At 25.9% G+C, this 115343-nt stretch carries 98 protein-coding genes and 11 tRNA genes (1 of these 109 only partly in view); 51 read left to right on the forward strand and 58 right to left on the reverse strand.

The window, feature by feature from the left end; all coding sequences use genetic code 11:
* Positions 1–7: 7 nt before the first annotated feature.
* From H0H40_RS02215 to miaA, 7 genes are all read left to right on the forward strand, one after another.
* Positions 8–544, forward strand: a complete 537-nt coding sequence (locus H0H40_RS02215; RefSeq protein ID WP_185868892.1) for an isopentenyl-diphosphate Delta-isomerase — start codon at positions 8–10, stop codon at positions 542–544.
* A gap of 28 nt (positions 545–572) precedes the next feature.
* Positions 573–986 (forward strand): 6-pyruvoyl trahydropterin synthase family protein, encoded by a 414-nt coding sequence (locus H0H40_RS02220; protein WP_185868893.1) that lies wholly within the window; start codon positions 573–575, stop codon positions 984–986.
* Positions 973–2082 carry a glycine cleavage system aminomethyltransferase GcvT gene (gene gcvT, locus H0H40_RS02225; RefSeq protein ID WP_185868894.1) on the forward strand — a complete coding sequence of 370 codons (1110 nt, stop codon included), beginning with the start codon at positions 973–975 and terminating at the stop codon, positions 2080–2082. Before H0H40_RS02220 ends, gcvT begins: the two co-directional genes overlap by 14 nt.
* A 132-nt stretch (positions 2083–2214) precedes the next feature.
* Positions 2215–3453 carry an MATE family efflux transporter gene (locus H0H40_RS02230; protein ID WP_238785701.1) on the forward strand — a complete coding sequence of 413 codons (1239 nt, stop codon included), beginning with the start codon at positions 2215–2217 and terminating at the stop codon, positions 3451–3453.
* Positions 3454–3557: 104 nt separating this feature from the next.
* Positions 3558–5219, forward strand: coding sequence for a DEAD/DEAH box helicase (locus H0H40_RS02235; protein ID WP_185868895.1), 1662 nt, complete (start codon positions 3558–3560; stop codon positions 5217–5219).
* 2 nt (positions 5220–5221) lie between these two features.
* Positions 5222–6301: a chorismate synthase gene (aroC, locus tag H0H40_RS02240; RefSeq protein WP_185868896.1), complete on the forward strand. Its 1080-nt coding sequence runs from the start codon at positions 5222–5224 to the stop codon at positions 6299–6301.
* 1 nt (position 6302) lies between these two features.
* The gene (gene miaA / locus H0H40_RS02245; protein WP_185869341.1) at positions 6303–7268 is read left to right on the forward strand and encodes a tRNA (adenosine(37)-N6)-dimethylallyltransferase MiaA; all 966 of its coding nucleotides are present in this window, start codon (positions 6303–6305) and stop codon (positions 7266–7268) included.
* On the opposite strand, the gene H0H40_RS02250 is transcribed toward miaA, so the two are convergent.
* A tRNA-Val gene (locus H0H40_RS02250) sits at positions 7228–7303 on the reverse strand. The genes miaA and H0H40_RS02250 overlap by 41 nt on opposite strands.
* 60 nt (positions 7304–7363) lie before the next feature.
* Positions 7364–8611 (reverse strand): bifunctional folylpolyglutamate synthase/dihydrofolate synthase, encoded by a 1248-nt coding sequence (locus H0H40_RS02255; protein ID WP_185868897.1) that lies wholly within the window; start codon positions 8609–8611, stop codon positions 7364–7366.
* Positions 8612–8704: 93 nt separating this feature from the next.
* On the opposite strand from H0H40_RS02255, the gene glnS reads away from it, so the two are divergent.
* Positions 8705–10360 carry a glutamine--tRNA ligase gene (gene glnS / locus H0H40_RS02260; protein ID WP_185869342.1) on the forward strand — a complete coding sequence of 552 codons (1656 nt, stop codon included), beginning with the start codon at positions 8705–8707 and terminating at the stop codon, positions 10358–10360.
* Between the two features lie 4 nt (positions 10361–10364).
* Here glnS and rpoC read toward each other — a convergent pair whose 3' ends face one another.
* The 17 genes from rpoC to ileS all read right to left on the reverse strand — a co-directional run bounded on the left by rpoC (position 10365) and on the right by ileS (position 27688).
* Positions 10365–14597, reverse strand: a complete 4233-nt coding sequence (gene rpoC, locus H0H40_RS02265) for a DNA-directed RNA polymerase subunit beta' (protein ID WP_185868898.1) — start codon at positions 14595–14597, stop codon at positions 10365–10367.
* Positions 14598–14636: 39 nt separating this feature from the next.
* On the reverse strand, positions 14637–18479 hold the full coding sequence (gene rpoB, locus H0H40_RS02270; RefSeq protein ID WP_238785678.1) for a DNA-directed RNA polymerase subunit beta: 3843 nt from the start codon (positions 18477–18479) through the stop codon (positions 14637–14639).
* A gap of 18 nt (positions 18480–18497) precedes the next feature.
* Positions 18498–18872, reverse strand: a complete 375-nt coding sequence (gene rplL, locus H0H40_RS02275) for a 50S ribosomal protein L7/L12 (RefSeq protein WP_185868899.1) — start codon at positions 18870–18872, stop codon at positions 18498–18500.
* 35 nt (positions 18873–18907) lie between these two features.
* Positions 18908–19468, reverse strand: coding sequence for a 50S ribosomal protein L10 (rplJ, locus tag H0H40_RS02280; protein ID WP_185868900.1), 561 nt, complete (start codon positions 19466–19468; stop codon positions 18908–18910).
* A gap of 10 nt (positions 19469–19478) precedes the next feature.
* Positions 19479–20174 (reverse strand): 50S ribosomal protein L1, encoded by a 696-nt coding sequence (gene rplA, locus H0H40_RS02285; RefSeq protein ID WP_185868901.1) that lies wholly within the window; start codon positions 20172–20174, stop codon positions 19479–19481.
* A gap of 23 nt (positions 20175–20197) precedes the next feature.
* A complete protein-coding gene (gene rplK / locus H0H40_RS02290; RefSeq protein WP_185868902.1) occupies positions 20198–20635 on the reverse strand; it encodes a 50S ribosomal protein L11 in 438 nt (145 codons plus the stop codon).
* A 9-nt stretch (positions 20636–20644) separates the two neighbouring features.
* The gene (gene nusG, locus H0H40_RS02295) at positions 20645–21199 is read right to left on the reverse strand and encodes a transcription termination/antitermination protein NusG (RefSeq protein ID WP_185868903.1); all 555 of its coding nucleotides are present in this window, start codon (positions 21197–21199) and stop codon (positions 20645–20647) included.
* Between the two features lie 8 nt (positions 21200–21207).
* Complete coding sequence (locus H0H40_RS02300; protein ID WP_238785679.1) at positions 21208–21435, reverse strand: preprotein translocase subunit SecE; 228 nt, start codon at positions 21433–21435, stop codon at positions 21208–21210.
* A gap of 6 nt (positions 21436–21441) precedes the next feature.
* Positions 21442–21517 (reverse strand) — tRNA-Trp (locus tag H0H40_RS02305).
* 16 nt (positions 21518–21533) lie between these two features.
* Positions 21534–22721, reverse strand: coding sequence for an elongation factor Tu (tuf, locus tag H0H40_RS02310; protein ID WP_185868904.1), 1188 nt, complete (start codon positions 22719–22721; stop codon positions 21534–21536).
* Positions 22722–22754: 33 nt separating this feature from the next.
* Positions 22755–22826: transfer RNA gene (locus H0H40_RS02315), tRNA-Thr, on the reverse strand.
* Between the two features lie 16 nt (positions 22827–22842).
* Positions 22843–22915 (reverse strand) — tRNA-Gly (locus H0H40_RS02320).
* 7 nt (positions 22916–22922) lie between these two features.
* Positions 22923–23008: transfer RNA gene (locus H0H40_RS02325), tRNA-Tyr, on the reverse strand.
* A gap of 8 nt (positions 23009–23016) precedes the next feature.
* Positions 23017–23090, reverse strand: a tRNA-Thr gene (locus tag H0H40_RS02330).
* An 83-nt stretch (positions 23091–23173) separates the two neighbouring features.
* Entirely contained in the window at positions 23174–23809 is a 636-nt protein-coding gene (locus H0H40_RS02335) for a lipoprotein signal peptidase (RefSeq protein ID WP_185868905.1), read from the reverse strand.
* A 10-nt stretch (positions 23810–23819) separates the two neighbouring features.
* Positions 23820–24212, reverse strand: coding sequence for a TraR/DksA family transcriptional regulator (locus H0H40_RS02340; RefSeq protein ID WP_185868906.1), 393 nt, complete (start codon positions 24210–24212; stop codon positions 23820–23822).
* A gap of 8 nt (positions 24213–24220) precedes the next feature.
* On the reverse strand, positions 24221–27688 hold the full coding sequence (gene ileS / locus H0H40_RS02345; protein WP_185868907.1) for an isoleucine--tRNA ligase: 3468 nt from the start codon (positions 27686–27688) through the stop codon (positions 24221–24223).
* A gap of 62 nt (positions 27689–27750) precedes the next feature.
* On the opposite strand from ileS, the gene mutS reads away from it, so the two are divergent.
* From mutS to H0H40_RS02360, 3 genes are all read left to right on the forward strand, one after another.
* Complete coding sequence (gene mutS, locus H0H40_RS02350; protein WP_185868908.1) at positions 27751–30189, forward strand: DNA mismatch repair protein MutS; 2439 nt, start codon at positions 27751–27753, stop codon at positions 30187–30189.
* A gap of 76 nt (positions 30190–30265) precedes the next feature.
* Positions 30266–30338: transfer RNA gene (locus H0H40_RS02355), tRNA-Gly, on the forward strand.
* 9 nt (positions 30339–30347) lie between these two features.
* Positions 30348–30432, forward strand: a tRNA-Leu gene (locus H0H40_RS02360).
* Here H0H40_RS02360 and guaB read toward each other — a convergent pair.
* Positions 30414–31898: an IMP dehydrogenase gene (guaB, locus tag H0H40_RS02365; RefSeq protein ID WP_185868909.1), complete on the reverse strand. Its 1485-nt coding sequence runs from the start codon at positions 31896–31898 to the stop codon at positions 30414–30416. The genes H0H40_RS02360 and guaB overlap by 19 nt on opposite strands.
* Before the next feature lie 211 nt (positions 31899–32109).
* On the opposite strand from guaB, the gene H0H40_RS02370 reads away from it, so the two are divergent.
* Positions 32110–32391, forward strand: coding sequence for a hypothetical protein (locus H0H40_RS02370; RefSeq protein WP_185868910.1), 282 nt, complete (start codon positions 32110–32112; stop codon positions 32389–32391).
* Between the two features lie 93 nt (positions 32392–32484).
* On the opposite strand, the gene rplS is transcribed toward H0H40_RS02370, so the two are convergent.
* The 9 genes from rplS to H0H40_RS02415 form a co-directional block, all read right to left on the reverse strand.
* Complete coding sequence (rplS, locus tag H0H40_RS02375; RefSeq protein WP_185868911.1) at positions 32485–32829, reverse strand: 50S ribosomal protein L19; 345 nt, start codon at positions 32827–32829, stop codon at positions 32485–32487.
* A gap of 11 nt (positions 32830–32840) precedes the next feature.
* Positions 32841–34229 (reverse strand): phosphoglucosamine mutase, encoded by a 1389-nt coding sequence (gene glmM / locus H0H40_RS02380; protein ID WP_185868912.1) that lies wholly within the window; start codon positions 34227–34229, stop codon positions 32841–32843.
* 57 nt (positions 34230–34286) lie between these two features.
* Positions 34287–35513 carry an ABC transporter permease gene (locus tag H0H40_RS02385; RefSeq protein ID WP_185868913.1) on the reverse strand — a complete coding sequence of 409 codons (1227 nt, stop codon included), beginning with the start codon at positions 35511–35513 and terminating at the stop codon, positions 34287–34289.
* An 8-nt stretch (positions 35514–35521) separates the two neighbouring features.
* A complete protein-coding gene (dnaB, locus tag H0H40_RS02390; protein ID WP_185868914.1) occupies positions 35522–37057 on the reverse strand; it encodes a replicative DNA helicase in 1536 nt (511 codons plus the stop codon).
* A 99-nt stretch (positions 37058–37156) separates the two neighbouring features.
* Positions 37157–38113 (reverse strand): acetyl-CoA carboxylase carboxyltransferase subunit alpha, encoded by a 957-nt coding sequence (locus H0H40_RS02395; protein WP_185868915.1) that lies wholly within the window; start codon positions 38111–38113, stop codon positions 37157–37159.
* 14 nt (positions 38114–38127) lie between these two features.
* Complete coding sequence (locus H0H40_RS02400; RefSeq protein WP_185868916.1) at positions 38128–38889, reverse strand: succinate dehydrogenase/fumarate reductase iron-sulfur subunit; 762 nt, start codon at positions 38887–38889, stop codon at positions 38128–38130.
* A 3-nt stretch (positions 38890–38892) separates the two neighbouring features.
* The gene (locus H0H40_RS02405; RefSeq protein ID WP_185868917.1) at positions 38893–40920 is read right to left on the reverse strand and encodes a fumarate reductase/succinate dehydrogenase flavoprotein subunit; all 2028 of its coding nucleotides are present in this window, start codon (positions 40918–40920) and stop codon (positions 38893–38895) included.
* A gap of 14 nt (positions 40921–40934) precedes the next feature.
* Positions 40935–41582 carry a succinate dehydrogenase cytochrome b subunit gene (locus H0H40_RS02410; RefSeq protein ID WP_185868918.1) on the reverse strand — a complete coding sequence of 216 codons (648 nt, stop codon included), beginning with the start codon at positions 41580–41582 and terminating at the stop codon, positions 40935–40937.
* 59 nt (positions 41583–41641) lie between these two features.
* Positions 41642–42817: a cysteine desulfurase family protein gene (locus H0H40_RS02415; protein ID WP_185868919.1), complete on the reverse strand. Its 1176-nt coding sequence runs from the start codon at positions 42815–42817 to the stop codon at positions 41642–41644.
* A gap of 203 nt (positions 42818–43020) precedes the next feature.
* On the opposite strand from H0H40_RS02415, the gene rny reads away from it, so the two are divergent.
* From rny to lpdA, 3 genes are all read left to right on the forward strand, one after another.
* Positions 43021–44592, forward strand: a complete 1572-nt coding sequence (rny, locus tag H0H40_RS02420) for a ribonuclease Y (RefSeq protein WP_185868920.1) — start codon at positions 43021–43023, stop codon at positions 44590–44592.
* Between the two features lie 11 nt (positions 44593–44603).
* A complete protein-coding gene (locus H0H40_RS02425; protein WP_185868921.1) occupies positions 44604–45578 on the forward strand; it encodes a deoxyhypusine synthase family protein in 975 nt (324 codons plus the stop codon).
* 66 nt (positions 45579–45644) lie between these two features.
* Positions 45645–47054: a dihydrolipoyl dehydrogenase gene (gene lpdA / locus H0H40_RS02430; protein ID WP_185869345.1), complete on the forward strand. Its 1410-nt coding sequence runs from the start codon at positions 45645–45647 to the stop codon at positions 47052–47054.
* Positions 47055–47083: 29 nt separating this feature from the next.
* Here the strand turns inward: lpdA and H0H40_RS02435 are convergent, their stop codons facing one another.
* Positions 47084–47743 carry a uracil-DNA glycosylase gene (locus H0H40_RS02435; RefSeq protein ID WP_185868922.1) on the reverse strand — a complete coding sequence of 220 codons (660 nt, stop codon included), beginning with the start codon at positions 47741–47743 and terminating at the stop codon, positions 47084–47086.
* Between the two features lie 11 nt (positions 47744–47754).
* Positions 47755–48114 carry a 4Fe-4S binding protein gene (locus H0H40_RS02440; RefSeq protein WP_185868923.1) on the reverse strand — a complete coding sequence of 120 codons (360 nt, stop codon included), beginning with the start codon at positions 48112–48114 and terminating at the stop codon, positions 47755–47757.
* 21 nt (positions 48115–48135) lie between these two features.
* Here H0H40_RS02440 and H0H40_RS02445 point away from each other — a divergent pair, with 21 nt between their 5' ends.
* A complete protein-coding gene (locus tag H0H40_RS02445; RefSeq protein ID WP_185868924.1) occupies positions 48136–49182 on the forward strand; it encodes an acyl-CoA reductase in 1047 nt (348 codons plus the stop codon).
* Positions 49183–49201: 19 nt separating this feature from the next.
* Here H0H40_RS02445 and ribD read toward each other — a convergent pair whose 3' ends face one another.
* The 4 genes from ribD to H0H40_RS02465 all read right to left on the reverse strand — a co-directional run bounded on the left by ribD (position 49202) and on the right by H0H40_RS02465 (position 51361).
* On the reverse strand, positions 49202–50227 hold the full coding sequence (gene ribD, locus H0H40_RS02450) for a bifunctional diaminohydroxyphosphoribosylaminopyrimidine deaminase/5-amino-6-(5-phosphoribosylamino)uracil reductase RibD (protein ID WP_185868925.1): 1026 nt from the start codon (positions 50225–50227) through the stop codon (positions 49202–49204).
* Positions 50217–51008, reverse strand: coding sequence for a shikimate dehydrogenase family protein (locus H0H40_RS02455; protein ID WP_185868926.1), 792 nt, complete (start codon positions 51006–51008; stop codon positions 50217–50219). Before H0H40_RS02455 ends, ribD begins: the two co-directional genes overlap by 11 nt.
* 38 nt (positions 51009–51046) lie before the next feature.
* Positions 51047–51244 (reverse strand): 30S ribosomal protein S21, encoded by a 198-nt coding sequence (gene rpsU / locus H0H40_RS02460; protein WP_185868927.1) that lies wholly within the window; start codon positions 51242–51244, stop codon positions 51047–51049.
* A gap of 42 nt (positions 51245–51286) precedes the next feature.
* Positions 51287–51361 (reverse strand) — tRNA-Val (locus tag H0H40_RS02465).
* Between the two features lie 62 nt (positions 51362–51423).
* Here H0H40_RS02465 and recG point away from each other — a divergent pair.
* The 7 genes from recG (at position 51424) to H0H40_RS02500 (ending at position 59710) form a co-directional block, all read left to right on the forward strand.
* Positions 51424–53496 (forward strand): ATP-dependent DNA helicase RecG, encoded by a 2073-nt coding sequence (gene recG / locus H0H40_RS02470; protein WP_185868928.1) that lies wholly within the window; start codon positions 51424–51426, stop codon positions 53494–53496.
* Between the two features lie 8 nt (positions 53497–53504).
* Complete coding sequence (locus H0H40_RS02475; protein WP_185868929.1) at positions 53505–55634, forward strand: ATP-dependent helicase; 2130 nt, start codon at positions 53505–53507, stop codon at positions 55632–55634.
* A gap of 16 nt (positions 55635–55650) precedes the next feature.
* Entirely contained in the window at positions 55651–56634 is a 984-nt protein-coding gene (locus H0H40_RS02480) for a cation diffusion facilitator family transporter (RefSeq protein WP_185868930.1), read from the forward strand.
* Positions 56635–56655: 21 nt separating this feature from the next.
* Positions 56656–57258, forward strand: a complete 603-nt coding sequence (locus H0H40_RS02485; RefSeq protein WP_185868931.1) for a DUF4290 domain-containing protein — start codon at positions 56656–56658, stop codon at positions 57256–57258.
* A 26-nt stretch (positions 57259–57284) separates the two neighbouring features.
* The gene (murA, locus tag H0H40_RS02490; protein ID WP_185868932.1) at positions 57285–58604 is read left to right on the forward strand and encodes a UDP-N-acetylglucosamine 1-carboxyvinyltransferase; all 1320 of its coding nucleotides are present in this window, start codon (positions 57285–57287) and stop codon (positions 58602–58604) included.
* 223 nt (positions 58605–58827) lie between these two features.
* Positions 58828–59310: a transcription elongation factor GreA gene (greA, locus tag H0H40_RS02495; RefSeq protein WP_185868933.1), complete on the forward strand. Its 483-nt coding sequence runs from the start codon at positions 58828–58830 to the stop codon at positions 59308–59310.
* Positions 59303–59710, forward strand: coding sequence for an HIT family protein (locus H0H40_RS02500; protein ID WP_185868934.1), 408 nt, complete (start codon positions 59303–59305; stop codon positions 59708–59710). Before greA ends, H0H40_RS02500 begins: the two co-directional genes overlap by 8 nt.
* 8 nt (positions 59711–59718) lie before the next feature.
* Here H0H40_RS02500 and H0H40_RS02505 read toward each other — a convergent pair whose 3' ends face one another.
* Entirely contained in the window at positions 59719–60513 is a 795-nt protein-coding gene (locus H0H40_RS02505; RefSeq protein WP_185868935.1) for a type III pantothenate kinase, read from the reverse strand.
* A 61-nt stretch (positions 60514–60574) separates the two neighbouring features.
* Here H0H40_RS02505 and H0H40_RS02510 point away from each other — a divergent pair, with 61 nt between their 5' ends.
* The gene (locus H0H40_RS02510; RefSeq protein WP_185868936.1) at positions 60575–61387 is read left to right on the forward strand and encodes an alpha/beta fold hydrolase; all 813 of its coding nucleotides are present in this window, start codon (positions 60575–60577) and stop codon (positions 61385–61387) included.
* 5 nt (positions 61388–61392) lie between these two features.
* Positions 61393–61968: a 5-formyltetrahydrofolate cyclo-ligase gene (locus tag H0H40_RS02515; RefSeq protein WP_185869346.1), complete on the forward strand. Its 576-nt coding sequence runs from the start codon at positions 61393–61395 to the stop codon at positions 61966–61968.
* Here H0H40_RS02515 and rseP read toward each other — a convergent pair.
* Positions 61961–63292, reverse strand: a complete 1332-nt coding sequence (rseP, locus tag H0H40_RS02520) for an RIP metalloprotease RseP (protein ID WP_185868937.1) — start codon at positions 63290–63292, stop codon at positions 61961–61963. The two genes, H0H40_RS02515 and rseP, sit on opposite strands and share 8 nt — an antisense overlap.
* A 101-nt stretch (positions 63293–63393) precedes the next feature.
* On the opposite strand from rseP, the gene H0H40_RS02525 reads away from it, so the two are divergent.
* Positions 63394–63648, forward strand: coding sequence for a FeoA family protein (locus H0H40_RS02525; RefSeq protein ID WP_185868938.1), 255 nt, complete (start codon positions 63394–63396; stop codon positions 63646–63648).
* The gene (gene feoB / locus H0H40_RS02530; protein WP_185868939.1) at positions 63633–65687 is read left to right on the forward strand and encodes a ferrous iron transport protein B; all 2055 of its coding nucleotides are present in this window, start codon (positions 63633–63635) and stop codon (positions 65685–65687) included. Before H0H40_RS02525 ends, feoB begins: the two co-directional genes overlap by 16 nt.
* 141 nt (positions 65688–65828) lie before the next feature.
* On the opposite strand, the gene H0H40_RS02535 is transcribed toward feoB, so the two are convergent.
* Positions 65829–66812: a D-alanine--D-alanine ligase gene (locus H0H40_RS02535; protein ID WP_185868940.1), complete on the reverse strand. Its 984-nt coding sequence runs from the start codon at positions 66810–66812 to the stop codon at positions 65829–65831.
* Between the two features lie 72 nt (positions 66813–66884).
* Here H0H40_RS02535 and H0H40_RS02540 point away from each other — a divergent pair, with 72 nt between their 5' ends.
* Together H0H40_RS02540 and H0H40_RS02545 are read left to right on the forward strand one after the other, a co-directional pair.
* Positions 66885–67943: a PASTA domain-containing protein gene (locus H0H40_RS02540; protein ID WP_185868941.1), complete on the forward strand. Its 1059-nt coding sequence runs from the start codon at positions 66885–66887 to the stop codon at positions 67941–67943.
* Positions 67940–68965, forward strand: a complete 1026-nt coding sequence (locus tag H0H40_RS02545) for an RluA family pseudouridine synthase (RefSeq protein WP_185868942.1) — start codon at positions 67940–67942, stop codon at positions 68963–68965. The genes H0H40_RS02540 and H0H40_RS02545 overlap by 4 nt, the downstream gene beginning before the upstream one ends.
* On the opposite strand, the gene mgtE is transcribed toward H0H40_RS02545, so the two are convergent.
* On the reverse strand, positions 68957–70315 hold the full coding sequence (mgtE, locus tag H0H40_RS02550; RefSeq protein WP_185868943.1) for a magnesium transporter: 1359 nt from the start codon (positions 70313–70315) through the stop codon (positions 68957–68959). The genes H0H40_RS02545 and mgtE overlap by 9 nt on opposite strands.
* A gap of 144 nt (positions 70316–70459) precedes the next feature.
* Between mgtE and leuS the strand changes: the two genes are divergently transcribed.
* The 6 genes from leuS (at position 70460) to rpoN (ending at position 78979) form a co-directional block, all read left to right on the forward strand.
* Complete coding sequence (leuS, locus tag H0H40_RS02555) at positions 70460–73249, forward strand: leucine--tRNA ligase (protein ID WP_185868944.1); 2790 nt, start codon at positions 70460–70462, stop codon at positions 73247–73249.
* 93 nt (positions 73250–73342) lie between these two features.
* Entirely contained in the window at positions 73343–74788 is a 1446-nt protein-coding gene (locus H0H40_RS02560; RefSeq protein WP_185868945.1) for a Glu/Leu/Phe/Val family dehydrogenase, read from the forward strand.
* A 28-nt stretch (positions 74789–74816) separates the two neighbouring features.
* Positions 74817–75533, forward strand: a complete 717-nt coding sequence (gene pyrH, locus H0H40_RS02565; RefSeq protein ID WP_185868946.1) for a UMP kinase — start codon at positions 74817–74819, stop codon at positions 75531–75533.
* 4 nt (positions 75534–75537) lie between these two features.
* On the forward strand, positions 75538–76092 hold the full coding sequence (gene frr, locus H0H40_RS02570) for a ribosome recycling factor (RefSeq protein ID WP_185868947.1): 555 nt from the start codon (positions 75538–75540) through the stop codon (positions 76090–76092).
* Positions 76092–77501 carry an asparagine--tRNA ligase gene (asnS, locus tag H0H40_RS02575; RefSeq protein ID WP_185868948.1) on the forward strand — a complete coding sequence of 470 codons (1410 nt, stop codon included), beginning with the start codon at positions 76092–76094 and terminating at the stop codon, positions 77499–77501. Before frr ends, asnS begins: the two co-directional genes overlap by 1 nt.
* A gap of 20 nt (positions 77502–77521) precedes the next feature.
* On the forward strand, positions 77522–78979 hold the full coding sequence (gene rpoN, locus H0H40_RS02580) for an RNA polymerase factor sigma-54 (RefSeq protein ID WP_185868949.1): 1458 nt from the start codon (positions 77522–77524) through the stop codon (positions 78977–78979).
* On the opposite strand, the gene H0H40_RS02585 is transcribed toward rpoN, so the two are convergent.
* From H0H40_RS02585 to H0H40_RS02610, 6 genes are read right to left on the reverse strand one after another with little or no spacing between them, the layout of a single operon-like run.
* Positions 78974–80332, reverse strand: a complete 1359-nt coding sequence (locus H0H40_RS02585) for an aldehyde dehydrogenase family protein (RefSeq protein WP_185869347.1) — start codon at positions 80330–80332, stop codon at positions 78974–78976. The genes rpoN and H0H40_RS02585 overlap by 6 nt on opposite strands.
* An 11-nt stretch (positions 80333–80343) precedes the next feature.
* Positions 80344–80796, reverse strand: coding sequence for a SufE family protein (locus tag H0H40_RS02590; RefSeq protein WP_185868950.1), 453 nt, complete (start codon positions 80794–80796; stop codon positions 80344–80346).
* A gap of 27 nt (positions 80797–80823) precedes the next feature.
* On the reverse strand, positions 80824–83118 hold the full coding sequence (gene metE / locus H0H40_RS02595; RefSeq protein ID WP_185868951.1) for a 5-methyltetrahydropteroyltriglutamate--homocysteine S-methyltransferase: 2295 nt from the start codon (positions 83116–83118) through the stop codon (positions 80824–80826).
* A 59-nt stretch (positions 83119–83177) separates the two neighbouring features.
* Positions 83178–84371, reverse strand: coding sequence for a putative sugar nucleotidyl transferase (locus H0H40_RS02600; RefSeq protein WP_185868952.1), 1194 nt, complete (start codon positions 84369–84371; stop codon positions 83178–83180).
* Positions 84372–84424: 53 nt separating this feature from the next.
* Entirely contained in the window at positions 84425–84679 is a 255-nt protein-coding gene (locus H0H40_RS02605; RefSeq protein ID WP_185868953.1) for a type B 50S ribosomal protein L31, read from the reverse strand.
* A gap of 6 nt (positions 84680–84685) precedes the next feature.
* Positions 84686–85783, reverse strand: a complete 1098-nt coding sequence (locus H0H40_RS02610; protein ID WP_185868954.1) for a 3-oxoacyl-ACP synthase III family protein — start codon at positions 85781–85783, stop codon at positions 84686–84688.
* Positions 85784–85880: 97 nt separating this feature from the next.
* Between H0H40_RS02610 and ubiE the strand changes: the two genes are divergently transcribed.
* The 5 genes from ubiE to H0H40_RS02635 are packed head-to-tail and all read left to right on the forward strand — an operon-like array spanning position 85881 to position 91534.
* On the forward strand, positions 85881–86633 hold the full coding sequence (gene ubiE, locus H0H40_RS02615; RefSeq protein ID WP_185868955.1) for a bifunctional demethylmenaquinone methyltransferase/2-methoxy-6-polyprenyl-1,4-benzoquinol methylase UbiE: 753 nt from the start codon (positions 85881–85883) through the stop codon (positions 86631–86633).
* Positions 86634–86677: 44 nt separating this feature from the next.
* The gene (locus tag H0H40_RS02620) at positions 86678–88195 is read left to right on the forward strand and encodes a GH3 auxin-responsive promoter family protein (protein ID WP_185868956.1); all 1518 of its coding nucleotides are present in this window, start codon (positions 86678–86680) and stop codon (positions 88193–88195) included.
* 13 nt (positions 88196–88208) lie between these two features.
* Positions 88209–88475, forward strand: a complete 267-nt coding sequence (rpsO, locus tag H0H40_RS02625; RefSeq protein ID WP_185869348.1) for a 30S ribosomal protein S15 — start codon at positions 88209–88211, stop codon at positions 88473–88475.
* A 28-nt stretch (positions 88476–88503) separates the two neighbouring features.
* A complete protein-coding gene (pnp, locus tag H0H40_RS02630; RefSeq protein WP_185868957.1) occupies positions 88504–90654 on the forward strand; it encodes a polyribonucleotide nucleotidyltransferase in 2151 nt (716 codons plus the stop codon).
* Positions 90655–90670: 16 nt separating this feature from the next.
* Complete coding sequence (locus H0H40_RS02635) at positions 90671–91534, forward strand: sigma-70 family RNA polymerase sigma factor (protein ID WP_185868958.1); 864 nt, start codon at positions 90671–90673, stop codon at positions 91532–91534.
* A gap of 12 nt (positions 91535–91546) precedes the next feature.
* Here the strand turns inward: H0H40_RS02635 and H0H40_RS02640 are convergent.
* The 3 genes from H0H40_RS02640 to H0H40_RS02650 form a co-directional block, all read right to left on the reverse strand.
* Positions 91547–91620 (reverse strand) — tRNA-Arg (locus tag H0H40_RS02640).
* Positions 91621–91634: 14 nt separating this feature from the next.
* Positions 91635–92393 (reverse strand): triose-phosphate isomerase, encoded by a 759-nt coding sequence (tpiA, locus tag H0H40_RS02645; RefSeq protein WP_185868959.1) that lies wholly within the window; start codon positions 92391–92393, stop codon positions 91635–91637.
* Positions 92394–92405: 12 nt separating this feature from the next.
* Positions 92406–92936, reverse strand: a complete 531-nt coding sequence (locus tag H0H40_RS02650) for a nucleotide modification associated domain-containing protein (protein ID WP_185868960.1) — start codon at positions 92934–92936, stop codon at positions 92406–92408.
* Between the two features lie 75 nt (positions 92937–93011).
* Here H0H40_RS02650 and folP point away from each other — a divergent pair, with 75 nt between their 5' ends.
* The 5 genes from folP (at position 93012) to H0H40_RS02675 (ending at position 98281) form a co-directional block, all read left to right on the forward strand.
* On the forward strand, positions 93012–93845 hold the full coding sequence (gene folP / locus H0H40_RS02655; RefSeq protein WP_185868961.1) for a dihydropteroate synthase: 834 nt from the start codon (positions 93012–93014) through the stop codon (positions 93843–93845).
* A 32-nt stretch (positions 93846–93877) separates the two neighbouring features.
* Complete coding sequence (locus H0H40_RS02660) at positions 93878–94672, forward strand: diadenylate cyclase (protein ID WP_185869349.1); 795 nt, start codon at positions 93878–93880, stop codon at positions 94670–94672.
* A 12-nt stretch (positions 94673–94684) separates the two neighbouring features.
* Positions 94685–95983 (forward strand): UDP-N-acetylmuramoyl-tripeptide--D-alanyl-D-alanine ligase, encoded by a 1299-nt coding sequence (locus tag H0H40_RS02665; protein ID WP_185868962.1) that lies wholly within the window; start codon positions 94685–94687, stop codon positions 95981–95983.
* Between the two features lie 76 nt (positions 95984–96059).
* Positions 96060–97055 (forward strand): pyruvate dehydrogenase (acetyl-transferring) E1 component subunit alpha, encoded by a 996-nt coding sequence (gene pdhA, locus H0H40_RS02670; RefSeq protein WP_185868963.1) that lies wholly within the window; start codon positions 96060–96062, stop codon positions 97053–97055.
* 38 nt (positions 97056–97093) lie between these two features.
* Positions 97094–98281: a dihydrolipoamide acetyltransferase family protein gene (locus H0H40_RS02675; RefSeq protein WP_185868964.1), complete on the forward strand. Its 1188-nt coding sequence runs from the start codon at positions 97094–97096 to the stop codon at positions 98279–98281.
* Here H0H40_RS02675 and H0H40_RS02680 read toward each other — a convergent pair.
* Together H0H40_RS02680 and H0H40_RS02685 are read right to left on the reverse strand one after the other, a co-directional pair.
* Positions 98273–98974: a TerC family protein gene (locus H0H40_RS02680; RefSeq protein WP_185868965.1), complete on the reverse strand. Its 702-nt coding sequence runs from the start codon at positions 98972–98974 to the stop codon at positions 98273–98275. The genes H0H40_RS02675 and H0H40_RS02680 overlap by 9 nt on opposite strands.
* A 3-nt stretch (positions 98975–98977) precedes the next feature.
* Positions 98978–100801 carry an ABC transporter ATP-binding protein gene (locus H0H40_RS02685; protein ID WP_185868966.1) on the reverse strand — a complete coding sequence of 608 codons (1824 nt, stop codon included), beginning with the start codon at positions 100799–100801 and terminating at the stop codon, positions 98978–98980.
* Positions 100802–100920: 119 nt separating this feature from the next.
* On the opposite strand from H0H40_RS02685, the gene secD reads away from it, so the two are divergent.
* Positions 100921–103629: a protein translocase subunit SecD gene (secD, locus tag H0H40_RS02690; protein WP_185868967.1), complete on the forward strand. Its 2709-nt coding sequence runs from the start codon at positions 100921–100923 to the stop codon at positions 103627–103629.
* 4 nt (positions 103630–103633) lie between these two features.
* Positions 103634–103867 (forward strand): Sec-independent protein translocase subunit TatA/TatB, encoded by a 234-nt coding sequence (locus H0H40_RS02695; protein WP_185868968.1) that lies wholly within the window; start codon positions 103634–103636, stop codon positions 103865–103867.
* Here H0H40_RS02695 and H0H40_RS02700 read toward each other — a convergent pair.
* Genes H0H40_RS02700 through H0H40_RS02710 form a run of 3 tightly spaced genes read right to left on the reverse strand, consistent with a single transcriptional unit; the run spans position 103864 to position 107693 of the window.
* The gene (locus tag H0H40_RS02700) at positions 103864–105993 is read right to left on the reverse strand and encodes a SurA N-terminal domain-containing protein (protein ID WP_185868969.1); all 2130 of its coding nucleotides are present in this window, start codon (positions 105991–105993) and stop codon (positions 103864–103866) included. The two genes, H0H40_RS02695 and H0H40_RS02700, sit on opposite strands and share 4 nt — an antisense overlap.
* A gap of 2 nt (positions 105994–105995) precedes the next feature.
* Positions 105996–107273 (reverse strand): hemolysin family protein, encoded by a 1278-nt coding sequence (locus H0H40_RS02705; protein ID WP_185868970.1) that lies wholly within the window; start codon positions 107271–107273, stop codon positions 105996–105998.
* Between the two features lie 12 nt (positions 107274–107285).
* Positions 107286–107693 carry a hypothetical protein gene (locus tag H0H40_RS02710; protein ID WP_185868971.1) on the reverse strand — a complete coding sequence of 136 codons (408 nt, stop codon included), beginning with the start codon at positions 107691–107693 and terminating at the stop codon, positions 107286–107288.
* 148 nt (positions 107694–107841) lie between these two features.
* Between H0H40_RS02710 and H0H40_RS02715 the strand changes: the two genes are divergently transcribed.
* A tRNA-Phe gene (locus H0H40_RS02715) sits at positions 107842–107914 on the forward strand.
* 12 nt (positions 107915–107926) lie between these two features.
* On the opposite strand, the gene H0H40_RS02720 is transcribed toward H0H40_RS02715, so the two are convergent.
* The 4 genes from H0H40_RS02720 to H0H40_RS02735 all read right to left on the reverse strand — a co-directional run bounded on the left by H0H40_RS02720 (position 107927) and on the right by H0H40_RS02735 (position 112676).
* Positions 107927–108433 carry an OmpH family outer membrane protein gene (locus H0H40_RS02720; protein WP_185868972.1) on the reverse strand — a complete coding sequence of 169 codons (507 nt, stop codon included), beginning with the start codon at positions 108431–108433 and terminating at the stop codon, positions 107927–107929.
* A gap of 16 nt (positions 108434–108449) precedes the next feature.
* Positions 108450–110981, reverse strand: a complete 2532-nt coding sequence (locus tag H0H40_RS02725) for a BamA/OMP85 family outer membrane protein (protein WP_185868973.1) — start codon at positions 110979–110981, stop codon at positions 108450–108452.
* A 12-nt stretch (positions 110982–110993) separates the two neighbouring features.
* Positions 110994–111725 carry a polyprenyl diphosphate synthase gene (uppS, locus tag H0H40_RS02730; protein WP_185868974.1) on the reverse strand — a complete coding sequence of 244 codons (732 nt, stop codon included), beginning with the start codon at positions 111723–111725 and terminating at the stop codon, positions 110994–110996.
* Positions 111726–111791: 66 nt separating this feature from the next.
* Positions 111792–112676 carry an NAD kinase gene (locus tag H0H40_RS02735; RefSeq protein WP_185868975.1) on the reverse strand — a complete coding sequence of 295 codons (885 nt, stop codon included), beginning with the start codon at positions 112674–112676 and terminating at the stop codon, positions 111792–111794.
* A 71-nt stretch (positions 112677–112747) separates the two neighbouring features.
* On the opposite strand from H0H40_RS02735, the gene H0H40_RS02740 reads away from it, so the two are divergent.
* From H0H40_RS02740 to aroQ, 3 genes are read left to right on the forward strand one after another with little or no spacing between them, the layout of a single operon-like run.
* A complete protein-coding gene (locus H0H40_RS02740; protein ID WP_185868976.1) occupies positions 112748–113680 on the forward strand; it encodes a GHMP family kinase ATP-binding protein in 933 nt (310 codons plus the stop codon).
* 12 nt (positions 113681–113692) lie between these two features.
* On the forward strand, positions 113693–114400 hold the full coding sequence (locus tag H0H40_RS02745) for a pseudouridine synthase (protein WP_185868977.1): 708 nt from the start codon (positions 113693–113695) through the stop codon (positions 114398–114400).
* Between the two features lie 2 nt (positions 114401–114402).
* On the forward strand, positions 114403–114846 hold the full coding sequence (gene aroQ, locus H0H40_RS02750; RefSeq protein ID WP_185868978.1) for a type II 3-dehydroquinate dehydratase: 444 nt from the start codon (positions 114403–114405) through the stop codon (positions 114844–114846).
* On the opposite strand, the gene yihA is transcribed toward aroQ, so the two are convergent.
* Positions 114795–115343: the 3' portion of a ribosome biogenesis GTP-binding protein YihA/YsxC gene (yihA, locus tag H0H40_RS02755; protein ID WP_185868979.1), read on the reverse strand. It continues 87 nt past the right edge of the window; 549 of the gene's 636 nt are visible here — the last part of the coding sequence; its start codon lies beyond the right edge, outside the window — the gene reads right to left on this strand; it ends in the stop codon at positions 114795–114797. The genes aroQ and yihA overlap by 52 nt on opposite strands.

Here is a 115343-nt window from a genome sequence, read left to right on the forward strand (position 1 = left end):
GGAAAAAATGAAAAATAAAATAGAAGATAATCATTTTACTCCTATACCTATAATAGGAGAAAAAAATAAAATTGTTGGATTTGAAAAAAAAGAAAAAATTCATTCAGAAGGTCTTTTCCATAGGGCTGTTTCTATATTCATTTTTAATAAAAAAAATGATTTAATGTTACAAAAAAGATCTTCAATAAAATACCATTCATCTTTACTTTGGTCTAATACATGTTGCAGTCATCCTAGAAAAAATGAATCAGTATTAATAGCGGCACATCGTTGTTTAATAGGAGAAATGGGATTTGATTGTTTTTTAGAACAAAAATTTTGTTTTACTTATTATGAAGTTCTTAACAATGGGTTAATAGAAAATGAATTAGATCATGTTTTTGTAGGTTTTTATGAAAAATCTCCTGTTATAAATTATAAAGAAGTTGAAGATTGGAAATGGAGATCGTTAAATAAATTGGTGGAAGATATTCATCTTTGTCCAAATTCTTATACAATTTGGTTGAAAATAATTCTTAAAAATTATATTAATAAATTAAATTAAACATTTTAATTTTTTAAAGTTAAAATTTATGAAAGTAACCATAAGCAGAAAAGGTCATTTTAGCGCTGCTCATAGACTTTATAATGGGCATTGGAATTTTCAAAAAAATATAGAAGTATTCGGAAAATGTGCATATTATCATGGACATAACTATAAATATGTAGTTAGTATAACGGGTGAAGTTGATGTTAAAACAGGATTTGTGTTTAATTTGCAAAAATTAAAAGATCTTCTTTTTGAAGAAATAGAAGAATTTTTTGATCATAAAAATATTAATTTAGACTTAAAGGAATTTACCTCTATAAATCCCACAGCAGAAAATATTGTTATTTTTATGTGGAATAAGATAAATAAGAGTATATCTAAGATAACTTCTTATTCATGTTTAAAAATAATTTTATACGAAACGGAAAATAATTTTGTTGAATATGACGGAAAATAATTTAAAAAAAACAATTTTATATAAAAACCACCTAATTTTAGGTGCTAAAATGGTAGATTATTCTGGATTTTATATGCCTCTTCAATACACTTCTTCTTTAAGAGAACATATTTCAGTAAGAAATAAAGCTGGTATTTTTGATGTAAGTCATATGGGAAAATTTATTTTAAATGGAAAAAATTCCATGAATCTTATTCAGTATTTAACTATAAACGATTTATCCAAAATAAATATAGGACAAGCTCAGTATAATTGCTTTATTAATGAAAATGGAGGTATTATAGATGATTTAGTAATTTATAAAATTTCTGAAAAAAAACTATTGCTTATAGTTAATGCAGCTAATATTGAAAAAAATAAAAAATGGATAAATTATCATATTAAAAAAAATTGTTATTCTGATATCGAGTTTCTTGATTTTTCTCAAGAGTATTCTTTATTAGCAATTCAAGGTCCATATTCATTATCTTATATTCAAAAATTAACTAATGTTTCACTACATAAAATTCCTTTTTATCATTTTGAAATAGGTGATTTTGCAGGAATAAAAAAAGTATTTATCTCTTGTACAGGATATACAGGATCTAAGGGAGTTGAAATTTATGTTTCTAATAAACATGTAGAAAAAATATGGAATAAAATTATAGAAATAAATGAAATGATTCCATGTGGAATAGCAAGCAGAGATTCATTAAGGTTAGAAATGGGATATCGTTTATATGGACAAGATCTTTGTGAAAAGATAACTCCTATAGAAGCTGGATTGTCTTGGATTACTAAATTTGAAAAAAAATTTATAGCAAAAGATATATTGCAAATACAAAAAATAAAAGGAAATCATAAGAAATTTATATCTTTTCTTGTGGAAGAAAAAGGAAAAATTCCAAGAACAGGGTATTCATTAACGGATAAATATAACAATGTTATTGGAAATGTTACTTCTGGTACTTTTTCTCCAATTTTAAAAAAAGGAATAGGATTAGGGTATTTATGGGATAATCATCAAAAAATAAGTCCCTTATTTATTTCAATAAGAGGGAAAAGAATATCTATTAAAATAGTAAAATTGCCTTTTATCGAAGTCAATAATAATTAATACATCTTAAATATTAGTTTTATCAAAGAAAAGGAGACATATTTAAAACATATTAAAAAAAATCTTTTACTATCTGTTCCTATATTTTTTACTCAATTAGGAGTGATATTTATAGGTCTTTCTGATAATATTATGATAGGTTTTTTGGGAAAAAACGCTTTAGCTTCAGTTTCATTGGCTAATTCTGTTTTTTTTATTATAGTTATTTTTGGATTGGGAATATCAACTGCCATTTCTTCTTTAACAGCATCCATAGATGCCAAACAAGAATATAAAAAAGGAGCTATCATTTTTTGTCATGGATTAATTATAAATCTTTTTTTATCCATATTTATGTATGGAATAACTTATGCATTTTCCTATATTTTTCCATATTTAGGACAACCTAAAGAAATATTGAATGAAACTATATCTTTTTTAAAGATAATAGCTATTTCTTTTATTCCATGGATGATATTTGAAGTTTTTAGAAAATTTTCGGAAGGATTATCTTTGGTAATACCAAGTCTTATAGTTACTTGGACTTCCGCTTTGATTAACATAATATTAAATTATATATTTCTTAATGGAATTTGTTCCTTTCCAAAATTAGGATCTATAGGTGTCGCTTATTCCACTCTTATTTCTCGGATTATTATGTTAATAGGAATTTTAATTTTATTATATAGATATAAAAAAATATCTTATTATTACAACTGTCTTCGTTTTAAATATTTTTTTTTGAAAAAAAAATACTTAAAAGAAATCCTCAAAATAGGAATTCCTTCTGGATTACATATGTTATTTGAAATGAGTGCTTTTTCTATTTCTTCTTTTATATCAGGAAGATGTGGAATTAAGGTTTTAGCAGCTCATCAAATAGTTATTAGTTTAGTTTCTTCTACTTTCTTGCTAAGTACAGGTCTTTCTGCAGCAGCTACAGTAAGGATAGGAAATCAATTTGCTTTAAAAAATTATTCTGAACTAAGAAAAGTGGGAACATCTATTCTTTTTATGGGGTTTATTTTCATGTTAATCTGTAGTACTTTATTTTTTTTCTTTCGAAAAAATATTCCTTACTTTTATATAAAAAACGATCATGAAGTTGTACTAATTGCAGAAAAAATGATTTTAATTGCCAGTTTTTTTCAATTATCTGATGGCTTACAAGGTATTATTCTTGGAGCTTTAAGAGGATTGCAAGATGTTCATATTCCCATGTGGATTAGTTTTTTTTCTTATTGCATTATTGCTTTACCTTCGGCTTGGTTATTTTCTATGAAAATAGGAGGACAAGGGATTTGGATAGGATTAGGGTTAGGTCTTACTATATCAGCTATGTTACTTTTTATAAGGTATGAAATTATCACTAAAAATTTACAAAATAAATAACTAATATTCAACTAACTAATTACAGTTGATAATAATTATCTATATTTGTTAGTATAAGTTAAGTAAACTATTCAAAATGCTGTTTTTAACCATTCTTTTTTTTTATGAAAAAAACATTTAAAGAATACAATTTTTTTAACAGTAGTATCCTTAAAGCTTTGGAAAAAATTGGATTTCAATACCCTACTCCTATACAGGAAAAAATTATTCCATTATTATTATCCTTAGGAGAAGAAGAAGAAAGAGATGTTATAGCATTATCTCAAACAGGAACTGGAAAAACTGCAGCTTTTGGATTGCCAATTATACAAAAAATAGATTACAATATAACTAATCCTCAAGCTTTTGTTTTATGTCCCACTAGAGAGCTTTGTATACAGATTACTCGTGATCTATGTCGTTTTTCTAAGTTTTTATCATCAATTAAAATTATTTCTCTATATGGTGGAGTAAATATAGATTCTCAAATTAAATTATTAAAAAATAAAACACATATTATAATAGGAACTCCTGGTAGAGTTATTGATTTGATAAAAAGAAAAGAATTGCATCTTGCAAAGATTAAATATTTAATTCTTGATGAAGCTGATGAAATGTTAAATATGGGGTTCAAAGAGGAATTAGATTACATAATAAAAATGTTGCCAAAAAAGAGACAAAGTCTTCTTTTTTCAGCTACAATGTCTAAATATATGAACGTCATTGCACATACCTATTTAACAGATCCTTTAGAAATAATTACAGGAAAAAAAAATATTGGAGCAGATGATGTAAAACATATATATTATATGGTTAATCATATAAGTAAAAAGTATTTAGCTCTCAAAAGAATTGTAGATATCAATCCTGGTATTTATGGAATTATATTTTGTAGTACAAAGAAAGAAACTAAAGAAATAGCTGAATATCTAATTAAAGATGGTTATAATGCTGATGCTTTATACGGAGATCTTTCACAAACACAACGTGAATTAGTAATGAATAAATTCAGAAATAAAAATTTACAATTTTTAGTTGCAACGGATGTTGCTGCTCGTGGAATAGATATTCATAATATAACTCACGTAATTAATTATAACCTTCCAAAAGAAAGCGATATTTATGTGCATAGAAGTGGTAGAACTGGAAGAGCCGGAAAATCAGGAATTTCCATATCTATAATACAAACTAAAGAAAGTAAAAATTTAAAAGAATTTGAAAGAAAAATAGGAAAAAATTTCGACCGTATTATGGTTCCTAGTGGAAAAGAAATATGTGAAAAGCAACTTTTCTATTTTATAGAAAAAGTAAAAAAGGTAGTTGTAGATGAAAAACTAATAAATAATTTTCTTCCTGGAATACAAAAAAATTTAGAATTCTTTGATAAAGAGGAATTAATAAAACGTTTTTCTTGGATTGAGTTTAATCGATTTATAAATTATTATAAAAATTCTAAGGATATAAATCCTATTCACAATAATAGGAATAATAATTTTAGGAATAATAATTTTAGGAAAAAAATTCTATCCAGGTCCAAAAAATTCAAAAAAGAATCTTTTTCAAAATTATTTTTGAATAGAGGATTCAAAGATAATTTGACAAAAATGGGATTAATTAATTTGATTAATCAAGCTGTTAATGATTCACGTATCCATATTGGACATATAGAAATTTTATCGAATTCTTCTTTGTTTGAAGTAGAAAAACGTTTTAGAAAAAAAATATTAATAGGTATGAGCAGAATAAATCACCTAGGAAGACCTATTAATATAGAAATTAAAAATTAAATATGGCAGGAAATATTTTCGGTAATTTATTTAGAATAAGCACTTTTGGAGAAAGTCATGGAGTAGCGTTAGGAGGTGTTATTGATGGATGCCCTTCAGGATTAGAATTAAATTTAGAGGAAATTCAATATGAACTAAATCGAAGAAAACCGGGTCAATCATCTATAGTAACTCCAAGAAATGAACCAGATAAAGTAAATTTTTTATCTGGAATCTTTGAAAATAAAACAACAGGAACTCCTATTGGTTTTATTGTTTATAACAAAGATCAAAAATCTGATGATTATAAACATATTCAAGATATTTATCGTCCATCTCATTCAGATTTTACATACGAAAGTAAATATGGAATTAGAGATTATAGAGGAGGAGGTCGTTCTTCTGCAAGGGAAACGATATGTAGAGTTGTAGCTGGATCTATAGCGAAACAATTAATAAAAGATATAAAAATTACATCCTATGTTTCTTCTGTAGGAGAAATATCAGTTAAAAAATCTTATCAGGAATTAGATTTATCTAGAGAATCAATAGAAAAATATTCTATAAGATGCCCTGATTCATCTGTTGCTAAAGAAATGATATATAAAATTAATAAAATAAAAAGTAAAGGAGATACAATAGGGGGAACAATTACTTGTATAATAGAGAATGTACCAAAAGGTATAGGAGAACCTGTTTTTAGTAAATTACATTCAGAATTAGGAAAAGCAATGCTTTCAATTAATGCAGTAAAAGGATTTGAATATGGAAGCGGATTCAATGGAACTCAACTAACTGGATCTCAACATAATGATCTTTTTTATAATAAAAGTGGAAAAACTAAAACGAATTTATCCGGTGGAATACAAGGAGGAATATCAAATGGAATGGATATTTATTTTAGAATAGCTTTCAAGCCTGTAGCTACAATAATGCAAAAACAAAAAACTCTAGATAAATATGGTAATTTTGTCCTTATGGAAGGAAAAGGTAGACATGATCCTTGTGTTTTACCACGCGCTATTCCTATTGTAGAATCAATGACTGCATTAGTTTTAGCTGATTATTGGATGTATGCGAAATTATCTAAATTAAATAGATAAGTTGAATAAGAAATCTATTATTTTTATATTAGGACCAACATGTGTAGGAAAAACTGAAATTTCCTTATTTTTAGCTAAAAAACTAGAAACCGAAATTTTATCTTGTGATTCTAGACAATTTTATAAAGAACTAAGAATAGGAACTTCTATGCCTACTTTAGAAGAACTTTCTAGTATCCCTCATCATTTTATAGGGCATTTAAGCATTCATCATGTTTATAATGCTAAATTATTTGAAATAGACTGTTTAAAAAAAATTAATAAATTATTTAAAAAAAAATCTATTTTAATTATAGTTGGGGGATCTGGTTTATATGAAAAAGCTATAACAGAAGGGTTATCAACCCTACCTAAAATAGATTCAAGCATTAGAAATAATTTGATTTTTCATTTTAAAAAAAATGGAATATCTTTTTTACATGAAGAATTTAAAAAAATTCAATTAAAAATAAAGGATAAAGAGAATAAATCTATAATAGATATTTATAACCCTATTCGTTTAATCCGATATTTAGAAATAGTAAAATCTACAGGACATCATCCTTCATTTTTTTTTGAAAAAAAACCAAAAAAAAGAAATTTTTTTGTATTTAAAATAGGATTGATTATTCCTAGAAATGAAATCTATTATAGAATAAATAATAGAGTAGAAAATATGATGAAAAAAGGATTGTTAGATGAAGCAAAGGTATATTATTGTCATAGAAATTTAAATAGTTTACAAACTATAGGTTATAAAGAACTTTTTGAGCTTTTTTCCAGGTCCGAAGAAAAAATTTGTTTGAATGAAACTATAGAAAAAATAAAAATAAATACTAGGAGATATGCTAAAAGACAGTTAACCTGGTACAGAAAAGATCCTTCTATCATATGGTTCAATCCAAAAGAAAAAAATAAGATTTTTGATTTTATTTTAAAAAAAATAGTGGGCAATACTGGATTTGAACCAGTGACCTCCTGCTTGTAAAACAGATGCTCTAAACCAAACTGAGCTAATTGCCCTTTCCTTCCATTCATTATATTGCAATATATCCATATCTTTTCAAATGTAAGAAAAAATTTTTATATTAATATTAATACTTCAGAAACAACAAAAGTGCTTCCACTAATTAAAATTAAATCATTTTTTGATGCTGTTCTTTTAGCAGAAAAAAAAGCATTTTTTACAGAATGAAAAAAATTTATTTTCCTACGATCTTGAAATATTTGATAAACCAATATTTTCAAATCACAAATGGGAAATTTTCTTTCAATTTTAGGTTGGCAAAAATAATAAAAAGATTGAATAGGAAAATATTTTAATAATTTTTCTACTTTTTTCTCTTTAACGAAACCTAAAACTAAATGCAATTTATTATAAGATTCTTTTTTCAGTTGATGATTAATCATACAAATACCCTCTTCATTATGAGCTATATCGCAAATAATTTTTGGATAATTTTTTTGTAAAATTTGCCAACGACCTTTCAAATGTGTATTCTTTATTACATTTTGTAAACCTTTTTTTATAGATTGATTAGATATAACAATATTTTTTCTATCATGTAGAATATTTACAGTTGTTAATACAATATTTTTATTTAAATCTTGATAATCTGCTTCAAAAGGAATTTTGTATTTGAAATCTTCCTTTTTTTTTATAGAAAAATAAATAGGTGCATTTTTTTTCAAAGCTTCTTTAAGAAAAAGAATTTTTATATCCTTTGATATTTTTCTTCCTATTATTACTGATACGTTTTTTTTGATTATTCCTGCTTTTTCTGATGCAATTTTTAATTTACTATTTCCAAGTATTTCTGTATGATCTATGCTAACATTTGTTATTACAGATATTTCTGGAATAATAAGATTAGTAGAATCTAATCTTCCTCCCAATCCAACTTCAATAATTGCGATATTAACTTTTATTTCTTTAAAATATTGAAAAGCTAAAGCTGTATTCATTTCAAAAAATGAAATTTTTTCTTTTTCTATAAATTGTTGATTTTTTTTAATGAAATCAACAATAAAATCTTTTTCTATTAAAATTCCATTACAGGTAATTCTCTCTCTGAAATCTATTAAATGAGGAGAAGTAAATAATCCAATTTTATATTTTTCTTCTTGTAGAATAGAAGATAACATATGAACTGTAGATCCTTTCCCATTTGTTCCACCCACATGAATACTTTTAAAATGATTTTGAGGATTCCCTAAATGAAAACAAAAATTTTCTATTCTTTTTAGACCTGGTTTATATGATTTCAATCCTGATGTTTGATAAATTGGAAGACGTTCAAAAATCCATTGTACAGTTTCTAAATAATTCAAGATCCAATTATTAAAAATAATACAGCAAAAATATATTTTTTTCAAAAAATTAATTATATTCGCATTAGAATTGATTTCTAATTATTTTTTGTAATAGAATCGCATCTACATTTTATTGAAAGAATTATAGAGGAAGATCTAAAAAATGGGTTTCCTGTTGAAAAAATAAAATTTCGTTTTCCTCCTGAACCAAATGGATATCTTCATATTGGACATATAAAAGCTGCATTACTTAATTTTGAGTTAGGGAAAAAGTACAGTGCTCCAGTTTATTTAAGATTTGATGATACTAATCCTATAGGAGAAAGTAGGAATTTTATAGAATCTATAAAAAAAGATATTCTTTTTTTAGGTTTTAAATGGGATAAGGAGAGCTATGCTTCAGATTATTTTCAAAAACTTTATGAATGGGCTATTAAATTAATTATAGAAAATAAAGCTTATGTAGATGATCAATCCCAAAAAATCATCCAATTTCAAAGAAAAAATCCTTTTGAACCAGGAATCGATAGTCATTATAGAAACAGATCTATAGATGAGAATTTGTTTTTATTTGAAAAAATGAAAAACGGATTCTTTAAAGAAGGATCATGTGTTTTAAGAGCTAAAATTAATATGAGTTCTACAAATATGAACATGCGAGATCCAGTTATGTATAGAATCCTTCAAAAAAAACATCATAAAACTGGATATCAATGGTGCATTTATCCTACCTACGATTGGACTCATGGTCAATGTGATTACATTGAACAAATATCACATTCTTTATGTTCATTAGAATTTGAAAATAGAAAACCATTATATAATTGGTATTTACATCAAATTTATGATCACGAAAAAATAATACCTAAACAAATAGAATTTTCAAGATTGAACTTAAGTCACACTATAACTAGTAAAAGAAAAATACAATATTTAATTGAAAAGAAAATTATTCAATCTTGGGATGATCCCCGCATTTTAACAATATCTGGAATGCGCCGTAAAGGATATACTTCAAAAGCTTTGAAAAATTTTATTCGTAAAGTAGGAATTACAAAAAGAAATAATATTATTGACATATCTCTTCTAGAATTTTGGATTAGAGAAGATTTAAATAAAATAGCTCCAAGAGTAATGGTAGTGTTTCATCCAATAAAACTAATCATTGATAATTACACTGTAAACACCACTGAATGGATTGAAGCAGAAAATAATCCTGAAGATCCTAGTTTTGGAAAAAGAAAAATACCTTTTTCAAAATTTTTATATATTGAAAAAAACGACTTTTTGGAAAAAAAAAGAGATAATTTTTTTCGTCTTAGTCTAGGGGAAGAAGTAAGACTTAAAAACGCTTACATTATAAAAGCTCATTCAATCATTAAAAATTATAAAGGGGAAATAAAGGAGATTCACTGTACTTATGATCCAAAAAGTAAGTCTAGAAATAAATGGGGGATCCAAGAAAAAAGAAAAATAAAAAGTACTTTACACTGGGTTTCTATAAAACATTCTTTTCCTATAGAAATTAATTTATATAATCCTCTTTTCTTGAACAGAAATCCAAATTTAGATTTTTATACATGTATAAATATACAATCAAAAGATAAAATTACAGGTTATGCGGAACCTTCCTTAAGAAGGGCAAAAAAAGGAGAACATTTTCAATTCCAAAGAATTGGATATTTTTATGTAGAAAATTCTACAGTTGACAAAATCACTTTCAATAAAACAGCTTACATAAAAAATAAATGGAAAAAAACTTCATAAATTTTTAAACAATTTCTGGATGAATTTTCTCATATTCTCTCAATCCAGTTCCCGCAGGGATTTTATGTCCTACTATAACATTTTCTTTCAATCCATATAAATAATCAGTTTTACCACTTATAGCCGCTTCACTTAAAACTTTTGTTGTTTCCTGAAATGATGCTGCAGATATAAAAGATTTTGTTTGCAAAGCAGATCTTGTTATTCCTTGTAATATAGGTCTAGCTGTAGCTGGTACAGCATTTCTTGTTTTTATTAATTTTTTGTTATTGTATTTTAGAACAGCATTTTCATTTCTTAAATCTCTATAACTAATAATATCTCCATTTTTCAAAATATTGGAATCTCCAGGATTTTCAACTACTTTCATCTGAAAAATTCTATCATTTTCTTCTATAAAATCATCTTTATACTCTATACTCCCTTCTAAAAATTTAGTATCTCCCACATCTATAACTTCTACCTTTCTCATCATTTGTAAAACAATTACTTCAAAATGTTTATCATTAATTTTGACACCTTGTAAACGATATACCTCTTGTATTTCTTTTACTAAATATTCTTGAACGGATCTAGGTCCCCTTATATTTAAAATATCATTAGGAGTTACAGCTCCATCTGATAAAGGCATTCCTGCTTTGATATAATCATTTTCTTGAACAAGTATTTGGTTAGATAATTTAACGAGATATTTTCTAATTTCTCCTGTTTTAGATTCTACAATAATTTCTCTATTCCCTCTTTTTATTTTTCCATGACTTACTATTCCATCCATTTCTGAAACAACAGCTGGATTAGAAGGATTCCTTGCTTCAAATAATTCGGATAAACGTGGTAATCCTCCTGTAATATCTCCAGATTTAGCAGATTTTCTAGGTACTTTTACTAAAATTTTTCCCACATCTATTCTTTCTTCATCTTCCACCATTAAATGAGCACCTACTGGAAGATTATATATTTTTAATTCTTCTTTTTGACTATTCAATATTTTTAATGTTGGAACTAAATTTTTATTTCTTACTTCCGTTATTACTTTCTCTTGAAATCCAGTTTGTTCATCTATTTCTACTTGAAAAGTGACACCTTGTTCTAAATGTTGATAAGATATAATTCCGGAAAATTCCGCAACAATAACTGCATTATATAAATCCCATTTGCATATTATGTCTCCTGTTTTTAACTGATCTCCATGTTGTACATGCAACGAAGCTCCATAAGGTATATTATTAACCATTAGTATAGATGATTTCTTGGAATCAAAAAGTTTCATTTCTGTAGATCTAGAAACTACTATTCCTATTTCCTTGGAATCCTTTTTTGTTTTTACAAATTTTAAATCTTCAAATTCTATAATTCCATCATATTTAGATCTTATTTGTGAAGATTCCGTAATATTTCCTGCTGTTCCTCCAACATGAAAAGTTCTCAATGTCAATTGAGTTCCTGGTTCTCCAATAGATTGTGCAGCAAGAACTCCTACAGCTTCTCCTTTTTGCACTATTTTACCTGTTGATAAATTACGACCGTAACATTTAGAACAGATCCCCATTTTTGCTTCACATGTTAAAGGAGATCGTACTTCTACCATTTCTATTCCAGATTCATCAATTATTTTTGCTATTTTTTCATCAATCATTTTTCCGGAATCAATGATTAATTGATTATTCTTCGGAGAAAAAACATCGTTTAAAGATATACGACCTAAAATTCTATCAAATAAAGTTTCTACTATTTCTTCATTTTTTTTCAATGCAAATATTTCTAAACCACGTAAAGTATTACAATCTTCCATTTTTATGATGACATCCTGAGCTGCATCAACTAAACGTCTAGTCAAATATCCGGCATCTGCTGTTTTTAACGCAGTATCAGCTAATCCCTTACGAGCACCGTGAGTAGATATAAAGTATTCTAAAATAGAAAGACCTTCCCTAAAATTAGATAAAATAGGATTTTCAATAATTTCTGCTCCAGATGATCCAGCTTTTTGAGGTTTTGCCATTAATCCTCGCATCCCAGAAAGTTGACGTATTTGTTCTTTAGATCCTCTTGCTCCAGAATCTAACATCATGTAAACAGGATTAAATCCTTGTTTATCTTCTCTCATATATTTCATTACTTTCTCTGTAAGCATAGCATTTGTATTTGTCCATATATCAATAACTTGATTGTAACGTTCATTATTCGTTATCAAACCCATGTTATAATTTACTTTAACATTATCTACCTGTTTTATAGCATGATTTACCATATCTTTTTTATTGTCAGGAATGATAATATCTCCTAATCCAAAAGATAGTCCTCCTTTGAATGCATTATAAAAACCTAATTCTTTAATATCATCTAAAAAATTTGCAGTAGTTGGAACATCTGTTAATAACAATATTTTACCTATAATTTCTCTTAATGATTTCTTTGTAAGAGATTCATTTATAAATCCTACTTTTTTAGGAACTACTTGATTAAACAAAACTCTACCCACAGTTGTTTCTATAATTTTATTGAAAAATTTATCTTCTTCACGAATATTAACTTTAACTTTAATTAAAGCATGCAAATTAACTGCTCCTTGATTATATGCTATTTCAACTTCTTCTGGTGAATAAAAAATCAGACCTTCTCCTTTGACTTTAATTTTGTTATCAGATAACAAAGGTTTTGTCATGTAATATAATCCTAGTACCATATCCTGAGAAGGAACTGTAATTGGAGACCCGTTAGCAGGATTTAATATATTTTGAGAAGCTAACATTAAAAGTTGAGCTTCCAAAATAGCTCCATTTGATAATGGTAGATGAACGGCCATTTGATCTCCATCAAAATCTGCATTAAAAGCTGCACAAACTAAAGGATGTAATTGAATAGCTTTTCCTTCTATTAATTTTGGTTGAAAAGCTTGAATACCTAATCTATGTAAAGTAGGAGCTCTATTCAATAATACAGGATGTCCTCTTAAAACATTTTCTAAAATATCCCATATCATAGGATCTCTTTTATCGATAATTTTTTTAGAAGATTTTACTGTTTTTACTATACCCCTTTCAATTAACTTACGTATAATAAATGGTTTATAAAGTTCTGCTGCCATATCTTTAGGAAGGCCACATTCATGTAATTTTAAATGAGGACCAACTACAATAACAGATCTAGCTGAATAATCTACTCTTTTCCCAAGAAGATTTTGTCTAAAACGACCTTGTTTTCCTTTTAAAGCATCTGATAAAGATTTTAGAGGACGATTAGCTTCTGATTTTACAGCAGAAATTTTTCTTGAATTATCAAAAAGAGAGTCTACTGCCTCTTGCAGCATTCTTTTTTCATTTCTCAAAATAACTTCAGGAGCTTTAATTTCTATTAATCTTTTTAAACGATTATTTCTTATAAGAACACGACGGTATAAATCTGTCATATCAGAAGCAGCATAACGTCCTCCATCTAAAGGAACTAAGGGTCTTAATTCAGGAGGGATTACAGATAATACATGAATAACCATCCAAGATGGGGTTCCACCATTTTTTTTACCTTCTCTAAAAGCTTCTACTACTTGTAGACGTTTCAATGCTTCAATCCTTCTTTGTTTAGAAGTTTCATTATGAGCTTGATTTCTTAATTCAGAAGATAAAACATCTAAATTAATACGATTCAATAATTCTTCTATACATTCTGCTCCCATTTTTGCAATGAATTTATTTGGATCAGAATTTTCCAATTGCTGATTCCCTTTTGGGAGTTTGTTGAGGATCAGTAAATATTCCTCTTCCGTTAAAAAATCACCTTTTTGAAAATAGGATCCGTCTGAACGTAAAGATAATCCACCTTGGATAACAACATATCGCTCATAATAAATAATCATTTCAAGTTTTTTAGAAGGTAATCCTAATAAATATCCAATTTTGTTAGGAGAAGAACGAAAACACCAAATATGAACAACAGGAACTACAAGATTTATGTGCCCCATACGTTCTCTTCTAACTTTTTTTTCAGTCACTTCAACTCCACATCTATCACAAACAATTCCTTTATAACGAATTCTCTTATATTTTCCACATGCACATTCATAATCTTTAACAGGACCAAATATTCTTTCACAAAACAGTCCATCTCTTTCGGGCTTATGAGTTCTATAGTTTATAGTTTCTGGTTTTAATACTTCACCATGAGATTCTTTCAATATTACTTCTGGAGAAGCTAATCTAATAGTTATTTTATTAAACTTGTTATTTTTTTTTCTACTCATTTTTTTAACATATAACAATATAACATATAATGATAAAAATCACTCTTCCAAACGGATATCTAGTCCTAATCCTTTTAATTCATAGCAAAGAACATTAAAAGATTCTGGATTGTTAGGTTCAGGCATTGGATCTCCTTTCACTATTGCTTCATAAGTTTTAGCTCTTCCAAGTACATCATCTGATTTAACAGTCAATATTTCACGCAATATATTAGAAGATCCAAAAGCTTCCAACGCCCATACTTCCATTTCTCCAAAACGCTGACCTCCAAATTGAGCTTTACCACCTAAAGGTTGCTGAGTGATTAAAGAATAAGGTCCTATTGAACGAGCATGCATTTTATCGTCAACCATATGACCTAATTTTAACATATATATAACTCCAACAGTAGCAGGTTGATCAAATCTTTCTCCAGTCCCTCCATCAAATAAATAAGTTGTTCCAAAACGAGGGATTCCTGCTTTATCAGTATACTCACATATCTGATCTATCGTAGCACCATCAAATATAGGTGTTGCAAATTTTATATTTAATTCCTGTCCTGCCCATCCTAAAACAGTTTCATATATTTGTCCTATATTCATTCTAGATGGAACTCCCAATGGATTTAGAACAATGTCAACAGGAGTTCCATCTTCTAAAAATGGCATATCCTCTTCTCTAAGTATACGCGCTACTACTCCTTTATTTCCATGTCTTCCTGCCATTTTATCTCCTACTTTTAATTTTCTTTTTTTAGCAATATATACTTTTGCCATTTTAATAATTCCAGAAGGAAGTTCATCTCCAATTGTTATGGAAAATTTTTTATGTTTTAAAGAGCTATTTAAATCTCCTACTGATATTTTATAATTATGTAAAATCTCAGAAATTAAATTATTAATTTCAGAATCATCAGTCCAACTATCAGAATAAATTCCTATATAATCCGATATTTTTATTTTCTTAAATGTTTCTATAGTGAACTCACTTCCTTTCACTATTATTTCTTTATTCTTATCATTAAAAACGGAACTATTACATATTTTACCACTTAAAACAGAAAATAACTTCTTTAACAAGATATTATTGATATCTAATAATTTGTTTTCATATTCTTTTTCTAAATATTCTATTCTTATTTTATCTTTATCTCTAGTTTTTTTATCTTTTATGCTTCTAGTAAAAAGCTTTGTATCTATAACTACTCCAAATAAAGAAGGATCAGCCCTTAATGAAGCATCTTTGACGTTACCTGCTTTATCTCCAAAGATAGCTCTTAATAACTTTTCCTCTGGAGTTGGATCGGATTCTCCTTTCGGAGTTATTTTTCCAATAATAATATCACCAGGTTTTACTTCTGCACCAACTCTTATAATTCCATTTTCATCCAAATCCTTTGTGGATTCTTCACTTACGTTAGGAATATCATTCGTGAATTCTTCCATCCCCAATTTCGTATCACGAACATCCAAAGAATACTCATCTATATGTATAGATGTGAACCAATCTTCACTAACTACTTTTTCAGAAATTAAAACAGCATCTTCAAAGTTATATCCGTTACATGGAATAAAAGCAGCTTTCAAATTTCTACCTAATGCTAATTCTCCATTTTCCGTAGCGTAACCTTCACATAATATTTGTCCTTTTACAACTCTTGTTCCTTTTTTTACAATAGGCTTTAAATTAATACATGTATTTTGATTAGTTTTTCTAAACTTAATCAAATCATAAACTTGAATATTAGGATAAAAATTAACTAAAACTTCTTTATCTGTTTTATCGTAACGGATAATTATCTTTTTCGCATCAATATACTCTACTATTCCATTTCTTTTTGCATTAATCAAAATTCGAGAATCTCTTGCTACTTGTTTTTCCAATCCTGTTCCGACAATAGGAGATTCAGGTTTTAGTAATGGAACTGCTTGACGCATCATATTAGATCCCATCAAAGCTCTATTAGCGTCATCATGTTCCAAAAAAGGAATTAAAGAAGCAGAAATAGAAGCTATTTGATTAGGTGCTACATCTACATAATCCACCTGATTTGATTTAACAACAGGAAAATCTCCGTCTTCTCGAGCTATAATTCTTTCCGACAAAAAATGACCATTATGATCAATTGCATTAGCTTGTGCTATAATCTTTCCTTCTTCTTCTTCTGCACTTAAATATTTTACTTTAGATTTTATTAAATCTACTTTTTGATTACAAACTAATCTATATGGAGTCTCTACAAATCCCATTTTATTTATTTTTGCAAATACGGATAAAGAAGATATTAATCCTATATTCGGACCTTCTGGAGTTTCAATTGGACATAATCTACCATAATGAGAATAATTAACATCTCTTACTTCAAAACCTGCTCTTTCTCTAGATAAACCTCCTGGTCCTAAAGCTGAAAGTCTTCTTTTATGAGTTATTTCGGATAGAGGATTTGTCTGATCCATAAATTGAGATAATTGATTCGTTCCAAAAAAAGTATTTATTACAGACGATAAAGTTTTAGCATTAATAAGGTCAACTGGCATAAAAACTTCATTATCACGAACATTCATTCTTTCTCTTATCGTTCTAGACATTCTTGCTAGTCCAATACTAAATTGAGTATACAGTTGTTCTCCTACAGTTCTAACACGTCTATTAGATAAGTGATCAATATCATCTACTTCTCTTTTAGAATTAAATAAAGCATTCAAATGATCTACAATTGCAATAATATCTTCTTTTGTTAGAACTAAATGAGTAGGATCTATTTTCAAACCAAGACGTTTATTCAACCTATATCTCCCTACAGGTCCTAAACTATATCTAGTATCAGAAAAAAAAAGCTTGTCTATAACTCCTCTAGCAGTTTCTTCATCTGGAGGTTCCGTATTTCTAAGTTGTCTGTAAATATATTCTACAGCTTCTTTTTCTGAATTTGTTGGATCTTTTTGTAAAGTATTATAAATAATTGAATAATCTTTTTTTCTTTCTCCTTCTTTATGTAACAAAACAGTTTTTATTTCATGATCTTTCATAAGATCAATATCTTCCTGTTTTAAAAGAACATCTCTATCTATAAGAATTTCATTTTTTTCTATGGAGATTACTTCTCCTGTGTCTTCGTCTACAAAATCTTCATTCCATATTCTCAAAACTCTGGCTGCCAAAATTCTATTTTGAACATTTTTTTCATTATTTGAAATTTTTATTTCTTCGGCTAAATCAAAAATTTCCAATATATCTTTATCTCTTTCATATCCTATAGCACGTAATAAAGTTGTCATTGGTAATTTTTTTTTTCTATCAATGTATGCATACATAACATTATTAATGTCTGTAGCAAATTCTATCCAAGATCCTTTAAATGGTATAATTCTAGCAGAATAAAGTTTAGTTCCATTAGCATGATGAGATTGACCAAAAAATACACCTGGAGATCGATGTAACTGAGATACAATAACCCTTTCTGCTCCATTAAAAATGAACGATCCAGAAGGAGTCATATAAGGACATGTCCCTAAATAAACATCTTGATAAACAGTTTCAAAATCTTCATGCTCAGGATCTGTGCAATATAATTTTAATTTAGCCTTTAAAGGTACACTATAAGTTAATCCTCTCTCAATACATTCTTCTATAGAATATCTAGGAGAATCTATAGAATAACCTTTAAATTCCAAAACAAAAGAATTTCTTGCGTCAGAAATAGGAAAATTTTCTGTAAAAGCTTTGAATAGTCCCTCATTTTTTCTATTTTCAGGTTTTGTATCTAATTGAAAAAATTCTTTAAACGATTTTATTTGAATATCCAAAAAATCAGGATAATCAACTTGTTTTGCTACGGAAGCAAAAGTTATTCTTTCTGATATTTTTTCTGTATTCACCAATTTTAATTTAATGGACAATTTTTTTCAAAAATCATATTATTTTAATTCTACCTCAGCTCCGACTTGCTCAAATTTATTTTTTAAATCTTCCGCTTCTTTTTTATTTACAGATTCCTTTAATAAACTAGGAATATTGTCTACTAATTCTTTAGATTCTTTTAACCCTTTTCCCGTGATTTCTTTTACTAACTTCACTACAGATAATTTTGAACTACCGGATGATTTCAATACTATATTAAAAATGCTTTTTTCTTCTTTTTGAGGTATCTTTTCTTCTTTTTGAGAAGAAATTTTTACTGAATTTTCTATGTTAGATGGCTCTATTCCATATTTTTTTTTTAAAATAGAGGCTAATTCATTAACTTGTTTAACAGTTAAATTAACTAATTGTTTTGCCAAATTTTCTATCATATTATTATTTTGTTTTTAATTATTTAGATTTAAAATTATTTTTCTAATTTAGAAGATGCAGAAGATAAATATTCTAATATTCCACATATTTTATACTTTGTTGAAGTTAAAAAAGATAAAATAATATTCCCCATTGGAAATTGTAGTCTATATAAGATATCAATAAGAAGATCTTCTTTAGATTTAAAATTGATTAAAAGGTCCAAATCTTTATTTCCAAAATAATAAAATTCTTGAACATAAGCTCCTTTTAAATATGGTTTTTCAATTTTTTCTTGAATATGAAAATTTTTTATAATTTTTGAAGGTATATTTCCTTTTCCAGTATTTGAAAATAAAATAGTAGTATTTCCACTTAAAATAGGAAAAAATGAATCAAGATTTTTATTCTTCATCTTTTCTAAAACTTTTTTCAGCAAAGTGTTTTTTACTACTTTCATTCCAATATTGGATTCATGAAATTTTTTTCTAAGGAAAGAAACTTGGTTAGAATTCAAATTGCATATATCAATGAAATATAACGATTCATTGTTAGACAATATAGAAAATAATTTTAAAAATTTTTTTTCTTTGTTTTTTCTATTCTTATTATTCATATCTTATTATTCATATCTTCAAAAAAATTTTTGAATCTAATGAAATGCTATTACTCATTGTAGTAGATAAATAAATACTCTTAATATAAACACCTTTAGAAGTAGATGGTTTATTCCTAATAATTATCATCATGAATTCTTTTATATTATCCATTAAACATTGATTTGAGAAAGATACTCTTCCTACTGAAGCATGAATAATTCCATAACGATCAGATTTAAAAGAAATTCTACCTGATTTAATCTCTTTTATAGATTTTCCTGGATTGTTCGAAATAGTATCCATTTTAGTATTTGGCATCAATCCTTTGCTTCCTAATATCTTCCCTACAGATCCTAACTTATTCATTACAGAAGGTGTTGCTACAATAATATCAATATTAGTCCACCCAGACTTAATTTTTTCAATATAATCCAACCCCACATAATCAGCTCCTGCTTCTTTAGATTCCGACTCTTCTTCTTTGTTTACTAAAGCTAAAATACGAACATTTTTTCCTGTTCCATAAGGTAATTGAACTGTTCCTCTAACTATTTGATTAGGTGATTTGACATCAATTCCAAGATTCACAGAAATATCAAAAGAAGCATCAAATTTAACAAAAGTTCTTTCTTTTAAAAAAAGAACTCCTTCTTCTAAAGAATATTTTTTTTTATCAATTTCTTTTAGATATTTATTTCTATTTTTAGTTACTTTTACTGACATATACAAATGAAAATAAATGAAATTTATGATTTTTCTATTTCTATTCCCATAGATCTTGCACTACCAGAAACCATAGATATGGCAGATTCAATTGAATAACAATTCAAATCTTCCATTTTATTTTTCGCAATCATCTCTACTTCAGAGATGCTTATTTTTCCTATTTTTGATCTGTTTGATTCTTTGGATCCTTTTTCTTTTTTCATGATATTTAATAATTGAGTAGAAACCGGAGGTTTTTTTATTATGAAAGAAAATGATTTATCTTCATATACAGTTATTATAACAGGACACATTTCTCCTTTTTTTTCTTGAGTACGAGAATTGTATTGTTTACAAAATTCCATTATATTGACTCCTGAACTTCCTAAAATAGGACCAACTGGTGGAGCAGGAGTAGCTTTTCCTCCATTTATTTTTTGAATTTTAATTTTTTTTATTATTTTTTTATTATGATGCATGATTCTATTTTAAATTTTTTCTATTTGCGTAAAATTTAATTCCAATGGAGTCCTCCTTCCAAAAATTAAAACAGCTAATTCTAATTTTCTTTTTTCTTCATTAATTTTTTCAATTGTTCCATTAAAACCAGAGAAAGGACCATCTATTACTTTAATTGTTTCTCCAACTACAAAAGGAATACTAATATTTTCATAACTTTCAGAAAGTTGATCCATTTTTCCCAACATTTTATTAACTTCCTCTTTTCTCATTGGAATAGGAATAGCAGCTACTCCTTTCCCTTCACTTAAAAAATTAATAACTCCAGGAACATTTTTAATTGCATGAACTGCTTCTCCTTCCAAATTAGCTTCTACCATAACGTATCCTGGATAATGAACTTTCTCTCTATGAATTTTTTTACCTTTTCTCATCTGTATAACTTTTTCAATAGGGACCAAGACCTTTCCTACATATTCTTGAAATCCATTATCCCTAATTTCATTTTCGATATATAATTTTACTTTGTTTTCTTGTCCACTAATAGTTTTAATAACATACCATTTTTTTTCCAAATCACTCATATAACTTTTTATATAGAAAAAAACTTCTTAATTAAAAAAATAAAAAAAATATCTACACCATATAAAAATATGGATAGAAATATAGAAAAGAAAGAAACTATCATTGTTATTACTTGCAAATCTTCCCATTTAGTCCATGTTATACGATAAAAAAATTCATTATAAATTTCCAAAAAAAAATTTTTTTTTTCATAAAATTCTAAAATAATACATACATCATAATACAATTTTTTCAAAAATCATGGCACGGACGGTAAGGATCGAACTTACGACCTTCGGTTTTGGAGACCGATGCTCTACCAACTGAGCTACATCCGTATCAAAAATATGGATATTAATCTATTACACTAATAACTTGACCAGCTCCTACAGTTTTTCCTCCTTCACGAATAGCAAATCGCAAATTTTCACTTAATGCAACAGGATGATGTAATTCAACATCCATAGAGACATTGTCTCCTGGCATAACCATTTCTACTCCTTTTGGTAAATGAATTTCCCCTGTAACATCTGTTGTTCTCAAATAAAATTGAGGACGATATTTATTATGGAACGGTGTATGTCTTCCTCCTTCTTCTTTTGTGAGAATGTATACTTTAGATTTAAATTTTTTGTGAGGTTTTATGGATCCTGGTTTTCCAATAACCATTCCTCTTCGAATATCTTTTTTCTCTACTCCACGTAATAAAAGACCAACATTATCTCCAGATTGTCCTCTATCCAGAATTTTTCTGAACATTTCAACACCTGTAACAGTAGAAGATAGTTTTTTATCTGCCATTCCTATAATATCCACTAAATCTCCTGTATTAATAATACCGTTTTCTATACGACCAGTTGCTACTGTTCCTCTTCCAGTTATGGTAAAAACATCTTCTACTGGCATTAAAAATGGTTTATCCATTTCACGAACAGGTTCAGGAATATAATTATCTAATATCTTCATAAGATCTTTAATCTTTTCAATCCACTTTTTATCTCCATTTAAAGCACCCAAAGCGGATCCTTGTATTATCGGAATATTTTCTCCATCATATTCATATTTAGAAAGTAATTCTCTAATTTCCATTTCTACTAACTCCAATAATTCAGGATCATCTACTTGATCTACTTTATTCATAAATACTACTATTTTAGGGACTCCTACCTGACGAGACAACAATATATGCTCTCTAGTTTGAGGCATAGGCCCATCTGTAGCTGCTACAACTAAAATAGCTCCATCCATTTGAGCGGCTCCTGTGATCATATTTTTCACGTAATCTGCATGTCCAGGGCAATCTACATGAGCATAATGTCGTTTCATTGTTTCATATTCTACATGAGATGTATTAATTGTAATTCCTCTAGCTTTTTCCTCAGGAGCATTATCTATCGATTCAAAACTTTTTTCTTCTGCTAATCCTATTTCTGATAATACTTTTGTAATAGCAGCAGTTAAAGTAGTTTTTCCATGATCAACATGACCGGTTGTTCCTATATTTAAATGTGGTTTATCTCGTTTAAATTTTTCTTTTGCCATGATAAAATTATTAAAAATTTAGTTCAAGAAAAAAGCCAACGGCGGGAATTGAACCCGTAACCTCTTCCTTACCAAGGAAGTGCTCTACCACTGAGCTACATTGGCTATAATTCTATCTTAGAGCGGAAGACGGGATTTGAACCCGCGACATTCAGCTTGGAAGGCTGATGCTCTACCAACTGAGCTACTTCCGCTTAAAAATGGGGAGAGCAGGATTCGAACCTGCGAAGATCGAAGATCAACAGATTTACAGTCTGTCCTCGTTAACCAGACTTGAGTACCTCCCCTATAAAAGAGCCGGTAGAGGGATTCGAACCCACGACCCCGAGATTACAAATCACGTGCTCTGACCAACTGAGCTATACCGGCAAATCAAATTTATTCGTAACAATGAAAATCAGGCTAGTACAAATCTATAGAGATTTTTATAATTCTCAAAAAAATAATAAATATCACAAAATTTTTATATTTCTAATTCTTCTTTTAAACAGTAAAAATAAAATAACACCAAAAAATATAGAAATATCGGATACGTTAAAAACTGGTTTAAAAAATTGGAAATGAAAATTTCCAAAAAAAGGTATCCACTCAGGAAAATGAATATCTATTATAGGAAAATAAAACATATCTACTACACATCCTTTCATAAAGGATGCATATCCACTATTATAATTTATTTTAGATATTCCTAGGTAAGGGATCCATTTTTGATATTCTTCCCTATAAATTGTTCCTTTATCAAATAAACATCCATATAAAGCACTATCCATAAAATTACCAATAGCTCCTGATAAAATAAAACTAGTAGGAATTGTTAAATAATTAGAAGATCCTTTTTTGACATTCTTATAAAGAAAAAAAGATATTAATAACACTAAAAAAAGACGTAAAATACTTAATAATATTTTTCCAAAATATCCATTTCCAAAATGAACCCCATAAACCATTCCAGGATTCTCCACAAAAAAAATCCAAAAAAAGGAAAATATTGGAAATCCACTTCCTAATTCAAAATGAGTTTTAATATAAATTTTTAAGGTTTGGTCTATCAATAAAATGGATAAAACAATTAAAAAATTTTTTTTCAAAAAATAAAATTTAGTTATTTTTTTCCACAAGCATTTTTCCTTCTATACTCAAAGTAGTATGAGGAACAGCCATAAGACGAGCTTTAGGAATTAACTTATTTGTAATTCTACAAATTCCATAATCTTCATTCTCTACTCTTATCAAAGCAGAATTCAAACTGTTTATAAATCTTTGTAAATGTTCTAAAATTTGAGCATTCTGTTCTTTACTTAAGGTTTCTGATCCTTCTTCAAAAGCTTTAAAAGTAGGATAGGTATCATCTGTTCCATTATTCTGACTATTGGAAAAAGAATTTTTAAGAATCGATAAATCTTTCTTAGCTTTTTTCAATTTTTCAAGTATAAGTTTACGAAACTCCTTTCTTTCTTCCATAGAATACCTTTGTTTCCCTTTTACTTTCATTTCTTATTTTATATATTTTCGACTTTACGAATTTGTATATATAGCATCAATTTTTCTTCAAAATTTTCCACAAAAAAAAATTCCATTTCTTCTTTTTTCATATTTTCCTCTTGGAAAGAAACATCAACAGAAACAGAAAGAGTTTCTTTACAAAGGAAATCTTTGTTTTTTTGTATAATAGATTGAATATATTGTATGTTCTGAACACTTTTTACGTATAGAAATATTTTTTCAACTACATCATAGTTACGTTTTTTTCTTAATTTTTGTACATTTCGGATTAATTCCCTTATAAACCCTTCTTCTCTAAGAGAATCCGTGATACATAAATCTAATGCTATTGTTAATCCATATACGTGATCAAATAAAACAGACCAATTTTTGAGATATTCAGTAGTAATTTTAACATTTTCTAAAAGAAGATTAATTCTTTCTCCTTCTAAAGAAATCGTACACTTTTTATTTTCTTCTATTTCTCTAATTTTTTGCTGAGTGAATCCTTCTATTATTTTGGAAATAATTTGAGTTTTATTCCCAAATTTAGGACCCAAAGATTGATAATTTGGTTTAATATATTTGATCAATTCCAAATTTTTATAAGAATTAGAAAATTCTATTTCTTTAATATTAGCTTCTTTCAAAATAATATCTGATGATTTATTTAATTGAGAACGTATTGTTTGATCGGAGATAAGAATTAGTACCCTTTGCAAAGGTTGACGAATTTTAATTCCATTTTTTTTTCGAACAGAAAAAATCATAGTAATTATTTTCTGAATCAAAGACATTTTTTTTTCCAATTCTCTATTAATTAAATTTAGGTCATAACTAGGAAAAATAGTTAAATGAACACTTTTGCAAGTTTCCTTATTTGTAACAGAATTTAAATCAATATAAATTTGATCGGAAAAAAACGGAATAATAGGAGAAGTCAATTTTGACAACACAACTAAACATTTATAAAGAATTTGATATGCAGATATCTTATTTTCTGTATATTTTTCTTTCCAAAATCTTCTTCTGCATAATCTTATGTACCAATTACTCAACTTATCTAATACAAAAGATGAAATTAAACGTGTAACTTTGGTTGGATTGTAATTAGCATAATAATTATCCACTTTTTTAATCATAGTGTTCAATTCAGAAAGAATCCAAAAATCTAATTCTGTATAATATTTGGAACATTCTTTTTCTTTATAAGAAAAACCATCAATATTAGCATACAAAACGAAAAAAGAATAGATATTATATAATGTTCCAAAAAATTTGCTGATTACAGTGTGAATTCCTTCTATATTAAATTTAATATTATCCCAAGGTTCAGAATTAAATATGATATACCAACGTATTGCATCAGAACTATAATGATTAATTAAATCAAAAGGATTAATAGTATTTCCTTTACTCTTAGACATTTTATGTCCATCTTTATCTAAAATTAGTCCTGTTGATATTACATTTTTATATGATATAGAATTGAATAATAAACTACTAACAGTATGCAAAGTAAAAAACCATCCTCTTGTTTGATCTATTCCTTCAGAAACGAAATCAGCAGGAAATAATAAATTATTGTCGATATATTCTTTATTTTCGAAAGGATAATGGAATTGTGCATATGGCATAGCTCCGGAATCAAACCATACATCTACTAAATCTGACTCTCTTTTCATTGGAGTTCCTTTTGAAGAAACTAAAATAACCTTATCTAAAACATGTTTATGTAAATCTATTTTATTATAATTATCATTACTCATATCATCTAACATAAAATTTTTAAATATATTATTAGACATGAAACCATGCCTAATAGATTTTTGAATCTCCATAACTAATTCTTTAATTGATCCAATAACTATTTCTTCGTCTCCTTTTTCTGTTCTCCAAATAGGAATAGGAGTTCCCCAATATCTAGTTCTTGATAAATTCCAATCTTTTATATTCTTCAACCAAGAATCAAACCGTTTTCTACCTGTGGATTCTGGATACCATTTTATTTTTTGATTCAAAAAAATCATTTTATTTTTTTCTTTTGTGGTTTTAATAAACCATGAATCTAAAGGATAATAAAGTATTGGTTTTCCTGTTCTCCAACAATGTGGATAAGAATGGATATATTTTTCTATCCTAAATATCTTTCCTTTTTTTTCTAGAAAAAGAACAATTTTTTCATCTACTGAAATTTTGTTTTTTATATTATCTGGATTAAGATCATTTTTAATATATTCTCCACCAAATCCATATGGTAAAGTTTTTAAATACTTTCCTTGTAAATCAACTAAAGGAACAGGAATGTTATTTTCATCTAAAACTAACATTGGAGGAATATTATATTTTTTGGAAACTATAAAATCTTCTATTCCAAATGTAGGAGATATATGAACAATTCCTGTTCCTTCATCTACACTAACAAAATCTCCTTCTATAACTTGAAATGCGTTCTTTTGATTATAATAAGGTTTAGCCCAAGGTAATAATTGTTTATATCTACTATAGATTAATTCCTTTCCCTTAATCTTTTTTACTATTACATAAGGAATTTTTTTTCCTTTGATATTTTGTACATTTAATTCAACATTTTTCGAAACAGAATAAAACTTATCAGATAATAATATTCTATGAATCAATTTTTCTGCAAAAATGATATTTTCTATACAAAAAGTATAAGTGTTATAAGTTTGAACTAAAACATAATCTATAGTAGAGCCAATAGCTAATGCAGTATTTGAAGGGAGGGTCCAAGGTGTAGTCGTCCATGACAAAAAGTAAATATCTCCTGAAACATTTTTTAAATTTTTTGGAAGAGTATTTTTTATAACCTTAAATTTTAAAAATGGAGATATTTGCTCTACTTTTTTATAAGTTCCAGGCATATTTAATTCATGATAACTCAATCCTGTTCCTGCAGCAGGAGAGTATGGTTGAATATTAAATCCTTTGTAAATAAGGTTTTTACAGTAAAATTTCTTTATCAACCACCATACACTTTCTATATATTTTGCGTTGTAAGTTAAAAATGAATTATCTAAATCTATCCAATAACCTATTATTTGTGTAAATAATAACCATTTTTTTAATGATTTATCAACGAAACTTTTACATAACTGATTGTATTCTTTTACACTAATTGTTTTCCCTACATCATTTTTAGTAATTTTCATTTTTTTTTCAACATTTAATTCAATAGGAAGACCATGAGTATCCCATCCAGATTTTCTAAATACTTTTTTACCTTTTAAAGTATGATATCTACATAAAATATCTTTTATAGTTCTAGCTAATATATGATGTATCCCAGGTTCTCCATTTAAAGAAGGAGGTCCTTCATATAAAACATAAAAAAATGATTTTTTATCATTATTAGATAAGTTAAGGCAACTTTGAATAATCTTATGTTTTTTCCAATATTCAGATATTTCTATTCTTATTCTATTGAGATCCAGTTTTTTATATATTCTAAATATTTTTGACATAAGTTTTATTGTAATAATAAATTAAAAATCTTCTATTTTACTCTAAATAAATTCATTATTCTATGAATAGAAATAAAAAGTTTTCTTATAAAAAAAAAGAAGAAACTCCATTGATAAAACAATATAATAATATTAAAAATAAATATCCAGATACTATTTTATTATTTCAAGTTGGAGATTTTTACGAAATATTTGGAAAAGACGCAGTTATATGTTCAAAAATATTAAATATTGTTTTGACTAAACGATCTAATATTCATTTAGCAGGATTTCCTTACCACTCATTAAATAATTATTTGCCAAAATTAATACGATCAAGATTACGGGTAGCAATTTGTGATCAACTAGAAGAACCTCAAAAAGGTAAGAATCTTGTTAAAAGAGGAGTTACTGAATTGGTAACTCCAGGAATAACTATAAATGAAAATATTTTACAAACAAAATCAAACAATTTTTTAGCTTCTATCCATGTTGGATATAAAAAATTGGGATTAAGCCTTTTAGACATTTCTACGGGAGAATTTTTTCTAACAGAAGATGAAGAAAATAATGTGTTACAATATTTAAAATTTTTTAACCCCAGCGAAATTCTTTTTCAAAGAAAAGAAAAAAGATTTTTTGATAAATTATTGAAAAACAAATATTATACTTTTTTAATGGAAAACTGGATATTTAATTATGAATTTGCATATGAACAACTTATATCTCATTTTAAAACGAATTCTCTAAAAGGATTTGGAATCGATAATTTAAAATTAGGAATTATTTCTTCTGGAGTAATATTATCTTATTTACATAATACACAACACTTCAATATAAAACATATTTCTAATATACAAAGAATAAAAAAAGAAGAACATATGTGGATCGATGATTTTACTTTTCGTAATTTAGAAATATTTAATTCTCTAAATAAAGAAGGAGTTCCTTTAATCAATATTTTGGATCATACAACCACTCCTATGGGAAGTAGATTATTAAAAAATTGGATTCTTTTTCCTCTAGTAAACATTTTTTGTATAAAAAAACGACATAAAATAGTACAGGAACTACATTCTAATAATATAGTACGGAATTTTATAAAAAAAAAACTTAAAAATGTTTATGATATAGAAAGAATAATTGCAAAAATGGTTATTAGAAAAATAACTCCTCGTGAAATATATACATTACATAAATCAGTAACTTCCATAACTGAAATAAAAGAAAAAATTTTATCTCAAGAATCTAAAGTTCTCGTAGATATAGGAAAATCTTTTAAAGATTGCAAAACAATATCTGATAAAATTGTTAAAACCATAGAGGATAATACTCCAAATCAAATTGAAAAAGGAAAAGGAAATGTAATTATAAAAGGAGTCTCTAAAGAATTAGATCAAATTCGTGTTCTTTATTTCTCACAAAAAGAATATTTGGAAAAGCTATGTAAAATAGAACAAAAAAACACAGGAATAAACAATTTAAAAATTGGATACAATAACATTTTTGGATACTTTTTTGAAGTAAGAAATCCAAAAAAACATCATATTCCATCTCATTGGTTTCAAAAACAAACTTTATCTAATTCTGGAAGATATATAACCAAAGAGTTAAAAAATTATGAACTGAAAATTTTAAATGCAGAGCAAAAAATATTCTTTTTGGAAAAAGAAATATTTAATAATTTAATTAGTGAAATTTTAGAATATTTAGAATATTTACAAACAAATGCTAAAAAAATTGCAATATTAGACGTTTTATGTTCTTTTTCCAATATTGCATTAGAAAATAATTACGTAAAACCAAAAATTAATCATTCTTCAAAAATATATATTTTAAAAGGAAGACATCCAGTTATAGAAAGACAATTTTTATCCAAAATATCTTATATACCAAATGATGTTATTTTAAATAAATCAGATCAACAAATTATGGTTATTACAGGACCAAATATGTCAGGTAAATCTGCTATTTTGCGACAAACAGCAATTATCATATTAATGACCCATATTGGAAGCTTTGTTCCGGCTCAATATGCAGAGATAGGATTAATAGATAAAATATTTAGCAGAGTAGGAGCTTCTGATAATATTTCTTTGGGAGAATCTACTTTTATGGTAGAAATGAACGAAACGGCAAATATACTAAATAATATCTCCCATAGAAGCTTTCTTATCTTAGATGAGATAGGAAGAGGAACAAGCACTTACGATGGAATTTCAATAGCTAAATCTATCGTTGAATTTTTACATGAGAGTCAATTACGCCCTTTAACTCTATTTGCTACTCATTATCACGAATTAAATGAAATGAGTTCTATCTTTAAAAGAATAAAAAATTATCATGTTTCTGTAAAAAAAATTGATGATGATATTATTTTTATGCGAAAATTAATAACTGGAGGAAGCGAACATAGTTTTGGTATTCACGTAGCAAAAATATCAGGAATGCCTATTAAAATTATTAATAGAGCAAAAGAAATATTGAAAACATTCAAAATAGAAAAAAGTAAAAACAAATGAAATTAAAAACTGATTATATCATTAAAATAATTTGCTATATATATAAAAGTGTTTTTAACTTAGTATTATTAATTTAGCGAGAATAGCTCAGTTGGTAGAGCGCGACCTTGCCAAGGTCGAGGTCGCGGGTTCAAATCCCGTTTCTCGCTTTTTTTTCAACCTGGGTGGTGGAATTGGTAGACACACAGGACTTAAAATCCTGTGATCATTGCGATCGTACGGGTTCAAATCCCGTCCCGGGTATTGTTATTTAAATAATAGTTTGGAGATTCTTTCGTAATGCTAACACTATGTGGATGGTTTTCTTTTAATCCTGAATTAGTAATTCTTACAAATTTTCCTTTTTCCATCAGTTCTGTAATAGATGAAACACCACAGTATCCCATTCCAGAACGTAATCCTCCACAAATTTGATAAATTGTATCTTTCATTTTTCCTTTATATGGAACTATAGCCTCTATTCCTTCTGGAACAGACTTTTCTTTAAACTGAAAATAACGATCTTTACTTCCTCTTTTCATAGAAATTAAAGACCCCATACCAACGTAAGTTTTAAACTTTCTACCTTGAAAAATAACTTCTTCTCCAGGAGATTCATCTGTTCCAGCAAATAAACTTCCAATCATAACAGAACTAGCACCTGCAGCTATAGCTTTTACCACGTCTCCTGAATATCTAATACCTCCATCAGAAATAACACTAACATTCCTTTGACTTGCGTATTCATACACATCATTAATGGCTGTAATTTGAGGCATTCCTACTCCAGCTATTACTCTTGTTGTACAAATGGAACCAGATCCTATCCCTACTTTTAAAACAGTAGATCCAGCATTTATCAAATCTTTAGCGCCTTCTTTCGTTACTACATTTCCAGCTAACAATGGGATTTCTGGAAAAGAGGAACGTATTGATTTAATAATTTTTAAAATTCTAGTGGAATGACCATGAGCCGAATCTATAGTGATAATATCTACTCCTACTTTAACTAAAGATTCCACTCTTTCTAAAATATATTTATCTATTCCTACAGCTGCTCCTACACGAAAACGTCCTCTAGAATCTTTGCAAGCATTCGGATGATCTATCAAATTGTCGATATCTCTAATTGTGATTAAACCTACTAATTTACTTTCTTCATCTACGATAGGCAATTTTTCTATTCTTTCTTTTAATAAGATATTTTTTGCTTTTTCTAGAGTTATATTTTTTTTACTAGAAATAATTAAGTTTTCTTTTGTCATTACATTTTCTACTAAAGAATCCAAATCTGTACGATACTTTATGTCTCTTCTAGTAATAATTCCTACTAAGGAACGATTTTTTTCTACAACCGGTAATCCTGATATTTTATATCTCTTCATAAGATATTGAGCATGTCTTAGTGTAGAATCCCTGGAAAGTGTGATAGGATCATCAATCATTCCACTTTCACTTCTTTTTACTTTGTACACTTCTTCTGATTGATTTTTTATACTCATGTTTTTATGAATTATTCCCATTCCTCCTTCTCTAGCTATAGAGATAGCTAAAGAAGATTCAGTTACTGTATCCATAGCAGCACTTAGTATAGGAATTTTGAGAGATATATCAGGGGTTAAATAAGTTTTAAGAGAAACTTCTGATGGTAAAATTGAAGAAAAGGAAGGAACTAGTAGAACATCATCAAAAGTTAGAGCTTCTTTTAAGATCTTTTTATTTAAAGACATAATTTTTTATTTATAATATATAATTTTGTTGATTTGTTGAGTATATAGTACAATGAAAAAACATAATTTTTCTTTTTATCAAACTAAAAATTGAATTTTATTGTTTCTATAATTTTGATTAGAAAAAAAATACAAGTGGTGATATATTTTTTCATTTCAAATTTTTATATAAATTTGCCCAGAATATGTAATAATTGAAATACTAGTGATTATGATGAAAAAATTAAGAATTACTTTTACTACAATCTTATTGGCGATATTTTTGTTTACTGTAGGTTGTAATAATAAAAACAAAAATAGTGAAAATACCTCTACTACAACAGAAGAGGAGAAAACAACTAATAATACAGAAAATACAGATTCCAGTTCTACAAATACATCTCCTTCTACTTCTAGTGAGGAGACATCAAAAAATAATAATGAAGAAAATGGATCTACATCTGAAAAAGAAAAAGTAACTACTACTGAAGAAAATGAAAAAAGCAATAAGTAAGTAATAAGTAATTCAGTGATGAAAAAAAAGCAAAAAAGATTTACCAAATGGTGAATCTTTTTTGCTTTTTTTTCATCACTAATTACGAATATTTTAACTCTTCACTCTTGCTTTTTTCCCTTTAAGAGATCTAAAATAATAAATTCTCGATCTTCGAACTTTTCCTTTTTTATTTATTTCTATCTTATGTATATTTGGTTGATTCAATAAAAATATACGTTCTATTCCTATTCCGGAACTTATCTTTCTAATAGTAAATGATTTTGTTAATCCTTTTCCTTGTTTTTTTATAATCACTCCTTTAAATGACTGAATTCTTTTTTTTTCTCCTTCCTTAATTTCAAAAAAAACAGTAATTGTATCTCCAGAATAAAATGGAGGAAAATCGTTTTTAGAAATGAATTTTTCTTCTGTATATTTAATAAGATTTTGTAACATAATTAAATGACTTATAATTTCTTTATTTCACACAAAATTTCTTTTGCTAAAAAATCAGCTCTTTTTTTTGAAAAACTTTCTGTATGTATTCTAATAATTTTTTCAGTATTAGATTTCCTTATATGTATCCATTCATCATTTAATAAATCAATTTTAATACCATCACTTAAATTCATTTTCTTTCCTCTATACTTTTTTTTAATTGTTTTTAGTAACATTTGAATATTTTTATGGGAATAAAATCGAATTTTTTTTTTCGACATAAAATAGCCAGAATATTTTTTTTTTAATTCAGATAATGAAATATTAGAAAGTTTTGCTACTTTTGTTAAGAATAGAGCTATTCCTACTAACGCATCTCTTCCATAACGTAATTCAGGATAAACAATTCCTCCGTTTCCTTCTCCACCAATAACAGCATGTACTTCTTTCATTTTTTTGACAACGTGAACTTCTCCTACAGAAGTAGAATGATAAGGAACTCCTTTTTTAATGGCAAGATCCTTTAATGAATGAGAAGAAGATAAAGTGGAGACAACGGGTCCAAATTTATTTTCTAATACATAATCAGCAATAGCAACTAAAGTGTGTTCCTCTCCAAAAAATTCTCCATTTTCACAAATAAATACTACACGATCGACATCTGGATCCACGGATATACCAAAATGCGCTTTTACTTCTGGTACCTTATTACATATTTCCTTCAAATTCTTTTGAATAGGTTCGGGATTATGAATAAAATCACCATGAGGATCACAATGCATTTTAATGATATGGACGCCCAAATGTTCCAAAAGAATAGGAACTGCAATTCCTCCTGCTGAATTAATTCCATCTATAACAATTTTGAATTTTGCTTTTTTAATGATATTTTGATCTATAATAGGTAATGAAAGAATTTTTTTTACATGTTTTTGAATGCAATTTCTTTTATGAAAAACATTTCCTAATTCTTTATAAGAAGAAAATAAAAAATTTTCTTTTTCCGTTATATAAAATAATTTTTGAAAATCATTTTCAGATAAAAATTCTCCGTAAGAATTAAACATTTTTAATCCATTCCAATTTTTAGGATTATGACTAGCTGTCAACATAACTCCTCCATCTGCTTTCTCATCTATAATAGCTATTCCAACAGTAGGAGTTGTAGATAAACCAATGTTTATAACATCGACTCCAAGACTTCTGAAAGTAATAATCAAAAATTCTTGAAATAAGGAAGAAGTAATTCTACCATCTCTACCTAAAATAATAACATATTTTTTCTTTTTTTTATATTTTCTTCTCATCCAGGAAATATATCCCGCAGAAAATTTAATTATATCCACAGGGGAAAATCCTTTTCCTATTTTTCCTCCTAATGTTCCTCTTATTCCAGATGAAGATTTTACAAGTGTCAAAAATGAATAAAATTTTCTTTTGTTAAAGAACAAAAATACAAAATTAAATTTTGAGGTCTATTCAATTTCTACTATTTTAATAGTAGAAATTTTATTAATAATAAATAAAATAGGGAAGAGTATTGTTACAAAACAAATTGAAGTAATTACTAAATTAATAGTTAAAATATGATTTATATTGATGTAAATTGGAACAAAATCCACAAAATATTGTATTTTGTTCAATGAAACAAAATGAAATTTTTTTTGGATTACTAATAAAGTAATTCCTATAAAATTTCCTACAATTAATGATGGAATAAATATGTGTAGAACATAAAATATGAATATTTTATGTATAACTTTATTTTTAGCTCCTAAAGTTTTTAAAATACCTATAGTTCTAATTCTTTCTAAAAAAAGTATTAGTATAAATACCATCATATTTATTACTATTGAAATAAAAACAATAAAACTAATAATAATAATATTTGTGTCAAACATATTTAACCATTTTATAATTTCATTATTTTTTTGATCATAAATAGTTTGAACTGAAAAATTATTAGATATTTTTTTAAAAAAATTTTTTTTGGTATTTCCTTTTTCAAAGGAATACAAAAAAATCTCAAATTTATTGGATAAATCTTCTTTCCATCCATAAATCTGTTGAATATGTTTTATATTACCAATAATATATAAATCATCAAATTCTGGAATTCCTGTTTCATATAACCCAGAGACTATAAATTTTTTAGAAATTACAATAGGAGATCCTTTTTTTTTAAAAAATAGAAAATCTATTTTTACATTTGATCCTATCTCTAATCCTAATGATAGGGATATTTTTTTGGATAAAACAACGTTTTTATTAAAATTTTCTTTTGCATCTCGCAAATTTCCCTTGACTAAAAAATATTGAAAAAAAAATGGATTATAATCTTCATATAAACCTTTATATACGTATCTTCCCATTTTTTTTTCAGTACAAATAATAACATTATTTTCAATAATTCCATGAATCTGTTTAACAAGATCACATTGAAAATGTTCTTTCAGAAAAAAATTTGTTTCTTTTCTAGAAAAAAAAGAATTATTGTTTTTAACAATAAATTGACCTCTAATATTTAAAAATTTGTCTTTGATGATTTTTTTAAATCCAAATCCTATAGAAAAAGTCAAAATAATAATAATTAAACCAAAAGATATTGTTGTTTGTGTTATTAAAATTATTGTTCTAAGTCTTTTGTTTGAACCACAATCTTTCCAAATTGTTCTTTTAGAAAAAAACCATTCAAAATTCAATATTATATCTATTTTAGATCTTCATCATTAAGAAAATCAATCTCATTGTTATATCGAGATTCTATATTATTATTGTTTTTATCAAAATATCTAGAAAACGACATAAAAGAATTTTCTTCCCAAACCAATGATTTAGATTTTTCTTCTTCTAAATTCACAAATTTTGCTTGATTACTTATAAATCTCAAACGAAATTTATCTAACCCTCCATTTCTATGTTTAGCTATAATTATCTCTGCTTGACCAATGCATGAATCGTTATTTCCATCATAATCCCAAATTTTAAATCCGTAATATTCAGGTCTATAAATAAATAAAACAATATCTGCATCTTGTTCAATAGCACCAGATTCACGTAAATCAGATAATAAAGGACGTTTACTTCCACCTCTCGTTTCAACAGCTCTAGAAAGTTGAGACAAAGCTATAACAGGGATATCAAGTTCCTTAGCTATAGATTTTAAATTTCTGGAAATAACTGATATTTCTTGTTCTCTATTTTGTAATTTCAATCCATGATCATTAATAACCATTAATTGTAAATAATCTATTAATATCAATTTAACTCCATGCTGAGATATAAAACGACGGCATTTAGAACGTAATCCGAATATAGATAAAGAAGGAGTATCATCTATAAATAAAGGAGCGTTTTTTAAATTTTCTGTTTTATTCATTAAGCATTCCCAATCTAATTTAGATAGATTAGCTTTTTTTATTTTTTCTAAAGAAATACCTGTCTCTGATGAAATCAATCTTGTAATTAATTGAATAGAAGACATCTCCAATGAAAAAACTAAAACAGGAATTTTTTGCTCTATTACAATATTTTCAACCATGGACAACATAAAAGTTGTTTTTCCCATTCCAGGTCTGGAAGCAATTATAATTAAATCAGAATTTTGCCATCCAGATGTTATTTGATCCATTTTATAAAATCCAGAAGAAATTCCACTTAATCTTTCTTTCTCTACTTTTCTTATTTTATCAATAGCTGATTTTACTAAACATTGAGTTGTTTCATGTTTTTTTTCAATCAAATATTTTTGGTTCATTTCAAAAAGTTTAGATTCTGCATGATCCAAAAGATCAAACACATCTGTACTTTCTTCATAACATTTTTGAATAATATTGGAAGATATATTGATCAACTTTCTTAAAAGAAATTTTTGTAATACGATCCTACTATGATACTCGATATGCGCAGAAGAAACAACTTTTTGAGTTAATTTTATTAAATAAAATTCTCCTCCTGCTAATTCCAACTTCCCATTTTTTCGAAGTTCATTTGAAACAGTATATAGGTCAATAGGATTAGAATTATGATACAATCTTTGTACTGATTCAAAAATTTCTTGATGTGCTTTTTTATAAAAGATCTCAGGAAAAAGTATATCAACAATTTCATCTAATCCTTTTTTATCTATCATTATGGATCCTATTATCGCTTCTTCTAAATCCAATGCTTGAGGAGGAATTTTTCCTGTTTGAATAAGCAAATTATTTTCCTTTTCTTGATTTTGGTTTATCCAAATTTTATTCATAAAATCATTGTTCAATCACTACAGTATATTTTTCATTTCTTCATTTTGGTTTTTAATATTTGTATACACGTTCAATATAATATAAAACTGGTTTTCAGTTTATTCATCGAAACAGCCTATGGAAATATACTTATTTTTTCTCTTTCTAATAAGAGATTCTATTTCAATAATAGATAATTGTTTATAATGTTTTATTATTTTTTTTTTTACTAATTTATAAGCTTTTCTTGGACAAAAATGAGCCCCTCCTAAAGGTTCTTTAATAATATCATCTATAAGATTTAATTTATACATATCTTCTGCTGTCAGTTTTAATACTTCTGATGATATCTCTTTCTTGTCCCATTTTCCCCAAAGTATTGTAGAGCAACTTTCAGGAGAAATAACAGAAAACCATGAATTTTCCATCATAGAAATTTTGTCTCCTATTCCAATTCCTAAAGCTCCCCCGCTAGCTCCCTCTCCTATGATTAAAACAATAATAGGAACTTTTAAACACATCATTTCATAAATATTCTTTCCAATTGCTTCTCCTTGACCTCTTTTTTCTGCTTCAATTCCTGGAAATGCTCCTGGAGTATCAACAAAAGTAATAACAGGTTTACAAAATTTTTCCGCCAATTTCATTAAACGTAAAGCTTTTCTATATCCTTCAGGATTAGGCATTCCAAACCTTCTATATTGTCTATCTTTAGTATTTCTTCCCTTTTGTGTCCCTATTAACATAAAAGTATTTTCTTCTATTTTTCCAAAACCTCCTACTACAGCTTTATCATCTCCAAAATTACGATCTCCATGTAATTCTATAAAAGAATCTTTTTTTGTTATAGACTGTATGTAATCTAAAGTGTAAGGTCTGTTTGGGTGTCTAGATAATTGAACTCTTTGCCAGGAAGTTAAATTATTATGTATCTTTTTAATAGTTTCTTCTAATTTTGATTGTAATTGCCTACAAACTTCCTTCATATCTACTCCACTTTTTTCCTCTATCAACATACATTTAACATACTGATCTTTAATTTCTTGTATTGGCTTTTCAAAATCTAAGTATTCCATTTCATATTCATAAACTAAGTAATAAATGAACGAATATATTCACTATTCATTAAAGAAATATATTCTGTAGATATTCCTTTTGGACATTCTATTTCACATGCTTGTGTGTTAGTACAAGATCCAAATCCTTCTTCATCCATTTTATTTATCATATTTAACACTCTTCTTTTTCTTTCTATCTTACCTTGAGGTAGTAAAGAAAATTGCGAAACTTTTGCTGCAACAAATAACATAGCAGATTTATTTTTACATGCTGCTACACATGCTCCACAACCAATGCATATAGCAGCATCAAAAGCTTTATCCGCTTCGTCTTTTGAAATGGGAATCATGTTCCCATCTATTGTTTTTCCTAATGTATTTACAGAAATAAAACCACCTGATATAATAATTCTATCAAAAGAAGATCTATCCACAATAAGATCTTTAATAACAGGAAAAGGCTTAGCTCTCCAAGGTTCAACATATATAGTTTCTCCTTCACTAAAATGACGCATATGTAGTTGACAAGTAGTAGTTAAATTATCCGGTCCATGAGGCCTTCCATTTATATGCAAAGAACACATTCCACAAATTCCTTCCCGACAATCGTGATCAAATGCTATTGTAGAAGTCTCTTCTTTATTTTTTATGATTTCATTATTTAAAAGATCCAACATTTCTAAAAATGAGCTGTTAGGAGATATATTATTAACTATATAAGTTTTAAAATAACCTTTTTCTTTATTATTTTCTTGTCTCCATATTTTTAATTTAAATTTAAGTGGTTTTTTCATATTTTATTTATAAGATCGTGATTGTACTTTCACAAAAGTATAATTTAAATTTTCTTTATACATTATCTCATCACTAATAGGTTTATTATCTAAATTTTCCCATACAGATACGTGTTTATAATGAATATCATCACGAAGAGCTTCTCCTTCTTTTGTTTGGTATTCTTCTCTAAAATGACTTCCACAAGATTCTTTTCTATTTAAAGCATCCATTGCCATTAATTCTCCCAGTTCCAAAAAATCTGCAACACGGACAGCTTTCTCTAATTCAGAATTTAATCCATCTTCAAATTTTCCAGGAACAAAAACATTTTTCCAAAATTCATTACGAAGCTCTTGGATCTTTTTTATAGATTCAGATAATCCAACATGATTTCTGCTCATTCCCACATATTCCCACATAATATTTCCAAGTTTTTTATGAAAAAAATCCACAGGAATTTTTCCATTATTATTAACAAGTTTTCGAATTATATCCTTCACATTTTTTTCTGATTTATCAAATTCTTCATGTTTTGTAGATATTTTATTTGGAAATCTTATATATCTAGAAAGATAATCTGATATAGTATATGGTAAGATAAAATATCCATCAGCTAACCCTTGCATTAAAGCAGACGCTCCTAATCTATTAGCTCCATGATCAGAAAAATTAGCTTCCCCTATAACATAACAACCAGGAATAGAGGACATTAAATTGTAATCAACCCATAATCCTCCCATAGTATAATGAACCGCAGGATAAATTTTCATAGGAGTTTTATAAGGATTTCGATTGGTAATTTTTTCATACATATGAAATAAATTTCCATATTTAGAATCCATGTATTTTACTCCTAAATTAGTTGAATTTTTGTATTGATCTTTTTCAATGTCTTTATCCTTTTCTTTTCCATATTTATTTATTGCGGAGGAAAAATCTAAAAATACACCTTCTTTTTTCTCATTATTTTCTACTCCATATCCTTTATCACAACGTTCTTTAGCTGCTCTAGATGCAATATCTCTTGGAACAAGATTTCCAAATGAAGGATAACGTCTTTCTAAATAATAATCTCTTTCTTCTTCATCTATATTTTCAGGATCTTTAGTTCCATTTCGTATCAAAATAGCATCTTCCAACTTTTTTGGAACCCATATTCTTCCATCATTTCTTAAAGACTCAGACATCAACGTTAACTTAGATTGATAACTTCCGTGTATTGGAATACAAGTAGGATGTATTTGCGTATAACAAGGGTTGGCAAATAACCCTCCTTTTTTATGAACTTTCCATATAGCACTGGCATTAGATCCCATTGCATTAGTAGATAAAAAAAATACATTTCCATAACCTCCAGAAGCAATTATTACAGCATGTGCTGTATGTCTTTCTATTTTTCCAGAAACCAAGTTTCTAGCAATAATTCCCCTAGCTGCACCTTCTATAATTACCAAATCGAGCATTTCATGTCGATTATACATCTTTATTCTTCCTTTTCCTATTTGTCTACACATGGCAGAATAACAAGATAATAATAATTGTTGACCAGTTTGTCCTTTAGCATAAAACGTTCTGGATACTTTTGTTCCTCCAAAAGATCTAGTTTCCAAATATCCAGCATAGTCACGAGCAAATGGAACCCCCTGAGCTACACATTGATCAATAATATTGGAAGAAATTTCTGATAAACGGTAAACATTAGCTTCTCTTGATCTATAATCTCCTCCTTTTATGGTATCATAAAAAAGTTGATAGATAGAATCATTATCTCCTTTATAATTTTTAGAAGCATTTATTCCACCTTGAGCTGCAACAGAATGAGCTCTTCTAGGTGAATCTTGATAACAAAAAGCTTTTATTTGATATCCCAATTCAGATAAAGAAGCACAAACAGATCCACCAGCTAATCCAGTTCCTACTACAATTATTTCTATATTATATCTGTTATTAGGAGATACTAATTTTAAATTAGATTTATGATTCTCCCATTTTTTATTAATAGAACCCTCTGGAATTTTTGAATTTAACTTTAAATAATTTTTAGTCATTGACAAGAAAAGTATTAGTTACCTTTGAAAAAAAACCAAATAGCGATAATAGAAAATCCACAACAAATAAACCAGAAATAAAAAAAACCAAATTTTTGTATCCAAATTAATCTATTTTTATTAGATAACCCTAAAGATTGGAAAGAAGATTGAAACCCATGGTTCAAATGAATTCCTAAAATAAAAAAGGAAAACACATATATAAGTGTATACCAAGGATTTTTAAATAAAGAAATAACTATATTATAATCCGAAGTATAGTTATGATTTGAATATTTCATAGGTATCATAAAATTTACAATATGTAAAATTAGAAAGCATAAAATCAAAATTCCTGTATATATCATTGTGCGACTGCTAAATGAAATTGTAAAATAATTCATAGCATAGTCTACTTTCCCTTTTGCCTTTCTATTTTGTAAATGTAATTTAACTCCAAACAGAATATGAACTAAAAATCCTATAAAAAGAACATATTCCATAATTCTAATAAATAAATTTCTTCTCATGAAAGAAACAGCATCATTAAAAGATTGTTCTCCTGAAAAAAGAAAAAGATTAACACTCAAATGCAATAGCAAGAAGACCATAAGAAATACACCTGTAGTCGCCATAACTATTTTTTTCCCAACAGAAGATCGAAAAAAATGAAACTGATTCACTGATTGAATTTAGTTAACTTAAAAATATATTGTTAAGATGTGTAAATATAATAAGATATTTACAATTTATGTAAATTTTTTTGTTCCCTAATTTTTTGTAAAGATTTTATTAATAAATCTATATCTTTTTTTTTATTAAAAATTCCAAAAGAAATTCTAATAGGCATCATTTTATTTAATAAACTTGAATTTGTTATGGTTTTAATAACGTGAGAAACTTTTTTTGCATCATTATTACATGAGCTTCCTTTAGAAACGGAAACTCCCATTAAATCTAAATGAAAATATAACAGGTAATCTTTTTTTGTTGGATATAAAAAACTTAATATAGAAGGAAGACTCCTATTAATATCAGATGATAATCCATTAAAAATAATATTTGGGATAATTTTATTTAATTCTGAAATACAATAAAATTTCAAACTTCTTATTTTTTCTATATGATGAGAAAAATTAGAACAAGATAATTGTAACGCTTCTGATAATCCAACTATTCCATACGTATTTTCTGTTCCGGAACGAATTCCATATTCTTGAAAACCTCCAGTTATAAAGTTTTTTATTTTTTTCAGAATATGATTTCTGATGAATACAAAACCAATTCCTTTTGGACCATAAAATTTGTGAGCACTTGCAGTAACAAAATCAAAAGATAATTTTTCCATATTAATAGGAAAATTTCCAATAATTTGAATCGTATCTGAATGAAAATAAAAATTATATTTTTTGTACAAAAATAGAATTTTCTCTAGTTCTAATAAATTTCCAATTTCATTGTTTGCATACATTAAACTTACAAGTGTTTTTTTAGAAGAATTTTTTTTCAAAATATCTTCCATATGATTTAAATCAAGTATTCCTTTCTCTTTAAGTTGAACAAAACTTACACATACTTTATGTTTATGAGATAAATCAATAACAGTTTGTAAGACAGAATAATGTTCTAATTTGGAAGTTATAATATGTTGAACACCTAAATTTAATACAGAAGATCTCAATACTAGATTATTTGCTTCAGTTCCTCCAGAAGTAAAAACAATTTCATAAGGAGATGCTGTTATGTTTTTTGCTATACGAATTCTAGATTCTTCTATCATAGAACGTGCTTCTCTTCCATAACTATGTTGTATCGAAGATGGATTCCCAAATGAGTATTTTAATGCATTATTCATGACTTTAATTACTTCACTTCTTATTGGTGTTGTAGCAGCATTGTCTAAATATGCTCTTTCCATTAATTGAAAATTCCTATTTTAAACAAATATATTATAATATATTCAAATATCATTTGATAAAAATATATTATCAATAATTTTTTTCTTTAATCTCGTATATTTATTTATAAACCTTAAAAAAATTGAATAATTTTTATTAAGTGTTTTTTGTTTTAAAAATGTTATTAAAATGTCTATTTTATTTTTATTTAAATTGAGTAAATATGAAAATAAATGTTGGATTTTTGTTCCTCATGGGGTTTGTGATTGGAATTATTGCATCTTATTTTTTTGGAAAAAAAACCATATTAAGAAAATATATTCAATTGTTAGAAAAAACTGATTTTCAAACTAAAAAAATCATAGAAAATGCTGAAAAAAAAGGTGAATCCATAAAAAAAAAGAAAATGCTTCAAGCAAAAGAAAAATTTATAGAACTCAAATCAAAACATGAAAAAGATGTTCATCTTAGAGAAAAAAGAATTATAGATACAGAAAATAAAACAAAAGAAAAAGAAAACAGATTATCTAGAGAAATAGAAATTTACTTTAAGAGAAACAATCGTTTAGAAACACAAATTAATGATTATGAAAAAAAATATAAAATTCTAAAAAATCAACAAGAAGAATTTAAAAAAATGCATATTAAACAAGTAGAAATTCTTGAAAAAATATCCAATTATACTTCCGAAGAAGCTAAAAATGAATTAATTGATAATTTTAAAAATGAAGCAAAAATTAAAGCTCAATCTTACGTACAAAATATTATAGAAGAATCGCAATTAACTGCAAAAATGGAAGCAAAAAAAATTGTTGTTCAAGCCATTCAAAGAATAGGAACAGAACAATCCGTAGAAAATGCAGTGTCTGTTTTTAATATAGAATCAGATGATGTCAAAGGACGTATTATTGGACGAGAGGGAAGAAATATAAGAGCTTTAGAAAAGGCTACAGGGGTAGAAATTATTGTAGATGATACCCCAGAGGCTATTCTTTTATCTTGCTTCAATCCCATACGAAGAGAGGTGGCTAGATTGTCTCTTCATAAATTAGTGATTGATGGACGTATACATCCTGCAAGAATTGAAGAAATAGTAGAAAAAACGAAAAAGCAAATTGAAGAAGAAATAGTTGAAATAGGAAAAAAAAATATAATAGATTTAGGTCTTCATGGAATTCATCCAGAATTAATTAGAATGATAGGAAGAATGAAATATCGTTCTTCTTATGGACAAAATTTGTTACAACATTCTAGAGAAGTAGCACATTTATCAGGAATATTAGCTTCTGAACTAGGTTTAAATGCAAAATTGGCAAAACGTGCAGGATTGCTACATGATATAGGTAAAGTTCCTGAAAGTGAATCTGAACTTCCTCATGCTATTTTAGGAATGCAATGGGCAGAAAAATATGGAGAAAATATGGAAATTTGTAATGCAATAGGATCGCATCATGATGAAATTGAGATGAAAGTACTAATATCTCCTATTGTACAAGTTTCAGATTCCATTAGTGGAGCTCGTCCTGGAGTAAGAAGAAATTCTTTTGAATCCTATTCTAAAAGACTAAAAAATTTAGAAGATATAGCTTTTAGTTTTTATGGAGTTAATAAAGCTTTTGCTATACAAGCAGGAAGGGAATTACGTGTTTTAGTGGAAAGCAATAAAATTGATGATAAAAAAGCTTTTCAGTTATCTTGTGACATAACAGAAAAAATAAAAAATGAGATGACTTACCCTGGTCAGATAAAAGTAACAGTGATTAGAGAAACCAGAGCTGTTCAAATAGCTAGATAAAAATAAAAATTATGAAAGAATCTTCTATTACTTCTTTTATTAAGAAATACTTTCTTCATTTTAATGCTTTAACTCTATCAGAATCGGCTAAAGCGTATAAAAATCATACTAAAAATAATGGAAAAATGATGATTGCATTAGCAGGAGCAATGAGTACTGCTGAATTAGGTAAAATATTATCTGAGATGATTAGAAAAGACCAAGTTCATATTATTTCTTGTACTGGAGCTAATTTAGAAGAAGATATATTGAATTTAATAGCACATTCTCATTACAAAAAAATACCGAATTATAGAGATTTAACTCCGGATAATGAAAAAAATTTTTTGAAAAAAGGATATTATAGGGTTACAGATACTTGTATTCCAGAAGAACAAGCTTTTAAAAAATTACAAAAATGTATTTTTCAAGTATGGAAAAGAGCTAAAGAAAAATCAAAACGTTATTTTCCTCATGAATATATTTATCAATTATTATTAGAAAATATTTTAGAACCCTATTACAATATTAATCCAGAAAATAGTTGGGTATTAGCTGCTGCTAAAAAAAATCTACCAATGGTAGTTCCAGGATGGGAAGATAGTACTATAGGAAATATTTTTTCTTCATATTGTATGAAAAATAAGCTTCAACCTTTTCTTGTAAAGAATGGCATAGAATATATGATTGATTTAGCTAAATGGTATCAAAAAGAATCTATAAAACACAAAATAGGTTTTTTTCAAATTGGAGGAGGTATTTCCGGGGATTTTCCTATTTGTGTCGTTCCTATGCTATCTCAAGATATAGGATTTTCTGCTACTCCTTTCTGGTCTTATTTTTGTCAAATTTCAGATTCTACAACAAGTTATGGATCTTATTCAGGGGCTATTCCAAATGAAAAAATAACTTGGGGAAAACTGGACAAAGATACTCCAAAATTTATGATAGAATCAGATGCAACCATAGTTGCTCCACTTATTTTTGCATATGTGTTGAATATGTAAATAAATTATGTTTGTAAATTTAAATAATTGATAATAAATAATATGAATAATAATATGAATAATAATATGAATATATATGATCTTATTGTTATTGGATCCGGACCTGGAGGATATGTTTCCGCTATTAGAGCTAGTCAATTAGGACTTCGTACTGCAATTATAGAAAAATATCAAAGATTAGGTGGAACATGTTTGAATGTAGGTTGCATTCCTTCTAAATCTCTTTTAAATTCTTCTAAGTATTTTTCATTAGCTAAAAATGATTATTCTTCACATGGAATTTTTTTTGAAAAATTATTTTTCGATTTTCAGAAAATGATGAATAGAAAGAATGAAATAGTAAAAAATATGAATAATGGAATTAAATATTTAATGAAAAAAAATAAAATTGATGTGTATGAAGGAATAGGTTCATTTGAAACAAATAATATACTTTCTATAAAAGAAAGAAAATCACTAAAAAAAAAACAAAAAATACAATTTAAATATTGTATAATATCCACAGGATCTAAACCTTTATGTTTCTCTTATTTAAATTTTGGAAATAAAATTATTTCTTCTACAGAAGCTCTCTCTTTAAATGAAGTTCCTGAAAAGATCATAATAATTGGAGGAGGAATCATTGGATTAGAATTAGGTTCTATTTTTAATAGATTAGGAAGTCAAATAACCATTATAGAATCTGCAGATGAAATCATATCAAACATGGATGATTCTTTAAGTAAAGGAATTAAAAGAATTTTAGAAAAATCTTCTATACAAATAGAAACTTCTTTATCTATCACTCATGTTCTTGAAAACACTAAAGAAGTATCAATTTTTGTTAAATCAAAAAGTGGGAAAAAAATGAAATTTATAGGAGATTACTGTTTATTATCAATAGGAAGAACTCCATATACGAAAAACATAGGATTAGAAAATATAGGAATTAAAAGAGATAAAAAGGGATTCATATTAGTTAATGATTTCTTGCAAAGTAATATCAAAAACATATATGCAATCGGAGACGTAATAGGAGGAAAAATGTTAGCACATAAAGCGGAGGAAGAAGGATTACATGCAGTAGAACATATTACTGGACAAAAACCAAACAAATTAAATTACAATTTAATTCCATCAGTAATTTATACACATCCTGAAATAGCTAGCGTTGGATATTCAGAAAATCAAATAAAAAAAGAAAAAATAGAATATAACGTAGGAATTTTTCCTATGAAAGCATTAGGAAGATCTCGAGTAAGTGGATGCATAGAAGGGTTTTTAAAAATGATTTCCCATAAAAAAACAGATGAAATATTAGGAGTTCATATAATAGGAGATCATGCTTCAGATATGATAATGGAAGCATCCGTTGCTATGGAATTCCGTTCCTCTTCAGAGGATATATATAGAATTTGTCATCCTCACCCCACTTTTAGTGAATCTTTCAAAGAAGCCGCTTTACTAAGCTTTGAAAATAAATCCATACATATATAGATTGATAAAATACCATTCTCCTATTTATTTTAAATAACCCAAATAATTGGTTTTTTTCCTTTTTTGTCTAAAAATTCATTAGTTTGTAAAAAATGTTGAGATCCAAAAAAACCCATATGGACAGAAAATGGAGATGGATGTGATGTTTTTAAAATAAAATGATTGTTAAAAGGGTTAATTAAAAATATTTTCTTATGAGCATATTTACCCCACAAAAGAAAAACAATATTTTTTCTGTTATTGGAAATAAATTTTATAATTTGATCTGTAAAAAATTCCCATCCTATGTTCTTATGAGATCCAGGATCACCTTTCCTAACTGTTAGGATAGAATTTAATAATAGAACCCCTTGTTGAGCCCAATGAATTAAAGATCCACTAGAAGGAATTGAGCAATTAAAGCAATTCTTGATTTCTACAAAAATGTTCCTTAATGAAGGAGGAAATGGAATTCCATTTGGAACTGAAAAACAGAGACCATCCGCTTGATTTTCTTTATAATAAGGGTCTTGTCCTAAGATAACTACTTTCAATTTTTGAAAAGGACAATATCTTATAGAAGAAAAAATATTTTCTTTTTTCGGAAAACAAATAAAATTGTCATATTCTTTCTGAATTAATTTTATTAATCTTATAAAATAAGGTTTTTTATATTCTTCTTTTAGAAATATTTTCCAATGATAATTCATATCATTTTATATTATTTTTCATGCAAAAAATTTTTTTTCTTAAAAAGTTGATTTTTTGTTTCTATATTGCTTTTATCTAATATACAGCAATTTACAGGACATATTGTAATGCATTGTGGTTCATCATAAAAACCAACGCATTCCGTGCATTTTTCTGAAACAATAAAATATATGTCCTTTTCTTTAGGTTCCTGTTCTACAATTGGATTTGAACAAAAATATTCCTCTCCCTTTTCTCTTTTTCTTTTTAATCCTAAAGAAGTTCCATCCGACATTCTCCATTTTTTACCTCCTTCATAAATTGCATTATTGGGACATTCAGGTTCACAAGCACCACAATTAATACATTCTTTTGTGATTTTTATGGACATTGTATTTTATAAATAAAAAAAATGATTCAAACTTTTGATAAAATAGGCTATTTTCTGAGAATTTTCAAAAAATTTTACACAAACGAAAAATATATTCCTAAACATTATAGGAATCTTTTCTTTGAATTGAAAAAAATTATACAAAAAATTACTATCCAAAATAGCTGGTTCAGAGAAAAAGATTTATTGATAACTATTGATCAATGGGGAAGAAATCTAAAAAAAGAAAAATTAGAATCTTGGGTTAATAAATATTATTTAAATAGGAAAAGAAAACAAAAAAAAATTCTTGTTATTATGCCTGGAAACATTCCAATAGTAGGATTTCATGATTTTTTATGCGTTCTATTGTCAGGATATCATATCATAATTAAATTATCTGAAGAAGACAATTTGTTACTTCCTTTTTTATGCAAAATATTAGAATATAAAAAACCTATATTAAAACATAAAATAAAATTTACAAATGATATTTTTCATGAAAAATTTGATTATGTTATAGCTAGTGGAAATAATAACACATCTCGTTATTTTGAATATTATTTTAGAAAAAAACCCCTATTGCTTAGAAAAAGCAAAACTTCCATTGCAATATTACAAGGAAATGAAAATGAAAAAGAATTAATTAATCTAAATAAAGATATGCTTACTCATTCCGGAAAAGGATGTAGAAATGTAGGGAAAATATATGTTCCATATAATTACGATCTAAATTTGATTTTAAAACAATCATTTATATCTGAATATGTAACAAAAAATTATAAATATATCGACAATTATAAATATTGTCTTTCTATTTATACTATGAACAGAATAGTTGTTCAAAAAAATCATTTTCTTATTCTTAAAGAAGAAAATGATTTTTTTAGCCCAATATCTGTTGTTTATTATGAATTTTATGATGATTTAAATCATTTAAGAAAAATCATTACAAATAACAATCAATATATTCAATGTATAGTATCCAAGAATTTTTTGAAAAAAGAAATTTGTTTTGGAGACACGCAATATCCAGAATTAGAAGATTATGCAGATGGAATTGACACAATGTTGTTTCTAAATGAATAATTTTGAAATTCAAATTTTGTCAAAAAATCTTGATACAAAGTTTATCATTTCCAATATTTATTTTTTGGAATAGATTTCCACCTATTTTAGGAGCTTTAAGTCCATTTTTTAATGTCTTTTCACATATAAAAATTCTACATTCATCCCATATATTTTCCTTTATAAAACTTTCTAATGTTTCTTTACCTCCTTCCACTATTAAAGATAATATATTTCTTTTATACAAGAAATTCAATATATGATTGATTATTTTTTTATCAAAAGAAATTTGAATATATTCAGTATTCTTTTGAGTCTTATTTTTTTTTTCTGTAAAAATAATGGTTTTTTGTGAACCGTCTAAAATAAAAGAAGAAGTAGATATTCTTAATTCTTTATCAAGAAAAATTCTAATAGGATTAGAACCAAACCATTCTCTAACATTTAATTTTGGATTATCATTTAATACCGTTTTTCTTCCTACTAAAATACTATCTTCTTCAGATCTCCATTTATGATTCAATTGTTTAGCATATATTCCACTTATAAAAGATTCTTTTTTATTGTTAGAATCTATAAATCCATCATGGCTTTGAGCCCATTTTAATATAATATAAGGACGATTCTTTTCATGAAAAGTAAAAAAACGTTTGTTTAAAATACGACATTGATTTTTTAAAACATTTTCTATAACCTCTATTCCAATTTCTTTTAATTTTTGTACTCCTAATCCTCTAACCTTATCACAAGGATCCTTTATTCCTATTACTACTCTTGGTATATTATTTTTAATTATCAAGTCAACACAAGGAGAAGTCCTTCCAAAATGAACACATGGTTCTAATGTGACATAAAGAGTTGAATCCAAAAATAAGTCTTTATCTTGTACTCTATTGATAGCATTTACTTCTGCATGATTAATCCCTTTCTTATAATGCCATCCCTCTGAAATTATAAATCCATTTCTTTCTATTACACAACCAACCATAGGATTAGGAGATGTCATTCCTAAGCCATTTTTAGCCAATTGAATAGCTCTTTTCATAAAAATTTCTTTAAATTTCATCAGTTTTTGTATTCCATATTTTCCAAGATTCTTCCGCTTGAAGATACAACATCTCCAATCCATTCTTAATAATGGCTCCTTTCTCTTCTGCTTTTTTCAAAAATAAAGTCTTATTTGGATTATAAACTAAATCATAGAAATAGTGATCTGAAGATACGTATTGATAAGGTAAAGGAGGACACAAATTAATATCCGGATATGTACCTAGAGGAGTGCAATTTATAACAACTTTATAAGTTTTTAACAAATCTTTGTTTAGATCTTCATAAATTAAAAATTTCTTTTTTCTAGTTCTGGAAACGTATTGATATGGAATCTGTAATTTATTTAAAACAAACGAAATCGCTTTAGATCCTCCTCCAGTCCCTAAAATTAATGCTTTGAAGTTTTTTTTGTGAAAAAACTTTTCAATATCCTTTTTAAAGGATAACTCAAACCCTAAAATATCTGTGTTATATCCAATTTTACGTCTATTTCGAGTAATTTTCACAACATTAACCGATCCTATAGATTTTGCTTCTGGAGAAATTTCGTCTAAAAAACGAATAATACTTTCTTTATAAGGTATAGTAACGTTACATCCCTTTAGACAAGTATTCTGAAATATTAATAATACATTTTCGATTTTTGGTATATCAAAAATTTTGTAATCTGAATAAAGAATAGATTCTTTTTTAAACTTTTTCAAAAAAAAATTTCTTGAAAAAGAATATCCGATACTTTTTCCGATTAATCCAAAAAGAAATTTATAATTTTTTATCTTCATAACATAATAATACATAATAATGTTATAGATACGAAAGTAAAATGGTATAAAACTTATTCTTCTTTTTTTAGTTTCATGCGCTCTCTATACTTTGCTCTTAATATCTCATTCCTTCTTCCTTCAGAAGGTTTTATATATTGCTGTTTTTCTCTAAATTCTTTTAAAACACGGGTTTTATCAAATTTTTTTTTACACTTTTTTAAAGCTTTATCAATCGATTCTCCTTCTCTAACTGTAGTAATTAAAACCATAAAACTAACTAACTATTTATTTGATATAATAATTTAATTTTGTGGACACTATCGGATTTGAACCGATGTCCTCTACTCTGTCAAAGTAGCGCTCTAAACCTACTGAGCTAAATGTCCTTTTAAAATCAACAAAATTAAGTATTTTTTAAAAATATAACGGATCCACAATTTAAATAAATATGTCCTGTAATATTTTTCAAAAATCTATAGAACATTTAAAAGGATTAAGTTTAAAAAAAGCTCATTTATTTAATACAGAATTAAAAATTAACACATACGAAGATTTATTATTTTTTTATCCAAAAGGATATATACATTTATCTACATTAAAAAAAATATCAGAATTATCAATTACAACAATTAACAATAATAATTTGGTTCAAATATTAGGAATAATAACTAATATAAAAGAAATAAATTATAAAAAAGGAAAGATATGGATAGCACGTTTAGAAGATAAAACAGGTTTTATTGAATTAGTATGGTTTAAAAAAACGAGTTTCTTAAAAAATTTAAGAAAAAACATAACCATAGTAGTTTCCGGAAAAATTAAGTGTTTTCAAAAAAAGATTCAGATCGTTCATCCAAACATACAATACTCGCAATATTCGGAAAAGAACGATTCAATATATCCTGTATATTCTATTCCTAATAATTTAAAAAAAAAAGGAATTAATAATTCTTTTATGATTAATTTATTAAAAAATCTTATAGAAGAATCAAAAAATCACATAGAAGAATTCTTTTTTCAAAAATATCTTATAAAAAAATTAATGTCAAGAAAAAAGGCATTGATTCAAATTCATTTTCCAGAATCTTTAGAAAACTTATTTCAAGCTCAATATTCTCTAAAATTCGAAGAATTGTTTTTATTAAAGTTATTTTTTCTATCAAAAAGAAAAGTAGAACATAGTCGTCCATTCCCAATAATTGGAAAAAATTTTCATAATTTTTATAAAAATATTTTGCCTTTTACTCTAACAGAAGAACAAAAAAAGGTATTAAAAGAAATATGGAATGATTTAAAAAAACCTATTCAAATGAATAGATTATTACAAGGAGAAGTAGGATGTGGTAAAACTATAATAGCTATATTATCAATGCTTATTGCTTTAGATAACGGATTTCAATCCTGTTTAATGGCTCCTACTGAAGTTTTAGCTATACAACATTATTCTTCTATAAAAAAAATGTTTGCAACAATTGGAATTAAAATAGCCTTATTAACAAGTTCCACTTCTGATTCTGTACGAAAATATCTATATAATGAAATATTCTTAGGAAAAATTTCCATTTTAATAGGTACACATGCTTTGATTCAAGAAAAAGTTCAATTTAAAAATTTAGGATTAGCTATTATAGATGAAGAACAACGATTTGGAGTGGAACAAAGAGCTAAAATTTGGAAAAAAGAAGAAAACTTTCCTCATATTTTAATCATGACAGCAACACCTATTCCTAGAACATTGGCCAAAATTATTTATCATGATTTAAATATTTCCATTATCAAAGAATCTCCATTAGGAAGAAAACCTGTCAAAACAATCCATTTTTTCAATAAAAATAGAGATAAAGCTTTTGAAATAGTAAAAAAACAAATTTCAAAGGGTAGGCAGATATACATTATATATCCTACTATTAATACTTCTTTCAAAGAAAGAAATTTAATGAAAGGATATAATGAAATTAAAGAAAAATTTAAAAATTTGGAAAATAAAATTGGAATACTACATGGAAAAATGAATTTTCAAGAAAAAAATATACAAATGGAACAATTTTTACATGGAGAAACTAAAATTTTGATAGCAACTACTGTTGTAGAAGTTGGTGTTAATGTACCTAATGCATCAGTTATTTTAATAGAAAATGCAGATTTTTTTGGATTATCTCAATTGCATCAATTAAGAGGAAGAGTAGGAAGAGGAATTCATCAAAGTTATTGTATCCTTATTACTGATTCCAAAATCAGTGTAGAAGGTTTTTTTAGAATTAAAAAAATGTGTGAAACAAATGAAGGTTTAGAAATAGCAAAGGAAGATCTAAAATTGCGTGGAGGAGGAGATTTAATAGGAACTAAACAAAGCGGAAAAAATTATTTACGTATCGTAAATATTGTAAAAGACTATAAATTAATAAAAGATGTTTTCCCAATTGTTAAAATTTTTTTGGAAAAAAATCCTAATTTTTTAAAGCAAAAAAAATTTCTTTACCATAAATATTATAATAATTACAAAAAAAAATTCAAAAAATAATAGTATTTATGTCTTTGAATAGTTCTCAAAAGAAAATTATAGAAACTATCAATGGTCCTATTCTTGTTCTTGCAGGAGCAGGTTCTGGAAAAACTCGTGTTATTACATATCGTATTGTTCATATGGTTAAAAATATAGGAATTAATCCTTCTAATATTTTAGCTTTAACTTTCACTAAAAAAGCTGCTAAAGAAATGAAGCATAGGATTTATAATATGATGGATAAAAATCATATTGATGATATGACATTGGGTACTTTTCATTCTATATTTTCTCTTATTTTAAGAAAGGAATCTCATTTATTAGGATATAAACCAAATTATACTATTTATGATCAAAAAGATTCAGAAAATGTAATAAAAAGAATACTAGAGGATGTTGATCTCGATATAGATAGATCTTTAACTCCTAAAAAAATAAGAAAAATAATATCTGAATATAAAAATAATTTATATATAAAAAATAATAGAGATTCAAAATATATATCCAAAATATACAAATTTTATATTCAGCGATGCCTTCAATCAGGAGCATTAGATTTTGATGATATTTTACTGCATACTAATCATTTGTTTTCTAATTTCCCAAACATTTTGGAAAAATACCAAAACAAATTTAAATACATATTAATAGACGAATATCAGGATACTAATTTATCTCAAAAAACAATTATAAAAAGTTTATCTTCTAAATATAAGAATCTTTTCGTGGTAGGAGATGATGCTCAAAGTATTTATGCTTTTCGAGGTGCAAATATTTCTAATATTTTAAATTTTCATATTGATTATAAAAATGCTAAAGTATTTCGTCTTGAGCAAAATTATCGTTCTACTCTTCACATCGTTCAAGCGTCCAATAATATTATTTCTTTTAACAAAAATCAAATTTTAAAAAAAATATGGACTAACAATGAAAAAGGAGAAAAAGTTAGAATATATTGCGCAAATTCAGAAAAAGAAGAAGCACAATATATTGCTTCTTCCATTTCTTCAATAAGAAAGAAAACAAAATATTCTTATGAAGATTTTGCTATTCTTTACAGAGCAAACGTTCAATCAAACATTATCGAATATGCACTGAAAGAAAAAAATATACCTTACAAAATATATGGATCCATTTCATTTGAAAAGAGAAAAGAAATTAGAGATTTATTAGCTTATTTAAAAGTTATTATTAATTCGAATGATGAAGAATCTTTATTACGTATTCTTAAAAAAAGAAATAAAAATATAATAAGAGATATATTAGATTTATCTAAAAAAATAAAAGTTACAATTTACAATATAATCAAAGACATAGAGAATTATCAACATTTGTTGAGTATAAATAAAAAAACAAAAAATAAACTTAAAAAATTAATTCTTGTAATAGAAAATATCCGTTTAAAAATAACAGAAAAAGATGCATTTTCAATAGCAAAAGATGTAGTATTTCTACTGTTGGAAGAAAATTCTAAAAATTACAGATATGAACATTTTTTGTCTATACTTAATAATATATCTTATTACGTTAACGAACAAAAAAAATTGAGAAATGATGGAGATATTAGTTTATCTGGATTTTTGCAATACTTTTATTTGGAAATTGATGAAAATATAAATCATGATAAAAATGATAAAAATAAAGTTTCATTGATGACAATTCATTTATCTAAAGGATTAGAATTTCCTATTGTTTTTATTGCAGGATTAGAAGAAAATTTGTTTCCTTCCAAATCTAGTTTAAATAATCAATTTAAAATAGAAGAAGAACGTCGTTTGTTCTACGTTGCATTAACTAGAGCTCAAAAAAAAGCTGTATTAACTTATGCAAAATCCAGATTTTTATGGGGAGAAAGAAAAAAGAACATTCCAAGTCGTTTTATTAATGAATTAGACCATAATTTTATTTATGTAGAAAATAAAAATTCTACATATTTAGAAAAAAATAAACTAAGTATTAGTACTGTAGTAAATAATAACTCTTATGAAGAGAGAGATTTTAAAATAGGAGTAAAAGTTTTTCATAAAAATTTTGGAAGTGGACTCATTATAGATTTAGAGAATGAAAATAAAGTGGCTATAATTCGATTTATAAAATCAGGAAAAAAAAGAATACTACTCAAATTTGCATTAGAGAAGCTTTTTATTTATTCATAGATTTATATTATGGATTATGGATGATTTAAAGAAAATTAGAATAAATCTTTTCCTGCAGAAAATTATTTGTTTTGTGGCTGTTATTTTCTTTTTTATTAAATTAATCATTTGGCGTATAACTTCTTCGCTTTCCATATTTAGCGACGCAATGGAAAGTTTAATCAATATAATAAGTGGATTTATGGGATTATGTAGTCTTTATATATCCTCTTTACCTAAAGATCAAAATCATCCATATGGTCATGGTAAAATAGAATTCGTATCAACGGCAATAGAAGGGATTTTAATTTTTATTGTAGGAATAACTATTGTTATAAACACTTTGATACGTGTTAAAGATCATATGCATGGATTTTTTTTATCGAGATTAGATTATGGAGTAGTTTTAATGTCTTTTACTGCTATTATTAACTATTTATTAGGTTTTTTAGCTTGTAAAATAGGGCATAAAAATGGAGCCTTAACATTAGTAGCCAGCGGGAAACATCTTAAAATTGATACCTATTCCACTTTTGGAATTATTGTAGGATTAATTTTATTAAATATTACGAAATGTATATGGATAGATCCTATTATTTCTATTATTTTTTCATCAGTAATTTTATATACTGGATCAAAATTATTAAGAAATGCTGCTGCAGGAATTATGGATGAATCTGATAAAAAACTTGTGAAAAAGTTGTCTTTATGTCTCAACGAAAAAAGAGATATTCATTGGATAGATCTTCATCATTTAAAAATTATTAAATACGGTAGCGCTTTGCATGTTGATTGTCATTTGACTGTTCCATGGTTTTTCAATATAAAAGAGGCAAATCAAGAAGTCAAGAAATTAACTCAATTAACTAAAAATGAATTTGGATCTAAAGTTGAATTATCTGTTCATGTTGAAGCTTGTACTGATAATCATTGCATGTTTTGTTCGAATCATTCATGTCAAGTAAGAGAAAATTTTTTTCAAAAAAAAATTCTTTGGACTTTAGATAAAATATCTAAATAAAGAATAAATAAAAAAACAGTTATGGAATATAATACTAATCGTTTCAAATTGATTATCCCAGAATATGGCAGAAACATTCATAAAATGATAGATTATGCAATGAAAATAAAAAATAGGGAAAAAAGAAATCGTTGTGCATGGAGTATTCTAAAACTAATGACAGATTCTACTCGTACTAGATTCAATAAATCGATTCCTTATTTTCAACATAAATTATGGAATCAATTATTAATTATGTCCAATTACCAATTGGATATAGATCATCCTTTTCTTAAAAAAAACCCAGAAAAAACAAAAATTATATCTTATAAAAAAGCAGTATATCCTGAATATTTAACTGATTTTAGGTACTATGGAAAAATAATTAGGAACATGATACATGCAGTAATAGATTGTAAAAATAGACAAAAAAAAGAAGGATTATTTTATGCAATAGCCAATACAATGAAGAAAAATTATTTAAGATGGAATAAAAATATGGTAGAAGATGATATAATTTTTAAAGATTTAAAAGAACTTTCAAAAGGAAAAATATGTTTAATAAATACAGATCCACTGTTGCAGTGTTCTCATATTTTGAGATCTAAAAGAAAAAAAACATTCAAAAAACAAAAAGTTATATAATAATAGGAACTAAAGTTATTATAATAATGGGAACTTTTGAAATAAAAGGAGGAATCCCTTTAAAAGGAGAAGTAGAGCCACAAGGAGCTAAAAATGAATCATTACAGGTTTTGTGTTCTGTATTACTAACTCCGGATGAGTTAAGAATAAAAAATGTTCCAGAAATAGGAGATATCAAGTGTTTAATGCAAATTCTTAAAGATTTAGGAGTATCAATAAAAAAAAATGATGTTGGAGATTATACTTTCCAAGCCAAGAATATCAATATTGAATATCTAAATACAGAAAAATTTCGTGAATATGGAAAATCAATTAGAGGTTCTATTATGATAGCAGGACCTTTACTTGCTAGATTTGGTAAAGTTTATATTCCTATTCCTGGAGGAGATAGAATAGGAAGAAGACGTTTAGATCCTCATTTAATAGGATTCAAATCATTAGGAATCCATATATGTTATAACCATGAATACAAATATTTTCACTTACATACAAATAATAAAAAATTAACAGGAAGTTATATTTTGATGGAAGAAGCATCTGTAACTGGTACAGCTAATATTATAATGGCTGCAACTTTAGCAAAAGGAAAAACTACTATTTATAATGCGGCTTGCGAACCCTATATTCAACAACTATGCAAATTGTTAAAAAAAATGGGGGCTAAAATCATAGGAATAGGATCTAACTTGATTCATATAATAGGAGTAAAAGAACTAGGAGGATTCTGTACCCATACAATATTACCCGATATGGTAGAAATAGGAAGTTGGATAGGGCTGGCTGCTATTACTTGTTCTGAAATACGGATTAAAAATGTTAGCTGGAAAAATTTAGGAATTATTCCAAACACATTCCAAAAAATGGGTATAAAATTAGAAAAAGACAAAGATGATATTTACATACCATCCCAAAAATCTTATCAGATAAAAAAATTATTATTAAATAATGCAATATTAACAATATCTGATTCTCCATGGCCTGGACTAACTCCAGATTTATTAAGTATTTTGACAGTGGTAGCGACTCAAGCTAAAGGAAGTGTTTTAATTCATCAGAAAATGTTTGAAAGCAGACTATTTTTCGTAGATGAACTTATTGAAATGGGAGCCCAAATTATATTATGTGATCCTCATAGAGCAACTGTTATTGGATTAAATCATAAATATCATTTAAAAGGGGCTATATTAAACTCTCCAGATATAAGAGCTGGAATATCTCTTTTAATAGCTGCTCTTTCTGCTAAAGGAACTAGTATCATTAAAAATATAGAACAAATAGATAGAGGGTACGAAAATATAGATCAAAGATTACGAGTTCTAGGAGCACATATTTTAAGGATAGAATAATTTTTTTAGGAATTTGTGTAATGAATAAAAAAAATAATAAAAAATGAAACACAAAAATTTGTAATTTTAGAACATAAAAATCTGAATATGCAATAATAAAAATCAATGCTTTTATAAGATTGTTTTTTATGCATTAAATTTCTTGTTCAAAAATCATATAACTTCATAACTTTACGCTTACTATGTGTCTATGTATCAAAATAAAATAAATAGATAAATGAAAATGGAAAAATTTGAATATATAACTAAAGAAGGATTAAAAAAATTGCAAAAAGAAATAGAAAGACTAGAAAATATAGAACGACCAAAAATATCTATGCAAATTGCAGAAGCAAGAGATAAAGGAGATCTTTCAGAAAATGCAGAATATGACGCAATAAAAGAAGCACAAGGATTTTTGGAAATGAATATAGCTAAATTAAAAAAAAAATTATACAATACACGTGTTATAGATGGTTCACAAATAAATAGAACCAGAGTATCTATTCTTTCTACAGTAAAAGTAAAAAATTTGACTTATGGAGGAGAACAAATATATACTTTAGTTCCAGAAGGAGAAGCAGATTTAAAGTCAGGAAAAATATCCATTAATACACCAATATCCACAGGGTTACTTGGAAAACAAGTAGGGCAAATTGCTCATATTAAATTGCCTAATAACATGATACTGGATTATGAAATTTTAGAAATAGCATTTAGTGAATAATAATAACATTTTTCAGAAAATAATTAAGAATGAAATTTCTTCTTACAAAGTAGCAGAGGATACTTATCACTTAGCTTTTTTAGATATTTATCCTATTAAAATAGGACATACTTTAGTTATCCCCAAAAAAAGTAATGGGGATAAAATTTTTTCTCTTCCTGAAAAAGAATTTATGTCTATTATGTTTTTTACTAGAAAAGTAGCTATTGGAATAGAAAAAATTATTCCTTGTAACCGTGTTGGTATATTTGTTCTAGGATTCGAAATTCCTCATGTACATATTCACTTGATTCCTATGGATCAAGAAAGCGATGGTAATTTTTCAAAAAAGAGAATAATTTTATCTAAAAAGAAATTTCAAATATTATCTGAAAAAATAAGAAAATCTATTAAAATATAGTTTTATCATCAATAGTTCCAATGAAATAAAATTTTTAAACCTTTTATCGTATGTAATTTATCTTTAATATGAATTTCTTTTGTTAAAGGTGCATATATATGGGAAAGACCTCCTGTTGCTATTACAAAACAACTTGTTTTCAATTCTTCATTCACTCTATTAATTAATCCTTCCACCATGCTTAAATATCCATAAATAATTCCACTTTGAATACATGTTTCTGTATACTGACCTAATATACTAGGAGGTTTTTTTAATTCTATTTGTGATAATTGGGCAGTATTTCCAATTAATGCTGTTAAAGAACTATTTACTCCAGGAGCAATAATAATACCTTGAAGTATCCCATATTTATTAATACAAGTCAAACTTAATGCAGTTCCAAAATCTACTACTAAAATATTATTTATATTATTATATAGCGTATATGCAGCTATAGCATTGGCATATAAATCTGTTCCTAATTGATGAGAATAGTGTTTTATAGGAGAGGATGAATATCTATCTACTATTATGGGTTTAATTTTATGGATTTCATATAAAGATTGTTCTACAATATTTGTAAGTGAAGGGACTACTGATCCAATTACAATATTTTTTATCAATTGAGATAAAATACCATATTGTTGATATATATTCCTAAATAATAAAATATATTCATCTAATGACCTATGTGGATTAGTATTAATAATCCATGAACAATTACATTTTAAATTATAATTATTATTATTAAATAATCCAAAACGAAGACTAGAGTTTCCAATATTTATTGTTAATAAAACGTTTTTTTCTTCATTTATCATCCTATAAAATTTTAATTTATATTATTAGGTAATTGTATTAAATTTTCATAATTATTTTCATATGCTTATCGATAATATCTACAAAAAAATAAATTATAAAATAGAAGGGGAAGGAAATTCAATTGTTCTATTACATGGATTCATGGAAAGTTTAGAAGTATGGAAAGAGATATATTCCGATCTTTCTAAGAAATATAAAATTTTATCAATTGATTTTCCAGGTCATGGTAAAAGTAATTCTATATTAAATTATGATACCATTTTTAGTATGGAAAGAGCATCGAAAATCGTTAAAACAATTATAAAAAAAGAAAAAATACAAAAAGCATTTTTTGTTGGTCATTCTATGGGAGGCTATATTGCTTTAGCTCTATTAGAAAAACATCCAGAATTTTTTTTAGGATTATGTTTACTTCATTCTACGGCAGAATCAGATTCTAATAAAAAAAAAAAAATACGTATGCAATCTATAAAAATGGCAATAAATAATTATTCTATGCTAGTAGATACTAGTATAAATACATTGTTTGATCCTAAAAAATTATCTTTTTTGCAAAAAGAAGTTTTTTTCGTAAAAAAAATAGCATTATCTACTTCTGTCAATAGTGTCATATCGTTTCTAAAAGGAATGTCTATAAGAAAAGATAGAAGATTTTTACTAAAAAAAACTAAATTCCCTAAACTTTATATAATTGGTTTATATGATTTAGTAATTGATCCCAAAAAAATTCGTGAAGAAGTTAAAAATGGTAATAAAACTTATTTTATTGAAATAACTACAGGACATATGGGACATATAGAAAATCCTAAGAAAATAACAAAAATATTAGAAAATTTTATGGATGATGTTATTCTAAAAAATCTTTGTATTTGAAAATAATGAATAAAAAAGAATTACGTAAAAAATATTTTTATTATAGACAGTCTTTGTCTAAAAAAGAAGTATTGTACAATAGTTACAAAATTTTTTCTTGTCTGAAAAAAATATTTTTTATATGGGAAAAAAAATATTATCATGTTTTCTTACCAATACGAAAATATAAAGAAGTTGATACATTTTTCATTGTGAATTTTTTATTAAGGAAAGGAAAATATGTAACTATCCCCTATTCTAATTTTCATAATTGTTCCATAGAAAATTGCTTTTTTGATCAAAATACTTTTCTGAAAAAAAACAGTTATGGAATTTTTGAACCTATTCCTACACAAAAATATGTAGTTTCACCTTCTTTTATTGAAGTAATATTTATTCCATTATTGATATTTGATTTAGAAGGTTATCGAATAGGTTATGGAAAAGGTTTTTATGATAGATTTATTGATTTATGTAAAAAAAATGTTATGAAAATAGGGTTAAGTTTTTTTTATCCTATAAATAAGATTATAGACATTCATAAAAATGATTTATCAATAGATATAGGTATAACTCCATATCATATTTTTTATTTTAAATAAATACTTTGAACATATCCCAAATAATAATAAGAATCATAATTAAACTAATTATTATAAATCCAAAAACAGTAGAACGTTCAATAATTTCTTCATTAACTTTCTTTTTTGTTATCATTTCTATTAAAATGAATAATATATAACCTCCATCTAATGATGGAATAGGGAATAAATTTAAAAAAGCTAACCAAATGGATAAAGTAGCAGTTAAAGTCCAAAAAATATCCCAATTCCATTTAGAGGGAAATTCTTTAGCCATAGAAAAAAAACTTCCTATTTGTTTATATGCCTTAGTTTCTATATGAAAAACATTTTTAAAAAAAGATATTTGATTTTTTAAAACATCTAAAGATTTCATACTTCCGTGAAGAATACTTTCCAGAAAAGAATAATTCATTTTTTTAAACGAAAAAATTCTATCCAAATCCATAAAATTTTTTAGTGATATTCCCAATATCCCTTTTGGATTTAAAAAAATTTCTTTTTGAAGAAATTTTCCATTTCTGTTAATTGATATTGTTATATTTTCATTTCCATATTTTGATAATAAATCCTTTAGCTGATCAGAAAAAAGAATGAATTCAGAATTAATAGCTAATATTTCATCATTACTTTTTAAACCATATTTTTCTGCTGCTGAATTTTTTTCTATATAATTTATAATAGGAGGTATACGAGGCTTAATGAAAAAACTGATTTCTTTTCTATCAAAAAGAAATTTTTTTTTATTATTATTTATTGATAATTTTATAATCTTTCCCATACGATCTACTGTCACAGTATTCCCGAAGATAATTGCTTTAGGAACATCATTGAAATATGGGATTCGTTTATTATTTATAAATAAAATTTTGTCTCCATTTTTTAATCCTATTCTTTCTCCTAAAGAATCAACTTCTATTCCATATTTAACATTTTTATTGGGAAGAAATGTTTCTCCATGTTTAAATAATAAACAGGAAAAAATAAAAATAGATAATAATATATTGGAAATAATACCTCCAGAAATAATTAATAGTCTTTTTATCGCCGATTTTGAACAAAAATCCCAATCTTTTTTGTTCTTCTCTTTTGAAGAAACATTGTTTTCATTTTTCATCATTCCAGATATTTTTACGTATCCTCCTAAAGGCAACCATCCAATTCCATAAATAGTGTCTCCTATCTTCTTTTTAAAAAGAGAAAACCAAGGATCAAAAAATAAAAAAAATTTTTCAACTCTTACTTTAAATATTTGAGCAAAAATGAAATGTCCTAATTCATGAATTACAACTAATATAGAAATGCTAAGAAGCAATTGTACAGATCTAACAAAAATGGATATCATTTCCAAAACTTATAAAAAAATAAATTTAAACCTTTATTTCGTTTTTTTTTATTACTAGAAATTTATTTTCTATTTTTCTTTAAAATATAAAATTAAAAACTTTGAATTTATCGAATCTTAAAAAAGGAGAAAAAGGAATTATAAAGGGATATAAATATAACAACGAAAATTTTCCCATAAAATTATTAGAACTAGGTATTTTACCTGGGGTAGAATTTGAAATACTTTTTGTTTCTATTTTTTATGATCCACTATGCATAAGTTATAATCAATCTTGTTTGGCTTTACGTAAAGAAGAAGCAGATAATATCATAATAGAACCCTTAAAAAAATGTAAAAAATGCAAAGAAGAGTAATAAAATTAGCACTTATTGGGAACCCAAATGTAGGAAAAACTTCTTTGTTTAATAAATTAACTGGACTTAACCAAAAAGTAGGAAATTATTCAGGAGTTACAGTAGATAAGAAAATAGGATATTTTTATTATGAAAATATACATTATCAAATTGTAGATCTTCCTGGAACTTATAGCATATATCCTTCATCTGAAGATGAAGAAATAGTTAGTAAAATACTTAATAATATCGATGATGTGGATTATCCTGATAAAATTATGGTTATAGCAGATTCTTCCAATATAAAAAAAAGTCTCCTTTTATTTAGACAAGTGCAAGATCTAGGATTCCCTGTTTTATTTCTATTAAATATGTTAGATGAAGCAGAAAAAAGGGGAATATTCATTGATATAGGAAAATTAAAAAAAGTCCTCTTCACAGAAATCGTATTAATTAACGCAAGAAAAGGACTAGGATTAGAAGAAGTTAAAAAAAAAATTAAGAATCTTGATCAAAAAACAAAAGAATTTTATTTTTTCAAACCAGGATTACGTTACTCTATTGCTATTAATGATGTAAAAAAAACTTGCAAAGTAAATAGTTATAAAGCTTGGTATTATTTAGCTTATAATGGAAAATCTTTAAAAGAAGATTATTTTTTAAGTAAAATAAAAAAGAAATACAATATTATATCCAAAAGATTGCAAATAAAAGAAACGTTAGACAGATATGAAGAAATAGGAAAAATTTTTTCTAAAACCGTTTCCAAATTTATTTCAGATAAAGAAAAAAATTATTTAGAATTTTCAAAAAAAATAGATAATAATTTAATTGTTCATCCTTTTTGGGGTTATTTAATTTTTTTCTTTCTTTTATTTATTATTTTTCAGTGTGTTTTTTTTTGGGCAGAAATACCTAAAGAATTTATAGAATTTATTTTTTCTTATATTCAAAAAAAATTGGAAAATTTTTATCCAGGTCCTTTAAATAATTTTTTATTACAAGGGATATTTCCTGGAATCAGTACTATTGTAACTTTCATTCCTCAAATTTTTATTTTACTATTCTTTCTTCTTCTTATGGAAGAAAGTGGTTACATAAGCAGAGTTATTTTTTTAATGGATAGAATTATGCGCCCTTTCGGATTAAATGGGAAAAGTATTGTTCCTCTTATATCTAGCATATCTTGTTCTATTCCAGCTATAATGTCCACTAGACATATTGAGAATCCAAGAGATCGTTTAATTACTATTTTAGCTACTCCTTTTATAACATGTTCTGCAAGATTACCTGTTTATACTTTAATTATATCTACAATCATACCGAATTACAGATGGTATTTTATCCAATTAAGAGGAATAGTTCTCATGTCTATGTATTTATTAGGAGTCATATCTGCTTTAAGTGTATCAATGATTTTCCATAAAATTTTAAAAAAAAATTATCATAGCCATCTTATTATGGAAATACCTACTTACAAGTTTCCTATATTTAAAAATATATTCATTACTTTATGGGTTAATCTTAAATCATTCGTTGTAAACGCAGGCAAAATGATATTATTGATAAATATATTAATTTGGGTATTAGGAACTTTTGGGCCTTCAGAAAATTTTGAATCTCACAATTCAATCATATGGAAATATATGCAAAAAAAAGAATTATCTCATTCATATTTAGGTATAATTGGAAAAAAAATAGAACCTATGATTTATCCTTTAGGATATGATTGGAAAATAGGAATAGGATTATTATCTTCTCTTGTAGCAAGAGAAGTTTTTGTAAGTACTATGGCTTCTGTATATAAAATAGAACAAAAAGGAATTTTTTTGAAAGAAAAAATGAAAGGAGAAGTTTCTTCCATAACAAAAAAGCCTATTTATAATTTAGCAACAGGAGTTTCTTTACTGTTTTTTTATGCATTTTCTATGCAGTGTATGAGCACTTTATCTGTAATGAGAAAAGAAACGAAATCTTGGAAATGGCCAATAATACAATTTATTTTTATGACTTCAGTCGCTTACATTACTTCATTTCTTACATATCAAATTTTAAAATAAAATGTGTCAATACTTAATAATAGGAATATTATTTTTATATTCAATTATTTTTTTTACAAAAAAACTGATAAATTTTTTATCATATGATAAAAAATTTTGCGAAAAAAAATGTAATTGCAAATTATAAAAATATTTAATTTATTATTTTTTCATTTTTTCAATGGAAGAATTGATATAATCTTTAAATGCATCAGATAAAGAAATTCCAGCTATTTTCAGTTGTTTTGGAAAAATACTTTTTTCCGATAGACCTGGAACTGTATTAATTTCTAAAAAAAAAGGTTCTTCATTTACAATGATATACTCCGCTCTAGATATTCCTGATAAATTTAAAGAATTATATACTTTTTTCGCAATTTTTTGTATTTTACTTTGAATATTTGGAAGCAAATTTGCGGGTGTTATTTCTTGAGAATTTCCAGAATATTTAGACTCAAAATCAAAGAAATCATTTTGACTAATTATTTCTGTTATAGGTAAAACAATAATTTTCTTTTTGAAAGAAAGAACTCCTACAGATACTTCTCTTCCTTCAAGGAAAGATTCTATGATAATTTCTTCATCCTCTTCAAAGGCTTTTTCCAATGCATTCAGAAAATGTTTTTCTTCATAAACTTTACTTACTCCTAAACTAGATCCAGATTTATTAGGTTTGACGAAACAAGGAATTCCTACTTTTTTTAAAATTTTTTCCTTGCAAAAGGTTTGATTTTTATTTAAAAAAATAGAGACAGCAGTATTAATTCCAAAATGTTTTAATAAAGTTAAACAATACTTTTTGTTAAAAGTTATATTAGCATGATGAAAATTACATCCTGTATAAGGAATTTTTAATAATTCGAAATAGGCTTGTAATATACCGTCTTCTCCTGGAGTTCCATGAATAGCATTAAATACGCAATCAAATTGTATTCTTCGTATTCCCATATTTACGGAAAAATCACGTTTGTCAATGATATAATTTTTTTTTTTATCATCTTCCATAAACCATTTATCTTTAAAAATGTATACTTTATAAGGATCAAATTCTTTTCTGCATAAGTTTTTATAAACTACTTTTCCGCTTTCTAGTGATATTTCTGACTCCTTTGTATATCCACCTACAATGACAGCTATTTTTTTCATGATTAATCTTTATTTTTCAGTTTTGATTGTGAATATAAAAATGATTTTTATATTTTTAATAAAATATTTTTTATGAATTATTCAAAATATTTTGCAATATTCATCATTAATTTATTAATTTCTATATTTTTTTTATATAAAATCACTAAAATTGCATTAAAATGGTCTGATATTTATACTAAACATGGTTCTTATGTAGTAGTACCAAACTTACGTTATTTAACTTTATCTCAATCCATATCTATCCTCAAAAAATTAGGATTAAAATATGATATAGATACGTCTCGATATAATCCTAGTTTTAGGAATAATCAAGTTATTTCTTTTTCTCCAGAGGCTGGAGATCATGTAAAAGAAGGAAGACATATATATCTTCAAGTTAATTTTTCTAAATACAAACAACATATTACTGTATTACCTAATATTATAAACAAGAGCAAGTATTTTGCAATGAAGTTACTTCATGCTAATCATATACCTGTAAAAAACATTAGATATATCGATGATATAACGAAAGGAACTGTTTTAAAAGTTTTTTATAAAAAACAATCCATCCACTCTGGATATATTTTTTCTTCCAAGCATCAGGATGGAGTCACTTTGATAATTGGAAAAGGATATGAAAAAAACAATTCAGTTGTTCCAAATGTAATTGGTATGACACTCCATTCTGCAAATTCTATTTTAAAAGAAAAATTATTTAGTGTTATTAATTCTTATTATGATCATACAATAAAAAATTCTGATAAAGATAAAAATGCAAAAGTATATCGTCAAAATCCTTTTCCTGGAGAAATTCAGGATAAGAATAAATTAATTGAACTATGGTTAACTTCAAAAAAACCAGAAGAGAAAAAACCAGAAGAGAAAAAACCAGGAGAGAAAAAACCAGGAGAGAAAAAACCAGGAGAGAAAAAACCAGGAGAGAAAAAACCAGAAGAGAAAAAACCAGAAGAGAAAAAACCAGAAGAGAAAAAACCAGAAGAGAAAAAACCAGAAGAGAAAAAACCAGAAGAGAAAAAACCAGAAGAGAAAAAACCAGAAATAAAAAACCAGGATATAAAAAACCAGGAGAGAAAAAACCAGGAGAGAAAAAACCAGAAGAGAAAAATAATTAAATTCATGAAATGAGAAGATCTACATTGATTAAAATTATTGCAGATAAAAATCAAGAAGAAATTCGTATTGATAAATTTTTAAAAAATTATATAAAAGACATTAGTAGAAATCAAATCCAAAAATGTGTAATTTCCGAAAAAATTTTAGTAAACAAAAAGACTATAAAAAAAAATTATAAAATCAAACCTTTTGATTTTGTTGAAATAGAAATTTCAAGACCTGCTCTTCTAGATAATTTAGAATATAAAAATATTGATGCAGAAAAAATGAATATAGATATTCTTCATGAAGATGAAGATGTTATTATAGTAAATAAACCTGCAGGAATGGTAGTTCACCCTGGTTTTGGGAATGAGACGGGAACATTAATTCATGGAATTAAACATCATCTCATAAATTCAAATTTTCAGAATTTTAACCTATATAGATGTGGATTAGTTCATAGATTAGATAAAAATACATCAGGTTTATTAATTTTAGCTAAAAATGAATATTCTCAAAAACATTTATTTCAACAATTTTATTATAGAACGATTGAAAGAAAATACATAGCTTTAATATGGGGAAATTTGATTGAAGAAAAAGGAATTATAACTGGTTTTATTGGAAGAGATCCTAAAAATAGAAAAAAAATGACCATTTTTCAGAAAAATAAAAATCATAAATACGAAGAGAAAGGAAAATATTCTATTACACATTACAAAGTACTTGAAAGATTTCAACATCTGACATATATTTCTTGCAATATAAAAACCGGAAAAACACATCAAATAAGAGCTCATTTTGAACATTTAGGACATCCATTATTTCATGATTCAATCTATGGAGGAAACAAAATTTTCATGAAAAAAAAATGTTCAAATAAAAATATAGTATTTTTCAATACTTGTTTAAAAATCTTACGAAGACAAGCGTTACATGCTATTTCTATCTCTTTTATTCATCCTAAAAACGGAAAATGCCATTTTTCTTGCCCAATTCCTGAAGATTTTAAAAAAGTTCTGGAGAATTGTAGAAATATATTTTCACAATAAAGTTCCACGTAAAAGAATGTAGCACACAGAAAAATATATCATTAATCCGATAACATCAACTAATGTTGCCACAAAAGGTGCAGAAGAACTAGCTGGATCTCCTCTAAACTTTTTTATTATAAAAGGTAACATAGACCCACTTAATGTTCCCCATAACACTACTCCAATCAAAGAAAAAAAAACAGTGAATCCGACTAATATCCAATGAGGTCCATAATTGAATAAATTAATATTATGCCAAACTATTATACGTAGGAATCCAGTTAATCCTAAAATACTACCCAAAAAAAAACCACAAATAATTTCTCTCCGCATAACTATCCACCAATCTTTTATTTTCACTTCTCCCACAGCCATTGCTTGAATGATTAAGCTCGCAGCTTGAGATCCACTGTTCCCTCCACTTGAAACAACCAAAGGAATAAATAAAGCAATAACTACTGCTTTTTCGATAACACTTGAATATTTTTGCATAACCGTTGTTGTTAACATTTCTCCTACGAACAATAAGATTAACCATCCTGCTCTTTTTTTAATCAATCGATATAAAGGTTCATTCAGATAAGATTGATTTAATGTTTCTTCCATTCCTCCTATCTTTTGAAGATATTCTCTATAATTTTCATTTAATACCCATAAAATATCATCTACTGTTACTATTCCTAATAAAAAGTTACGATTATCAATAACTGGAAGAGAAACTCTATTGTTTTTATAAAATATTTTAGGAGTTTCTTCTTCTGTATCTGTCAGATTTAAAGCTACAGAAGACCGACCATCTATTAAATCCGATACTTTTGTATTTGGATCTACCAGTAGAAATTCCCTAATCTTTATATCATCTATTAATTTCCCTTCTTTATCAATGATATAAACAATTTCTATTTCTATTACATCATTATTCTTCACTTCTTTTCGAATATAATCAAGAACTTCCTGCACTGTCCAAGTTTTTGGAACAGCAATATAATATGGGATCATCCAACGACCTATGCTATTTTCAGCATAACCCAACGATACTAAAATTCTGCATTTTTCTTCTGTATTTAAATATTTAATTAATTTTTTTAATAAATCTTTAGGAATTTTTTCTAAAAAACAAATACGATCTTCTACTGATAAATTATTCAAAAATTCCATTTTCTGAATCGAAGGTAACTCTTCTATAATTTTTTTTTTTACAGAAAAATCTAATCCATTAAAAACAGAAATAGCTTTACATAATTTTATTAAACTAAATACTTTTGTTGCATCATTTGGATTATGATGAATTGTTTTGATTAAGCTGTTAATAGTTTGATTATTTATAAAATTTTCATTATTTAAATAATCTTGATACTCATTAAACATTTTTTCTTTGTTTTATAAAAACTTTTTTTTGAATATTTATATGTATGATTGATTCATTTCAGAAGCATCCTATAGTAATTAAAATTACGTAATCATTGTAATTTTTTTGTAAATAAAGTTTAAATAAAAAAAGTTTAAATAAAAATGGAATATAATTTTAAAGAAATAGAAAAACGTTGGCAAACATACTGGAAAAAATATAATGTTTTTCATACTAAGGAAAACGAAAAAAAGAAAAAATACTACATTTTAAACATGTTTCCTTATCCTTCTGGAGAAGGACTTCATGTAGGACATTGTTTAGGGTACGTTGCATCAGATATATATGCAAGATATAAACGTGCAGAAGGATATAACGTCCTTAATCCAATAGGATTTGATTCTTTTGGATTACCAGCAGAACAATATGCAATTCAAACTGGAAAACATCCTTACGAGACAACTTTTCAAAATTCACAGAATTATCGAAATCAAATGGATAAAATAGGACTTTCTTTTGACTGGGCCCGTAAATTTTACACTAGTGACCCTAGTTATTATCGTTGGACCCAATGGATGTTTATTCAAATTTTCAATTCTTGGTACGATAAAGACTGTGAAAAGGCTAAACCTATAGATTCTTTAATTAAAGAATTTAATAAGAACGGAAATTTATTCATAAAGGCAAGCACTCCTTCCAATTATAAATTCAGTTCAAAAACATGGAATAAATTAAGTCTTTACGAAAAAGAATCTATTCTTTTAGATTATCGTTTAGCCTTCTTATGTAAGAATATAGTAAACTGGTGTCCAGGATTAGGTACTGTTTTAGCTAATGATGAAATAAAAAATGGGAAAAGTGAAAGGGGGGGGTATCCAGTATACAAAAAAAAAATGTTGCAATGGCATATAAGAATTAGTGCATATGCAGAAAGACTTATCAAAGGATTAAGTTCTATTGAATGCTCTCAATCTTTAAAAAAATTGCAATCTAATTGGATAGGAAAGTCAATAGGAATCTCTTTTTTTTTAAAAATTGTTTATCCTATTAATCAAATCAATAAGATTGAATTTTTTATTTCTCATCCAGAAATGATATTTGGATTAACTTTTATTATATTATCTCCAGATCATCCTCTTGCAGATAAAATCAGTGTTCATTTTCAAAAAAAAAATGTTTTAGCATTCCTTATGCAGGATATTCCTGTCAATGAAGATGTAAAGATCCCTTCTGGAATTTTTACAGGAAACTATGTTTTTCATCCTTTCATTAAAAGCAAACAGATTCCTATTTATATTAGCAGTTTCTTTTTTTTCAATCATCATAAAAAATCTATTTTAGGAATTCCTGGACATGAAGAAAATAGTAAAATATTTGCTAAAAAATTTGAATTAGAAATTATCAAAGTTTATGAAAAAAATCAAAAAAATGATGAAATATGTATTAATTCTGAATTATTAAATGGATTTAATAGAAAACAGGCGAGAGAGAAAATTATAAAGGTTTTTTTGGAAAAAAAAATAGGAAAGAAAAGAACAAATTACAAAATACGTGATGCTATTTTTTCTAGACAAAGATATTGGGGAGAACCAATTCCTATTTATTTTAAAAAAAATATTCCAAAAACAATTCCTATAGATAAATTACCTCTTATTCTCCCAAAAATAGATAATTATCATCCGAAAAATGGAGAATCTCCATTGGTTAGAGCAAAAAATTGGGCTTGGGATGAAAAAAATATGAAAATCGTTCCAAATACATTAGTTGATCATAAATATGTATTTCAAATGGAAACTTCTACAATGCCAAGTTGGGCCGGTTCTAGTTGGTATTTTCTTAGGTATATGGATGTTCATAACCATCAATTTTTTCTTGATAAAAAAAAAGAACATTATTGGAATAATATTGATTTATATATTGGAGGATCTGAACATAGTACAGGTCATTTAATTTATGCAAGATTTTGGCACAAATTTTTGAAAGATAGGGAATGGGTTACTGCTGAAGAACCATTTAAAAAAATATTAAACCCAGGAATGATACTTAGTTATTCTGCTTCTATACTAAAAATTATAGGGGAAAATACCTTTATTTCTTATGGATTGAAAAATGAAAAAAATATTTCATTTCAAGAAATTTACGTAAATCTTTCTTTAATAAAGAAGAAAAATGAATTGGACATAGAAAAATTTAAAAAAAATAAACCAGAATTTTGTAATGCCAATTTCATATTGGAAAAAGGAATTTTTCTTTGTAAGAGAACATTGGAAAAAATGTCTAAATCTAAATATAATGTAATAAATCCTGATGATATTTGTGAAAAATATGGATCAGATATTTTTCGAATATATGAAATGTTTTTGGGTCCTATCACTCAGTCAAAACCTTGGGATGATCAAAAAATAAATGGAATAAAAAATTTTATGAAAAAATTTTGGAGATTATTTCATAAAGAGAATAAATTTCAAGTTAGTGAACTTCATCCAACATTCAAAGAATTACAAATCTTACATCAATCCATAAAAAATATACAAAATAAAATACAATCTTTTTCTTTCAACACATCTATCAGTCTATTGATGATTTTTGTAAATCAATTAACTATGTTACAATGCAATAAAAGAAAAATATTGGAACCTTTAGTTCAATTAATAGCTCCATTTTCTCCTCATATAGCAGAAGAATTATGGTTTAAATTAGGAAATAATAAATCTATTATTGATTGTCCGATACCAGTTTTTAATCAAAAGTATTTCATAGTAGATGAAATAACGTATCCGATTATGTTAAATGGAAAATTTAAATTTTCAGAAAAATTTGATTCTAGAATTTCTACACAAGAAATAAAAAATAAAATTTTAAATCATCCAAAAACAAAATCTTTATTAAAAGAAAAAATTATTAAAAAATTAATTATAGTCCCAAAAAAAATAATAAATATATTACATTATTAATATAAAACTCAATAAAATTAAGTTTTATATTAAAATTTATAAAATGTAGATTTGTATTCAACAATAGCATTTTTAATTTTCTAAAACTAAAAAATGTGTAAAAACTTTTATGTCAAAAAAAAACAAAATAAAAATGATACATACAGTTTTTTTAATTGTATAGAAAAAAATTTTGATAAAGCTACACGATTTCTTTCTATTGAAAAAGGTCTTTTAGAACAGATTAAAGCTTGTAATGCTGTTTATCGCATGCATTTTCCTGTAAAAATAGAAAAAGAAATAAAAGTTATTGAAGCTTATCGAGTTCAACATTCTCACCATAAACTTCCCTGTAAAGGAGGAATTAGATATAGTATCAAAGTTAATCAGGATGAGATAATGACTTTAGCAGCTCTGATGACCTACAAATGTGCTATAGTAGACGTTCCTTTTGGAGGGGCCAAGGGCGGTATTAAAATTGATCCACAAACTACATCATATGAAAATATAGAAAAAATAACTCGTCGTTATACTTCTGAATTAATTAAAAAAAATTTTATTGGTCCGGGGATAGACGTACCTGCTCCTGATTATGGTACTGGAGAAAGAGAAATGAGTTGGATTTTTGATACTTTTTTATCCATTCGTCCTGGAGATGTAGACGCATTAGCTTGTGTTACCGGGAAACCAGTGTCTCAAGGAGGAGTAAGAGGTAGAAAAGAAGCAACAGGGTTAGGAGTCTTTTATGGGATTCGAGAACTATGTAGAATGAAAGAAGATATGACTTCTGTAGGGCTTGATGTTGGTTTAGTTGGAAAAAAAATTATAATACAAGGGTTAGGAAATGTCGGATATCATGCTGCTACTTTTTTTCATGAAGCTGGAGCAATTATTGTAGCTTTAGCAGAAAGAGAAGGAGCTATTTATAATAAAAAAGGATTGAATATATCCAAAGTTATTTCGCATTTGAAAAATACAGGTTCTATATTAAATTTTCCAAAAGCAAAAAATATTGAAAATACAGAAAACGCTTTAGAATTGGAATGCGATATTTTGATTCCTGCAGCATTAGAAAATGTTATTCATAAGAATAATGCAAATCGTATAAAGGCTAAAATTATTGGAGAAGCGGCAAATGGACCTATCACTCCAGAAGCAGATGAAATATTAGAAAAAAAAGGAATTATTATAGTTCCTGATATTTATTTAAATGCGGGAGGAGTTACTGTTTCCTATTTTGAATGGCTTAAAAATTTAAGCCACGTTCGTTATGGACGTATGGAAAAAAAATTTAGCGAAAACATGAATGCAGAATTACTACAAGTTATTGAAACTGTATGCAAAAACAAAATTTCAAAAGAAGAAAAAAAAATCATATTGAGAGGACCAAGAGAGATTGATTTAGTAAGAAGTGGATTAGAAGATACAATGATTAGTGGATTCCATAAAATCCGTGATATAAAAAAATCATCAAGAATAGATAACATGCGAACTGCAGCATTTATACTTGCTATAAACAAAATTGTAGATTCTTATGAAAAATTAGGAATATTTCCATAATATCTTTTTTCATAAAAAATACTAATTCATGAAGTATAAAAGATCACTATTGAAATTAAGCGGGGAAGCTTTGATGGGAACTAATGAATTTGGACTTCATTATACTCGTCTTCAACAATATGCAGAAGAAGTAAAAAAAGTTGTAGATATGGGAGCTCAAGTAGCTATAGTAATTGGTGGAGGAAATATATTTAGAGGATTTTCTAGAATAAAGGAAAATACTATAAATCGTATAGAAGGAGATTACATGGGTATGTTAGCTACTGTTATAAACGGAATAGCTTTTCAAGCATATTTAGAAAATGTAGGAATATGTTCTTACATTCAAACAGCTATCAGAATGGATCAAATAGCAGAACCTTTTGGTAAAGATAGAGCTATTCATCATCTTGAAAGAGGAAGAGTTGTAATATTTGTAGCAGGATTAGGAAATCCTTATTTTACTACAGATACAGCCGCAGTTTTACGTGCTATAGAAATAAAAGCTGATATATTGTTAAAAGGAACTAGAGTTGATGGAATTTATACAACAGATCCAGAAAAAGATAAATATGCAAAAAAAATTAAAAGCATATCTTTTGACATGGTATATAAAATGGGGATCAAAGTGATGGATCAAACTGCTTTTATATTGGGAAATGAAAATAATTTACCGATTATTATTTTTGATATTAACAGAAAAGGAAATTTTAAAAAAGTAATTTCTGGAGAAGAAATAGGTACTATAGTTTCCAAAAAAAAATAAAATTATGGATGAATTAAACAATATTTTTTGTTCTTGTAAAAGAGATATGGAAAAAATTTTGAAACAACTAAAAGAAGACATTCATCGTATTCGATTAGGTAGCAAATCTGTAGTTTCTATTTTAGAAAAAATCAAAATAAAATGCTATGAAAAGCATTCCATGCTTATGGAAGTAGCAAATATTACGATTGTAGATAGTATGAATATTATTATTCATCCTTGGGATCGTTCTATTACTTCACATATAGACAAAGCTATTATAGATGCAAATTTAGGTTTTATGCCAACTAATAAAGGAGAATCTATTCATATAAATTTACCAATTATTACAGAAGAAGGAAGAAAAAACCTCATAAAAAAAATTAAATTGCAAATAGAACATGCAAAAGTTCTCATAAGGAACATCCGAAAAAAAAATAATAGACATGTAAGAAAATTACAAATATCCGAAGATATTTCTAAATCAGGAGAAACACGTATACAAAAAATAACAAGTGAATATATAAAAAAAGTAGACAATTTATTCCTTTATAAGGAAAAAGAAATATTAAGAATATAATGGTAAAAAAATATTCAATTAAAGAATTATTAGATGAAGGGATTACTGTTGTAAACAAAAAAGTGTTGGTTAAAGGATGGATTCGTTCTTTTCGTTCTTCTATTTTTATTGTTTTAAATGATGGATCTACAATTAAAAATTTGCAAGTTGTTTTATCTCAAGAATTGAAAAAAAAAAATCATAAAAAAATAACAATTGGAACTTCAATTCAAGTAATAGGAACTGTAACAGAGAGTATAGGGAAAAAACAATGCATAGAATTGCATGCATCAGATATAAATGTATATGGATTTGTCGATTCTAGTGTTCTTCAACAATCTATTTTGCAACCTAAAAAACATAGCTTTAAAAAACTGCGTGAGCAAGCACATTTACGTTTCAGAACAAATATTTTTAGCTGTATTATGCGAATTCGTCATCATATAGCTTTTTGTATCCATCAATATTTCCATGAACATGGTTTTTTTTATGTTCATACTCCAATAATTACTACTTCTAATTGTGAAGGAAGTGGTAAAATGTTTCAAATTACTACCATGGATTTAAAAAAAAATCCAGTAGATTATACAAAAGATTTTTTTCAATGCAAAACTTACCTAAGTGTATCTGGACAGTTAGAAGCAGAAACAGCTATTTTCGGATTAGGGAAAGTATACACGTTTGGGCCTGTATTTCGTGCAGAAAATTCCAACACTTCACGGCACTTATCAGAATTTTGGATGATAGAACCAGAAATTGCTTTTTATGATCTAGAAGAAAATATAAATTTAGCTGAAGATTTTCTAAAATTTATTATAAAATATATTCTTGACAAGAATATGGAAGATTTATCTTTTTTAAACGAACACTTCAAAAAATATAAAAAAAATGAAACAGAACATCTTTTAGAAAGATTAAATATTGTATTAAAATCTCCATTTAAAAGAATTAGTTATACAGAAGCTGTAAAAATTCTTATCAAAGAAGAAAAAAAACAAAATATGAAATTTTTTCATCCAATTGTTTGGGGAATGGATTTACAGTCTGAACATGAACAATATTTAGTCAATAAGTATTTTAAAATTCCTGTTGTTGTATTTGATTATCCTTCTTCTATTAAAGCTTTTTATATGCGTATTAATAATGATGGAAAAACAGTTAGAGCTATGGATCTTTTATTTCCAGATATAGGAGAGATCATTGGAGGTTCTCAAAGAGAAGAACGTTATGAAATATTATTACAACGCATAAAAGATACAAATACGGACAAAAATAAACTTTGGTGGTATTTAGATACACGTCGTTTCGGTTCTGTTCCTCATAGTGGATTTGGTTTAGGTTTTGATCGTTTAGTTCAATTTATAACAGGAATGAATAATATCCGTGATGTTATTCCATTTCCAAGAACTCCAAATCATGCAGAGTTTTAAAACATATATTTATCTTAATTATGTTAAAACAGCAATTATTACAAAAAGGACAACATAAACTCTCTCCTCTGCAAATTAAACTAATGAAATTAGTTCAGTTATCTACTTTAGATTTTGAACAAAAAGTACAACAAGAATTGGAAGAAAATCCTGCCTTAGAAGAAGAAAATTGTTCTGATTTAGAAGAAGAAAATTCAGAATCAGAAATGAATGATCATGATTTTGATATCATAGAAGATCAAAATAAATCTATAGATAGTTCTGAATTCGATGAATATATGAATGATGATGAAATTGAAGATGTTCAAATAAATCACAAAAATAACGGTGTAGCAAGAAACCTTACTCTTACTTCTGTAGTTTCTTTTCAAGAATATTTAAAAAATCAATTACATACTTTTCGTTTAAAAGAAGAAGATTTATTAATAGCAGATTTTATATTAGGAAATATAGATAACAATGGCTATATTAGAAGAAAAATTACATCTATCGTAGACGATATTCTTTTAATACTCGGAATATCCGTTTCTGTAGAAAAAGTAGAAAAACTCATTGTCAACTACATCCAAGAATTAGATCCAGTAGGTGTAGGATCTAGAAATTTACGAGAATGTTTACTTCTTCAATTAAGAAGAAAAAAAATGACTAAAGAAGTTATTATAGCAAAAAAAATTATACAATCAAATTTTGAATGTTTTGTAAAAAAACATTATCAAAAACTAAAAAAAAAATTAGGAATAACAAAAGAAAATTTACGAAAATCTATTCATCAAATAGAAAAATTAAATCCAAAACCAGGAATAATTTATTCTGAAAATACAAAAAATTTAAATCATATAATTCCTGATTTTACTATTTGTATAGTAGATAAAAAATTAGAATTATCTTTAAACCAAATAAATACACCAGAACTGAAGGTTTCATCTTTCTATTTAGAAATGTTAAGAAATTATAAATCTTCAAAAAATTTGAAAAAAAATGAAAATACTATTGTTTTTTTGAAACAAAAAATAGATTCAGCAAAATGGTTTGTAGACGCAATTAAAAAACGTCAAAATACACTTATGTTAACAATGAATGCAATTATGGATTATCAAAAAGAATATTTTTTAACTGGAGATAGAATTAAAATAAAACCTATGATTTTAAAAAATATTTCACAAAAAATAGGTGTAGGAATTTCTACAGTTTCACGTGTAGCCAATAGCAAATATGTTAATACTCCATATGGAACTTTTTTAATTAAAAGTTTTTTTTCGGAAAAAATGAAAAATAAAGAAGGAAAAGAAATTTCTACTATTGAAATCAAGAAACTTTTAGGAGAATCCATTGATCAGGAAAATAAAAAAAAACCTCTTACTGACGAAAATTTATCTAAAATTCTCAAAAAAAAAGGCTATCTAATAGCTAGAAGAACGGTATCTAAATACCGAAATCAAATGCATATTCCTGTTGCAAGAATGAGAAAAAACTTATGATTTACTTATAATAACTGTTTTCCAATTGGAAAATTCTTTTATAGAGAAAATAGATAATTCTCTACCGTATCCAGATTTTTTTACTCCTCCAAAAGGAAATCGAACATCTGATTTCACAATTTCATTAATAAACACCATACCAGTATCTATTTTTTTGGATAATGTTTCTGCTTTTTCTAAATCTTTTGTCCAAATAGATGATCCTAATCCGTAACATGTATTATTGACAATATTAGGAATTTCTTCTTCTACAGAAAAAGAAGAAACAATTCCTATTGGTCCAAAAATTTCTTCCTTACTGATTATAGGATTATCCTTTTCTATCTTCAATAAAGAAGGAGAAAAAAAATTTCCATTTCTCTTAGATTCTAAACAAATCTTTCCTCCATTTGATATTATATTCTTATATTGTTGATATAATTTTTCAGATAAATCAGAACGAGATATATAACCTATTTTAGTAGATTCATGATATAAATTTCCTTTTTTATATTTTTTCATTTCTTGAATAACTATATCTATAAAATCATCAAGAATAGATTTATCTACAATAAATCTTTTTGCAGAAATACATGTTTGTCCCGTATTATTTAATCTGGATTTTATAGCTAATTTTGCCGTTTTTTTGATATTTTCAACATCTTTCATAATTACAAAAGCATCATTACCTCCTAACTCTAAAATAGATTTTTTAATATATTTTCCAGATAACGATCCTATAATACTTCCAGATAAAGAACTTCCAGTAAATGTAACTCCTTGTATTACGGAGTCCGATATAACTGATTCTATTTTAGAAACATCTATTAATAATATTTGAAAAATTCCTTCTGGAAATCCACATTCTACAAACATTTTTTCCAAAATCATACAACAGGATGTTGTATTTAATGATGGTTTAATAATAATTACATTCCCTAATAATAAATTAGGTATAGTAGATCTTATAGTTTGCCAAATAGGATAGTTCCAAGGCATTATTCCTAATATAACTCCTATAGGTTCAAATCTTACGTAAGATTTTTCATATTCAGTATGAATTTCTTGAAAGAAAATGGATTTTTTCAGTTTACAATAATATTCACATAAATTTATGCTTTTACTTACTTCTAAACGAGATTGATAAATAGGTTTTCCCATTTCTTGGGTAATAAAATGAGATATAATTTCTATATTTTTTTTCATGCAAAAATATAATGCTGTTAAACATTTAACTTTAGAATTAAAAGAATAATTTTTCCATTTTTTATATGCATGACCAGCTATAGATAATTTAGCTTTAATATCCTTTTCAGATAGAAAATAATAAGTTTTTAAAATTTTATTATCCACAGGATTAATAGTATGAAACATATCAATTTTTTTCAAATTAGACCTCTATTCTTATTCAAACCAATAGAAATTTTTGCATTAAAAGCTATGGCATAAAATTTTATTTTTTTTAAAAATAAAAGCATTCCATTCGCTCTAATAGGAGATAAAAAAGATTGAAATCCTATTTCATAAATAAAATTAGCATTTGAATTGATAATTTCAAAAGGCAATAACCCTGAGTAAATACGAATCATAAGAGCTACCATTCCTCTAGGTAATAAAGCGTCACCGTCTGCTTCGAAAAAAATACGGTATTTTTTTAATTGAGCATCCATCCAAACTTTTGATTGACATCCATGAATTAATTTTTCATCAGATCGAAAATCATCTGATTTTTTAGGTAATTTATTTCCTAAGTCTATCAAATATTCATATTTTTCTTCCCAATTCTTTAGGACATGAAACTCTTTTTTTATTATTTTTTCTCTTTTATTCAAAGTCATTTCTAAACTTTTACACAAATATAAAAATTAAGAAGGCCGATTGGATAGTTTCATTCTTGCTATTTTTGCAGCTTCTGTCATATTTTTCAAAGATTTTAACACTTCTTCCCATTTTCTAGTTTTTAAGCCACAATCTGGGTTCACCCAAATATTTTGTATTGGTAACTTTTTAGAAGCTTTTTCTATTAAATCAAAAATTTCTTCTACAGTAGGAATTCTAGGAGAATGTATGTCATATACTCCCGGTCCTATTTCGTTAGGATAAGAAAAAACAGAAAAGGCTTTTAACAATTCCATTTTGGATCTAGAAGTTTCCATAGTAATTACATCCGCATCCAGGTCTGCAATATGTTCTATAATATCATTAAATTCACTGTAACACATATGTGTATGAATCTGAGTTTCATCTTTTACCCCACTTGAAGATAGTCGAAAAGATTGAATTGCCCAATTCAAATAATGTTTCCAATTCTTTTTTTTCAAAGGTAATCCTTCTCTAAGAGCAGGTTCGTCAATTTGAATTATTTGTATTCCATACTTTTCTAAAGATAAAACTTCTTCCCTAATAGACCAAGCTATTTGATAAGAAGTATGATAAATAGGCTGATCTTCCCTTACAAAAGACCATTGTAAAATTGTAACCGGTCCCGTCAACATTCCTTTTACTAACTTTTTTGTTTTTTTTTGAGCAAAACATATCCAATCAATAGTCATATCACCAGTACGGCTAACGTCTCCATAAATAACAGGAGGTTTTACACATCTACTACCATAACTTTGAACCCATCCATTCTCAGTAGAGAGAATTCCATTTAATTTATCTGAAAAATATTCTACCATGTCACTTCTTTCAAATTCACCATGTACCAAAACGTCTAAATCTATTTCTTCTTGTTTTTTTATAACATCTACAATCAGACATTGTATTTTTTGATCATATTCCTCTTTATTTAATTCTTTTTTACGAAATTTATTTCTCAAACTTCGTATTTCTTTTGTTTGAGGGAAAGATCCTATAGTAGTTGTTGGAAACAAAGGAAGATTAAATTTTTCTTTTTGTTTTATTTGTCTAATATTAAAAGTATTTTCTCTTTGTATATCTTCATTTTTTATTTTTTTTATTTTTTCTTTTATTTTTTTATCATGAAAAATAGAAGATTTACTAGATTTCTCTAGTAAGGAGAAATTATTTAATAAAATATCTGTATTCCCTTTTATAATACATTCTAAATCATTTAATTCATAAATTTTTTGTTGAGCAAAAGACATTATGTTTTTTATATCCTCATGAATAAATCGTTCATACTCTATATTTATAGGAACATGTAAAAGAGAACAATTAGGAGCTATCATAACACGATCGTATCCTATAGATTCTATTGTTTTTTCTATTTTATTAACTGAATGAGTATAATTATTTTTCCATATATTTCTTCCATTAATAATCCCTAAGGACAAAATTATTTTTGATTCTTTTACAAAATTTAATACTCTTTCCAATTGTTTTGAATCTTCAACTAAATCTATATGCAAAGATTTTATAGGAATATCTCTAAGAAGAGAAATATTCTCTAAAATTCCATCAAAATAAGAAGTTAATAAAATATTTTTTTCTGATTTCGATATTTTTTTATAAGCATATGTAAATGCTTGTTTTTCTTTTTCAGACATGTCTAAGACTAAAATTGGTTCATCTAATTGAATCCAATCAACTCCTTTATTCTTTAGATTTTTGATAATTTCTATATAAACAGGAACAATATTTTCAATTAAATCCATTCTATGAAAATATTTATCTTTTTCTTTTCCTAAAAAAAGGTAAGAAACTGGTCCTATTAATACAGGTTTTATTTTTTTGACTGATTTTAATATTTTTTTTAATTCTTCTAATTCCTCAAAAATTTTTTTAGAGAAAATATAAAATTTTTGATTTTTATTAAATTCTGGAACTATATAGTGATAGTTTGTGTTGAACCATTTAGTCATTTCCATAGCCTTTATATCCAATCCATTTTCTTGAAATCCTCTTGCCATAGAAAAATATAAATCAATATTATTCTCAATTGGAACGGAAAGATAAGAATCTGGAATAGATCCTAATAAAAAGGACATGTCTAGAACATGATCGTAAAAACTAAAGTCATTACATGGAATAAGATCTAAATTTGCCATTTCCTGTATCTTCCAATTTTCTTTCCTTATTTTTTTCCCCACTTGAAATAACTCTTCCGAATTAATTTTATTGGACCAATAAGCTTCACAAGCTTTTTTTAATTCTCTCTGTATTCCTATTCGAGGATAACCCAAATTATGTTTCAGCATATTTTATGAATTTAATCTATCTATAAGTTTAAAAAATTTTTCTTTTACATTACCTTTCCCTAAATATCCAATAATTGATACAAATATTCCAAAATTTTTTTATCTAAAATGGAAAAATATAGGTTCCTTCTTTTCATCATAATATCAGCAGTTGTACAAACTTGATGAAAAGGTATCTTTTTTTTTTTTTGTATTCCACCAAAAGAAAAAGAAGGAACATACCTAGGTGAAAATCCGTATCCAAAAATACTAGCACTAACTCCTACCACTGTAGCTGTATTAAATTGAGTATTTATTCCAGATTTAGAATGATCACCTACAATCATACCAAAAAATTGTATATCAATAGGAATAAAATCTTTTTTTTCATAATTCCAAACTGTTACTTTCCCATAATCATTTCTCAAATTAGAAACATTAGTTCCAGCTCCTAAATTGCACCACTCTCCTAAAACAGTATTTCCTAAAAATCCATCATGAGCTTTGTTCGAATAAGAAAAAATTACGGAATTTATAATTTCTCCACCTATTTTGCAAGAACGTCCAATAGTTGTTCCTCCATATATTTTTGAACCAATATTTAATATGGATTTATTACCAATAAATGCTGGTCCTCTTATTACAGATCCCTCCATTATTTCGACTTCCTTTTCAATATATATTGGTCCTAATTGAGCATTCAATACAACATTATTTGCTTTTATATCTTCTTCCAAAAAAATTCTGTTCTTGCAAAGAACAGAATTTTTTCCCAATAAAGAAAAAGATTTTTTCCCTTTTGTAAAAAAAACAAAATCTTTTTTTAGAACAGTTTTATTATTTATAAATATATCCCATGGATATTGTATATGAATTAAATTTTTAATTTCATGTTTCTTTTTAAAGGAAATTAAATTTTCTTTTTTTACATAAGAGGAAAAATTTTTTTTTACAACTACAATCTTTTCTTGAAAAAAAACAGCCTCATTTTCTTTTAAGGTAAATATCATATTAATCAACTCTTCGTTTGGAAGAAACGAAGAATTGATTAGTAATATATTATGATAAATAAACTCATTATTTATTAATGAATTAAATGAATATTTCATTGAAAGAAATGGTTGTGTAACAATTCCAGATACTTTATTCCCAATATATTTTTCCCATCTATCTTTGATAGTGAACAATCCCAAACGAATTTCTGATACAGATCTTGTCAATGTTATAGGAAATAAGCTTCTCCATTCTATTCCATCATACAATATAAAATCCATATTTACGATGTTTAGTTTAGTTAATTAAATTATTTACATTCATATACTTAACACTAAAATTTTTTATATTTTTCATATTTCTTCTTAAATTTTTCTGCTGGGCCCGTTTTTCCTAAAAACCTTTTTTCTCCAGTAAAAAATGGATGTGAATAACTAGATATTTCCATTTTATACAACGGATAACTAAATCCGTTTATTTTAATAAAATCTTTTGTTTTTACTGTTGATCTGCAAATAAAAGTTTTTTCATTATTAATATCTTTAAAAACAACAGGTCTGTAATCTTCCGGATGTATTTTTTTTTTCATAAAGTTTTATATTTTTTTAGTTGGAAAACGATAAATCATTCCATTAATATTCATTCCAGCTCCCAAAGAAGCCATTAATATGGTATCCCCAGGTTTTATTTCATGAGGGAGCATTTTCCTATGAAGGATTAAATCTAATAAAGTAGGTACTGTAGCTACAGAAGAATTTCCAAATCTTTTTATAGTCATTGGCATTATTTTTGATAAATCATTAAGGGATGTGTAATTGTATAATTTTAACAATCTTTTTAAGATTGCATAATCCATTTTTGCATTTGCTTGATGAATGAGAATTTTTTTAATATCTTTCAAATGCAAATCTGCATAATCAAGAATATTTTTTAACATATTTGGAACTTCTGTTAATGCGTATTCATAAATTCTTCTTCCATTCATTCTAATATTAACCAAAGATTTTTTATAATTTGGATTTAAAGAAGGACCATTTTTTAAATAATGCAGTTCATCATTATTATTACATTGAGTATCATAATGAATAATGCCATTTTTTTCATTTTCAAAATCTTCTATAGCCGATAAAACAGCAGCACCAGCACCATCCGAAAAAATCATAGCATTTCTATCATGTGGATCTATAACTTGAGATAGTGTCTCTGAACTAGTAATTAATATATTCTTAGCGCATTTTGATTGTAAAAGTTGATCGGCAAGAATCATTCCTTCTATCCATCCTGGACATCCAAATATCATATCATACGGTCTACATTTCTTATTCTTAATTTGAAGTTTATTCTTTACTTTAGAAGATATAGATGGCATTAAGTTAGATTGATAAGAAATAGGATGAATATCTCCGTAATTATGAGCCGATATAATATAATCTATTTTTTCTTTATAAATTTTAGAATCAATTAAAGCTCTTTTTGCTGCAATCGTAGCAATATCCGAATTTAATAATCCTTTATCAATATACCTTCTTTCCTCTATTTCCGTAATTTTTTGAAATTTATTAATAATTTCTTCATTCGATTTATTAATTATGAATCCTTTTTTATCGTAAAATTTATGTTTCAAAAAATGATCACTTTTTATCACTTTTTTAGGTAAATAATGTCCAGTTCCTGTAATGATTGATCGAATCATATATATTATCCAAATAATATCCAAAATAAAAATAAAATTTCTTTAAAAGAATTAAAAAACCATTTTTTATTCATAATTTACAAAGCAAAAGTAAATTATGAATAAACATTCTCTGAAGTCTATACAAGAAAAAGAAGAAGAAATAAAAAATATGTTCGATCATATTTCTTATAAATATGATTTTATTAATCATATATTATCTTTCGGAATAGATTTTTTTTGGAGAAAAAAAATAATTTGTTTATTAGATAAATTTAATAAAGAATTTAACAAAGGAAAAAAAATAAAAAGTATACTGGATCTAGCTACTGGGACAGGAGATTTAGCTATTTTATTGGCAAATAAATTTGATAATGCTTCTTGTATTGTAGGATTAGATCCATCTGAAAAAATGCTAAAAAAAGCAGAAAAAAAAATAAAAAATAATTTTTTAGAAAAAAAAATTAGACTAATTAAAGGTTATTCTCAATATATTCCATTTTCAAATGAAACTTTTGATGCTGTTACTATTTCTTTTGGAATAAGAAACTTTCAATATATTCATCTTTCTCTTAGAGAAATATATAGAATACTTAAACCTTTAGGAATTTTAGCAATTTTAGAATTTTCTAAGCCTTCCAATTATTGGATAAATAAAATTTATTATTTTTATTCTCATTTCATAATGAATAGAATAGGGAATTTTCTATCAAATAATCATTTTGCTTACAATTATTTAGCAAAGTCTATTCAATCATTTTTTTATTGTGAAAACAAAATGAATAAACTTTTAAGTTATCATAAATTTAACACGATTTATATAAAAAAATTAACATTTGAAATTGCTTCTGTTTATTTATCAAAAAAATAAAATTCATTTTTTATCCTTAATTTTTAACTAAATTTTTTCTCGTAATGATAAAGTATTTATCTGGATATTTAACATCTACTTTTCTCAAAAAAAGAATTAAAGACATAGAATTTTTTATGCGTTATCCAATAGAAGTACAAAATCAATTGATTAATCAATTGATTTTGTACGCAAAAGATACTGAGTTTGGAAAAAAATACGGATTTCGTGACATAAAGAAATATCAACAATTCTCTGAAAGAATTCCTATATGTAAGTATTCAGATTTAGAATCTGTTATCAAAAGGATACGAAGAGGAGAAAAAAATATTTTATGGCCAGGAAAAGTTAAATGGTTTGCTAAATCTTCTGGAACTACAAGTACAAAAAGTAAATATATTCCTGTAACTAATGTATCTATGAGTGAATGTCATTACAAAGCAGGAAAAGACATGTTATCTATTTATATTCATAATCATCCAAAAACAGAAATATTTTTTGGGAAAGCTGTTCGTTTAGGAGGAAGCCATGAATTATATAAAAATTACAACACATTTTATGGAGATTTATCTTCTATTTTAATTAAAAACACACCTTTTTGGGCAGAAAAAATTTGTATTCCTAGAAAAAAAACAGCTTTAATGAGTGAATGGGAAACAAAATTAGAAAATATAGTAATAGAAACAGGATTGAAAGATGTTCGCATTTTGTTTGGTGTTTGTTCTTGGTTATTAATATTTTTGAAAAGATTACTAAAAAAATTCGATAAAAAAAAAATAAATGAAATATGGCCTAATATAGAAGTAATATTTCATGGAGGAGTAAGTTTGAAACCTTACATCCTTCAATATCAGAATCTATTTGAAAAGTCTATTCATTATTACGATGTATATAGTGCTTCAGAAGGATTCTTTGCTATACAAGATCAAAGAAAAGTTGAAGATCTTTTACTTTTATTAAATCATGGAATATTTTATGAATTTATTCCTGTAGAAGATATAGATAAAATAAATCCGAAAATTATACCCATTGATAAAGTAGAATTAAAGAAAAATTATGCTCTAGTTGTTTCAACAAATTCTGGGTTATGGAGATATATAATTGGAGATACTATAAAATTTAGTAGTATATCACCATATAGAATTTCGATTTCAGGAAGAACTACTCATTATATTAATTCTTTTGGAGAAGAATTAATTATTGAAAACGCAGAAAAAGCTTTAAATGCTACTTGTAAAAAAACAGATTCCATTATTCACGAATACACAGCAGGACCTATTTATATAGGAGAAAAAAATTCTGGTTCTCATGAATGGATTATAGAATTTAAGAAACATCCAAAAAATTTATATTATTTTAGAGATATTTTAGATAACGAATTAAAGTCTGTTAATTCAGATTATGAAATTAAACGATATAAGAATATCGTTCTTGGTCCTCCTGTTATACATGTAGCTAAAAATGGTTTGTTTTATAACTGGTTAAAAAAAAATAAAAAATTAGGTGGACAAAATAAAATTCCTCGTTTATCTAATGATAGAAAATATTTAGACTCCATTCTAGAAATAGAAAAGAAACTTTAAATTTATGACTTTTATGACTGCAGATAAAAAAAGAGAAATATTTAAGACTTATGGAGAAACATCTGCTTACGATACAGGTTCTTCAAAAGCACAAATTGCCTTATTCACGTACAGAATTAATCATTTAAGCAATCATTTGAAAAATAACAAAAAAGATTTCAATACAGAAAGAGCTTTGGTAAAATTAGTAGGAAAAAGAAAAAAACTTTTAAAATATATAGAAAAACGTGATCCAAACAGGTACAAAAATATAATTAAACATTTAGGATTAAGAAAATAAATAGTAATAGAAAGAAAAAGAATAAAATATGCCAGATATAGTTAAAGAAACCATTATGCTTAAAGATGGTCGTACTATCATTATTGAAACAGGAGAATTAGCTAGACAAGCGGATGGAGCTGCTATAGTTCGTGCAGGAAATACTATGTTATTAGCTACTGTAGTTGTTTCCAAAGAAGAAGTAAAAAATGAACCAAACTTTTTGCCTTTAACAGTAGATTATAGAGAAAAATATTCCGCAGGAGGAAAAATTCCTGGAGGATTTATAAAGAGAGAAGGAAGGCCTTCTGATGAAGAAATATTAACAATGAGATTAGTAGATCGTGTTTTAAGGCCAACATTTCCAGAATGGTTCAAGAAAGAAATACAAATTATGATTTCTTTATTATCATATGATAAAACTGTTTTACCAGATGGATTAGCTGGATTGGCTGCTTCAACAGCTCTATGTGTGTCAGGAGTTCCTTTTTACGGTCCTATATCTGAGATACGTATTGTACGTTTAAAAAAAAAATTCATTATTAATCCAAGTTTAGATCAATTGAAAGAAGCAGATATAGATTTGATAGTAGGAGCGTCTACTAATTCTATTATTATGATAGAAGGGGAAATGAAAGAAATAAAAGAAAACGAATTTTTAAATACTATTATTAAAGCTCATGAAGCAATTAAACCTCAAATAGAAGCTCAAATACGTTTGTCTGAAAAATTATCAAGGAATAGTTTTTTTTTCTTAGAAAAAAATGAATCAGAAGAAGAAAAAAAAGTAAAAGAATGTGAAAATGAATCTTTAAAAAAAGAACTTTTTTCTTTTTCCTATAAAGAAATTGAAAAACTTTACAAAAATTTTTTGGACAAAAAAACTAGATCTATTCAAGAGAAAATTATTTTAAGAAATTTTAAAAAAAAATTATTAACAGAAGAAAAAATAGAAAAAAAAGAAATTTTTATTGATCAATTTTATGAAGAAATTAAAAAAAAGGTAACCAGAAATTTAATTTTAAAAAAAGGAATTAGATTAGATGGTCGAACAAGTAAACAAATCCGTCCAATTTATGGTATTGTAGATTATTTACCAGGAGTTCATGGTTCTGCTTTATTCTCCAGAGGAGAAACTCAATCTCTCACTACAGTAACATTAGGATCATCATTAGATGCTAATAAAATAAATAATGTTGTTATCGAAAATCAGGAAAAATTTTACTTGCATTATAATTTTCCACCTTTTACAACAGGAGAAATACGTCCAATAAGAGGTGTTTCCAGGCGTGAAATTGGTCATGGAAATTTGGCTCAACGTGCATTAAAAAATATTATACCTGATAACCCGTATACTATACGTGTTGTTTCAGATATTCTAGGATCTAATGGATCTTCTTCTATGGCTACAGTGTGTGCTGCAAGTTTAGCTTTGATGGATGCTGGTATTTCTGTTGAAAATCCAGTTTCTGGTATTGCAATGGGATTATTTATGGAAGATGAAAAAAAAATTATTATATCGGATATAATAGGAGAAGAAGATCACTTTGGAGATTTAGATTTTAAAGTAACGGGAACAAAACATGGCATTACTGCTTGTCAAATGGATGTCAAAAAAACACAGGGTTTTACATATGATCTTTTAAATCAAATTTTGATGCAAGCTTTGGAAGGAAGAATTTTTATTTTGAAAAAAATGCTAGAAGTTCTTCCTAAATATAGAGAAAAAATGAAACCTAATACTCCAAAAATATATACTTTTAATATTCCTAAATATTTTATTGGTTCAGTCATAGGTCCAGGAGGAAAAGTCATTCAAGAAATACAGTCGTACACCAATACAAACATATTAATCGAAGAAAAAGGAGATTTGGGATACATTGAAATAATCGGTAAGGACGATGAAAAAATCGAAAAAGCTATTGATAGAATTAAACAAATTACTTTTGTCCCTGAATTAGGAAAAATTTATAAGGCAAAAGTAAAAACTATAAAAGATTTTGGAGCTTTTGTTGAAATAGCTAAAGGGGTAGAAGGGCTATTACATATATCGGAAATAGGATGGAAAAGATTAAATCATATAGAGGAAGAGCTTCATATAGGTGATATTATAGATGTTAAATTCATGGGCATAGATGAAAAAAATAAAAAAATGAAGCTTTCCAGAAAAGTGCTTATTCCTCGTCCAGGAAAAAAATGATTAAAAAAAAAGAACAATGAGACAACTTAAAATTACTAAACAAGTAACTAATCGTGAATCTGAATCTTTAGATAAATATCTTCATGAAATAGGAAAAATTCCATTATTGACACCGGAAGAAGAAGTGGAATACGCTCGTAAAGCAAGAGAAGGAGATTCTTCTTCTATCGATAAACTAGTAAATGCAAATTTACGTTTTGTAGTTTCTGTTGCTAAACAATATCAAAATCAAGGATTAAGTTTATGTGATTTAATTAATGAAGGGAATTTAGGTTTGATAAAAGGAATATTACGTTTTGATGAAACCAGAGGATTCAAATGTATATCCTATGTTGTTTGGTGGATAAGACAAGCAATTTTACAAGCTATAGCAGAACAATCACGTTCTATTCGACAACCTACAAATAAGTTAGCTTTGCTTAACAAAATATTAAAAACTCTTGCACAATTAGAACAAGAGTTGCAAAGAACTCCTTCTGCTAGAGAAATAGCAGAATATTTAAACATGAATGAAAAAGATATAGAAGAATCTATAAAAAATTCAGGTAGACATGTTTCTATGGATGCTCCCTTAATAGAAGGGGAAGATTCCAATTTATATGATTTAGTGAGATCTGATGAATCCCCTCGTCCAGATGAACATTTAGAAAAAGAATCCTTACGAAAAGACATAAAAAGAATTTTAGAAACTTTAAGTGAAAGAGAACGTCGTGTTATTATTTTACATTTTGGATTAAATGGATCTCCTCCAATGACTTTAGAAGAAGTAGGACAGTCCTGCGATTTAACAAGAGAAAGAGTTCGACAAATAGAAAGTATTGCACTAAAAAGACTAAAACATTCTTCTAGAAGTAAAATTCTTAAACCCTATTTGGGTTAGTAGAGTTCAACGCGACCTCGAAGGGACTCGAACCCATAACCTTCTGATCCGTAATCAGATGCTCTATCCAATTAAGCTACGAGGCCTATATGAAGTAGTATTAAGACTGAATGATTTCTAAAAATTTATCCAATTCTAGGGAACAATTTCCAACAAGACCTCCATCTATATCTTTTTGCAAGAAAAAATTTCTTGCATTAAGATTACTGATACTACCTCCATATAAAATGGATATTTCATTAGAAATATTTTTTCCATACTTATTTAAAAATAAAGAACGAATGTATTCATGCATTGTTTGAGCTTGTTTGTACGTTGCATTCTTTCCTGTTCCAATAGCCCATACTGGTTCATATGCTATATGAAAAAATATAATATCATCTGCAGAACAATTAAAAACTGTTTCTACTAACTGATTTTTTATTACATTAAATTGTTGATTTTGATTTCTTTCAAAACCTGTTTCTCCTACGCATAAAATAATATGTAATCCATATTTTAATGCTATTTTTATTTTTTTTAATAATATATCATTATTTTCCAAAAAAAATTTTCTTCGTTCACTATGTCCTAATATAACTTGAGAAATTCCTATAGATTTTAACATAGAAGCTGATACTTCACCTGTATATGAACCATTTTTCATTTGATGAATATTCTGAGCTGCAATTTTCAAATTAGTTCCTTGTAAAATCTGATTGGAAATATGTAAAAATGGAAAAGAAGGAGCAATAATAATTTCTTTATTATGATTTATTTTTTTTTCTAAAACAATTTTCAAAAAATTTCTAAGAAAAGAAGTAGTTTTATGAAAATCATGATTCATTTTCCAATTTGCAATGATAATCTTTTTCTTCATTTTTCAATTTAATTAATATAATATAAAAAACAAAACAATAAATATTTTTGTATCAAATTTTTTTAATAAAAAAATAGTTTCGATTAATATTTTGAAATAGATTTTTTCTAATTTTTTGAATGGAACTTCTTCTTCATTTTTTTTTAAGTATAAAATATTTTTGAGAACATTGTTAATAGAAAATATTTTTTGTGGAGAATATTCGTGAATACAATTTTTTATTTTTTCAAATTTTTTATTATAAAGAAAAATAACATCATGACATGATATTTTATCAAAATTTAATACAAAAAAAATATCCAATTTAATTAAAATAATTACGATATAATTTATAACATCCATATACGTATCTGTTATTTTTTCTTCTTTGATTTCTTGATATCCTTTTGATTGAATATTTTTTATACGAATTATTTTAATAAGAATTTGATCTATTATAGAAGAATTTTTTAAAAGTTTCCATGATAGATCATAATCTTTTAATTTATCTAAAAATAATTTCCTACACTTTTTAATAATGAAATCAATAGAAGTATGATTCATGTTGATTAATTTTATTTTTGTTGATATGATATGGTTTTATACATGATGATAAATTACAAATAAATAATTTTTAAAATGATAATTAATTGTAGAGGATCTTTATTATCTTTAGATGAACCAAAAATTATGGGAATAGTTAATTTGACTCCTGATTCTTTTTATGATGGAGGAAAGTTAGATTCTGAATACAACATATTGAAACATGTAGAAAATTTGTTAAATGAAGGTTCTGATTTCATAGATATTGGAGGCTGTTCTACTCGTCCAAAATCAAAACTTATAACAGAAGAAGAGGAAATAAAAAGAGTTATCAAGCCTATTCGTAAAATTATAAAAAATTTTCCAAATATTAGAATATCTATAGATACTTTTCGAAGCAAAGTTGCAAGATTAGCTGTTGAAGAAGGAGTTGTAATGATAAATGATATATCAGGAGGAAGATTAGACAAAAACATGTTTCCTTTACTTGGAAAACTTAAAATTCCATATATATTAAATCATATGCAAGGTATTCCTGAAAATATGCAAAACAATCCATATTATCAAAATAATGTAATTATAGAAATAAATAATTTTTTTTCGAAAAATATTTTCTTTTTAAAAGAAAATGGAATTAACGACATTATTTTAGATCCCGGATTTGGATTCGGAAAAACATTAAAACAAAATTTTCAATTATTAAAACATTTGTCTCTATTAGGATTTCAAGATCATTTAATTTTAATAGGAATTTCTAGAAAATCTATGATTAAACATCTTTTAAAAATTTCTTGTGAAAAATCATTAAATGCAACTTCAATCATTCATACTATATCATTATTAAATGGATCTAAAATACTTCGTGTACATGACGTAAAAGAAGCAAAGGAATGTATTAAATTAGTACAATATTACAATAAAATTGAATGATACACTAAAAAATTTTAGTATTACTTTTGCTTTTGTACAAATTCTTTTTTTCATTATTATATTCTTTAAATATATCTGTTATTGATATTATAGATATATTTTTAGTATCTATTATTTTATTACAAGTCTATAGATTAGTTTATAGAACTGCTGCTCTAAATATTTTCTATGGAATTATCGCAACTTTTATTTTCTGGAAAATAGTAGAAATTTATAAAATGAAACTCCTAAGCATAGTTATTAGTGCTTTTTTCAAAGGAGGATTTTTAGCATTAATCATTGTTTTTCAACCAGAAATTAGAAAATTTTTACTTATAGTAGGAAGCAAAATTTTTTTTAAAAAATTCATATTTTCTCTTTTTTTGAAAAAATCCAGTGTTTCTATAAAAACTGAAACTATAGATAGTATAGTAAAGTCTTGCGCCATTTTTTCAGGAGATAAAACAGGAGTTTTAATAGTTATTCAATTGCATCAAGATATCAAAGAATTTATCCAAAATGGAGATAAAATGGATGCTAAAGTGAATGTTCCTATTCTAGAAAGTTTTTTCTACAAAAATAGCCCATTACATGATGGAGCAGTAGTAATTATAGGAAATAAGATAGTGAGAACAAGAGCTATTCTTCCTGTATCTTACAATAATGAGATTCCATCACGTTTAGGACTACGTCATAGATCCGCTATCGGTTTATCTGAAAAAACAGATGCTATATGTCTGGTCATTTCTGAAGAAACAGGTTATATATCTTATATTAAAGATCAAAAAAGAACTATTATAACTAATATAAATAATTTAAAAATGAAACTTGAAAAAGATTTACTTTAATTCAATTCAAAAATGAACATTAAAAATATATATCAATTGTATATAAATTCTTCCGGAATAGAAACAAATAGCAAAAAAGTCAAACAAGGGTCTATTTTTATAGCTTTAAAAGGAAAAAATTTTAATGGAAATCAATTCTCTAAAGAAGCAATTTCAAATGGAGCATTGTTAGCTATAGTAGATGATAAAAGTATTTCTGCTTGTGAAAAAATTATTATAGTAGATGATACTTTATTCTTTTTACAAGAATTAGCTTCCTATCATAGGTTTCAATTACGTCATATTCCTATTATTGCTATTACCGGGAGTAACGGAAAAACTACTACAAAAGAACTTATTAAAGTTGTTCTTTTTCAAAAATATAAAAAAATTCATTTTACTAAAGATAATTTCAATAATCATATAGGAATTCCATTAACTATACTTTCCATGCCTAAAAATGCAGAAATATCTGTTATAGAAATTGGAGCTAATCATGAAAAAGAAATCGAAAAAATGTGTTCTATCATTAAACCTGATTATGGATATATAACTAGCTTTGGAAAAGCTCATTTAGAAGGATTTCAAAGTGTAAAAGGAATTATACGTGGAAAATTAGAGTTATATCATTTTTTAAAAAAGAATAAAAAAGTGGTATTTGTCAATGGAGATGATCCTATTCAATTAAACGAAAGTACAGGTATGAATAGATACATTTTTTCTGAAAAAAAAAAATCAGATATAAAAATTAAATATTTATGGAAAGAATCTCATTTAGAATCAATTTTATATATTGATAATATGAAAGTTTGTTCTCCATTAGTAGGAAATTATAATCTACACAACATAGCTTCTGCCATATCCATTGGAATATATTTTAAAGTTCCTATAGAAAAAATAAAAAATGCTGTAGAAAAATATATTCCAAAAAACTATCGTTCTCAGATTATTAATAGAAAAAATATGAAAATTATTATAGATTGTTATAATGCAAATCCTACTAGCATGATCAAATCTCTAACTTTTTTTAATAATAATATTAAAGGAAATAAAATTTCTATATTAGGAGATATGTTGGAATTAGGATTGTATTCTAATTATGAACATGAAAAAATAATTTCTTTTTTAGAAAAAAGTAACATAAATATAACATTCTTAATTGGAGAAATTTTTTTCAATGCTAAGTTGAAAACTTCTCCTAAAGTAAGAAAATTTATAAATAAAGAAAAATTTATTAACTGGATCAAAAAACACCCATTTCAAAAAATTGATTATGTTCTTATTAAAGGTTCAAGAAAAATAGCATTGGAAAGCATTATTGATTTAATTTAATTATTCTTTGTATATTGAGTCTTTAAAGATTAAATTTGCATTATCATAGATAGATAATATCATAAAATTTTTTCTTATGAAAGAAATTACCACCGAAACCTATCTTAAATGGTTTAAGGATATGTCTTTTTGGAGAAAATTTGAGGATAAATGTCGTTCCCTATACTTAAAACAGAAAATTAGAGGATTTTTACATTTATATAATGGACAAGAAGCCATTCCTGCAGGATTAACCCATGCTATGGATATGACTAAAGACAAAATTATCACTGCTTATAGATGTCATATCATTCCTATATCTATGGGTGTAGATCCAAAAAAAGTGATGGCTGAACTTTTAGGAAAAAAAACAGGAACATCCCGTGGTCTAGGAGGGTCTATGCATATCTTTAGTAAAAAACATCGTTTTTATGGAGGACATGGAATTGTAGGTGGACAAATTCCATTAGGAGCTGGAATTGCTTTTGCTGATAAATATTTTAATAGAAATGCAGTTACTTTAACTATTATGGGAGACGGTGCTGTAAGACAAGGATCTTTACATGAAACATTGAATATGTCTATGATATGGAAACTTCCTGTTGTCTTCATATGTGAAAACAATAAATATGCTATGGGAACTTCTGTAGAAAGAAGTACAAATGTAAAAGAAATTTATAAAATAGGTTTATCATATGGTATGCCTTCTTATACTGTAGACGGAATGAATCCTGAAAAAATAGCAAGAGCAGCTTCTATTGCCATAGAAAAAGCTAGAAGAGGAGAAGGATCTACTTTTTTAGAGATTCAAACATACAGATACAGAGGACATTCTATGTCAGATTCTGAATTATATCGTAGCAGAGAGGAAGTACTTTCTTATAAAAAAAGAGATCCTATTTTAAAATTGAAAAATACTATTTTAAAAAATAAATGGGAAACTATAGATAATTTAAATGCTATAGATAATGAAGTGAAAAACGAAGTAGAATCCTGTGTAAAATTTGCGGAGAAATCGGATTTTCCTTCTTTAGAAGAAATGTATGATGCTGTTTACAACGAAAACAATTATCCTTTTTTAGATAAAATTTAAAACTTCGTGATGAATGATCAAAAAAATACTTTAGAATCATGGCAGAAATAATATCCATGCCCCAATTAAGTGATACAATGGAAGAGGGGACTGTAATTAAATGGAATAAAAAAATAGGAGATAAAGTTTCTGAAGGAGATATTATAGCTGAAATAGAAACAGATAAAGCTACTCAAGATTTTGAAATAGATATTAGTGGTGTTTTACTTTTTATTGGGGTTCAAGAAGGGGAAAAAACATGCGTAAATGATATATTAGCGATAATAGGAGAAAAAGGGGAAGATATCAGTCATCTAATTTCGGAGTCGAAATCAAAAGAAAAACAGAAACATAAAATAAAAGAAAAAGAAGAAAAAAAGAATAACAAATATCCAAAATATAAAGAAAATAGAATATTCATTTCTCCTTTAGCAAAAAAAATGGCTAAAAAAATAGGAATATCTATAAAAGATATCAAGAAAGGAAGTGGAGAAAATGGAAGAATCATTAAAAGAGACATTGAATATTATGAAAAAACAAAATTTAAGTTAAAGGAAAAAGAAATAAATCAAAAAATTTCTCATTCTTCTATGAGAAAAAGAATAGCAAAACATTTAACTTTTTCTAAATTTTCTGCTCCGCATTATTATTTATTTAGTGAAATAAATGTAGATAAATTAATTAAATTCAGGAAAAAGTTAAATGATAAACTTTCTTTAGAAGATAAAATATCCTTTAATGATATTATTATAAAATCAGTAGCTCAATCTTTGAAAAAAAATCCATATATGAATGTATCTTGGAATGAAGATCAAGTTATACTTCATTCACATATTCATATTGGAGTAGCTGTAGCAGTAAAAGATGGGTTAATAGTTCCAGTTATTCGTAATGCAGATAAAAAGTCATTATTACAAATATCTAAAGAAATCAAAGACAAAGTATTACGTTCAAAATTAAAAAAAATACAACCGGAAGAAATAGAAAACAGCACTTTTACAGTTTCTAATTTAGGAATGTATGGGATAGAATCTTTTACTTCTATTATTAATATTCCCAATTCTTCTATTTTATCTATAGGTTCTATTATGAAAAAACCAATTATCAAGGATTCTAAGATAGAAATAGGAAGTATCATGAAAATTACTTTGTCTTGTGACCATAGAATTATAGACGGAGCTGTAGGAAGTAGTTATATTCATTCTCTTAGAAATTTTTTAGAAGATCCTATTACTATATTATTTTAATTTTTTTGATATTATTTTTTTCCCTAATGAAAAAAAAATAGGAATAATAAATATAAAAAAAGTTAATAACGAAAATATTCCATCGGATATGAAAAAAATATAAGGAGAAAAAATAAGTTTCATTCCGAGAATGATGATTATGAAAAAAGCAGAAATTTTCAATTCTGGAAATTTTTCCATTAATTGAATAAAAAATTGAGCAATTAATCTCATAGATAGAATTCCTATAAATACACCTAAAAAAATTAATAAAAAATTTTCTGACAACGCAACAGAAGCAAAAATATTGTCAATGGAAAAAGATAAATCCATAATTTCTACGAAGAGAACAATTTTCCAAAGGGAATCTTTTTTTTTTACATTTTTGGAATTTTTTGGTAAAAAAATTTTTTTTGTTAAAAAATAATTTAATCCTACGAAAATTAAATATAAACCTCCCAATGGTTTTAACCACCATACTCTTATTAATGTAGAAGCGAACAGCAAACATAATCCTCTAAAAAAATAAGCTCCAATAATTCCATATTTTATAGCTTTTTTTCTATCTTCTTTTTTCAGATTCACAATCATAGAAGCTAATATGGCTGCATTATCTATGGATAAAATGCTTTCTATTAAAAATAGGTTTCCTATAATAGTGATAGATAAAAGAGGATGATCAATAATTTCTTTAATAGATTGTACAAAATCCATTTTTTAAAAACTTTGCAAGTTCATTAGCTTACAGTAAGTTCCTTTTTTATTAATTAAAGCTTTATGCTGGCCTTGTTCTATGATTTTCCCTTTTTCTAAAACAATAATATTGTCTGCATTTTGAATAATGGGAGAAGATAATCGGTGAGCTATTACGATAGACGTTCTATTTTTTATCATTTTATTTAATGCTACTTGAACTGCAATTTCTGATTCTGTATCTAGAGAGGAAGTAGCTTCATCCAAAATCATGATCAATGGGTTTTTAAAGACTGCTCTAGCTATACTAATTCTCTGTTTTTGCCCTAAAGATAATTTATTTCCATTATATCCAATAACAGTATTATATCCTTTTGGAAGTTTTTCTATAAAACAATGTGCATTTGCAATTTTAGCTGCTTTTATTACAGAATTAACCGATATTTTTTCTTCTATACCTAATGATATATTATTGAAAATAGAATCATTAAAAAGAACTGGTTCTTGAGTTACCATTCCTAATAATTTTCTATAGTCTTTAATCCTTAAATATTTAATATTAACTCCATCAATAGTTATTTTTCCGTATGTTACATCATAAAAATTAGCTAATAAATTAGCTATAGTAGATTTTCCACTTCCAGATCTTCCTACTAAAGCTATTGTTTTTCCTTTTTTTAAAGAAAAACTTAAATTTTTAATTAGAACAGATTTTTTATAAATAAATGTTACATTTTTAAATAAAATCTCGTTTTCAAAACGAGAAATAGATTTTGATCTAATTTTTTCATTGTATATACATTTAGTATTTAATATTTCCACAATACGTTCTGCAGAAGCTATTCCTTTCTGAACATTAGATACAGAATTTACTAAACTCTTTGCTGGGTTAATAATTTGAAAAAATAATCCTACAAAAGGAAAAAGTGTTTCTGGTTCCATACCTTTTTTTTCCAAAAAAAGTTTTCCACCATACCAAATGATTAAAATCATTGTAATGGAACCTAATAATTCACTTGTTGGAGCAGCTAATTCTTTTTTTCTATTAACACGAGAAGAAAGTATTTTTTGATATTCAGATACTTTTTCAAATCTTTTTTGCATTTTATTTTCAGCATGAAAAATATTTATAATTTTTGTGGAATTTAAAGTTTCTTCTATAAAAGAAAATAGTTTTCCTAACTGATTTTGAGCTCCTCTTGCTTCTTTTTTGAAACTTTTTCCTATAATGGAAATAAAAGTACCCATTAAAGGAAGTAATAAAAAAGCAAATAATGTTAAATGATAACTCATAAAAAACAAAGTGAACAAATGAAAAAAAACCATTATTGAAGAACTAATTAAATTAGCTAAAGAATTAACGATGGAAATTTCTATTTCATTAACATCATTGGATAATCTAGACATCAAATCTCCACTTCTTTTATCGTTAAAAAAAATCGCTGGTAAAGACAATATTTTTTTGTGAAAATCATTTCTAATATTTTTAACAATAGAAGTTCTTATTCCGATTAAAAAATATTCTGATAAGTATCGAAAAATGTTTCTGATTAAAAAAATCAGAATAATAAAAAAACAAAATATAGCTAAAGTATTTATTTTTCCATATTTATATGATAGTATTTTTATATAATCATGAACATATTTTATGATAATATCAAAACAATTGTAAGAATTAAAAAAAGTTGTTTTATTTTTTGAAGATTCAATAAAAATACTTAGAACAGGAGAAATAGATATAATGGATATAACTGAAAATAAAGAATGCAGAAAATTACATAATATATTGATAATATAGTGATATTTATAAGGCTTTGAATAAGCTAAAATTTTTTTAAGTGCATTCATTTAATATTATTAATCCTAAACAAAGGTAAAAAATTTTTTAATCTGTTAGTGAAATAATAATTTCATATCTAATTTTTATATTTTTACTATAAAAATCTAAAAATCGTTAGAAAAATAAGATGCGTATAGGAAATTTTTTTACTATTTTTATAACCATAATATTAACTATAATTTGTTTATATTATATATGTGTAAATAACAAAAAAACACTCAATCTAGGTTTAGATTTAAAAGGAGGAATTAGCATAATCTTAGATGTATCTGAAAAAGATTTATTAAAAAAACTTTCTGAAAATTCTAAAAATCCTTTTTTTATAAAAGCATTGGAATATGCAGATAAGAGAAAAAAGGAAAATTCAAATACAGATTATTTTTCGTCTTTTACAAATTTTTTTGATCGATTAAATATTAATTTATCTTCTCCTGACTTATTTGGTAATAGATCAAATATGGAAGAAATTAATTCAAACAGTTCTAATGTAGAAGTAGAAAATTTTCTTAGAAAGAAAATAGAATCATCTATTATTTCCATTCAAAATATATTAAGATCTAGAATAGATCAGTTCGGAGTTTCACTACCAAATATACAACGTATAAAAAATTCTAATCGAATATTAGTTGAGCTGTCCGGAATCAAAGATGTAGATAGAATAAAAAATATTTTAGAAAAAAAAGCAGAATTACATTTTTTTGAAACTTATAAAGTACAAGAAGTTATTCCGTATTTAAAAAAAATAGATCAACTTTTTCATAGTTCTCATAGAAAAATTAATAAATCTTTTGTAGACATTTTAAATATTTCTAACCTGAAATCAGTTAATACAGTTGGATTAGTTCATAAAAAATATAAAAAAGTAATTTCTGAATTTTTGAATTCTTTAGAATTTAAAGAAGAATTACCATATAATTTACATCATATTAAATTTTTGTGGGGAAATAAAAGTGTTAATAATTATTTTCAATTATTTGCTGTAAAAATAAATAATGAAGAAATAGATTCTTTTTTAAATGGAGATATTGTAACTCATGCTTATAAATCTCTTGGATCTTTTAATGAAATATTCGTCAACATAAAAATGAATCAAGAAGGAACTAAAAAATGGAAAATATTTACTGAAAAAAATATAGGAAAAAATATAGCGATAGTACTTGATAATTTTGTGTATTCAATACCTTTAGTTCAATCAGTTATTCCAAATGGAATGTCTCAAATATCTGGACATTTTTCTATGCAAGAATCTAATGATTTAGTTAATGTATTAAATGCAGGAGAACTTCCTATTTCAGTAAATATTATTCAAACTGACATTATAGGACCTTCTTTGGGAAAAGTTTCAATTCAAAAAGGAGTAAAATCTTTTTTAATATCCTTGTTTTTTGTATTTTTTTGGATGATTTTTTATTACTCTATTCCAGGATTGTACTCGAATATTATTTTAATTTTCAATATAATATTTATTTTTGGTATTCTTATTTCTATAAACGCTGTATTAACTCTTCCTGGAATTGCAGGAATTATATTAACATTAGCAATGTCTATGGATTCTACGATCCTAATTTATGAAAAAATAAAAGAAAATATAAGAAATAAAGTTTCCATTTTTACATCTATTCATAATAGTTATTCCTTCCATGGAGCTCTATCTTCCATTATAGATGGTCAAATTACTACTTTATTATGTGGAATTATTTTATTCTATTTCGGAACAGGACCAATTAAAGGATTTTCCACGACTTTAGTTATTGGAATCATAATATCTGTATTTACTTCTACTTGTTTAGGAAAATTATTATTAATATGGCATCTAAAAAAATATAAAAATATTTCTTTTATAAATAAATTTTTCATTAATTTTTTTTATAAAATTCAAAATATAAAATTTGATTTTTTATCTAAAAGAATATGGTATTACATAACTTCTTCTATTCTTTTAATATTTAGTATTTCTTCTCTGATATTTCAAGGATTAAATCTTGGATTAGATTTTGTAGGAGGACGTTCTTATGTAATACTTTTTGATAGAAAAGTAATTCCTGAAAAAATTTCAGAAATTTTATCAAAAACTTTTATAGAAGAAGGGAAACCTTCATTTCCAAATGTAAAAATATTTGGAAATGAAAATCAACTAAAAATAGTAACTAAATATAAAATATTGGAACAAAATCATAAAATAGACGAAGAAATTTTGCAAAAAATTTTCATTTCTTTGAGAAATTATTTTCCTGTTCATTTTCATTTTAAGGATTTTAAAAATATAGAAAAAGATAAACCTTTGGGAATTCTTTCTTCCGAAAGAATAGAACCTATAATAGCTAAAGATATGAAAGGAAAATCTCTTCTATCAATATCCCTTTCTTTAATTACAATATTTTTATACATCTTTTTAAGATTTAAAAAATGGCAATTTGGATTAGGAGCTGTCGCGTCTTTAATTCATGATTCAATTATTGTACTGGGCGTATACTCTTTTTTTTACAGAAAGTTTCCTATATTTGAAATAGATCAATCTTTTATAGCCGCATTGTTAACTATAATTGGATACTCCATTAATGATACTGTAATTATTTATGACCAAATAAGAAAAATCTCAAAAAAAACAATGTTCTTAACAATGAAACAAACTATTAATAATGGTATTAATAGTTCTTTGACTAGAACTATTAATACTTCACTAATTACTTTATTAGTAATTTTTATTATTTTTTTATTTGGAGGATCTAGTCTTCGAAGTTTTATGTTAGCTTTATTTATTGGAGTAAGCATTGGAACTTATTCTTCTCTATTTATAGCTCCATCTATTGTATACGATTTTTGTAAAAAAAAATAAGAAAATGATAAATTTTTTATTTATTAGTTTTGAAGAAAGTTTCTTTATTATTTTTATAGCTATACTTATATTTGGACCAAAAAAGATACCAGGTATAGCCCGTGGATTAGGAGAAGGAATACAACATTTAAAAAATGCTAAAAAGAAAATAAAAAATGAAATTTTTATGCAAAACAGTAAAAAAAACAAGATAGAAAAGAAAGAAAAAAATGCACCTCCTTATTCTATTAAACGTTAAATATCTTTTCTATAATCTTTAATTGTAGACTTTTCAAGCAATACATCTCCTAATTTTTCTAGAACATTTCTTCTTAAGAAAGAGTTTAAGAATTCTATTTCTGAAGAAAAATAAGAAGGATCTTTTGATATATTTGAGACATTAAAACGTTTTAATGGTCTTACAAAAAAAATTCCTTTTCCCCCAAAAATAGGTTTAGAAGTTTTGTATAATTTTGAAGAAAATGCATAACCTATTACTTCAGGTTCCTTATATTGATCTATTACAGAATTATAAAAATTAATTCTACAATTTTTTTTTATTTTTTTTGAAAAAAGAATAGATATATGTTCTAAACTAAATTTTTTTCTAGATAAATATTGATTAATTTTTTTATTAATCAATAGAGGGATCAAATGATTTTTCATATCTTCTATAGGATATCCTCTTTCTCGAATTTTAGATAAAAAAACTATAATGTAATCTCTGTTGGATGTATAGAAAATCTTTTTATCTCCTTCTTTTCTATTTTTTTCATAAGACCAATTTATGATCTTCTTATCCAATTCTGTACTTAATCCTTTAATATTCCATTGATTATTTTTGATTTTTTCTAAAAAAATAGTTTCATATCTTTTTTTTCTTGCATTATTAATAAATGTATTTAAACTAGAATTTTCATTTTTTTTCATAAATTGAATAACATTTTTATGAAGTAAATCTTCCGTTTTTTTTGATGGAACAAGTGTTTTTACAATGATAGAGAATTGATAAACAGGTTGAATATCTTTTTGATCTTCTATCCTGATTATATTATATCCAAATCTAGTTTCAGAAAAAACTATTTTTCCTTTTTTATTTTTTGATGAAAAAACATTTAATCTTGCAAAATCTTTGTTTATATTATTTTCTTCTTCATATTTTATCCACACTGGATTTATTTTACTTTTTTCTGAATCAGAGAAATTATCTGATTTTTTCATTAACAAATAATCAAATTTTTTAGGATTTTTTCTAACGGTGTTATATATTTTTTTAGCTATATTTTCAGCTTTTTTTTTAGATATTTGACTCGAAGAATTTACAGATTCTTTATGAGAAATAAGTATTTTACTGGATAAAACAGAATTATATATCATTTTTTTTCCAGTTAATTTAGCCATTATGTAGATATTATTTTCCTTAACAGGACCAAACATAGTTCCAATTTGATTGTTTCTTTCTACAAAATATTGTAAAACAGGAGGAAGGTTTTTTTTCAAATAAAAATTCGAATCGAAAGGTCTTTCTGATTGATTGGAAACAATCTCAGAATGATGATTAGAATATTGAAACTTTTTAAATAATTTACCGATTTCTATTTCCATATTTTTTTCATCATCCAAAGATGGAGAAGAACGCAAAATAACGAAACTTAAATTTCTAAAATTTTCTTTTTTGTAAAGAAATTTATTTTTTTTAATATGATTATAAATTTCATAATTTTGTATTGTTCTATATTTTTTTTCGATCTCCGAATAAGGAATAAAAACATAGTCAATAATAGAAAAATAATTTTTATTTCTGTAATTCAATTCAGCTTCTATTGGAGAAGTATTCAATCCATACATTAACATTTCTACATATTTTTTTGCAATAATTCTTTTTAAAATATTCTCCTTTTCATAAGACCAAATATTTTTTTCATCTTCGATTTGAGATGTTCTATTATTTTTGTATGCTTTTTCTAAGTTGTTTAAATATAACCTAAATTTTTTTAAGTCCATGTTTCCTTTTTCATCTTGAAAATCAACAAACTTACTGTATATAGACTGTTTTTCTATAGCTTTCCAAAAGTCCCTTTTTGTACTTTCTATACCTAATTTAACTGCTTGTTGGGTTAATACTTTTTCATGAACTAAAAATTTCCAAGCATCATTCTTCAAAAAAGAATCAGAATCTCCTTCACGAAATCGTTTTAAAAATTGAATATTTTGAAAATATTCCTTAGAAGAAATACTATCCCCATTTACTTTTCCTATTGTATTATAATTCCTTGAAAAAAATTTTAATAAAATACTAGGATCTAACACAAAAAAAACTAAAGAAACTCCTATAAATAAGAAAATTAACCATGTATTTCTTCTAATTTTTTCTAAAAGACTCATTTCTAATTAAATATTTTTTTTTGAAGAAAAACTTCTTCTATTTTATTTTTAGACACTTTTTTAATTTCAATATAAAAATTTTTATGAATAAAAATTTTTTCTCCACATTTAGGAATATTTCCTATATGAGTAACTATTAATCCACCTAAAGTTTCGTATTCCTCGGATTTAGGAAGACCTAAGTTATACTTCGTATTAATAAAATCTATTTCTAAACGTGCAGAAAATAAAAACTCGTAATCATCTAATTTTTTATCCAATAAAATGTTTTCATCATGTTCATCTTTTATATCTCCAAGAAATTCTTCCAGAATATCTTCTATAGTTATCATTCCTGCTGTACCTCCATATTCATCTAAAACTATGGCTATACTTCTTCTTTTTTTAATTAAGAGATCCATAATTTCTCTCACCGGTGTCGTAATATAAACTAATTCAACAGATCTAATTACAGATTCAATATTTTTTGGTTTTTTCAAAAGTTCTAAATAATGAATATATCCTATAATATTATCTATATTATTTTTATAAACTACTATTTTAGACAACCCACTTTCTGTAAAAAGATTACGAATATTATCTATGGAAGAAAATGTAAGATTAGAAGAAACTATTTCTTTTCTAGGAATCATACATTCTCGTGCTTTTTTTTCATAAAAATCCAAAGCTTTATGAAATATTTCTATTTCCGATTCTATAAATTCTTTTTCCTTTTTCTGAATATTATTTTCTATATTTTCTGATAGAAAATAAATTAAATCTTCTTTGTCAAGAATTTTCTTTTTATTATTTTCTTTCTCTCCTAAAATTTTTAGAAAAACATTAGAAATCCAAATAACAAAATTAGTTATAGGAGAAAATATTTTGCATATGATATATACAGGAACAATAAACAGACTTAATAATTCATTCGAATATGCACTAAATATTATTTTTGGAATAAACTCTCCAACTATCAAAATAATGGTAGCGGAAAATACCGTTTCTACAAAAATTATTCCTAGAGAACTATCCAATAATTCTTTTGGTAAAATAGAAAAAAACAATTTTCCCATATAAATCCCATATATAACTAAAGATATGGTATTTCCAATTAGCATTGTAGTTATAAACTTTTTAGGTTCATTAATGCTTTTAGAAAGGATTTTAGAATGAAATGATCCTTTTTTCTTTTCTAATTCTATTTGAAATAGACTAGAAGAAATTAAAGCCATTTCCATACCAGAAAAAAAAGCAGATATAAGTATAGAAACAAAAACTATACTAATATGAAAAATCATATTTAATTTATATCAATGTTTTAAAGGAAAAGTCCCACTAATATTTTTTAATTTAATTTTTTTTAAATCATCAGAAGCTTCTATTCCATTTATTGCATGTAACATAATTCCATCTAAATTAGATATCACTGTATATTTATCATTAAATATTTTTTTCTGTTTTTTATTCCAGAAAATTTCTTCTGTCTTAATAAAGAATCCATTAGAATTAATAATTTTAATATTTCCTTTAATATGATAAATTATTCCTTCAATTGATTTGACCCAATCCGCTTTAAGATAAGTATATTTATCGTCATTATAAATAAATAGGGATATTCCATTTGGAAATAAAGTATAAGAAGTATAATCTTTGATTATTGGTGAGTATAAAAAAATTTTCAATAAACCGTTTTCTTTATAAGAAATAAAAGTTTTCATGAAAATTTTTCTTGGAATTTTTTTATTATTTATTAATAATTCTTCTTTTTTTTTTGGCAAGAAAAAAGAAAGAAAACTAATAAAAAAAATATGCTAATGTAACTTTTATGACTTATTATTGTACTTTTGTTGATTATTTATATTATTTGGTATCTTAGCTCAGTTGGTAGAGCAAAGGACTGAAAATCCTTGTGTCCCCGGTTCGATTCCGGGAGATACCACTGTTTATATATTTATATTCCTAATTCTCTTTTAACTTCTTCTGTTATATCTTTTCCTTTGTTTACTAAAACTCCTTTCCCAGGACTACAATCGTCAACTCTTATAATATTTTTGTCCTTTTCTATCACTTTATAAATAGCATTTTCTATTTTTTTATATATTGGATTCAATAATTTATTTTGTTTTTTAGTTAAATCATCAGATGCTGTTTTTTGATATGCATGAGCTCTTGCTTGCAAGATTTCTAATTCTTTTTTAAGAATTGGATTTTTATTTTTTTTAAATTTTTCTGCTTTTTTGTGAAACTCTTTTGCTAATTTATTGAGTACATTCTCATGCATTTTGCTAATTTTATCTAATTCTTTCTGAGCAGTAGAAAACTCTGTCATTTTTTCTATAAGAACAATACTATTAAGACAAACGATTTTTTGTGGACATTCTTTCACTCTAGGAAAAGAATATGAAGATCCAAGTAAAAAGAAAAATAATAAAAAATAAAGAATTGTATTTTTTTTCATATGTATATTTTGTTAATTATAAATCTTTTCCTATAATAAAATGTTTTTTCCATTTTGATTTAGTATCATGAACCATAATATCTATAGGATACCCAAAATCTATTCCCAAAAATCCTATTGGATTCCAGAAAATACGAAATCCAAAACCGATAGATTTATTCATTGTTAATGGATTAAATTTTTTATAAGAATTGCTAACATTTCCTCCTTCCATAAATAAGGAAGTCCAAACTTTGAAATTGGAAAAATTCTTAATTAGATAACGAATTTCCAAGACAAGTTTATTATAAATCACTCCTCCATGACTTGGTATTGGATATCTTAAATCTTTTGTAGGAAAAGAATAACCCCTTAACGGAATATGATCTTTATCCTCCAATTTTGATCCTAATGAATTATTATTCTGTACTCCACCCATATAAAATTTTTGAAAAGAGAATAATTCTTTTGAATCATTATATTTTCCTAGATATCCAAACTCTCCTCCCATTTTCAACGCTATATTTTCTATAATCTTTTTGTACCAAAAAAAAGTTATTTTAAATTTATAATATTCCATCCACTTCATTCCCATTTCATTTTGTGATCCTAAAAAAACAGAATATGGAGGAGTAAATTTTCCATCCAATTGTATATTGGATCCTCCAAATGGGAATATGATATCTGGTTTAGTAGAATTTCTTTGAAATGAAATCAAAAAGTTAATATTATCCAACTCTCTTTTTTGAGAAATACCAGATGACATTTCTTTTCTAAAAGAAAATTTGTTGTAATCTATCGATGTTAAAATTTTCGAATAAGGATCTAAAAAAGTTAAAAACTTATTTAATATAACAGAAGTTCCTATTTTTTCTAAAAATTGTTTTTCCTCAATTTTATCATTTTTGTATATTTGAGATAATAAATAATAATCTTCTTTTTTTTTCATTTTTTTTACTGAATAATTTCCTACAAAAGTTAGGGAGGTAGGATGTGATTTTTCTATCCAAGGTTCAGTAAAAGATAATCCATAAGAAGAAAAATCTTTTCCTAATTGGCTAAAAATAATTAGTTTCTGTCCATCTCCTTGAGGAATAGGATTCCATAATTTCCATTTAAAAAAATTATTAAAAGAAAAGTTTCCCAAGTTTAGTTGAAAATTTCCGACAATATTTTTCATATTTAGACCACCAAATCCGCCATGGATTTGAAATTCATTGGTATTTTTTTCCACAATATGCCATTCTATATCCACAGAATTAGAATTAATTTCTTGATTTGGATTTATTTTATAATGTATCTTTTTGAAAAGATTTAAATTTTCTAAATTGAATAAACTATATTTTATTTTTTTAGGAGAAATCAAATCTCCTGGATAAGTTTTCAATTCTCTTCTAATTACATGATCTTTGGTTATTAAATTTCCTAATATGTTAACTTTATTTATATATACAGGTTTATTTTCCTGGATTTGTATCTCTAAATCTATTTGATGATCTAAAACTCTTTTTTCCGTTGAAATGACGTTTACAAACAAATAACCTAAATCTAAATAGGTATACATGATACTATTAGGATAAGAAGCGTTTAAAATATTTCTTTCAATTTCAATTTTATTATAAATATCTCCTTTTTTATAAAAAAGAATTTTTTCCAAAAAATTTTTTTCTAATTTTTTATTTCCCAAGAAATATACATTTCCTAAATAATACCGATCTCCCTCTATTATCTTTATTTTTATTCTATAATTACCAGATTTTTCTTTCCAAAAAGAATCTAATAAGACTTGAACGTCAACAAATCCCATAGATTGATATTTACTTACAATATTTTTTATATCTTTTATTATATTATCTTGAACAAAGAGAAAAATAGATTTTTCTACAATTGGAATATAAAAACTTTTTTTTGTTTTTATCATTAAATTTAGCAATTCTTCGTTATCTATTACATTATTACCTTCAAAGAATATCTTCTCTATTTCAATTTTTTTTCCTTTATCAACAGAAAAATTTAATATGTTCTTGTCATTTATTTTAGTTATTTCATCCTTTATATTAATTTCATTATACCCTTTTTGGGTATAAAAATCTTGAATATCATTTTTTATAGTTTGAATGAAATCATCAGACACTTTATCTCCAGGTTTAATTTTTTTGATATTAGGAAATTGTTCTTTTCTAATCCCTATTGTTTTGACTTCATGGATTTCTATTAAATCTTCTAAATCAAAAAATAAGTCTATTTCATTTTTAGAAACATTATTTTTATAAATAGATATCTTTTTAAAAAGATGACTATTCCACAATTTTTTAATTGCATTATCAATCTTAATTCCATAAAAATCAATCAAATCTCCATAATAAATACCAGATAAATCTGAAATAAAACGTTGATCATATTTTGTTTTTCCAATTATATGAATTGACTTTACAACCATACTTGAATTTTCATACTTTTGAATATTCAAATTATCTTTTTGAACAAAAGAATATCCTTGTTGTATTTGTATTACTTGTATTATTAATAAAAAATAAAAAATTCCTCTTAGAAAAGTATTTTTTCTCATGGATTACGAAAATTATTCTACGTTTCCAAAACGACGTTTCCTCTTTTGAAAATTTATGATAGCTTCAAAAAAATCTTTTTTTCGAAAATCTGGCCACAAAATATTTGTAAAATACAATTCGGCATAAGCAGATTGCCATAATAAAAAATTACTAATACGCTGTTCTCCACTAGTTCTTATTAAGAAATCTACATCTGGTAAACCTTTAGTATATAAATGATTATGAAAAAAAGAATCATTTATATCTTTTAGAGAAAAAACTCCATCTCTAACTTTTTTTGCAATGTTTTTTGTCGCTCTTAAAATCTCCTCTCTCGCGCTATAACTTAATGCTAATATTAATGTTCCAGATGTATTATTTTCTGTTTTCTTCATAAAAAAAAATAGTTCTTTTTGAATAATTTTTGAAAATCTTTCAATTTCTCCTATTGTAATGATTTTCATATTTTTTTCATGAATTTCCTTTAAATGTATTTTTAGATTAGTTTGAAATAAATGCATTAAATCATCAATTTCCTTTTTTGGTCTACTCCAATTTTCAGAAGAAAAAACATATAAAGTAATATATGGAATTCCTAATTCTTTACATCCGTTTATAGTGTCTATTACAGACTGTATTGCTTTTTCATGACCAAAAGTTCTTAACTTACCTCTTTTTTCTGCCCAACGTCCATTTCCATCCATAATAACAGCTACATGATGAGGAATATTATTATAATCTATTTTTTCTAATAAATTTTTCATAAGGAAATCATCTTGACAAAGATATAAATAAATAAAAAACAAATACTTTTCATAAGTATATTCAATTCAATTTCTTTGATCAATTCCCCATAAAAGTTTTTCTCGTAAGGTTTTATAATAAGTATTCTTCCCTTCTTCAAGAAGATAAATATAGAAAGGAGCTTTTTGAATATACAATTCATTTTCCTTATTTAGAGAAGTTAATCTGGTGTCCAATGATAAAGAATAATATTTCACTCGACTATGTATTTTTAAATGAATTTTTTGATGATCTGATATAATTAATGGACGTGAAAATAAATTATGTGGAGATATAGGAGTTAAAACAAAATTCTTATTGTAAGGGCTAATAATAGGGCCTCCGCAACTCAAAGAATATCCAGTTGATCCAGTAGGAGTAGAGATAATTAATCCATCTGCCCAATAAGAAGTTAAAAATTCATTATCAATATATGCATCTATAGTTATCATAGAAACTGTTTCCTTACGAAGGATAACAATCTCATTTAATGCAAAGTTAAAAAACTTATTATGATCGGTGACTGACGTTTTCAAACACAATAAACTTCTAGGAATTATATTAATCTTTCTACTGAAAATCTTATCTATTTTCTGAATAAAAACATCTTTATTGAAAGTAGCTAAAAAACCAAGATTTCCTGTATTTACTCCAACTATAGGAATTCCAGAATCTCGAATAAATGGAATAGCAGATAAAATGGTTCCATCCCCTCCAAAAGTAAACATTAAACTAAAATCTTTAGTTAATTCCTTATAATGAGAAAATACAGGAAAATCTAAATTTTTAAATTCCTCAAAAGAGGACAAAATATCAAAAAATGATTTTTCAACATAAATTTCTATTGAATGATTGCATGCATAGCCGAGAAAACGACTTAAATATGGTATATTTTTTTTCCAAAATCTCTGTCCATATACGGCTATTTTCATTTTAATTCTTTTTAAAAACTGCTAAATTAATCAAATAAAAATTAATTTAGTTTTTATTCAATTTAAGGAACATGAAAGAATCTTTCTTTCCCGCAAAAATATTGTTATTTGGAGAATATGGAATTTTAGAAAACTCTAGTGGACTTTCCATCCCTCACAATTTATATAAAGGAACTTTAAAATTAAATTCCAAGTTTAATTTTAATAAGGAGATTGTGCGTTCTAATTATGAAATTAGAAAATATTACAGTTTTTTAGAAAAAAATTTCTTAACAAAATTAAATATAAGAAAACTACACCAAGATATAGAAAAAGGTCTATTTTTTCATTCAAATATCCCACAAAAATATGGAATAGGAAGTTCTGGAGCATTAGTTGCTGCTATTTATGATAAATATGCAAAAAAATGCGTAAAAAATATCTTTAAAAGTTTTTTTAAAAAAAAAGATATAATAGTTTTGAAAAAAATTTTTAGTAAAATGGAATCTTTTTTTCATGGGAAAAGCTCTGGAATAGATCCTTTAATTTGCTATCTCAACATTCCTATTCTCATTCGTTCAAAAACAGATATTTTCACAATAAAACTTCCAAAAAAAAAAAATGGAAAAGGTGCAATCTTTTTATTAGATTCTGGTATTCAAAAAGATACTTTTTCTGTAATAAGAATTTTTTTTGAAAAATTAAAAAATGATAATTTTAAAAAAATTCTAACAGAAGAATTCATCAAATACAATGAAAAATGCATCAAATATTTCTTAAAAGAAGACTTCAAAAAATTATTAAAAAATGTTAAAAAACTTTCTATATGGGTTTTTCATCATTTCCGTCCCATGATCCCAAAAAATATATGGAAAATATGGGAAGAAGGAATATTTCATAATGCACATTATTTAAAATTGTGTGGTTCTGGAGGAGGAGGATTTATTTTGGGATTTACTTCAAATTATGACTTATCAAGAAAAAAATTGGAAAAATATCTTATAAAAGTACTCTTCCGTTTTTAATTTTAATTGTCTATGAAAATTAGACTCAATCATTACTTATCTAACGCTGGAATTTCTTCCAGAAGAAAATCTGACAAACTTATTCAATCCGGATATGTAAAAGTTAATGGTAAACCTGTTTCCAGGTTAGGAACAATCATTGATACAAATGATATTGTCACATTTAATGGATCAAAAATAAAAATTAAAAAAAAGATTTATATATTACTCAATAAACCAAAAGGATATATTACTACCACAAAGGATCCATTCAATAGAAAAACAGTAATGAGTTTAATTCCAAATCTGTATAAATACAGAATTTTTCCAGTAGGAAGATTAGATTGTTCAACTACAGGAGTATTGCTTTTCACAAATAATGGACATATAGCCGAAAAATTAACTCATCCAAAATATCACATTAAAAAAATATATCATGTGTCTTTAAATAAAGAAATTAAAAATGAAGATTTATATAAAATTAGAAATGGAAAAATATTTCTAAAGGAAGGAAAAGTAAAAGTTCTTTTTGTAAAAAGAAACAGTCGTTCAAAACATAAAATTAAAATAGGATTATATGTAGGATGGAATAAAATCATTAAACGAATTTTTAAAAAATTAGATTATCGAGTTATTACATTAGATAGAGTTTTTTTTGGAGGATTCTCCAAGAAAAATATTAAAATAGGAAAATGGTGTTTTCTCAACAAAAAAGAAGTGGAAAACATTATAATAAAATGAATATGAAACAAATAACAATTATTAATGGTCCTAATTTAAATCTTTTAGGAAAAAGAGAACCAGAATTATACGGAAATGAAAATTTTTTAGATTACCTGAAAAAATTAAGAAAGAAAAAAATGTTCTCTAACATAGATATTGTTTACTATCAAGATAATAGTGAAGGAAAAATCATTGATCTTTTACATTATTCAGGATTTCAAACGGATGGAATTGTATTAAATGCAGGGGCATATACTCACACTTCTATAGGAATTGCTGATGCAATAAAATCTATACCAGTTCCTGTTATAGAAATTCATATTTCAAATCTTCATTCAAGAGAATCTTTTCGTAAAAAATCGTTTTTATCTCCTGTGTGCAAAGGAACAATCTTTGGTTTTGGTTTAAAATCCTATGAACTAGGAATTATTAGCTTTTGTTTACAGGATTTATTTTTTACGTAAAAATCATTTAATTTATTAACATATTGAATAATATTTTTTCTTCCATATCTTTTTTTTGCAGAAACTTTAAACCAGACGGGCATAGTAAATCCATTGTTTTTAAACATTTGAATGCAAAAAGAAATATTTTGTTCAATAGATTTATGATTTAATTTATCTGTTTTTGTAAAAACAATACAAAAATTCTTTTTTGTATTGTTTAATTTTTGGATAAAATCCCAATCTATTTTTTGTATAAAGAATCTACAATCTATCAATAGAAATAAACAAACAAGATTTTTGCTATAAAAAATGTAGTCTGAAATTAATTTTTGTGCTTTCTCTTTTCCTTTCTTTTCTGAAAAAAATCCATATCCAGGAAGATCTATTAAATACCATTTATTATTGATTAAAAAATGATTAATATATTGAGTTCTACCAGGAAAAGAAGAAACTTTAGCTATTTTTTTTCTATCAGATATGCAATTTATTAAACTTGATTTTCCAACATTAGAACG

This window comes from Blattabacterium cuenoti (genome assembly GCF_014252295.1).
Classification (GTDB): Bacteria; Bacteroidota; Bacteroidia; order Flavobacteriales; family Blattabacteriaceae; genus Blattabacterium; species Blattabacterium cuenoti_V.

Bases quoted from the DNA above. Each gene is read 5' to 3' on its own strand.
- H0H40_RS02215 (WP_185868892.1), top strand. From the start codon at position 8: ATGAAAAATAAAATAGAAGATAATCATTTTACTCCTATACCTATAATA.
- H0H40_RS02475 (WP_185868929.1), top strand. From the start codon at position 53,505: ATGTCTTTGAATAGTTCTCAAAAGAAAATTATAGAAACTATCAATGGT.
- H0H40_RS02445 (WP_185868924.1), top strand. From the start codon at position 48,136: ATGATTCAAACTTTTGATAAAATAGGCTATTTTCTGAGAATTTTCAAA.
- H0H40_RS02440 (WP_185868923.1), bottom strand. From the start codon at position 48,114: ATGTCCATAAAAATCACAAAAGAATGTATTAATTGTGGTGCTTGTGAA.
- H0H40_RS02725 (WP_185868973.1), bottom strand. From the start codon at position 110,981: ATGAGAAAAAATACTTTTCTAAGAGGAATTTTTTATTTTTTATTAATA.
- tuf (WP_185868904.1), bottom strand. From the start codon at position 22,721: ATGGCAAAAGAAAAATTTAAACGAGATAAACCACATTTAAATATAGGA.
- pyrH (WP_185868946.1), top strand. From the start codon at position 74,817: ATGAAGTATAAAAGATCACTATTGAAATTAAGCGGGGAAGCTTTGATG.
- tpiA (WP_185868959.1), bottom strand. From the start codon at position 92,393: ATGAAGAAAAAGATTATCATTGCAAATTGGAAAATGAATCATGATTTT.
- lpdA (WP_185869345.1), top strand. From the start codon at position 45,645: ATGAATATATATGATCTTATTGTTATTGGATCCGGACCTGGAGGATAT.
- H0H40_RS02620 (WP_185868956.1), top strand. From the start codon at position 86,678: ATGATAAAGTATTTATCTGGATATTTAACATCTACTTTTCTCAAAAAA.
- H0H40_RS02600 (WP_185868952.1), bottom strand. From the start codon at position 84,371: ATGGATTTTATATTGTATGATGGAATAGAATGGAGAAGCTTATTTCCT.
- aroQ (WP_185868978.1), top strand. From the start codon at position 114,403: ATGAAACAAATAACAATTATTAATGGTCCTAATTTAAATCTTTTAGGA.
- gcvT (WP_185868894.1), top strand. From the start codon at position 973: ATGACGGAAAATAATTTAAAAAAAACAATTTTATATAAAAACCACCTA.
- H0H40_RS02505 (WP_185868935.1), bottom strand. From the start codon at position 60,513: ATGATAAATGAAGAAAAAAACGTTTTATTAACAATAAATATTGGAAAC.
- metE (WP_185868951.1), bottom strand. From the start codon at position 83,118: ATGCTGAAACATAATTTGGGTTATCCTCGAATAGGAATACAGAGAGAA.
- H0H40_RS02540 (WP_185868941.1), top strand. From the start codon at position 66,885: ATGAATTATTCAAAATATTTTGCAATATTCATCATTAATTTATTAATT.
- pnp (WP_185868957.1), top strand. From the start codon at position 88,504: ATGCCAGATATAGTTAAAGAAACCATTATGCTTAAAGATGGTCGTACT.
- H0H40_RS02230 (WP_238785701.1), top strand. From the start codon at position 2,215: ATGATAGGTTTTTTGGGAAAAAACGCTTTAGCTTCAGTTTCATTGGCT.
- H0H40_RS02400 (WP_185868916.1), bottom strand. From the start codon at position 38,889: ATGAAAAAACCACTTAAATTTAAATTAAAAATATGGAGACAAGAAAAT.
- H0H40_RS02485 (WP_185868931.1), top strand. From the start codon at position 56,656: ATGGAATATAATACTAATCGTTTCAAATTGATTATCCCAGAATATGGC.
- guaB (WP_185868909.1), bottom strand. From the start codon at position 31,898: ATGTCTTTAAATAAAAAGATCTTAAAAGAAGCTCTAACTTTTGATGAT.
- rplL (WP_185868899.1), bottom strand. From the start codon at position 18,872: ATGATAGAAAATTTGGCAAAACAATTAGTTAATTTAACTGTTAAACAA.
- H0H40_RS02560 (WP_185868945.1), top strand. From the start codon at position 73,343: ATGTGTAAAAACTTTTATGTCAAAAAAAAACAAAATAAAAATGATACA.
- H0H40_RS02720 (WP_185868972.1), bottom strand. From the start codon at position 108,433: ATGAAAAAAAATACAATTCTTTATTTTTTATTATTTTTCTTTTTACTT.
- pdhA (WP_185868963.1), top strand. From the start codon at position 96,060: ATGAAAGAAATTACCACCGAAACCTATCTTAAATGGTTTAAGGATATG.
- H0H40_RS02415 (WP_185868919.1), bottom strand. From the start codon at position 42,817: ATGGAAAGAGCATATTTAGACAATGCTGCTACAACACCAATAAGAAGT.
- frr (WP_185868947.1), top strand. From the start codon at position 75,538: ATGGATGAATTAAACAATATTTTTTGTTCTTGTAAAAGAGATATGGAA.
- H0H40_RS02455 (WP_185868926.1), bottom strand. From the start codon at position 51,008: ATGTATTATTATGTTATGAAGATAAAAAATTATAAATTTCTTTTTGGA.
- nusG (WP_185868903.1), bottom strand. From the start codon at position 21,199: ATGAGTGATTTGGAAAAAAAATGGTATGTTATTAAAACTATTAGTGGA.
- ribD (WP_185868925.1), bottom strand. From the start codon at position 50,227: ATGAAATTTAAAGAAATTTTTATGAAAAGAGCTATTCAATTGGCTAAA.
- H0H40_RS02425 (WP_185868921.1), top strand. From the start codon at position 44,604: ATGAAAGAATCTTCTATTACTTCTTTTATTAAGAAATACTTTCTTCAT.
- rpoC (WP_185868898.1), bottom strand. From the start codon at position 14,597: ATGAGTAGAAAAAAAAATAACAAGTTTAATAAAATAACTATTAGATTA.
- H0H40_RS02700 (WP_185868969.1), bottom strand. From the start codon at position 105,993: ATGAGTCTTTTAGAAAAAATTAGAAGAAATACATGGTTAATTTTCTTA.
- H0H40_RS02740 (WP_185868976.1), top strand. From the start codon at position 112,748: ATGAAAGAATCTTTCTTTCCCGCAAAAATATTGTTATTTGGAGAATAT.
- rseP (WP_185868937.1), bottom strand. From the start codon at position 63,292: ATGATATCCATTTTTGTTAGATCTGTACAATTGCTTCTTAGCATTTCT.
- H0H40_RS02480 (WP_185868930.1), top strand. From the start codon at position 55,651: ATGGATGATTTAAAGAAAATTAGAATAAATCTTTTCCTGCAGAAAATT.
- H0H40_RS02665 (WP_185868962.1), top strand. From the start codon at position 94,685: ATGAACATTAAAAATATATATCAATTGTATATAAATTCTTCCGGAATA.
- H0H40_RS02395 (WP_185868915.1), bottom strand. From the start codon at position 38,113: ATGGAATACTTAGATTTTGAAAAGCCAATACAAGAAATTAAAGATCAG.
- murA (WP_185868932.1), top strand. From the start codon at position 57,285: ATGGGAACTTTTGAAATAAAAGGAGGAATCCCTTTAAAAGGAGAAGTA.
- dnaB (WP_185868914.1), bottom strand. From the start codon at position 37,057: ATGAATAAAATTTGGATAAACCAAAATCAAGAAAAGGAAAATAATTTG.
- rplA (WP_185868901.1), bottom strand. From the start codon at position 20,174: ATGTCAGTAAAAGTAACTAAAAATAGAAATAAATATCTAAAAGAAATT.
- H0H40_RS02680 (WP_185868965.1), bottom strand. From the start codon at position 98,974: ATGGATTTTGTACAATCTATTAAAGAAATTATTGATCATCCTCTTTTA.
- H0H40_RS02585 (WP_185869347.1), bottom strand. From the start codon at position 80,332: ATGTTTCATACTATTAATCCTGTGGATAATAAAATTTTAAAAACTTAT.
- H0H40_RS02650 (WP_185868960.1), bottom strand. From the start codon at position 92,936: ATGAATCATACTTCTATTGATTTCATTATTAAAAAGTGTAGGAAATTA.
- mgtE (WP_185868943.1), bottom strand. From the start codon at position 70,315: ATGTTTAATGAGTATCAAGATTATTTAAATAATGAAAATTTTATAAAT.
- leuS (WP_185868944.1), top strand. From the start codon at position 70,460: ATGGAATATAATTTTAAAGAAATAGAAAAACGTTGGCAAACATACTGG.
- H0H40_RS02735 (WP_185868975.1), bottom strand. From the start codon at position 112,676: ATGAAAATAGCCGTATATGGACAGAGATTTTGGAAAAAAAATATACCA.
- rpsO (WP_185869348.1), top strand. From the start codon at position 88,209: ATGACTGCAGATAAAAAAAGAGAAATATTTAAGACTTATGGAGAAACA.
- H0H40_RS02545 (WP_185868942.1), top strand. From the start codon at position 67,940: ATGAGAAGATCTACATTGATTAAAATTATTGCAGATAAAAATCAAGAA.
- H0H40_RS02710 (WP_185868971.1), bottom strand. From the start codon at position 107,693: ATGAAAACTTTTATTTCTTATAAAGAAAACGGTTTATTGAAAATTTTT.
- H0H40_RS02535 (WP_185868940.1), bottom strand. From the start codon at position 66,812: ATGAAAAAAATAGCTGTCATTGTAGGTGGATATACAAAGGAGTCAGAA.
- greA (WP_185868933.1), top strand. From the start codon at position 58,828: ATGGAAAAATTTGAATATATAACTAAAGAAGGATTAAAAAAATTGCAA.
- H0H40_RS02745 (WP_185868977.1), top strand. From the start codon at position 113,693: ATGAAAATTAGACTCAATCATTACTTATCTAACGCTGGAATTTCTTCC.
- H0H40_RS02510 (WP_185868936.1), top strand. From the start codon at position 60,575: ATGCTTATCGATAATATCTACAAAAAAATAAATTATAAAATAGAAGGG.
- mutS (WP_185868908.1), top strand. From the start codon at position 27,751: ATGAATAGAAATAAAAAGTTTTCTTATAAAAAAAAAGAAGAAACTCCA.
- H0H40_RS02675 (WP_185868964.1), top strand. From the start codon at position 97,094: ATGGCAGAAATAATATCCATGCCCCAATTAAGTGATACAATGGAAGAG.
- ileS (WP_185868907.1), bottom strand. From the start codon at position 27,688: ATGTCAAAAATATTTAGAATATATAAAAAACTGGATCTCAATAGAATA.
- ubiE (WP_185868955.1), top strand. From the start codon at position 85,881: ATGAATAAACATTCTCTGAAGTCTATACAAGAAAAAGAAGAAGAAATA.
- rplK (WP_185868902.1), bottom strand. From the start codon at position 20,635: ATGCATCATAATAAAAAAATAATAAAAAAAATTAAAATTCAAAAAATA.
- rplJ (WP_185868900.1), bottom strand. From the start codon at position 19,468: ATGAATAATAAGAATAGAAAAAACAAAGAAAAAAAATTTTTAAAATTA.
- rpsU (WP_185868927.1), bottom strand. From the start codon at position 51,244: ATGGTTTTAATTACTACAGTTAGAGAAGGAGAATCGATTGATAAAGCT.
- H0H40_RS02605 (WP_185868953.1), bottom strand. From the start codon at position 84,679: ATGAAAAAAAAAATACATCCGGAAGATTACAGACCTGTTGTTTTTAAA.
- H0H40_RS02695 (WP_185868968.1), top strand. From the start codon at position 103,634: ATGATAAATTTTTTATTTATTAGTTTTGAAGAAAGTTTCTTTATTATT.
- H0H40_RS02610 (WP_185868954.1), bottom strand. From the start codon at position 85,783: ATGATTCGATCAATCATTACAGGAACTGGACATTATTTACCTAAAAAA.
- H0H40_RS02515 (WP_185869346.1), top strand. From the start codon at position 61,393: ATGAATAAAAAAGAATTACGTAAAAAATATTTTTATTATAGACAGTCT.
- H0H40_RS02685 (WP_185868966.1), bottom strand. From the start codon at position 100,801: ATGAATGCACTTAAAAAAATTTTAGCTTATTCAAAGCCTTATAAATAT.
- H0H40_RS02235 (WP_185868895.1), top strand. From the start codon at position 3,558: ATGAAAAAAACATTTAAAGAATACAATTTTTTTAACAGTAGTATCCTT.
- rny (WP_185868920.1), top strand. From the start codon at position 43,021: ATGAAAATAAATGTTGGATTTTTGTTCCTCATGGGGTTTGTGATTGGA.
- feoB (WP_185868939.1), top strand. From the start codon at position 63,633: ATGCAAAGAAGAGTAATAAAATTAGCACTTATTGGGAACCCAAATGTA.
- H0H40_RS02590 (WP_185868950.1), bottom strand. From the start codon at position 80,796: ATGACTTTGAATAAAAGAGAAAAAATAATAAAAAAAGAGTTTCATGTC.
- asnS (WP_185868948.1), top strand. From the start codon at position 76,092: ATGGTAAAAAAATATTCAATTAAAGAATTATTAGATGAAGGGATTACT.
- aroC (WP_185868896.1), top strand. From the start codon at position 5,222: ATGGCAGGAAATATTTTCGGTAATTTATTTAGAATAAGCACTTTTGGA.
- H0H40_RS02220 (WP_185868893.1), top strand. From the start codon at position 573: ATGAAAGTAACCATAAGCAGAAAAGGTCATTTTAGCGCTGCTCATAGA.
- recG (WP_185868928.1), top strand. From the start codon at position 51,424: ATGTCCTGTAATATTTTTCAAAAATCTATAGAACATTTAAAAGGATTA.
- H0H40_RS02405 (WP_185868917.1), bottom strand. From the start codon at position 40,920: ATGACTAAAAATTATTTAAAGTTAAATTCAAAAATTCCAGAGGGTTCT.
- H0H40_RS02705 (WP_185868970.1), bottom strand. From the start codon at position 107,273: ATGATTTTTCATATTAGTATAGTTTTTGTTTCTATACTTATATCTGCT.
- H0H40_RS02435 (WP_185868922.1), bottom strand. From the start codon at position 47,743: ATGAATTATCATTGGAAAATATTTCTAAAAGAAGAATATAAAAAACCT.
- uppS (WP_185868974.1), bottom strand. From the start codon at position 111,725: ATGAAAAATTTATTAGAAAAAATAGATTATAATAATATTCCTCATCAT.
- rplS (WP_185868911.1), bottom strand. From the start codon at position 32,829: ATGTTACAAAATCTTATTAAATATACAGAAGAAAAATTCATTTCTAAA.
- H0H40_RS02370 (WP_185868910.1), top strand. From the start codon at position 32,110: ATGATGAAAAAATTAAGAATTACTTTTACTACAATCTTATTGGCGATA.
- secD (WP_185868967.1), top strand. From the start codon at position 100,921: ATGCGTATAGGAAATTTTTTTACTATTTTTATAACCATAATATTAACT.
- H0H40_RS02340 (WP_185868906.1), bottom strand. From the start codon at position 24,212: ATGAAAGTAAAAGGGAAACAAAGGTATTCTATGGAAGAAAGAAAGGAG.
- folP (WP_185868961.1), top strand. From the start codon at position 93,012: ATGATAATTAATTGTAGAGGATCTTTATTATCTTTAGATGAACCAAAA.
- H0H40_RS02635 (WP_185868958.1), top strand. From the start codon at position 90,671: ATGAGACAACTTAAAATTACTAAACAAGTAACTAATCGTGAATCTGAA.
- rpoN (WP_185868949.1), top strand. From the start codon at position 77,522: ATGTTAAAACAGCAATTATTACAAAAAGGACAACATAAACTCTCTCCT.